The sequence below is a fragment of the Marinobacter sp. genome, from assembly GCF_046484525.1.
Taxonomy (GTDB): Bacteria; Pseudomonadota; Gammaproteobacteria; order Pseudomonadales; family Oleiphilaceae; genus Marinobacter.
On the sequence record NZ_JAWOIS010000058.1, the window covers coordinates 1 to 84,738 of the forward strand.

Here is an 84,738-nt window from a genome sequence, read left to right on the forward strand (position 1 = left end):
GTGGGGCGCCACCCGGTTCTGCAAACTGACACCGAAAAACGTCGGTCCCTGGACCAACAACCACACCGCGCCGGTTCCGGCGAAACGTTCCCTGCATGATCTGGCCCGGGAGCACCTGGCCCGTAACGGAGGGCAGTAACATGAGCGCCCGCAGCAATATCCTGAACAAGCTTCGCACCGGCCTGGCCGGCTCCATCCCAAGGCCGGACGATTTCGAAGACCGCGGATATCGAGCAGGTCCTGGCCTACGGCGCCCATGGTCCGAAGGAGCTGGTGGTCCTCATCCTTGAGGACGCCTGAAGCGGTCGGGTTTACTTGACCCCGAACCCGCGCTTGTTGAGGAATTCCTTCATGTGCGGGCGCAGCTTGGTGGTGAACAGCGGCTTCAGCTCCTTTGACCAGTTGGAATCCTTGTTGCCACCGGTGCGGTCCAGGTAATACTGGTGCATGGTGTCGTCGAACCCGGCGATCTGCTCCTCGTCCTTGCTGCCGTCGTAGTAATCTTCCTTGAGGATGGTCTCCAGCGGCAGCCGGGGCTTCACTTCCGGATTCTGATCCGGGTAGCCAAGGCTCATGCCGAACACCGGGTAGACATGCTCCGGCAACTTCAGAATCTCGGCCACCTGGGCCGGATCATTCCGGATCCCGCCTACGTAACACAGCCCCAGGCCCTCGGATTCGGCGGCAACCGCCACGTTCTGGGCCATCAGGGCGGCGTCCACACTGGCCACCACCAGCTGCTCGGTCATACCCCGGACCACGTCGGCGCCCGCCCGCTCCGCGGCTTCGGTGGAACGCTTCATGTCGGCGCAGAAAACCAGGAAATCCGAAGCTTCCACCACATGGGCCTGGCCACCGGCCAGTTCAGAAATCCTCTGGCGGTTCTCCGGATTGACCACGTGGATGATGGAGTAGGCTTGCACATGGTTGGACGTGGCGGCGCACTGGCCGGCGCGAACCAGCTCTTCCAGCAGCTCACGGGGGATCTTCTGATCTTTGAACTTGCGGATGGAGCGGTGGGATTTGATGAGTTCAATGGTTGGATTCATGGGGTCTCTCTGATTTCTGGCTTTCAGGTAGGATACGAAACAAGTCACAATAATCGGTTCAGTGGCCGCAAGGCAAACGACCGATAAACCCTTTCCGTGGAGATTACGCTCTTGTCTGCTGACGAGACCAAACGAAATTTCGTGGCCGTCTGCGTATCGCTGACGTTCTGTTTCGTCGTCTACTCGATGTTGCAGGTGACGGTTCCGGTCTATGGCCTGGAGTTGGGCGCGACCCCACTGATGCTGGGGGTGGTGCTGAGTTCCCAGTACCTGCTCCCGTTTCTGCTGGCGATTCCACTGGGCGGTGTAGTCACCCGGCATGGCGGTCGGGTGACCCTGGTGGCGGGCGCGCTGGTCATGGTAGTGGGGCTGGTGTTGATGCAGGCGCTGCCGGGTTTCTATGGCCTGATTGCCGGCCAGTTGCTGGTTGGGTTGGCCCACCTTCAGATGGTGCTTTCCGCGCAGACCGTGATCTCGTCGCTGGCGACGGGGCCCAGGTTGGAAGGCTATTTCGGGTGGTATGCGACCTGGCTGTCGGGCGGCCAGGTGATTGGGCCCCTGCTGGCCGGAGGCTGGATCGAGTTGGCGGGCGGGATTGGCAGCCTTTTCCTGGTGATGGCCGCCATCGCCCTGGCTGGTGGAATCACCGGGCTGCTGCTCACTGGCGAGGCGAGCCGGGGCGAGCGGGTAGCCCGATCGCAAACGGGGTTCCGGGCCCAGTCCAGGCTGGTGCGGGCGAATACCGGCGTGCAGATTTCCGTGCTGATCACGATCGCCGGCATGTTCGCGCTGGGCGTGTATGGCAGTTACCTCCCGGTGTATCTCGACAGTCTCGAAATGAGCGCTGCGGTGATCGGTGTTCTGGTCAGCCTGCGGGCGGGTGTGTCCATGCTCGCACGCCCGTTCATTCCGAGGATCATTGTTTTGGTGGGCGGTCGGGAGAACGCGACCTACCTGTCCCTCGGCACGCTCTCGCTCGGGCTCGGGTGCCTCGGATTTGCCGGGAATGTACCCTTCGTGGCGCTGTTGTCGGTTCTGGTTGGACTCGGAGCAGGCCTGTGCCAGCCGTTGTCAATGGTGGTGCTGGCGGAAAGTGTCGAAAAAGCCCAGCGGGCCGGGGCGCTCGGTATGCGGCTGATGGCCAACCGGGCGATCCACTTCCTGGCTCCGTTACTGTTCGGTGCGGTCCTGGAGGCGGGTGGTTTTGACGTGTCCTTTGCCCTGTCGGGGGCTGTGGTGGCGGTGATTGCCGGGGTGTTGTACCGCTTCGGGCTGTCTCGACCGGACTTATGGAAGTTACGAATGTAGTAAAGTGACGGCCATTCAACACAAGGATCTCACACCATGTCCTTTAAAATATTGATCATCGGCGCCGGCGGGATCGGCGCCTATTACGCGGCTCGGCTTGCTAAAGCGGGTCACTCGGTAGTGCTCACCGCCCGGGGTGAACACCTGACAGCCCTGCAAAGCGCGGGGCTTCGGGTTGATTACGAGGGCGAGAAGCTGGATTGCCGGTTGCCGGCGGTGGATCACGCAGCACTGGTTCGGAATTATCAGCCGAATGATTTTGATCTGGTTGCGGTTGCGTTGAAGTCCACTGCGACCGGACCGGTGATGAAGGAACTCGGCGACTGGCTCCGGGCCGGCTCCGTTCCGGTGCTCTCTCTGCAAAACGGCGTGGACAATGAGCCGCTGATTGCCGATGTCGTCGGAGAAAACCGCGTGCTGGGCGGCCTGGCGGTGCGTATCGGGGGGCACATCGTCGAGCCCGGTAAAGTGTTCGCCGAGGGCGTCGCCCAGATCGTTATGGGGGCGTGGCCGAAAACAGGTGAGCACGACGATGCCCGATTACCGCTGCTCGACCACCTTGAGAGTGCCTTCAATGAAGCCGGCATTCCCACCACGGTTACCGACGATATCCGCTACGAACTCTGGCGTAAGCTGGTCATTAACAATGGCGTCAATCCGCTCTCGGCCCTGACTGGCCTGGATACCCGCAGCCTGACCCATCACCCGGAGTTCGGCAAGATCGTCTACGGCATGATGGCGGAGACTGTGGAGGCCTCAAAAGCCGATGGGGTAAATCTCGGCCAGAAGGATCTGGAAGAGATGTTTGACCTGATCAGCAATTTCAACGCCATCAAGACGTCCATGCTGGTGGACAAGGAGAAGGGCAGGCCGCTGGAGTTGGACAGTATTGCCGGGGCGGTGCTCAGACGCTGTGGACGTCTCCGCATTCCGGCACCCTATACCCAAACCGTGAACGCCTTATTGCAGTTTCAGGAAAGTCCGGATCACTCAGTCCCGTAACGATCCTCGGACCACTCCATAAGGCTGCGTTTCTGCAGCTGTGTCAGCAGACCGTTGATGCCGGCGAGCATCAGGAACACAAAAATGCCGAAAGGCACCATGACGTGAATCTCGGGGTTTGGCGCCGCAGTGGCGGGCACCAGAATCAGGACGATGCCGTTACGCAGGAGCCGGATGCCGAGGATGCTGTAATGAAATCCCGGCTGAAGAGTGTTGGCCGGTCCTACCAGAGTGCGTCCCAACACAGGTAACAGGTGTACGGTGTTGAGGAGAATAATAATAAAGATAAGTGTCTGGGCTACTTGTAAAAATGTCATGATACTGGGCGGTAAAGTAAGAATTTCGGAACAGGAAACGTTCCGGAATTATCGCCGATTGGCGGTTTTTTATCCAGTGCCATGCGGCTCCGCTCGGAAGAAATAACCTGGCGCCCCGCTGGCGAGGGCCAGGTTGTCCAGATTCAGATGGCGACGCTGATCTGCGACTGCTTCTGCGTCTGGCCATCGATTTCTTCGATGTCATCGAGCAGGGATCGGGTAAACGATTTCATCAGTTCAATATCACCCCGGCTCTCCACGTTCAGCCGGATTACCGGTTCGGTGTTGGACATGCGCAGATTGAAGCGCCATCGCTGGAACTCCATGCTCAGGCCATCGGTGTGCGTTACCGACAGGGCTTCTTCCAGATACCGGCGCTCGATGCCCTGCAGGATGCTCTCCGGGTCTTTTACCGTGCGATTGATCTCGCCGCTGGCGGGAAAGGCCTCGATTCGGGCGTCGATCAATGAAGACAGCGCCACACCGGACTGGCACAGGCGCTCGGCTACCAGCAGCCAGGGGATCATGCCGCTGTCGCAGTAGGCAAAATCCCGGAAATAATGATGGGCACTCATCTCGCCACCGTAAATGGCGTCTTCTTCGCGCATGCGCTGCTTGATGAAGGCATGGCCCGTTTTGCTTTCGATGGGTTCTCCGCGCGCTTTCTGAACAAGTTCGCGGGTGTTCCAGGTCAGACGCGGGTCATGGATTACCTTGCCACCACCGGTCTTGCGCAGGAACTGGTCCGCGAGCAGGCCGACGATGTAATAGCCCTCGATGAACCGGCCTTTCTCGTCGAAGAAGAAGCAGCGGTCAAAATCCCCATCCCAGGCGATGCCCATGGCGGCATTGCTGGCAGTAACGGCCATTGAAGTGGGCGTCCGGTTTTCCGGTAGCAACGGGTTCGGAACGCCGTTGGGAAAGTTGCCGTCGGGCGCATGGTGAACACGATGGAACTGGAACGGCAGATGCGGATCGAGAGCATCGATGACCTCGCCGGCACCGCCATTGCCGGGATTCACCACGATACTCAGGGGTGTCAGGGTATCCCGGTCGATGTAGCCCAGAAGGTGCTCAATGTAGGGTTTCATGGCATCGATTTGGAAAAGTTCGCCTGGCTGGCGGGCATTGCCCAGGGGTTCCCGGCAACCTTCCCGGATGGCGAGCAGACCGTTGGTTGAACTGATCGGGCGGGCATTCGGGCCGACCATCTTCATGCCGTTGTAATCCTTGGGGTTATGGCTCGCGGTTACCATGATGCCGCCATCCATGCCGAAATGGCTGGTCGCGAAGTACACCTGCTCGGTACCGCACTGGCCGATACTGAACACATTGGCACCGGCCGTGCGCAGTCCTTCGCTGAGTGCAGCCGCAATTTCGGGGCTGGACAGGCGGATGTCATAGCCGACGATCACCTTGCGGGCACCGGTGACCTCCACATAGGACCGACCAATACGCTCGGCCAGTTCGGGATTGAGTTGATCCGGTACCTTTCCCCGGATGTCATAGGCTTTGAAGCATTCAAGGTCCATGATCAGTCTCCTCTGGATTTCGTTAAAAACGGGCCCGTCCCGCAGGGGCCGGGCCCTGGTTTCAGGCCCGGGTCATCATGACCGGGATGGCTTCCTCCTCCACATCGTCCTGACTGGTGTCAGACTCTTGGGCCGTACGTCCGTACTGGTCGTCGAGGCGCTCAATATCGTCTTCACCCAGATAGGCGCCGGACTGGACCTCGATCAGTTCCAGGGGAATCTTGCCGGGATTGAACAGGCGATGGACCGAACCGATGGGTATATAGGTGGACTCGTTCTCCGAGAGCAGGAAGGTTTCCTCGTCCCGGGTCACTTCGGCGGTGCCGCGAACGATGATCCAGTGTTCAGCCCGGTGATGGTGCTTCTGCAGGGATAGCTTCTCGCCGGGTTTGACGGTGATCCGTTTGACCTGGAACCGGTTGCCGTTGTCGATGCTGTCGTAGCTGCCCCAGGGCCGGAACACTTCCCGATGTACTTCGGTTTCCGGCCTTGCCTGTGACTTGAGATCGTTGACGACGTGCTTGACGTCCTGGACGCAATCCCGGCGGGCCACCATCAGCGCATCCTTGGTGTCTACCACAACCAGATCCTCCACGCCGACCATGGCCACCAGTTTGTCCGGTGCGTGGACCAGGCAGCCGGAGGTCTCCCTCAGGCAGGCGTCGCTGTATACCGCATTGCGCCGCTCATCCTTTTTGCTGATGTCCCAGATCGAGGACCAGGCGCCGACATCGTTCCAGCCGGCATCCAGGGGCACCAGGGTGGCGCGCGTGGTTTTCTCCATCACCGCGTAGTCGATGGAGTCCTTGGGGCAGTGTGCGAAGATTTCGGCGGGAATCCGCTTGAAACCCATGTCCTGCTCCAGGGAGCGGGCAGCGAGCATGACGGTGTCATAGATATCGCGGCTGTGTTTTTTCAGCTCCGCGAGATAGACGTCGGCCCGGAACATGAACATGCCGCTGTTCCAGTAGTAGCCACCCTCCTCGAGCAGCGACCGGGCTGTGGCCGCATCCGGTTTTTCAACAAACCGGCGGACTGGACGCGGCTCGTTGGGTTTAAGCTCCGGGTTACCTGCGGCGACATAACCGTAACCGGTCTCCGGGCGATCCGGGGTGATGCCGAACAGCACCAGGTTACCGTCCCTGGCAACCTTCATGCCCTCCGCTATGGCTTTGTGGAAGGGCTCGGTCTGATCAATGGCATGGTCCGCCGGCAATACCAGCATGATGGCCTTCGGGTTCGTTCGGGCTATCTCGATAGCTGCCAGTGCCACGGCCGGTGCGGTGTTGCGACCAAACGGCTCCAGCAGAATGGTTTCTGGTGTTTTGCCGATGGCGCTGAGCTGCTCCTGAACCAGAAAACGGTGGTCCTCATTGGCAACAATTACGGGTGCCTCAACCTCCGTTTCGGGGAGGCGGGCCAGGGTCTGCTGGAACATGCTTTGCTCGTCCAGCAGGGGAAGAAACTGCTTGGGGTAGGCACGGCGCGATAACGGCCAAAGCCGGGAGCCTGTGCCACCTGATAGTATCACTGGAATCATAGTCCTGCTCCTTTCCTTGCTTCTTGAAGGCCCGGTATCTGGCCCGGGCGGTTTTCTGACCTGGGTCGGTGCTATTGGTCAGCCGTTGGTTGTGTGTCCGTTGATGCGAAGGTCCGTCGGGGGGAAGGGGTCTGTCCCATCGGGCCAGAGCGGTTCGATGCCGTACAGAAACTCGATGTCCCCACCAAGGCGGGTGCTCTTCATCGGGCCGTATTCCTCCAGGAAGGAGGCCATGCCCGGCAGGCCACTCCAGGTTTCGGTCCAGGGGCGCATCCAGGCCAGGCCCCAGCCGGTATAGAGCCCCTTGGTGATCTGTTCGTGGCCGTTGACCGCGGCAATCCGGTCTGGCTCTTCCAGGCCGTCCACCACGTTCTGCGCCAGCTTCACGAACCGCTCCCGGTTTCCTTCGTAGACCGTCGTGTCGTTCACCTCGGCGAACACCGCCAGGAGGGTCAGTGGCTGCATGGCGTAGTTCAGATACTCCAGAGCGCGATCTTCCCGGCTCAGTTCCTTGGGGAGGTATCCGTCGGAGGTGATCTGGCCCATGGCCTCGTCAAACTTGGCAAGGGACCAGGACCAGCTGTCACAATCTCCGGTAGCCACAGATGCGGACATGACCGCCCAGGCGGCCCAGTAGTCGTGATTGTTCACCTTCCTGGGCTCGCGATCGGTGTAGTACTCGCGCACGCCACCGACCACCCGGGAGAGCCAGTCCTCGATGCGGTCCATCCGCTCCGGTTCCAGGGCGGTTTCGCTGGAGGACAGCTTCACCCGCAGGTAGGCGTTGGCCGATGCCGCCAGTGCCCATTTGCGCACCGCCTGGCCAACATGATTGATGTTCTCCGGCAACAGGGCTTCGGCGCTGGCCCACTGTTCCAGGTTGTCCAGCACGCAGTCCCGTGCGGCGGGGCCGTCGCCATCCACCTGGTAGTCGTCAGCGGCGGCAATGACGACCTTCTCGAAGTTTCGGATCTTCTCCGATGCTTCCAGATACTCCTGGTAGGCCGTCTCGTTGAGTTCATTGCGGGCGCTGTCGCTGCCCTCGTACTTGCTGGTGAAGTCCATGTCACCGGTATGGGGCGACACCATCTCGCAATCGTAGTCGCCGGCGTCCCGTGGCTCGGGGAACTGGTAGTAACCCAGAGGTGCCCGAAGGCCCTCGGTGGGGCATTCCGCGGCATTGAGGGCGGGCGTGCCGACCAGGCCCAGCACCGTCGCCGGTATCAGGGCGCGCCAGGCTCTGGGAATTCGTCTTGGATCTTCCGTACTCATAACGCAACTCTCCTGTCACAGTGGGTGTACGGCTTAAATGTCCTGACGGCGGCAGACTTTTGCGGTGACCGTCAGGTCCTCGGTGACTTGTTCAGGATCGAGCGCCAGGTCAAGGGACATGAGCAGCTCGTCGTTCCAGCTCTCGCCGGTGGGCAGTTCGAACATGAAACGTCCCGTGGTCTCGACCCGGGACCCGTATTCCAGATCGATCCGGTCCTTGCGGCCGAACACAAACCAGATGAAGGCGTCCAGTTCCTTGACTTTCGGATCGCTGAACTGGAGTTCGATGAGGTATTCATCGCTCGGCAGCTCCAGGAATTCACCACCGCCGTTGAACAGCACTTCCGTGGTTCCAGCGGTGACCTTGGAGGTGTTTTGCAAGACCGGCTCACTGCCATTGCAGCCGTCGGTCACCATGGGAACCACCTGCCGATAGAACTCCACGCTGTCGACGGTGTGGTAGGCCGGCAATTCCCAGATCAGGATCTTTGGTGGTGATTGCCGGAAGTTGTCGGACATCAGGTACTCGAAGATGGAACCATCGTAGCTGCCCCCGGCAACCGCAACGTTCAGGATTTCCACGCCGAGGTATTCCTGCAGGTAACCGACGAAGTTGTAGTCCTGGGCACCCTTGCTGTTGCTGGTGCCCACCAGGGTGATGGGGGGCAGCGTATCCTCGCCGAACAGGGCGCTGGCCTCGGACGATTCCAGAGTGCCGGCGGCCTGGGTACGGAACTCGTCCACGTACTGTGTCGGCCAGGTCTGGCCGCAAATCCTGCGGGCGGCATCCTGAAGGGATCCGTCTTTTCGGATCAGTCCGGTTCGCCGGGTTTCGAAGCTCTGTTTGGACAAAGCTTCGTAGGCAGGCATCTGCTTGATCCGCTCGGCTACCAGTTTTGCTGTGCGCTGGGCACCGTAGGGCGTCCAATGGTGATCGCGTTTGAAGTAGTAGGCCTGCTCACTGTCCTTTTCCCGGAGCAGCGGACTGAGGTCGGGAACTACCAGTCCGGCCGAGCGGAAGCGCTCCAGTGCTGCGACATAGTTGGTCCGCGCAAAGGGCCAGGAGAAAGAAACCGGTATATACTCGGGAAGCTTGTCCGGATGGACCAGGCCCTTGGTGGGCTGGAACACCATGACCAGCTCCGTCCCGGTGGTCTGTTTCAGGTGACGGGCCAGCCGTCTCAGATGGACGAGCCCTTCCGGGCTCGGACCGAAGTGCTCAGGCAGCTCGGCATCCGACCGGAACAGCCAGCCGTCCTTGCCATCGACGAGAACATTGAAGTTCTTCAGGTAACTGGTGTCATAGGACTCAAGCCGGGAAGCTGCCGGACAGAGGTCGAGCCCTGCTGCGACCTCGTACTCCGGGAACTCCGCCGCCGACGCGTCCGGCAGGCCGAGCGCAATCCCGGCCAGAACCGCCGCCAGAAAACGCCCCGGCCAGGGGGCAAGGCGGAGTGCACGCTTGCTGATGCGGTGCATGAATACCGTCTCCACTTGTTTCACGGGATATCTCTTTGCCCTGTCACGGCTTAAATCGAGGTGTCCACCTTGTTCTCGCTCACGATCAGCCGTGGTGAGCCTTCCACTTCAAGGATGAAGAAGCTGAAGACCTTGCCGCGCTGCAGATTGACCGGCGGAGTGGTGGCCAGCGCCTGGCCATCGTCAAATGCGCCAAGGGATACCTTGACCGCGTTGATTTCGCGGTTAGCCACATCCATGGAGCCCAGACCCTGGATCACTTCGACCTTGCCGTCGGCAGTCTTGAGTGAGACGGGCGAGTCAGGTGTCAGGTTGTAGAAGGAGATCAGAGCCTTGCGCGGGTTGTTGAAGGCTTTGTCCTCAAGAACCATGACTTCGCCGGAATCCATCACCACCGCCGTGTAGAACTGGTTCTTTTTCATGGTTACCCGGGCTGAGCGGCCGGCGACAGACAGCTGATACCCGCCCTCGGGCAGGTAGATGTAAGGACTTGCCTGCAGGGGCTCGATGTCGTTGAGGGATTTTCCGCCAATGGAAGCCTCGGGCACCGTGCCCTTGATGTCAGCGTTGACGACCCGGATGAAGGCCGCGCCATCCGGGGCTTCGGCCGCATACAGGGCATCTTCACCGGCCTGTGCGGCCAGGGGAGTGAGCAGAAATATCAGCAGCAGACTCAGGGCTTTGAATAATGGACGCATGTCAGTGCTCCTCAGGGATTGATTGATTGCGGTTAGTGGCAGCAGCCAGTTGATGGCTGGTGTTTCCGAACCAGGCCAGTGCCTGCTCGGAGGCGATCGGCTGGGCCAGGTATCGCTCCGGGAACTCCCAGAGCACCAGGCTCGGCCGGTTGGAACGGAATTCCCCGGACTGGAGGTACTCGATCATGGGCTCGAATGGGCCCTGGCCTTCCTCGGCCACGTTTATCAGGTCCTTGCCCAGGTACCGACGAAGGGCCCCCGGGAAATCCCAGAGCGGATTGGCGCTGTAGCTGGTGCCGACCAGCACCAGGTCGGTCTGCTGCTCTGAGAACAACAGGTCGTTGGCCGTCTCGTCGCTTTTGGCCTTGACGGTTTCGCGCTTGTTGAAGCGGTCGGGACTGGGTCCCAGGTCCTCGAACAGCGGGTCCAGAGGGAGATAGTTGAGCAGATCACCCTCGTGCCTGAGCGGTTCGCCGAGCGAGGTGACGAACGTCTGCTCTCCCCATGACTGGTCATCCTGTATGTGCCGGATGAAGCCTGAGGCGTGCCGTGCGAAGACTTCTGCACCCGCCGGGGACCAATGGGTGTCGGTGCGCAGGAAGACTTGCGTTCCCCGGCCCTCGGCCTTTTCCAGGTTGTCCAGCAGATTTGGCGCGGCGATGCCTTCCGATTCGAGGCGTTCCAGGAATCGGGGGTACAGCCCCTGCATTTCGGGGGCAGGGCGGATATCACCCAGCTTCTCGGCGTAAACGCGGGCTTTGCTCGGTACCACCAGAACGATCAGGGGGATGTCCCGGGCACGCAGGAACCGGCTGACTTCCGCCACGCGCTCGAGATTGGTGTCGATCAGCTCCGGGTTGTCAGTAGCCGAGAATAGCTCCTCATCGGTGAACAGCCAGTTCTCGCGCCCGATGGTCACGCCGGGACGTCCTTCCTCGAACAAAAGGTAATTGATGGCCGCCCAGACATTTGTCCCGAGGTCGCGGACCGGGAACCTGTCGTCGTAGTGGCTTTCCAGGTCCCTCGCCAGCTCGCCGTTGATGGGGTCGAGCTTTTCGGCTCCCCCGTAATTGGCGAGCGAACGCAGGGAAAGCCCGCCCAGGGTCAGGACGGTGACGATAAAGAGTCCGGCGGTCAGTTTTTTTGAAGTCCTGGTCATGGCATCACCTCAGAACTGGAAATAGAGGAACGGTGAGAAGCTTTCCGCGGAGAGCTTGAGCACCGCCATCAGGAAAACGGGCAACAGAAGCGTTGGCAGGACCACTCGCAATGGCGTGGCACGCCCCCCCTCGAGGCTCCAGGAAAAACGGTCCCTCATACCCATGACGACGACAATCAGGTAGGCCAGCGCCAGAATCGCCACGTTGAGGCCGCGGATGTCCTTCAGGTAGGCGCTGCTCAGTTCAAAGCCGGAGAAACTGAACATCGCACCATAGAACTCGAAGGCCGATCCGATGGTGGAGGCCCGGAAGGTCACCCAGCCGATCATCACGAACAGGAAGGTCATGAGCCAGCAACTGACCCGGAAGCTTCGGGGTGCACCGGATACGCCCAGGGCCCGCTCGATCGCCAGCAGCCCGCCGTGCCAGGCGCCCCAGAGCAGAAAGGTCCAGTTGGCCCCGTGCCAGAGACCTCCGAGCAGCATGGTCAGCAACAGGTTGCGATAGGTGCTGAAAACGCCGCCCCGGTTGCCTCCGAGTGGGATGTACAGGTAATCGCGCAGCCAGCTGGACAGGCTGATGTGCCAGCGCCGCCAGAATTCGGTGATGCTCTGGCTGATGTAGGGCTGGTTGAAGTTCTCGACAAAACGGAAGCCCATCATCAGGCCGAGCCCGATGGCCATGTCCGAATAGCCGGAAAAATCGAAGTAGAGTTGGGCGGTGTAGGCCAGGATACCGAGCCAGGCGTCGGCGGTACTCGGATCCGACAGTGCGAAGGCACCGTCCGCCAGTGGTGCGATCGAATCGGCGATAAACACCTTTTTGATGAAGCCCTGCATGAAACGGATGGCGCCTTCGCCGAACTTTTCCAGGGTATGGGTCCGGTAGGCGAACTGGTCTGCCAGGTCCTTGTACCGCAGGACCGGGCCGGCAATCAGTTGCGGGAAGAGCGCGATGAACGCGGCGAAGTCGGCAAACCGCCGGGTTGGCTCGGTATCACCCCGGTACACATCCACCACGTAGGAAATGGCCTGGAAGATGTAGAAGGAGATGCCGATGGGCAGAATGATATGTGCCAGTTCCAGCGGCTGATAGCCGAGGGAGACGAACAGGCCGTTCAGGCTGTCCACACCGAAGTTGGCGTACTTGAAGTAGCCCAATGTTGCCAGATCGCCGGCGATACCCACGGCTACCCATTTCCGGGCCCGGGCCGTACCGATGCCACTGTGATGGATGCCGAGGCCGACCACATAGTTCCAGAGTGTGACGGCGACGAACAGCAGCAGGAAATCCACCCGCCACCAGGCGTAGAACGCATAGCTGCCCAGCAGGATGATCCAGGAACGATTACGGAATGGCGTCAGGTAATACAGTCCAAGAAACGCTGGCAGGAACAGGAACAGAAAGATATTGGATGAAAATACCATGGTCAGCCTCCGGCGTTACCGTTGTTGGAAACGGGTTTCGGTGTCAGCCGTACGGCATGGCGCCCGTTCAGGAGCGCATCGAAGATCTCGGTCTGATAGGTGCCCAGCAGGCCTTCGAAGTGAATGCCCACGTTCGAGCGCGGGAAGCGCATATTCAGATCATAAAGTTCCAGGTACTGGGGGTTATCCGTGGCCAGCGGGCCACTGGTGTTGGAGGCCAGGTCGCCGCCGACGATGGTCATTGATACCGCCTGGTGGTAGTAGTCTTCCTTGAAGTTCCGGTCGGTTGCGCTCAGATCCTTGACCTGGCCGAGTACGCCATAGGTGCCATTCAGGGCGGCAACGTTGTGGTAGATCCGGACATTGGTACTGTTACGCACCCGGATACCGTTGCGCAGGTTGTTCATCAACCGGTTGCCCCACAGCAGATTGTCCGGCGATTCGTACAGACCGATGCCGTCGCCCTGGTTGTCGTGAACCAGGTTTTTGGCAACCACGTTACGGCGGCTCTGCCGGTCCAGCACAATGCCCGACAAACCGTTGTCATGGCTGTGGTTGTTAATGATCCAGCTGTCGTTCACCTCCCGGGAAATGATGATGCCGTGTTTCTCCCGGGTCCCGTAAACCTCGTTCCCCGCGATCAGCAGATGGCTGGAGTAGTCATGGGGGTCGATGCCATAGACAATGTTGTCGTGGTAGAGGTTGTTCACGATGGCGACGTTCTCAGCCTCGTAGCAATAGAAGCCGTAATAGATGTCGGAGAAGGTGGACTCGACCAGCCAGGCCTCCGGTGCCGACCGCTGCAGACGTTTGTTGTCGTACTCCGAGTACTGGGCGACGGTGAAGCCGTAAGACTTGCTCTGGTTGTAACCGAGATGCTGGAAGGTGGAGCCGAGCACAAAGGTCTCGCTGCCGCCCCAACTGACGAAGAACGGTCGGAACTCGGACTTCCTGATGAAGGTGGCTGGCCCGTTTGCCTTTTCCCGCCAGCCGGTAATCGTGCTGTCGATCACGAACAGCCAGCCGTCATTGGCCATGAACGCGCCGCGTTCCTCGGACAGGCGCAGGGTCTCGCCCCGGATCACCAGCGCCGCGTCCGGCTGCACCACCAGGGGCAGACGTACCGTGTAGGAGCCGTCGTCGTTGCGCTCCATGTAACGGGGATTGTCGACCTGCTCGTACACGTCATCGAGGGTGGTCCGTCCGGCCTCCACCAGGATCGCCTTTGGGTGCGAGTACTGACGGATTACCCACTCCCGGGCCCGGCCCTGATCGACAAAATCCCCCAGGGCCGGGATATCGCCGATGCGCTGCACGGAAACCTGTGGCGCACCGTCGGGGCGTTCTGCCAGCTGTTGCTCCACGGCGTCACGGTTGTATTGCGACACGTCCGGAAGTTCAGGAAGCTCCGTGGCAATCTCCTCGCCCGGCACGACCTGCAGCCGATAGTCCTCCAGCTGGTACTGGGGCGCGGATTCCGATGGCTCCAGCCGGGTTTCCAGATTCGCTGCAGCTGCCATGGGGACCAGCAGGGCGCAGGTATAAAGAGGCAGCATGCGCAACAGTTGATGGTGTTTCATGGCGGTTTCCCTAGAATCGCTTCGCTACATCGAGCACGACGCGATGACGGGCGTCGTCTGCACCCGGACCATAGGCATCGCCCGGGAAGAAAACCCCGCCGCGCAGTCGCACGTCAAAGGTGTTCCAGGCAGCGCCGTCATCACCGTAATAACCCAGCACCAGATCGACGGACTCGCCCAGATCGTCGCTGGTGCCGGTGAATCCCGGTTCGACCAGGTCAAAGGTGACAGTCCCGAACCGGTCGTCAAGCCAGTAACGGTGATAGATCAGATTTGCCGCCCATTGGTCCCGGTTGGAGAGGGCGGTGTAGGCGGTGACTGTCTTGAGGTTGCTCCACTCCGGCTGGAAGGCTTCACCGAACCGGGCGACCTGGGATCGGGTGCCGGTGTACCGGGACCGATTGCTCTCCAGACCGGTCTGGCGGAAGGCGTCTGACTCGTCGCCGTTATCTCCGCCGGAGGCAATGGCACCGTGGACGCCTGCGGTCCAGCGCGGACTCTCCACGAGCTGGGCCCTCAGACCAATATCGGCGGCCCAGCCACTGACATCCTGCTCCTGCCGGGACAAGGCGCCGGTATCAGAGGTATCCACGCGGGACTGGTCGCCGTTCACGGCAGCCACCGAAACCAGATACTGGAACCAGCTGCGGGAGTGCCAGTCGAAGTAGGCGTTGTCCGCCCGGGTACCGGCCCAGGTCAGTGAGTCGGTCACTCGCTCGGGCAAGCCATTGTCGCCCTCGGCTGCCAGATCACGGTCATTGCTGTAGCGCTCGGCATGGGTGACCAGGAAAGTGAGGTAGTGATCCTTGTGCCATTGCCAGCGGGTCTGACCGAAGACCCGGGCAATGTCCTGCTCCTCGACCGGCAGCTCGCTGACATCGGTACGTACCTCGGAAATCTTGTTGGCAATACCGACAGTGGTGTCCAACAGGGTGGTGTTGAAAATCCACCGTGTCAGGGTGATGTCATCGTCCCACCACAGGCCAGTGTCTTCCTGTAGCCGCTCACGACCGAAGCGGATGGACTCCCCGGGGTAGTCGGTGAGGCCGTTGTAATCGAACCAGAACTCCCTGAGGGCAAAGAAGGCGTCGGTTTCCGTGCCGCCGATTTCGTCGCTGACATCCACCTGGCCAGTGGCCCCGAACGCCTGGACGCGAAGTTTGGAACGCCAGTGCTCTGACAGTTGCCAGACCCATTCGGGCTTGAGGTCCAGCGCCACTTCGTCCGACTTGGTGCTGGAGTCAGGGTTGGTGCCCAGCTTGCGGTCACCTTCGCTGATCAGGCTGAGCTTGGCCCGGGTGTTGTAGTCCAGGAGCTTTGGATAGGAGGTGTCGGTTTCGTCGTCCTGGGCCCAGCTGGTTGTCGTTCCGAGGCAGCCGAGCACCATTAGTAGTCCGGCCATTCCGGTGGTTCCGTTGTTTACCATGTCGGTTAACTCCCCTGACTTTGTCTGTTTGTTGCCCCGGTCGAGCCGGTTGCGCTGCGGCGTGCTGCCAGCTCCCGGTTCGCCAGTGTTTCGGCGGCCTGTTCCAGGGCTCTGGGCATTTGGGGCACCATCTCCACCAGCAGCTCTCTTGCCCGTGGCACCCCGGCTTCGTTGGCGAGCAGGGCAAAGGACCAGGCGTAGAGTTTGTTCACTTCGATGCCTTTGCCCTCCCAGAACATCTCAGCCAGCACGTAATCCGCCTTGGCGTACCCTCGCCGGGCAGCTTTGAGCAAATAGTCCTTGGCCTTGCGCGGCTCCGGTTCGCCGAGATATCCCCGCTTGTAGATCCGGCCCAGCAGGTAGTCCGCTGAGGGGTATTGCTCCCTCGCTTCGAGGGCGTATTCAATGGCCTTGCGGGCATCGATCGTGACGATTCGTCCCCGCTCATACAGGCGTGCGAGGGTGAGTGAGGCTTTGAGGTCACCCTGGCTGCGGGACGTCTCCAGCAAGCGGATGACTTCTTCCGCATCGGCCAGGTAGGTGTTGTCCATGATCAGTCGGGCCCGGCCGGTGATCGCTGGTACATAGTCCGGGATCAGCAACTGGTAGAGCTCGTTGGTCACGGCGACCTGCTTGGCCGGCGATTCGTCGTCCGACAACCAGCGGGCAAACAGGTACAGATCACGATCTTTGATCTTGCCCTGATCCCAGGCCTTGCGGGCCCGGGTTACCAGAGCGTCGAAACGGTCGTTATGCCGTTCCTCGAGGTAGACCCGGGCGAGAATGATCAGGCAGTCCGGGTGGGAGGTGGCGATCGGTTCACACAGGGATACGATCTCACCTGCCCGTGCCTGGAGCTGGCCGTTCATAATGTAGTAGCGGGCCAGGGCCAGATCCCCGGCCGGGTCACCTTTCTGCTGTGCGCGCTGGATCCACTGCACCGGATCGGCTTTGGGAAATTCCTGGGGGTGATCGAGATAGAGCTCGATCAACGGCATGAGCGCACTGTCGTCACCGGCTGCCATGGCCTTTTTGAGGTAGAACTCGCCCTTTGCCCGTTGTGAGATGTTTTTGCCTTCGCGGGCATACAGCTTGCCCAGCCGGCTCAGGGCCCGGTCGCTGTCTTGCTCGGCCGCAGCCCGGTACCAGTGCAATGCCTTGCCGAAGGCCGCTTCGGATTCCTCGTCGGAGTAAAGGTCGCCGAGCTCCACCTGGGCATCGGCAAGGCCGAACTCCGCGAGTTTGGTCAGTTCTGCCCGGGCGGCGCCGACGTTACCGGCGGCGGCCTCCTGCTCGGCGCGCTGCATATCCGGGAGGCCGCTGCAACCGGCGATTCCGATCAGAAGGAGCATGGCTGTGGATGCCTTGTGGATCATGGCCGGGGCTCCAATCAATTGCCGGATACTCGGTCGACGATGCCGTCCAGGGCGGACAGCTGCATCACATCAACGGTCACACCAATGGGGCGGCCCACCGATTCGAGCGGCATGGGTTCCTCGGCCTGGATCAGGGCGTTGATGGCTGTGCCCGGCTGGTTGGGCGTCTCGGCGTCGACGTAGAGTGATTCGATCGAGCCCGCTCGGGTTTCACCGCCGGCCAGATGCAGGGTGACGCTCTGACCCTCCTGCAGATTTTCGCCTTCGGTGAAACTGAACCGGGCGATGATGTGGGCGGAGGCGTCGGTCGGTACCAGCACCGCGATCTGTTCGCCCTTGCTCATATACTGGTCTTTGGCGGGCAGCAGGTTGAGCACCCTGCAGTCACACGGACTGGTCAGGGTGCCCCGGACACTCTGGCCCAGAAGTTCCTCGATTTGCTCGACGGTGTAGTTGCCGTTGCCCACCAGTTCATTGACGTACGCGAGCATGGGCGCATCGAACGTAGCAATGGGCTGGCCGGCTTCGACCTGGACACCGGGCTGGACCAGGGTGGTGACCTTGCCGTCCTTGGGGAGGCTGACCGGGATGTCCTCGGAGGCGACCATGGCGGTCTCCGCCTTGGTGACGAAATAGATCTGCCAGAGCTGGAAACCGATGAAGGCAACCGCCATCAGGCCAACGCCCATCACCACCAGGCTCACAACCATCGCCCGGGCGCTGGCGAAGAAGCCAAGGGCCTGGCTGGATTTGCTCTTGCGCGCCTTGGTGAAGTTCTCGCGGGAGAGGGTGTTGAGCACGTCGCCGGCAGAAACCAGCTCACCACTGAGGAAGGAGGTCATCAGGTAACGCAGGACCGAGACCTCGCGCTGGCCCAGGTTCTGGAACTCACAGCCACAACGGTCACTGTCCTGCCCCATGTTCCGGGGTACGAATTCCACTTCCACAGCCATGTCCATGCCGTCCACCTTGAAGACCAGGCGGCCGTTATAGACCTTTCCGCGGCGGAGGGACTCGTTGCCCAGGCGGATGCAGAAACCCCCGGCAGACAGATCTTCGAGTGGAAAGCGCACGGGGGCGCCGTCAAGTTTCACGAAGAGCGTCGCTGGCATGCGGACCCTGGCGAACTGCCTCTGTGCTTCGGATTCGTGTACAAACTGCGGTGCAATCGCTGCCGTGTTCATTACTTTGACCCTTGAGTGTTAGCTGTTTTGATAATGCTTCGTTTCCGGTGGCGCGGCTGGCGTCACACGATGAACATGACGGTTGCCAGGAAGACGCTGGTGGCAGAGAACGTCATGATCCGGGAAGACCATCGGTTCATGCGCTGCTGGAACGACGCCGAATCCGTGCTGTAACTGGTCTTCTGGCGTGTCCAGGACTGCCGGTCGAGCCGGAAGAACACATAGATTTTCATCAGTGACCCGAAGATTTGGTTGAAGTACAGGATCAACGGGTAGGCCGGCCCGACCGGGTGCCCCGTGGCCAGGAGCATGATGCTCAACACCAGGCGGGTAAGGCCGATCCAGAGCAGATAGGCGATCAGGATCACGCCGGAGTACTTGATCGCTGCCACGATTGCGGCGGTCAGCCCCAGGATGCTGGTCCACATGGAGATCCTCTGGTCCCAGAGCACGTACCAGGTAAACCAGCCCAGCCGCCCAGGCCCCAACTTGGTCGCCCGGCTGTTCTGACGCAGGTTGTTGCCATACCATCGGAACATGAGCTGCCTGGCCGAGCGGAGGAAACTCGGATCGGGTGGATGCTCGACGGTGTGGATGGAGGCATCGGGCACATAGAAGGTGTCGTAGCCCAGGCGCATCATGCTGTACCAGCTGGACTTGTCGTCGCCGGTCAGGAACCGGAACTGGCCCAGCCGCCAGTGTTTGAGGGAGTCGTACTCGACGTCGGAGATGAACTCCGGGCGGGTCACCACGCTGGCGCGGAAGACCGACATTCGGCCGGTAAGCGTCAGAACCCGCCGGGCTAGTCCCATAGAACACATGTTGATGTGCCGTTGGGCGAAGCGCAGCTTGTGCCATTCCGACATCAGGTAGCTGCCCTTCACTTCGCAGAATTCGTTGGTGGTCAGTGCACCCACCTTCGGCATCAGCTTGAAGAAGGGGGCGGTCTTGCGAACCACGCCGGGATCAAGGACGGTGTCGCCGTCAACAACCGCAATGATGGCGTTGTCATCGGGAATGGCGCGGGAGATGGCTCGGAAGCCATAAGCCAGGCCGTCGCGCTTGCCGGTGCCGGGAATGCGGACCAGGTTGAGCTGGACCCGCTCCGGTGGATCGAGCTTGCGCCAGAGCGAGCGCATCAGCATTTCATCCGACAGCTCCACGATGGAAGCGACCACAGTGGTTGGCCAGCCACAATCGATGGCTTCCCGGATGATGGACTCGTAGACCTGCGCGGTTGTGGCGGCGTCGATCCGGAAACTGGTCACCATCAGGAAGACATGGGACGGCGCTGCCTCATCACCGAGTTTTTGCGCTCTGCGACGCAGAATCGGATAGGCGTGGTGCAGAAAGTACATACCCCGGAAGAAATGGGTAATGCCCACGGAGTAGCGCCAGAGGCCGATCCCGCCGATCAGCAGGATGAAATGCGCACCCCCGGGGACAATAAACTCTCTGGGCAGGGCGACGGCGAGCGATCCCAGGGCCGCCACATAAAGGCACCAGCCTCCAGCTCGCGAGAATGGGTTGTCCAGAATCATCGACATGGCCGAGGTTCTCCAGGGTTCATCGGTAACGTCTGTTTGAAAAGCGCCCCAGCACAGCACAGTGGTCGGGGCGCCGGGTTTACCAACAGATGCCTTCCAGCACGCCGTTGGTGGTGGTTTTCATGAAGCCCACGAGATCAACGACCCGCTTCCCTTCAGGTACTTCTGCGATGACGGTTTCGAACAGCTCGTCGTTATTGCCGACCACCAGCACATCGCCATGCTCGACCACGCCACGAAGATCACTGTCCATCAGGTTGGAGAGATGGGGGATCTTCTGGTTGATGTACTCCCGGTTGGCGCCGTGGGTACGGGCGTAATCCACGTTGCGGTCGAAGATCCGCAGGTCGTAGCCTTTGCCGATAAGCAACTCGGCCAGTTCCACCAGTGGACTCTCACGAAGGTCGTCAGTGTTAGCCTTGAAGCTCAGGCCCAGCATGCTGATCTTGCGACGGCCGTAGCCGGTCACGATATTGAAGGCCTTGGCCACCTGTTCGTTGTTGCTGCTCATGATGGAGCTGAGCAGGGGATGTTTGATGTCCATCTGGCTGGCCCGGTAGGTCAGAGCGCGGACATCCTTGGGTAGACAGGAACCGCCAAAGGCAAAGCCGGGACGCATGTAGTAGCGGGAGATGTTCAGCTTGTTGTCGAGGCACATCACGTCCATGACATCCCGGCCGTCCACACCCATGGACTTGGCGATGTTGCCGATCTCGTTGGCAAAACTGACCTTGGTCGCGTGCCAGACATTGCAGGTGTACTTGATCATTTCCGCCACCTCGATGGGCTTGCGGATCAGCGGTGCATCCAGATCGCCATAGAGTTCGGCAAGCAGTTCACCGGAGCGGTCATCCAGCTGCCCGATCACCGTCATGGGCGGGTGGTCGTAATCCTTGATAGCCGTGCTTTCCCGGAGGAATTCCGGGTTCACGCAAACACCAAAATCCTGCCCGGCGATCTTGCCCGAGGCCTCCTGCAGGATCGGGATGACCACGTCCCGCACGGTGCCCGGCAGCACGGTGCTGCGAACCACCACCAGGTGCCAGCCGTCCTTCTCGCGCAACGCCGTGCCGATGTCCCGGGAAACCTTCTCAACGAAAGTCAGATCCAGGTCGCCATTGGGCTTGCTCGGTGTGCCGACACAGATCATGGACATCTCGCTTTCCAGTACAGCGGTCATTCCCTCGGTGGTCCCTTTGATGCGGTGGGCGCGAACGCCGTCACCCAGCAACTCTTCAAGGCCCGGCTCAACGATCGGCGATTTGCCGCTGTTCACCAGCTCGATCTTGACCGGGGAAACGTCCACCCCGACCACCTCATGACCGCGACGGGCCAGACTCGCCGCACAAACGGCACCCACATAACCCAGACCAAATATGCTTACACGCATGGTTTCCGCTCCCTTGTTGTTCCGGAAAGATGTCCCGGTGTTACCGGTTTCGGTGTTGCTTTCCGGAAAACGTCAAAAAAATGGTGTTTCTGAGGTTGTCTGCCAAGGCCGTTCGTCCTGGCTTCGTGCCTGCAAAAAAATGGTCCTTCACCGCGTTGTGAATCGGTGCGAAAAAGACCGATTTTTTTGCAGTCCTTTTCGTGTTTCGGGCTCAGGAAAATTTCCTCCGCTGGCCCTGAAACAGTTTTAAAACGTACCGAAACAAATGATTAAATGCCTGTTACACAATGATAATTTTGATTTGTAGGCTTGATTTACATGTATGGGGTTTGGTGTGAAATCAGGATGGACAGGTGTGCGTCAACTGCTTGATTTTCAGAGGGGGCACCAGGCAAATCTGTCGTTTTCACAGGCAGGAATGGGCGACAAAAAATTGACGGCAGCGTTTTTGTAAATTCTATTTATCTATTTTTGGGAGCGAAACTATTTCGAAAACGTCTTAAAAATAGTTCTTGTTACGCGAACTTTCTGAACGATGTCCCGATTGTCATTTCCTGAATGGATCTTTTTTTGCGGGTTCATCGTGTCCGCGCGCCGCCTTCCCGAAATTGGGGCTTGAATAATTCGAGCGCTCGTTCTATTTTTGGGTCCCGGAGGTCGAGATATGAACAATTCCAATAACACGAACCCTGGCAATACAAACTGGTCCCTGCGCGCTGATGGCAAGACCGCACTGGTCACCGGCGCCGCAGGTGGCTTGGGCCACAGCTTCACCCGGTGCCTGCTGGAGGCCGGTGCTACGGTCATCGTCAGTGGGCGCCGCCGCGAGGCGCTGGAGTCTCTCAAGAGCGAATTTCCCGAACATGCCGATCGGATCCATGTGGTCACCATGGATGTCACAGACGAGGCAAGTGTCACCGAAGCCTTCGATACCATGGCCGATGAGGTCGGTATTCCGGATGTGGTGGTTTCCAATGCCGGTGTCGCCACCAGCAGGAAGGCGCTGGACCTGACCGGCTCCGACTGGGACAAGGTGGTCGACACCAACCTCAAGGGCTGCTGGCTGGTTGCCAATGAGGCCGCCCGTCGTCTGTCCGCCATCAACAGGGGCGGCAGCATCATCATGATTTCTTCCATCCTTGGTCATCGTGTGGCCGGCAACGTGGCGCCCTATGCAGCGGCCAAAGCCGGTGTCGAGCAGCTGACCCGGGCACTGGCGCTGGAATGGGCCCGTTACGGCATTCGCGTCAATGCCCTGGCTCCGGGCTACATCGAGACTGATCTAAATCGTGATTTTTTCGCGACCGAGCCTGGCCAGAAAATGATTCACCGTGTCCCCCAGCGCCGGCTCGGCCAGGCGGGGGATCTGAGCGGGCCATTGCTGCTGCTGGCCTCGGACCTTTCCGACTACATGACCGGCAGCACCCTCGTGGTGGATGGCGGCCATCTTCAATCCTCGCTGTAAGGAGCAGGCTGTGGACTTCAATCTGGATCCCAGGAACGAGTCGTACCGGAAACGCATCCGGGACTTTGTGGAACAGGAGTTGTTGCCGATGGAGCAGAATCCGGAGGCATACGATGAGCATGAGAACATTGCGCCGGAGTATCTGGAACAGATGCGCGCCAAGGCCAGGCAGCAGGGCCTATGGTGCCTGCAGATTCCCGGGCGTCTCGGTGGTCAGGGCCTGGATGTCCAGGGTATGGCGGCCTGCTACGAGGAGATGAACCGGTCTATCTTCGGGCCGGTGGTGTTCAACTCCGCGGCGCCCGATGACGGCAACATGATTGTGCTGGCCAAGGTCGCCACCGAGGCCCAGCAGGAGCGTTGGCTTAAGCCCATCGTCGAGGGCCGGGTCCGGTCGTCCTTCGCCATGACCGAACCCCCTCCCGGCTGCGGCTCGGACCCGGGCATGATGCAGACCACCGCCACCCGCAAGGGCGACCGTTGGGTGATCCATGGTCACAAGCACTACATCACCGGAGCCGGGGAGGCGTCCCATTTCATCCTGATCGCGCGCACGTCCGACGATACCCGCAAGGGGCTCAGTGCCTTTATGTTCCATAAGGACGATCCGGGCTGGGAAGTGGTCCGGCGCATTCCGATCATGGGGCCGGAGGAACACGGTGGTCATTGCGAGATCCGCTTCGATGGCCTGGAGATTCCCGACGAGAACCGGCTGATGGAAGTGGGTGATGGCCTGAAGGTGACCCAGATCCGTCTCGGCACGGCCCGTCTGACCCACTGCATGCGTTGGCTGGGGCTGGCCCGCCGTTCCCTGGAAATCGCCACCGATTATGTCGAGAAGCGCGAATCCTTCGGCCAGACCCTGGCCCAGCGCGAAGGTGTCCAGTGGCTGCTCGGCGAGGCCGCCATGGAGATCCAGATCGGCCGGCTGCTGACCATGCACGCGGCCTGGAAGCTCGATCAGGGCGACTTTGCCCGCAAGGAAGTGTCCATGGCCAAGGTTGCGGTCGCGGACACCCTGCATAAGGCCGTCGATACGGCGATCCAGCTCTGTGGTGCCCGGGGCTATTCCAAGGATACCCCGCTGGAGTGGATCTACCGTTATGCCCGCCAGGCCCGTCTGGTGGATGGTGCCTCGGAAGTGCACAAGATGGTGTTTTCGAAGCTGCTGTTGTCGGAGCGAACCGACTTCTGGCACTGGGGAGTGAAGCCCTGATGTCTGCGTTGGCCGACACCTTCAGCAATTTCATTGTCCGGCAGAGCGGTGCCCGCGGCGCGCGGGTCATCGAGTTCGACAAGCTCTCCGGGGGCGCCATCCAGGACAACTTCGGGTTAACCCTGGAGCTGGAGGGCGGTGATCGGCCGGGCCGGCAGGAATTCGTGGTCCGGCAGGACGCTCCCTCCGGGGTGGCCGAGAGCCTGTCCCGGCCGGAGGAATTCCGGGTGTTGCAGGCCGCATTCGGCGCCGGGGTTACCGCTCCGGAACCGCTCTGGCTGTGTGAGGATGCTGAAGTCAGTGGGCGTATCTTCTATGTCATGAGTCGGGCTTCCGGTACCGCCTCACCGCGCAAACTGGTCAAGGGTGATCTCACCGACGATCAGCGCCGGCACCTCGTGCGCCGGCTCGGTGCCGAGCTGGCCCGGCTGCACACGGTGCGGCCGCCGATGGATTCTCTGGCTTTTCTCGAGATGCCGACCGGGAACAATCCGGCCCTGAGCCGGGTGGCGCTGTACCGCCGCTACCTGGAGGAAATCGGGGAACCGCATCCGGTGCTGGAATGGGCCCTGAACTGGCTCGACGACCACGCGCCGGAACCCGGTCCCACGGTGCTGTGCCACTGCGATTTTCGCACCGGAAACTACATGGTGGACAGTGACGAGCTGACCGCGGTGCTGGACTGGGAATTTGCCGCCTGGAGTGATCCCTGCGAGGACCTGGGCTGGCTTTGCTGCCGGAGCTGGCGTTTCGGCGGCAAAGACCGGGAAGTCGGTGGCGTTGGTGACAAGCAGGACCTGCTGGCCAGTTACCGGGAAGTGAGTGGCGCCGACATTGATCCGGCTACGGTCAGTTACTGGGAAGTCATGGCGCTGGTGCGTTGGGCCATGATCGCTCTGCAACAGGCATGTCGCCACATGTCCGGTGAGCAGCGCTCGCTCGAACTGGCCCTGACCGGGCGCATGGTGGCCCAGATGGAATTCGACCTGCTGAACCAGATCCCGGAGTTGGAGGAGGGGCAATGATCAATGAGCCGGATACCCGCGACCTGCTGACTGAAGCCCGCCAGGTGTTACTGGATTCACTGGTGCCGGATCTGGCCGGGGAACAGAAGTACCAGGCCCTGATGATTGCCAATGCCATGGGCATGGCCATCCGGGAGATCGAACAGCGGGAGCAGGGAGAGCCTGAAGCCACCGACAGGTCGCTGTCGCAATTCCTGGCCGCACACCAGCTACCGGATGACCCGTCACAGGTGGAGCAGACCCTCGCCCGGGCCCTCCGTGACCGCCGGCTCGATGGCGATGATCCGGAACTCAGATCGGTTCTGAAGGGCATGACAGAGGCCCGGTTGCGAATCAACAATCCGGGCTTTCTGAAGTAATCCGGACAGTCCAACACGGTGCGATATGAACAAGTACAAGAACCTGAACAAGACCGCCGCCAATCATTCCGCCCTGACCCCGCTGACCCTGCTGCAGCGGTCAGCGCGGGTCTACCCGGACAAGCGGGCGGTTATCGACGATGACATGAGCCTGTCCTACCGGGATCTGTATCGCCGCTGCCGGCAGATGGCGGATGCGTTGCGCGCCCGCGGCATTGCTCCCGGCGACACGGTAGCGATCCTGTGCCCCAACAGCCATGAAATGCTCGAGTCCCACTACTCAGTGCCCATGGCCGGTGCGGTGCTCAATTCCATCAACATCCGTCTGGATGCGGGCACCCTCTCGTTCATCCTGGCCCACGGGGAGGCGCGGGTGCTGTTCTACGACACCCAGTGGGAAAACCAGGTCCGGGCGGCGATCGCCGAGCTGGAAGTGCCGCCACTGCTGGTGGCCATCGAGCGCAAGGCCGGCTCCAGCGAGGGTCTGGCGGAACTGGACTATGAGTTCCTGCTCGCGGAGGGCAACCCGGAAGCCTTGTGGTCGCAGCCGGAGGACGAGTGGGACGCCATCACCCTGAATTACACTTCCGGTACCACCGGTAATCCCAAGGGCGTGGTCTACCACCATCGCGGCGCCTACCTGGCCGCCATGTCGAACGCCATGGCCTTCGATATGATCGCCGAGACCGTCTATTTATGGACGCTGCCGATGTTTCACTGCAACGGCTGGGCCTACACCTGGGCGATCACCGCCGTCGGCGGCACCCATGTCTGTCTGCGGGAAGTGGATACCCGGGAGATCTATCGCCGGATCGAGGAGTACGGCGTGACCCACATGTGCGGCGCCCCGGTGGTGATGAACATGCTGGTGCAGGATCTTGGCCGCGAGAATCTTACCCTCTCCCGGCGTGCCCGTTTCGCTCTCGGTGGCGCTGCGCCTCCCAGCAGCGTGATTCGCAAGGCGGAGGAAATCGGTTTCGAGATCACCCACCTTTATGGCCTGACTGAAACCTTCGGTCCGTCCACCCTGTGCGTGCCCCAGCCGGAATGGCAGGCGCTGCCCCTGGAAGAGAGGGCAGTGAAGATGTCCCGCCAGGGTGTGCCCACCCATGGTCTGGACGACGTGGACATCCTCGATATGACCAGTGGCGAGCCGGTACCGGCCGATGGCAGGACCATGGGCGAGATCTGCATTCGCGGTAACACCGTGATGAAGGGGTACCTGAAGAATTCGGATGCCACCGGGAAGGCCTTCCGGGATGGCTGGTTCCACACCGGCGATCTGGCGGTCATGCATCCCGACCGCTACGTCGAAATCCGGGACCGGGCCAAGGACGTGATCATCTCCGGCGGCGAGAACATCTCCAGCCTCGAGGTGGAGGAGGTCCTCTACCGCCATCCGAAAGTATCCGAAGCGGCGGTGGTGGCCATGTCGGATGAGAAATGGGGCGAAGTGCCCTGTGCCTTCGTGGATCCCGTTGATGACGGTGATGAGCTGACTGCCGAGGACATCATTGCCTTTTGCCGGGACAACATGGCGCATTTCAAGGCGCCGCGGAAGGTGGTGCTGGGCAAGTTGCCCAAAACCGCCACCGGCAAGATCCGCAAGAACATTCTCCGGGACTCACTTTCCCATTGATCGGGCTGACCATGGTCAGCAGGAGGTTGCGATAGCGCGAATAACGCATTCACACTAACGAAACCGGCCCCGATATAACGGGCCTGACAGTTCCAGTGACAACAAAGACAAGAACACAGGAGCAATACCATGAAGAAAACAAGCATGAAGAAACTGCTGGTTGCGATGACCGCAGCCGCAACTCTCGGTACCGCCGGGACCAGTTATGCCGAGGAGCCTATCCAGATTGGCGGGATCTACATTCTGTCCGGCAGTGCTGCCACTTACGGTGAATTTGCCCAGAAAGGTATCAACCTGGCGGTGGATGAAATCAACGCCTCCGGCGGCATCCTGGGTCGCCAGGTGGAAATGGTTTATGAGGATAGCCAGGGCAAGGCATCGGTGGCCATCCAGGCCGCCCGGAAACTGGTCTACTCCGAGGGTGTTGAAGCCTTGGTGGGCCTGGACAGCTCGGGTGTCGCCCAGGGCATGGTGCCGACCATGCCGGAGTTGCAGAAGCCGCTGATCATCACCCACGCCGCCACGCCGGACGTCACCGGCAAGCTGTGTAACCCGTTTACCTACCGCATCAGCGTCAACGTGGCCCAGAACATGAAGGCTGCCGCCCTGGTTGCGGCCGAAACCGACGCCACCAACTGGACCACCATCGGTCCGGACTACGCCTTCGGTCACCAGTCCTGGGAGTTCTTTGGCAACTACCTCAAGGACATCAAACCGGACGTGAATCTGATGTCGGAGACCAACTTCCCGCGCTTCGGTGCCGAGGACTTCACGCCGTTCATTGACCGTGTGATGAACTCGGATGCCGAGGGTGTACTGATCTCCGTCTGGGGCGGCGATCTGGTCAACTTCATCCGTCAGGCCAACACCCGTGGTTTCTTCGACAAGGACATGGAAGTGATGTTTACCGTCGGCGCAGCGACCGAGGTGCTGTCCGCCCTGGGAGAGGAAATGCCCGAGGGGGTTCACCTGTCTACACGCTACTGGTATGACGCCTACGACAATGAAGTGAACGATCGCTTTGTCAAAGCCTACATGGATGCCTATGGTACGCCGCCCAGCTATAACGCCGAGGGTGCCTACGCCGCCATCTATGCCTACAAGCAGGCGATGGAAGCCGCAGGAACCACCGAGGGTCCGGCAGTGGCCAGGGCCCTCAGTGGCATGAGCATGACCGCGCCGAATGGCACCGTGACCTTCCGTGCAGGGGATCATCAGGCCATGGTCAGCCCGAACTGGGGTGTTTCCGGTCCGATGCATCCCGAGCACGGTATCCGGACATTGACCAACCTGCAGATCTTTGACGGTGAAAAAGTAGCCCGCACCATCGAAGAGACCGGTTGCAAGCTCTGATCTGACTATCTTTCATCAGCTTGCCGTGGCGCTCTCCTGGGCGCCACGAAACCGGCCCCAACCTAATGAGGTAATCCATGTCTGGCATCGGAGCGGCGTTGCTAAACAGTCTCGATATCGGCTTGCTGCTGTTCATCATTGCAGTGGGCCTGAATATCGTGTTCGGTGTTCTGAACATCATCAACTTTGCCCACGGGGCGTTGTACATGCTGGGAGCCTACCTGGCTTTCACCCTGATCAACCTTGTGGGAATGCCCTTCTGGGCAGCCCTGTTATTGGCGCCGATCGGTGTGGCCATCCTGGCCGTCATTATTGATCGGCTGCTTTTGCGATTCATCTATTCTCGAGATGTGGCGGACAGCCTGTTGCTGACCTTCGCCATCCTGCTGATCATCAACGAGAGTGTCCGTGTAATCTGGGGCAGCGGCATCCAGGTGGTCCAGCCGCCTCAGTTGCTGTCCGGCTCGGTGCAGCTGCTGGGCAGTTCCGTGTCCACCTACAGCCTGTTTGTGATTGTCATAGGCTTGTTGTTGCTGGCGGGGCTCTGGTACCTGTTCAACCGCACCCGCGTGGGTCGTATCATGCGCGCGGCGGCGCTGGACCGGGACATGGCCGAGGCCCTGTGCATCAATACCCGCATGGTGGTCACCGGCGTGTTTGCCTTCGGTGCCTGGCTGGCCGCTGTTGGCGGTGTGGTGGCAGCGCCGATGCGGGCACTGGACCCGGGCATGGGTGACAAGATCATCATCGAGTCCTTCATTGTGGTGGTCATAGGAGGCCTGGGCAGCTTCCCGGGTGCGTTGCTCGGTGCCATCATCCTCGGCCTGATTCACGGCTTTGGCGGCCGCTATCTGCCGGAAGTGAACCTGCTGCTGCCGTTCCTTGGCATGGCGCTGGTTCTGTTGTTCAAACCTAACGGCATCATGGGCAAAGGGGCGACCGCATGAAGACCAAGATTCTGATGGGCCTTCTGGCCGTGGTGATTGCGGGGCTGATTGCGGTGCCCTGGATTGCCTCCTACTTCTATATCTTCATCCTCACCGAGATCCTGATCCTTGGCCTGTTTGCAGCCAGCTTCAACTTGATCTTCGGCTACACTGGCATGCTCAGTTTCGGGCACGCCGCCTTCTTCGGCATCGGTTCCTACGCCACGGCGCTGGTGCTGATCCACCTGGAGTGGCCATTCCTGGCCTGCCTGCTGGTGTCCATGGGTGCCTCGGCGCTGCTGGCCCTGGTGATCGGCTTCCTCAGCGTCCGCCTCAACGAGGTCTATTTCGCCATGCTCACCCTGGCGTTCGGCATGATGGTGTTCGCCATCGCCTACCAGTGGCGCTCCGTGACCAACGGCAGTGACGGCCTGGCCGGTTTCACCCTGGGCTCCTTCGGGCTCGGCTTGGACCTGACCCTGGGTAACCCGGCAGTCTACTATCATGTGGTGCTGGCCATCGTCGCCATTGCCGCGGTTGTGTTGTACCTAATCTGCCGCAGTTCCTTCGGCATGATCCTCAAGGCGATCCGCCAGAACCCGGAGCGGGTGTCCTTCGCCGGTCTGAACGTGCGTACCTACCGCCTGGTGGCGTTTGTCATCGCGGGTTCCTTTGCCGGCCTCGCCGGTGGCCTGATTGCCCCGTTCCTGCGGGTGGCCAGTCCGGAGCTGCTGCACTGGTCCATGTCGGCTGAACCGGTTCTGATGGCCATTCTCGGTGGCACCGGTTATTTCCTGGGACCGTTCGTCGGCTCTGCGGTGTTCGTGCTGCTGGAAACCTGGATCACCAGCTACACCGAGTCCTGGATGCTGGTTCTGGGCATCATTCTGGCGATGATGGTGATTTTCTTCCGCAAGGGGTTGCTGGGTACGGCCCTTGACTGGTGGATGGAGGTGAAGAAATGAGCAAACCGATCCTGACCATAGAGAACCTCACCAAGCGTTTTGGCGGCGTCCACGCAGTCAACGGTATCAACCTGGAAGTGATGCCGAAGGAAACCATCGCGATCATCGGTCCCAATGGTGCCGGCAAGACCACCTTCTACAATATGGTGTCCGGGCGGATGTTGCCGACCGAAGGCAAGATCACCCTGGACGGGCAGGACATCACCGGGCTGCCGCCCCACAAGATCAGCCGGCTGGGAGTGTCCCGTTCGTTCCAGATCAACAACATCTTTCCCGAGATGACGGTGCAGGAGAACGTGGAAGTGGTGCTGTCGGCCTATCATGGCCACAGCCGCAAGCTGTTCAACATTGCTTCCCGTAATACCGGGATCCAGCAGGAAGCAGTGGAGTATCTGAAACGGCTGGGCATCGACGGTCTCAAGGACCAGCGCGCGGAGGTCATCAGTTACGGTGACAAGCGATTGCTGGAAATCGCCATGGTGCTGGCAACACAACCCAAGCTGGTCCTGCTGGACGAGCCTACCGCCGGCATGACCCCGGACGAGACCCGGCGTACCACCAAACTGGTCAAGAGCCTGGCGGACAGTGGTGATTACACCTTCCTGATTACCGAGCATGATATGGACGTGGTGTTCAATCTTGCCGACCGCATCCTGGTCATGCATCGCGGTGAAAAACTGTTTGCCGGCACTCCGGAGGAAGTGAAGAACCATCCGGAGGTTCGTGTTGCCTACCTGGGTGAGGAAGACGAGGAAGCGGTCGAGGAGGCCAACCCATGATTCTTGATGTTCGCAATATCCAGACCTTCTACGGTGAGAGCCAGGCGCTTCACGGTGTCACGCTGCAACTGGACGAGGGCGAGACCGTCTGTATCCTTGGCCGGAACGGTGCCGGCAAGAGTACGACCCTGAAAAGCATTATGGGATTGACGCCGCCCCGGTCCGGAGAGGTGATCTTTGACGGCAAGCCGGTGCATGGCCTGCCGGCCCACCAGATCGCCCGGGCGGGCATCGGATATGTGCCGGAAGACCGTCGAATCTTCCCCGGCCTGAGTGTGCGGGATAACCTGGAGGTGGCTTCCTACCAGCGCAAAGGCAGCGCCGCACGCTGGACCGTGGACGGTATTCTGAAGAAATACGAGATGCTGGGAGAACGGGCGGACCAGGACGGTGCTACCCTCTCCGGTGGCCAACAGCAGATGCTGGCGGTGGCCCGGTCACTGATGATCCAGCCGAGGCTGTTGTTGCTGGACGAGCCGAATGAGGGGCTGGCTCCGGTGATCGTTCAGCAGATCGGCGAACTGATCGACGATCTGAGCAAGACCACCACCATTCTGTTCACTGACCAAAGCGTACAGTTCGCTCTCAAGCATGCCCGGCGGGCGTACATCCTGGAAAAAGGTCAGGTGGTGCACGAAGCACCCAGTGACGAATTGCGCGCTGATCAGGCAACCCAGGACCGGTTCCTGTCGGTGGCGTGATCTGGCTTATAATCCCCGCCGCAGGAGCAGACAGGTGTGGCAGCGATGATTGAAAACTACGAGGCGTTTCGCGACGAGTTGAGTTTGTCCAAGGAGGGTGTCGTCCGTGAGGTATACCACCAGAACAAGGACAGGATCAGCATCAAGAAGGAGGCGACCGCCGTCAAGAACCTGATCCGGATCATCGAATCGACACTGCGACTGGCCAATTCCAAAGGCTTCCATGCCATGACCCTGAGAGATCTGTGTTCGGACTCGGGCATGAGCATGGGCGGCCTTTATGCCTACATTCGCAACAAGGATGACCTGATCCACCTGATCCAGAGCCACGGCTTCACCATCACCCGCCGCACCCTGTTGTACTACACTGGCGAGGTGGATGAGGTACGTGACAAACTGTTTTCGGCGATCAAGGCGCACCTGTACCTGAGCGAACTGATGCGGGCCTGGTTCTATTTCTCCTACATGGAAGCGAAAAGCCTGCCGGCGCCGGAAAAGCGGGATGCGGTGGCCATCGAACTGGAAATTGAAGACATCTTCCTGGGTATCATCGAGAACGGGATCAAGGCAGGCGTGTACCGGCCGAGGAATGCCCGGCTGGTGGCTTCAATGATCAAGGCCCTGTTGCAGGACTGGTACCTGAAGCGCCGGAAATACCGTGACCAGAACGTGGCCGTTGATGACTATGCTGCCTTTGTCAGGGATGTGATTGAAAGCTATCTGCTCTGAGGGCGTTGACTCTCTTTTGTGAGGACTGTGATGACTATCAGTTTGATGAATCCGGAACTGCTGCGCGAAAGCGCATTTATCAATGGCGAATGGGTGCAGACCCGTTCCGGTGATTTGTTGCCGGTGACCAACCCGGCCAATGGCGAACACCTGGCCAACGTGCCGGATATGGGCGCCGACGATACCCGGCAGGCGATCAAGGCGGCCGAGGCGGCCTGGCCGGAATGGCGTGCGCGCCCGGCCAAGGAGCGGGCAGGAATCCTGCGCCGCTGGTTCGATCTGGTGATGCAACACCAGGAAGACCTGGCCCGGCTGATGACTGCGGAGCAGGGCAAGCCGTTGGCGGAAGCCCGGGGCGAGGTGGCTTACGGCGCCAGTTTCATCGAATGGTTTGCCGAGGAAGCCAAGCGCGCCTATGGTGATGTGATCCCGGGCCATGGCAGGGATAAGCGCATCGTGGTGATCAAGCAGCCCATCGGGGTGGTGGCGGCGATCACGCCCTGGAACTTTCCAGTGGCCATGATCACCCGCAAGGTGGCCCCGGCCCTGGCCGCCGGCTGCCCGGTGGTGGTCAAACCGGCGGAGGATACCCCGCTGTGCGCTCTGGCACTGGCGGTGCTGGCGGAGGAAGCCGGTGTTCCACCCGGGATTCTCAACATCGTGACCTGCTCTAAAGACCGGGCGCCGGAGGTGGGTGAAGAACTGACCACCAATCCGGTGGTTCGCAAGGTGTCGTTCACCGGCTCTACACCGGTGGGCAAACTGCTAATGCGCCAGGCCAGCGGCACGGTCAAGAAAGTGAGCCTGGAGCTCGGTGGCAATGCCCCGTTCATCATTTTTGACGACGCCGATCTCGATGCCGCGGTGGCCGGGTTGATGGCTTCCAAGTACCGCAACACCGGGCAGACCTGTGTCTGCGCCAATCGCATCTATGTTCAATCCGGTGTCTATGACGACTTTGTGGAGAAACTGAAGGAAGCTGTCAGCAAGATGGTGGTGGGCGCCGGCCTCGAAGGTGAAACCCAGCAGGGCCCGCTGATCAATGCCGCAGCCCTGGACAAGGTTCAGCGGCACATCGAGGATGCCACCACCAAGGGCGCAAAGGTGGCCCTGGGCGGCAAGGCTCATGCCCTGGGCGGTACCTTCTTCGAGCCGACCATCCTCACCGACGTCACCCAGGACATGTTGGTGGCCAGCGAGGAGACCTTTGGCCCGGTGGCGCCGCTGTTCCGGTTTGAGACCGAGGAGCAGGCGATTGCCATGGCCAACGATTCCGAATTCGGCTTGGCGGCGTATTTCTACAGCAACGACATCCGGCGCATCTGGCACGTGGCCGAGGCCCTGGAAACCGGAATGATCGGTATCAACGAGGGCATCATTTCCACCGAGGCGGCGCCCTTTGGCGGCGTCAAGGAAAGCGGCCTTGGCCGGGAAGGTTCACGTTATGGCCTGGACGAGTTCATGGAGCTCAAATACCTGTGCCTTGGTGGCATGCGCTAACACTTCGGTTGCAAGGAGAGTCGGATGGCAGGCCCCCTGTCGCACCTGCGTGTGCTGGACCTTTCCCGGGTTCTGGCTGGCCCCTGGGCGGGCCAGATCCTCGGGGATCTTGGCGCTGAGGTGATCAAGATCGAGCGCCCGGGAACCGGGGATGACACCCGGTCCTGGGGGCCGCCCTATCTTCAGGGCAAGGATGGTAGCGCCGAGTTATCCGCCTACTTCCTGACCGCCAACCGGAACAAGCAGTCCTTGGCGGTGGACATTGCCCATCCCGAGGGGCAAGCGCTGGTCCGCAAACTGGTAGCCGAATCGGATGTCGTGCTGGAGAACTTCAAGGTCGGCGGCCTCAAACGCTACGGTCTGGATTACGACAGCCTCAAACAAGTCAACCCGAATCTGATCTATTGCTCCATTACCGGCTTCGGCCAGGATGGCCCCTACGCCAGCCGCCCGGGCTATGACTTCCTGATCCAGGCCTTGGGCGGACTGATGAGCATTACCGGCCAGCCGGACAGCGAGCCCGGCGCCGGGCCGATGAAAGTCGGTGTGGCTCTGACGGACATCATGACCGGGCTCTACGCCACCATTGGTGTGCTCGCCGCCCTCAGCCACCGGGACCGGACCGGGGAAGGGCAGTATGTGGAGGCCGCGCTGCTGGACGTGCAAGTGGCCTGCCTGGCCAACCAGGCCATGAACTACCTGACCACGGGTAAGCCACCGGCCCGGATGGGCAATGCCCACCCCAACATCGTGCCCTACCAGGACTTCCCCACCGCGGACGGCAATATGGTGCTGACGGTGGGCAACGACCAGCAATTTGCCCGGCTGTGTGACGTGCTTGGCCACCCCGAATGGGCCCGCGACGACCGCTTTGCCACCAACCGGGCCAGGGTGGACAATCGCAAGGAACTGATACCGAAACTGAGGCAGGCCACGGTGATGCGTTCAACCCGGGAGTGGGTCGAAATCCTGGAGCAGGCGGGGGTGCCCTGTGGACCAGTGAACACCCTGGATCAGGTGTTTGAGGATCCCCAGGTCCTGGCTCGGGGCATGAAGCAGAGTATCAGTCACTCCAGACTGGGCGAGGTACCCACGGTTGGTAATCCGATCAAGCTGAAACTGACCCCGGTGGATTATCGCACGGCACCGCCCCTGCTGGGGGAACAGTCGGAACAGGTGTTGCAGCGGGTTGCCGGTTTGTCTCCCGGAGAAATCGACGCGCTCCGGGAGCGCGGTGTTATCTCGTGACCCCGGCAGTGTGGCCATTCAGGTAACGGGGGCCCGCACAGTTCATTGCCCCCGGAATTGCGCCGGTCGCTTGGCGAGAAACGCGGCTACCCCTTCTTGGAAATCCCGGGTTCCAGTCGCCTTCAGAAAGGCCTGTCTCTCGGCTTCCAGATGTCCGGAAAGTGCGGCTCCGAAGGCATCGTCCGAGAGCCGCCGGAAAGCGGCATAGGCTCGGCTCGGGCCCTTGGCAACCTGACGGGCAAGTTCAGTCAGTGCATCGTCAAACTCGCCTTCGGGGGCAACCTGATTGATCAGCCCCCAATCCAGCGCCTCCCTGGCCGTCAAGGTCTGTCCCAGCAGCATCAGCTGACTGGCTCGCCCGGCACCGATCCGGCGGTTCAGGAACCAGGTGCCTCCGCAGTCGGGGACCGTACCAATGCCATCGTAGGCCACCATGAACCGGGCGTTGGCGTCGGAGATGATCAGGTCAGCTCCCAGGGCCAGGCTCAGTCCGGCGCCGGCGGCAAAGCCCCGGACACCGGCAACGATCGGGGCGTTCAAGTCGCGTAGCATCAGGATCGCCGGGTTGAGCGAGTCCAGCAGGGCATTGACCACCTCCCGGGCCTGTTCGGGGCCGCCTGCCATGCTCGCGACATCTCCACCGGCCATGAAGGCACGGCCGGCTCCGGTCAGGACCACACACCGCAGCCCGGACCACTCTGCCAGCTCATGTACATCGGCCAGGAAAGCTTCAGCCAGGGGGACATTGATCGCATTCAGGGCTTCGGGCCGGTTAAAGGTAAGCGTCGCCACACCGGTGTCAGTGTTGAACCCGGTGGTTACCAATCTGCTTGTCATATTCATTTTTCCAGCAGAGGTGCATCTGAAGGTCGGTTCCGTGCGTAACCGTTGATGTGAGCAATCAGGTAACAGGATAGAAGCATTTGGCTAATGTTGCCTCGATGGACTAAATTAAATCTGTACCCGGGCTGACCCCGGTGACCAGAAAAAACAACAATTACAATCATCTTCAGGCGTAAGTAGGGTGGAAGCGACGCGTGCAGTCGTGCCTCGTTGCCCGGCGCCAGGGGGTGCCGGGAGGTAAAGTGAGTATCCTCGAGATCCGTAACCTGTCTTTGTCCTTTGGCGGTGTGAAGGCTCTTCAGGACGTCAGCTTCCGGGTGCCCGAGAACACCGTCACCACTATTATTGGTCCGAACGGTGCAGGCAAAACGTCGCTGTTCAACTGCATTTCCGGTTTCTATAAGCCCCAGCAGGGCGCCATCCGTTACGAGGGGCGGGAGCTTTCCAGTGGCATCAAGCCGCCGAAACGGGCCGCGCTTGGTCTCGCCCGAACTTTCCAGAACATTGCCCTGTTCCGCGGCATGACTGTATTGGACAACATCAAGCTGGGTGCCCATGTGCACATGAACAGCGGGCTGCTGGGGTCCATGTTCTACTTCGGCGCGGTCCGTCGGGAAGAGATGGAAGTGCGCCGGGAGGTGGAACACCGGATTATCGACTTCCTGGAGATCGACCATATCCGCCGTCAGCCGGTGGCCAGCCTGTCCTATGGTTTGCAGAAGCGAGTCGAGTTGGCTCGGGCGCTGGCCATGCGCCCGAAGGTGCTGATGCTGGACGAGCCGGTGGCGGGCATGAACCGTGAAGAGAAGGAGGATATGGCCCGCTTCATTCTGGATATCCGGGAAGAGTGGGGTGTGACCGTGCTGATGGTAGAGCACGACATGGGCATGGTGATGGACATCTCCGACCACATTGCCGTGCTCAACTTCGGACAGGTCATCACCGAAGGCGAGCCGGCAGATGTCCAGAAAAACCCGAAAGTCATCAAGGCTTACCTGGGTAACAGTGACATCGACAGCCTACGCAAGAAACTCAATCCGCAAGGGGAGGCCGCCTGATGGATTGGTTGTTTTTTGGTGAAATCAGTCTGGCCGGTCTGGCCATGGGCGGGTTGTATTCCCTGATCGCCCTGGGTTTCGTGATGATCTACAAGGCCACCCGGGTCATTAATTTCGCCATCGGTGAAATCATGATGTTCGCCGCCTACCTGTTCCTGGCGTTTGCCGGTGGCATGGAACTATCAGCATGGATCGCACTGCCGCTGGCGGTGATTGGTGGTAGCGTCCTGGGCGGGGTGATCGAGAAGACCATGATCCGCCCGATGCTGGGGGAGTCCCCCATCTCGGTGGTAATGGTGACCATCGGTATCGCCAGCATTCTGGTGGGACTGGTGGAGTTCATCTGGACCGCGGATCCGCAGTTACTGCCTAACTTCCTGCCCCGGGAACCGGTGTTCATCGGCCCGCTCTACCTGGCTCCAAAAATCGCCTACGGCTTCCTGATCGGTTCCGGCCTGTTGGTCGTCTACCTACTGTATTTCCGCTTCTCCCGTGGCGGCGTGGCTCTGCGGGCCACAGCTTCGGACCAGGCCGCGGCCTATTCCATGGGCATCAACGTGCGCCGGGTGTTCAACCTGGCCTGGGTGTTCGGCTCCCTGGCGGCTTCGCTGGCAGGGGTGCTGGTGGCTGCCACCGGCGGGCTTAGCCCGCAGTTCGGGATCATCGGTCTGAGTGTGCTGGTGGTGGTGATTGTCGGTGGCCTGGACAGCATCCTTGGTGCCCTTGTGGCCGGCGTGTTCATCGGCTGGCTGGAAACCGTGGCCGGTGCCTACCTGGGTGGCGAGTACCGGATGCCGGCCACCTTCGTGGTATTGGCGGTAATCCTGGTGATCCGTCCCTATGGTCTCTTCGGCACCCATGAAATAGAGCGAGTATAAGATGCGTATTGGTGACGCCAAACAGACCTACGAGGCCGATGAGGCAATCTGGACCAGCAGCAACCAGAAGTTCTGGTTCGCCCTGCTGCTGCTGACTCTGCTGCTGTTTCCGTTCATGGCCGATTCCTATCTGCTTTACCTGGGCTGCCTGGTGGGCATTGCCGTGATCAGCACCACTGGCCTGAACATCCTGACCGGCTTTACCGGCCTGATTTCACTCGGTCAGGCGGGTTTCATGGGGGTGGGTGCCTATACGGTGGCCTGGCTTTCTCTCAATACTGGCTTGCCGTTCCCGATCACCCTTCTGCTGGCGGGGTTGGCGGCCGCCGCCGTTGGTATTCTGGTGGGGCTTCCCTCACTTCGGGTCAAGGGGCTTTACTTGGCCATTGCCACTCTCGCCGCCAGTGTGTTCCTGCACTTCATTTTCGCCGAGTGGGAGTCGGTTACCGGTGGCATGGGCGGGCTGAGCCTTGATCCTGCGCACCTTTTCGGTCTGACCTTCCAGAGCGACTACATGATGTATTTCATCATCGTACCGCTGGCGGTACTGATGGTGTTCGCAGCCCGCAATGTGTTGCGTACCCGGGTTGGTCGGGCCTTCATTGCCATCCGGGACCGGGATATTTCCGCCGAGATCCTGGGCATCAACCTGCTGCGCTACAAACTGATGTCGTTCGCACTCAGCTCCTTTTATGCCGGTGTGGCCGGCGGACTGTTTGCCTATTTCTACCGGGTGGTGACCCCGGAAAGTTTTCCGCTCTCCATGTCCATTTTCTACCTGGCGGCGGTGATCGTAGGCGGCATGGGTAACCTGCTGGGGGGCATCCTCGGTGCGGCTTTCATGACCCTGGTCCCGGAAGCCCTGAAATTGCTGACTGCGGCCCTGACGCCGTTTTATCCCAATGCGCCCGTGTTCATGTCACCGATGCTGGAAATCATCTTCGGTGCCCTGATTGTGGGCTTCCTGATCTTCGAACCCCATGGCCTGGCGGAGATCTGGCATCGCATCCGCCGGTTTTTCCGGCTGTGGCCATTCCGGAATTAATCGTGTTTCAACGAGTCTTTCTCCGAGAGACCGTGCAACAGCAACAACAAGAAGCAGCAAGGAGAAGAAACATGTTCAGAAACATCCTCAAAAAAGGACGCAAGCTCGCCGGGCTTGGTGGCCTGGTTGCTGCGTTGACCGTAGCCGCCCCAGCCATGGCCCAGGACAAGGAGCCCATCGTGTTCGGTGGCTCGATCCCGCTCTCGGGTGTATTTGCCTTTGCCGGCATTCACCTGCATGCGGGGCTCACGGACTACACCAACTGGATTAACAGTGAGGGCGGCATTAATGGCCACCCGGTGGAATACGTGATGGAAGACACCGCCTACGAGGTGGACCGCTCGGTGGCGGCCTTCAAGAAGATTTCCGGCAGCAACTCACCGGCCACCTATTACGGGGACAGCACCGGCTTCATGAAGGCCATTGCCTCGGAACTCAACAGCATGGGAACCACGCTGATGAGTGGTGCGTCCTATGCCACCGCGCTGACGGATAACGAGCAGTACCCTTACCAGTTTATTCCCGGCCCCAGCTACAGCCAGATGTTTGGCATCATTCTTGAGTATATCGCTTCCCAGGGCGAGGGCGGGGACATGCCGACCGTGGCCTTCGTCTACAGCGATACCGAATTCGGCAAGGATCCCATCGAAAACGGCAAGGCCCGGGCCGCCGAACTGGGTATTGACGTGGTCGAGGAGATCGTCACCAAGCCCGGCAGTGTGGACGTTTCTGCCGAGGTCCTGAAACTGCGCCGGGTGCGTCCGGATTATGTGGTGTTCCACGGCTACGTGCTGTCGCCGATCAACGAGTTCATGGTGCAGATGCGCCAGATGGGCCTGGATACCCAGTTTATGGGTACCTTCTGGTCCTCGGACAAGCTGATCATCGACAAAATGGGCGCGGACGCCGATGGCTATATGGGCGTCATGCCATACAACTATTACGACAGCGAGGAAAGCGGCCCGATGCTGGATGCCCTGAGGGCGCAGGCAGAAAAGAGCGATCCTGACGCCGGCTACCGTCCGACCGGCTACATCCAGGGCTGGTTCAACGCCATGGTCTGGACGGAGGTGATCAAGCGCACCCTGGATGCCGGCAAGGAGCTCAATGCGGACAACATGGCGGAGGCACTGGCTTCCATCGAGGACTGGGACACCGGCGGCATCATCGGCATTCCGGTCACGGTGAAAGATATGTCGTTCCCGGTTGGCCGGATCTGGCGAGTCAATGCAGAGAAGGGCCGTTACGAGCCGGTGTCAGACTGGATTCACCTCGACTGAGGGGCCGTATGGAAGCCTTACTGGAAATTGACAACATCGAGGTGGTCTACAACAAGGCGGTGCAGGTCCTCCGGGGCCTGTCTCTGCGGGTTCCGAAGGGCGCCATTGTGGCGCTCCTCGGCTCCAACGGCGCCGGCAAATCCACCACACTGAAAAGCGTTTCCGGCCTGCTGTCCCTCGAAGACGGCGAAGTAACGGCGGGTGAAGTCCGCTTTCGGGGCAAGGGCGTGAAGGGCGTACCCCCCGAGAAGCTGGTGCGCAATGGCCTGTTTCACGTTATGGAAGGGCGGCGGGTTTTCGAGGACCTGACGGTGGAGGAGAATCTGATTGCCGCCACCTATGCGCTTTCCGGTCGAAGACCGTCCCTGAGTGACAGCTACGAGCTGGTCTACAATTATTTCCCCCGCCTCAAGGAACGGCGCAAGCAGTTGGCCGGTTATCTTTCCGGTGGTGAACAGCAGATGCTGGCCCTGGGTCGGGCATTGATTGCCCAGCCGGATCTGATCATGCTCGATGAACCCTCGCTGGGGTTGGCACCACTGCTGGTAGAAGAAATCTTCACCATCGTTGCCCGGATCAACCGGGAACAGGGCACCGCCATCCTGCTGGTGGAACAGAACGCGGCCGTTTCCCTGGCCATCGCTTCCTATGGCTACATCATGGAAAACGGCAAGATCGTGATTGATGGGCCGACGGAAAAGCTCACCGCTAACGAGGATGTTCAGGAGTTCTACCTCGGGGTGGGCGGCGCCGAAGGTGAAACCCGCAGTTACCGGGATATCAAGCATTACAAACGTCGTAAGCGGTGGCTCTCATGACAACACTGGCAGTGCCTGAACTCACCCTTCCACAGATGTTGCGGGCCCATGCCAGGGACCGGGCCGATCATCTGGCGTTGCGCCAGAAGGATTTCGGAATCTGGCAGGCCTATACCTGGCAGGACTACTACCAGCGCGCCTGTCACTTCGGACTGGGGCTGCGAGCCTTGGGATTGTCCGAGGGTGGTCACGTGGCGATCATCTCGGAAAACCGGGTGGAGTGGGTGATTGCCCAGATGGGCATCGGCCTGGTGAACGGCATCTGTGTCGGTGTCTACCCCACCAGCCCCTGGAACGAAGTGGCCTACGTGCTGGAGCACAGCGATGCCGAAGTCGTGGTGTGTGAGGACCAGGAACAGACCGACAAGGTGATCGAGGCCTGGGGACAGCTACCGCACCTGAAGCATTGCATTACCATCGATATGAAGGGCCTGCGCAACTATCCGGCCCCACCCACGGCCTTCGAAGCCGTGGAAGTCATGGGCCGTGAGTATGAAACCCAACACCCGGATCTGATTGACCAAATGCTCGTCAGCCAGACCATGGACGATACCGCACTGATGATCTACACCTCGGGCTCCACCGGGCGACCCAAGGGCGCCATGATCAGTTGGGGCAACCTGCACGCGGCGGCGCCGGGGTTGATCGAGCTGCTGGGTGTCGACCGGCACGCGTCCAGCCTGTCCTACTTGCCCCTTTGCCACGTGGCCGAACAGGCACTGACAAACATTGCGCCGATGTATGTGGGCAGCACCGTAAGTTTCGGGGAAAGCCTGCGGACCGTGCAGGAGGATCTCCGCGAAATCGCTCCGAGTTTCTTCCTGGGCGTGCCCAGGATCTGGGAGAAACTGCACTCGGCTATCTACATCAAGATCCAGGAGACCGGCCGTCTACGCCAGGCCCTGTTCCGTTGGGCAATGCGGGTGTGTGAGCCGATGGCCACCAAAAACCGCGTGCAATGGACCCTGAAGGAAAAACTGGTCTACGGCTTGAGCTACTGGCTGATCTTCCGGGCCTTGCAGAACTACATCGGCCTGCGCCGCTGCCATATCGCGCTGACCGGGGCAGCGCCGATTTCCACCGGCATCCTGTCGTTCTTCCGGACCATCGGCATTCCCCTGGTGGAGGTCTATGGTCAGACGGAGAGCACTGGCGTTGCCACCGCCCAGCCCCTGGGCGACATCCGGCTCGGCACCGTCGGTGTGGCGATCAGGGGTGTCGAGGTCAAGCTGGGGGAACAGGACGAAATCCTTATGCGTGGTGGCAGCATGTTCAAGGGCTATTACAAGAATGATGAGGCCACGGCGTCGACCCGGAGGGACGGCTGGCTGCATACCGGCGATGTGGGGGAGTGGTGTGACGGCCAGCTGAGGATTGTCGACCGTCTGAAAGACATCATGATCACCGCCGGGGGCAAGAACCTCTCGCCTACCGAGATCGAGAACACCATCAAGGCCAGTCCTTATATCAAGGAGTGCATCGTGGTCGGGGAGGCGCGCAAGTACGTCTCGGCCCTGATCCAGATCGATTTCGAGACCGTGGCCAAGTGGGCGGAGCAGGAGCGGATTCCCTACACCACCTTCCGCAGCCTGGCCGAGCACGAGCAGGTCAATGACCTCATCCGCGCCGAAATCGAGAAGGGTAATGACCAGCTGCCCCAGGTGGCGCAGATCAAGCGCTTCCACCTGCTGACCAAGGAACTGGATCACGACGACGATGAAGTAACGGCGACCATGAAGGTGCGTCGCAGCAACATCTACGAAAAGTACATCGATGTGATCGAGTCGCTTTACGTCTGAGGCGCACGTCAATAGCTGTCATTGAGCAACTGGTGGTATTCGGTTTTGAAGCGATCCAGGCTTAGGTAACGGTTCCGGTGGTCCACCAGCCCGGCAGTATTGAAGGCTTCGACGAAGGCTTCGGATTCGCCGGAATAGGTGGTGCCGTCCAGACCCTCCCAGTCCGCGAACTGGATAAGGTCCAGCAGTACCGTCAGGGTGAGTTGGCCGTTGGCCTCTTCCAGATAGTGGTAGGCCAGGGCGTAGTGTTCGAAGCGGTAGTCGGCGGTGGTGGCGTCATAGACTGTGACATCCAGCAGCGGGTCATAATCATGGTGCTGGTAGACCGGCGCAATGGGCTCGCCTGCCACCACCGATGCCTGGCCCTCGGCAAACCACAGGGGCAGGAGCGACTCCCTCGCCTGATAACGGCTCAGGTTTTCCTGCACGTAGTGGGCCAGTTCATGGGTAATGATCCGGTCGGTGTCGTATGGCCACTGGCTGGCATAGGGCATGATGCTGACGGCCGCAACCGATGCCGACGCAAACTCGGTTCGGGACAGGGTCGGGCTGAGACAGCCGATCAGATGGTCCGGGTAGCGGACAGCCGTGCTCCGGTCCTCTGCAAATTCTGGCCAGCGTAGCTGGAACCGGCTCAGCACACCATCAATGCGCCGCTCCAGTTCGGTTGCCGCCGCGCGGAAGTCGGTCTCGCTGTATGCGGATGAGCCGTAGACCCGGACCCGGCCGCTGTCGGTTTCAAAGTACAGGGTATCGTCAATACAGACCTCGCCCGCCGTGTTCAGGCTCCAGGAATCGTCCGGGAAGTCCTCGCCGGTATTACTGATATAGAGGAAGAATCCCGAAGAAAAGGAATCCCGATCGGGTTCGTCATCGAATCCTTCGGACATCGTCACCTTGCAGCCTGACAGTAAGACAGCGGCAAGGCCTGCGAGTACTGTTGCGGTTCTGTTCATCCCGACCCCCGGCGATAACGTTGTTACCCGCTATTTTCTCAAAGCGGTAAGCGGGATGTCGTCAACCGGTGTAAAGATCCGGTAAATGACGTTCCCCTGAGTCTCATTCCGGATCATTCGCCTGCTCCCTTTGTGTATCGCCCGTGTTGCCCGGGGATGAATCCGTAGCGGTGCGAATGTGAATGTCCCGTTGCGGAAAGGGAATCTCGATCCCCGCTTCCCTTAGCGACCGGGTGATGGTCGCGTGCAGCTCGTGAGACAGGGCCATGATGTCGTTGATGTCCCGCACGAACACCCGGATCTCGAAGTTCACGCTGCTGTCGCCGAGGCCGACGCAGAATACCGCCGGTGCCGGATCGTTCACTACACGCTCGTTGTCAGTGGCAATCCGGAACAGCAGCTCCTGAACCTTGTCCACGTCGGAACCGTAGGCGACGCCAACCCGGACGATGACCCGGGTAATGGCGTCGGTCAGGGTCCAGTTGGTCAGGTCCTGGGTGACAAAAGTCTTGTTGGGAATGATCTGTTCCTTGCGATCCCAATCCACCAGGGTGGTCGCCCGGATACGGATCCGGGATACGGTACCGGTGATACCGTCAATGGAGACTGTATCGCCGACACGGATCGGCCGCTCGAACAACAGGATCAGGCCCGAAACGAAGTTGGCCACGATTTCCTGCAGGCCAAAGCCCAGGCCCACCCCCAGGGCCGCTACCAGCCACTGCAGTTTCGACCACTGCAATCCCAGTACCCCCAGCGCGGCGATGATGCCGATAAAGACAATGATGTAGGTGGCCATGGTGGTGATGGCGTAACCCACACCCGGTTCCAGGCGCAGCCGGCTCAGGAACATCACTTCCAGGGTGCCCGGGAGGTTGCGTGCGGCCAGTAGGGTGCCTGCCCCGACCGCAAACGCGAGCATCAGGTCACCCAGGTTGATGGGTACCGGAGCTTCACCTTTGACGCCGGTGTCGATGCTCCAGAGGGTGATGGCTTCAAAGATGCCCAGGGCGGGGAACACATCGTCCCACAGCATCCAGAGGCCGATGCCGACAACCACCAGGGACAGGGTGCGTAGAAGGGTTTCGCTTTGCTGGCTGATGGCATTCATGTCCTGCCGTGGTGATTCGTAGCTTGCCGGCACGGCCTCCCCGGTGGATTCCGCGGCTTCACGGGCTTCGGCCAATTTGCGTTCGGCTTCACGCTCTTCTAGGCGTCGTACCAGGGCCATACGCCGTTCCCGGACGGTCAGGCCGCGCAAGCCGAGATAATGCAGCAGAATGACAAAGGCGAGCCAGCAGATGCTCATGAACATCAGGCCTTCAAGGCGAACGGCACTGTAGTGGTAGCCCCAGGCCGAGAGCACCGCAAGCATGGGAGGTACCGCAACGGCAACGACATGCAGCATCTTTAGCGCCCGTCGACTTGGTTGATCCTGGCGCACAGCGGACATGAACTTGTGGGCAAACCACGCCAGTGCCAGGGAGACGATGGCGAAGAGGGTGCGGCCGAGGCTGTCGCTGTAGGCTGACCCCTCGGGCAATGCCATGGCAGGCATGATGATGACGATGGGCGTCAGGATCCAGAGCAGCAACGGAATCTGCGTGCGAAGAGCCTGCAAGGTGTTCGGATTCCACTTGAAATGTCGCTCACCCAGACCATCGGGATAGGCAACGGTATAGACGCTTCGTAACAGCAGCATGGTAAATGCGGCGTTGGAGAGGCCCCGGGATAATGCGTGCAGGAACTCGTTGCCCTCGTCCAGCAGCAGTGAAGCGATGCCCAGGGCAATCACTGCAGGCAGGGCCCGCATCAGGCTGAGAAGGCTGGCGTAGAGGGTCAGGTTCCATTGGTCCTTGCCGACGTCGCCGACGTCCTCTCCCGACTCGGCCAGCGCCCGGCGAAATGCCCTGCGTCGGGCAGACAGGAAGATCAGCAGGCCTGCAAGCAGGGTGATTTCGGGCCAGTGTTCTTCAAAAGAGGCCTTGATGCCATCCCGGAGTGAGGTCCATTGCAGCCCCGACACCAGCCACCGGACACCTTCGAACAGCTTTCCGAAGGTATCCAGACCCATGGCTTCGGTACTTGGGAGCCAGAACAGGCGCTGCTGCAGCAGCTCCTTGTAGGCCTCCAAACGGGTCTTAAGCTCTGCGACGGTATTGTAATAATCGTTCAGCACTTCAATGTGCTCGGTAACCACACCGTGTAATTGTCGGAGCAGCTGGGAGCGCCGTACTTCCAACTGACCACGGATGTCGTCGGTGGGGTTGATCACCGCCTCGAACTCTTCCAGCCGCAACTGTTCTTCGCGGGCTGCGGAGAGCTGGGCGCTGATGCCCTGGGTGAGGCCGGCGGCAATCGTCTGGATGCGCAGTCGTTCCAGTCGCTGGCGCAGCAGGTTGGCGTAATCATCGGTGAGATTCAGCCCGGCCCGTTCCAGCCTCAGCTGGAAACTTTCGTATTCGTTGTCCAGGCGCTTGAGCAACGACCCGGCAAATTCCAGCCGTTCCTGGCTGGTGCCCAGTGCCTGCTGGCGGGTATTCAGTGCTTCCTCCAGCTTTTGGATCTGCTGGCGGATGTCTTCGGTCTCTGGCGCCGGCAGCTGGCTTTCCAGCGGCTCTTCCAGTGCTTCGATCTCGGGCTTGACTGGAGTGGGGGAGGGTTCGGGTTCCTTATTCTCTTCTTCGGCAGCATTCTTGCCATCTGCCTTATCCTCCCCGTCCTTGCTTTCTTCCTCTTGCACCGGCGGCTGTTGTTCGGTCTGGGTCTGTACCGGGGGAAGCAGGTCGTCCAGTGCAGCGGTGACCACCTGTTGGGCGGCAACCCCGCTGGTCCAGAAGGCCAGAGAGCACAGCAACAGGAAAAGAAAGCGACTATTCATGAATGAAAAGAGATTCCGGAGGAGTTTCCGATAGTGTAGCCAGAATACAGGGTGGGAAGGGAGAATAACGGCGTTACGGTCGTGTAAATGGCGAACCGGCAACGCCGCATGATGTAACGGTGGGAGCTTACTCGCCGATTTCCCCGGCTGCTTCTGCATTCAGCAACTGCGGCTTCTTCAGGGCCTTCTGGAACAGGTCCTTCTCTTCGGCAATGGCCATGGCGCATTGTTCGGCCAGGTCTTCTCCCAGCCCCTCGACCTTGCGCTCCAGGAACATCTGGATGTTCTCGGCCAGTTCCAGGATCTTATCGCGGGCGTCCGCTTCGGCTTTGGATTGAAAAAGCATCGTGTCGGGATTCTTCAGCGCCATTTCCAGGCCGTCCTTATCCGAGTAGTAGAGTGCTTGTACTGCCATGAGATTTCCTCGCAGTCTTTATGGGTCTGTATGTTTGTACAGTGGCGGATGGTACACGAGTGTGGGGAAGTTGGGGAGTCAAATAGAAACGCTAAGATGAATATGGAGTCTGGGGATACAGTCAGTAACGAAAATACTGCTCTTTTTACATTGAACGTCCGTTCAGGTTTTCAAATGCGGGTATAGTTTCGTCGCCAAAAATACAAGACAAATCAGAAGACTATTTCAATGAAAAGGAGAGCCACCCTGCTCGCAGGTTTAATCCTGTTTCTTTGCAGTTTCCCGCTTATGGCTGAATTCATCCGGCTTGGCTTCAACTATCCGGAATCCGGCCGTAACAAGAATCTCGGTTTGCAGCAAAGGCTCGCAGCCTTCCTCGCGCTGGATGAAGTCAAGGAGGCTGGCGGTATCCTTGGTAGGAAGGTTGAGCTGGTCATTGGCAATACGGCCGGTGAGCCCGAAAGGGGCGCTACTAATACGGAAGAGCTGATCCTCGAGGAGAACGTGGACATTGTCTTCGGAGGCGCCTCCAGTGCTGTGACCATTGCCTCAGGCAAGGTGGCGAAGAAGCTGGGTCGCCCGTATTTCGGAACCACCACCTCCGCCAATGCCACCACCGACACCAAGAAGCACCCTGACGCCCTTCCCGAGAGCACTCATCCGGGATTTCAGAGAGGCTTTGGAAGCTGCTGAAGCGAGCAACGCGGACGTGCTGGTGCTGGTTCCGTACGGTGATGATCTGGTTCGGGCGCTGCACGTAGCCTTTGGAATAGGCTTGAAAGTCAAAGTTCAGATTGTCCTGCCCAACATCACACTTGGCATCGCCCAGGCTGTCGGTGCCACCATCCTGGAAGTCGTTATTTCGACAACGCCCTGGAAGGACATGAGTACACCTTGCTGAAGGACCGCCAGCAATGGCGTGCGGTTGATCACCAGAACCCGCGGATGGTTTACGTGGTGCGCAGCAAACCCCGGAATCAGGTGCTGGACGATGAACTGCGTAGTGACTTTTTTGAAGTGGTGGGATCGCTTGAGGGAGGAAAAGCCGCGCAGACACTGGAGCAGTGGCAGGCTGAGCGGGCTGCAGCTGGGGCAAGCCGCCGTATTTGTGAGAAGTGGCCGGGATTTCGGTATTTAAAACCCCCCGCATATTGTGGGGCGTAGCGCCTTGACGGGCGTTGTTCCGATACAAGAGCTGGCTGGTTGACTTGGGGGGGAATCCCCTGTGGGCTCGGCTGACTTGCGACAATCTGCCACAGGGCAAGTCAAAAAAATATGACGATGGCTATGCTATGGTCCCGCAATAATCGCCCGCAGCGGACAGCATATGCGGGAGATTTACATGTCTCCATTTCCATTAAACTCTCCTCGCCTGAGGCACCGTCGGCATGTCAGAAATGAAAACAACGGGATACCCAGCGCTTGCCCTCACTATCTTTTTCTTCAGCGGAATAGCGCATTCGCAGGACTCTGAAGATCTGTCCACCATCATCGTAACCGCGACCCGGACCGAGCAAGCCGTGGAGGATGTCAGCGCCTCGGTCGAAGTCATTGATCGTGAGAAGATCGAGTCATATTCGGGGAACAGCGTCAGTGAAATCCTGGAGGCCGCCACCGGAGTCGATGTGGCAGAGCGAGGCAATGAAACTCGCATCTCGCTACGGGGCATGAACAAAGAGCATACGCTGATTCTTGTGGATGGGCTTCGGCGCACTGACAAGGCTTCGGGGAACGTCATCACCAATATCCAGGTAGAGGATATCGAACGCATCGAGATCGTGCGTGGTCCCATGTCGGCCCTCTACGGATCAGACGCCATGGGGGGTGTCATCAACATTATCACCTCCAAACCACAGGATGGTCTCCACTATGGATTCGATGTAACCGGCGGCGCTACAGATGATGGGCAGCGTGAGACGGGCATTGCGGGCGGCTATCTCAACTGGGGCGATAACAGGCAGGGGCACCGGCTCAGTTTCGAGACTCGTTCGCGGGGCGACTACCGCACAGACAAGTCTCAGCTGGATACCGACAAGCGCAGTGAAGAGCGCAGAAACGTCTCATACCGCGGGCAGTTTGAACTGAATGATACGGATCAGCTGCGCTGGAGCGCCGAGTACGCCGAACAGGACGATGAGGGTATCGGACTCGATCCGAAGGAGGATCCCGTTACCATGATCGAGACCGAAGATCGCTACCATCTTTCTCTGGGATATGAGGGCATCATGGGCGGCGGCGTCACCGACCTCTCAGCCGGCCATGGCTCTGCCGATTCTACCTCCGACAAGGGCACAGGAGTTCAAGACGATACCACCTCCACCACGGATGAACTGCAGGCGCAGTATACCTTCTGGCCAGTATCGAGCCACACGATGACTCTGGGCTATGGATTCCTGGGCGAGGAGTTCGATTCCACCGCCATCAACGGTGAAGAGAGTCGTGACGTGAACAGCCTCTTCCTGCAGGACCAGTGGGACATCGTGCCGAAGGTGAAACTGACAGCAGGCGCGCGCTACGACGAGTACAGCGATTTCGGGAGCGCCACCAGCCCTAACATCTCGCTGGCCTGGCGCCCTGGTCCCTGGACCCTGCGCGGGGGCTACGGCGAGGCGTTTCGCGCGCCCTCCATGATGGAGCTCTATGCCGATTATACACTGGCCAGAAAACGCAGAGTCGGTAACTCTGGTCTGGATGCAGAGACCTCGCGCACCCTGGAGATGGCACTGGCGCGGCGCTTCAAAAAGGGTCAGGTAGAGGTGGTGGTCTTCCGCACCAAAGCTGAAGACCTGATCGAGAAATATTTTATTCAGACCAATCCCACGATCGAGTCTTACCGCAACATAGATGAAGCTGAGATAGATGGGGTTGAATTCACTTGGCAGTACCGCCCTGGAGGAACCTGGCGACTCAATGGATCAGTGGAATACCTCGATGCCAAGGATGAAAAAACGGATGAGCCTCTGACCCACCGTGCCGATCTCGCTATTAAGTTGGATGCAAGCGTTCGTATCGAAAAGGCAACATATCGCCTGCGCATGAATCATACTCAGGACTATTTTGGCTTCGATGGCATCACCATGGCTGAGACACCCTATTACAGCGACTTCACCAGTTTTGACTTCCGCCTCGACTACCAAATCGCGAAACCCCATAGCCTTTTCCTGGGAATCAATAATCTATTCGATAAGGAGGTTCCAGAGAACATGGAGGCGGGTGGATCCCCCTATGACCCGGGCTCGCGTTATCTATACACGGGCTATAGGGCGAGATTCTGAGGCTTCTGATGTAAACGATGGATCTTGGGCCGCAAAATAGAGGCTCATGCTTTCATGCCAATGTCAACATTCGTTCCACTTATTACATGCTATCCAAGGAGATTTTCATGAAGTACAGCAATTTGGTTCTCGCATCATTTCTTGCCGTCGGTGTAACGGTCACTTCCGCCTGGGCCATGGGTCCCGGGAGCGGGCCAGCCGGGTCCTGTCAGGGAGGTCCGGGGGCCGGTGGTAATTCCCCCATGCAGGCATTCATGAATCTCGGCGACACGCTGGACTTGACATCAGATCAGGAAACCGCGCTGGCGGAGTTCATGGAGACGCTTCAGCAGAGACGAGGCGAAATGATGAGGGCCCGCATGTCTTCCCAGCCCGCCGCCGACGTTGAAAGGCCAGCCCCGGAGATTCTGCGCGACAAAGCCCGGATGATGGAGAACCGTGTAGGCATGATGCGGACCATGGCCGATGCATTGGAGAAATTCTATGTCAAACTCACACCAGAGCAGCAGGCCGTCCTCAGCCAGACCATTGCTAGCCACGAAGGCGGTTAAGGATACAGGCTAGCATGTCATGATGGCGTCTTCATGGCGCCCTTCCTGGCCGAATGCTGCATGAACTCCTGTACTGGCGTTTATGCAGCAACCGGAGTCTATTTTGACGCTACAGTTTTGCAATCACCGTTCTTGGAAAACGAGGGAGTCAGGTCGTGGAAAGGTTTCGCCATTTGCTGGTAGCAGGGCTGACCCTGTGGCTGCTATCTGCGTCCTGGGTGGGCGCGGAGCAGCCGCTCGAGGAGGCCAGTGAGGCCCAGCGTACCCAGGCCGAGCTGCAGGCGCGCATCGACGAGGCCGACGGCGAGACCCGCGAACTACTGAACGAGCTGCGACGGATAGAGGCCGAAACCCGTCGGATCGAGGATTACTGCGCCGCGCTGGCCCCGCGTCTGGCGGAGCTTGAGGCATCGCTGGGCCAGCGCGAAGCGGCATTGGACGGCTTGGACGAAACGCGGGCGGCCCTGCCGGCCCTGAACCGTGGCCTGCAGGCGCGTCTGCAGCGCTGGATCGACCAGGATCTGCCGTTTCTGCTCGAGGAGCGTCGGGCGCGGGTGGCCAGCCTCGACGACGGCGCTCTGCCGACCACCGAGCGTCTGGAGCGGCTGCTGTCAGCCTGGCGCAGCGAGCTTGCCTACGGGCGCGAGCTGGATGCCTGGCGCGGCTATCTGAGCGAGGACGAAACCCGGCGCGAGGTGGACTTCCTGCGCCTGGGGCGGATCGGGCTCTACTACCTGACGCCCGATGGTCGCCAGGGGGCCGTCTGGCGGGTGAACAGTGCCCGCTGGCAGGCGCTGGAGGACGGCGAGCGGGCAGAGGTCCGCAAAGGGCTGCGCATCGCCCGCGATCAGCGCGCCCCAGAGCTGCTGAAGCTGCCGGTGTCTCGTCTCCTTGAGCCGCTGGCAGCCGCTGAAGAGAAGCGTTTATGAGCCAGAGCCTCTCCCTGCTGCTGGCTCTGCTGGTGTTCGCCGCTCCCCTGGCCGCAGCCCCGCCTGAGGCACTGACCACACTGCGCGTCGAGCGCGAGGCTGCGGAGGCCCGGGATCACGCCCGTCTGATGGTTCTGGTCGAGGATCGTGGGGCCCTCGAGCAGGCGCTGTTCGAGGCGCGCGAGGCCCGGGACGACGCACTCCGACGCCGCGCTGACCTCGAGACCCGTCGCGAGGCGCTCGAGGCGCGGGAGGCGGTCCTCGAAGCACGCCGTGAGAAGGAACAGGGCCAGGCGCTGTCCGCGCTGCTATCGACCCTGCAGAGCTACAGCGGTGAGCTGCGCGATGGCCTGGCCGACAGCTGGCTGACGGTGGGCGGCGCGATGCCGCCTCCACGCCTCAACGATGTTAAGGTGCTTGAGCTTACCCATGTCGAGGGGCTGGCCGACAGCCTGCTGGCGCTGACCGTCGAGAGCGGACGAGTTGCTGTTGTTGAGGCGCCAGTGGCCGGGGCTGACGGCGCGGTGACCCGGCGCAAGGTGGTGCGCCTGGGCGACATGGCGGCCTTTTCCGAGGGGCAACTGCTGCGCCGCGGGGCCGGTAACGGCATCCTGGCGGTAGCGCAGTATACTCCGCCGCCGGTCAGCAAGAGACTGGCCGCCTTCCAGGCCGGTGAAAGTCCTGTCCTGGTGCTGGATCCGACCCGCGGTCAGGTGATTGCCGCCCTGGCTCAACGCCCAAGACTGGCAGAGCGCTTTCAGCAGGGCGGCGCCGTCGGCTATGTGGTGGTGGCCCTTGGTACCCTGGGACTATTGGCCGCACTGGCCCAGTACGGCTACTTGCTGCGGGTGACCTTGGCGGTGCGCCGCCAGCGGCGTGAGCTCGACCGGCTGCGCGACGATAATCCCCTCGGCCGGGTATTGGGTCGCTTCCGTATCTTGGACGACGGCCACGCCCCCGAGGCCCTGGAGGCGCGCCTTGACGAGGCGATACTGGCCGAGCAGCCCAAGCTTGAGCGCGGCCAGGCGTTGATCAAGCTGCTGGCCGCCGTGGCCCCGTTGCTGGGGCTGCTGGGTACGGTGACCGGGATGATCGTCACCTTCCAGTCCATCACCGTATTCGGCACCGGTAACCCGCAGCTGATGGCAGGTGGCATCAGCCAGGCGCTGGTCACCACCGTTCTGGGGCTGGTCACCGCCGTACCCCTGCTGTTCGCCCATACGGCGCTCGCTTCGCGCAGCCGGCAGCTAGTCGGCATTGTTGAGGGAGAGGCCTGTGCGGCTCTGGCGCAGCATCTGGAGGCGCGGGCGTCGTCGCCGAGCAAGAACACCGAGCAGAGGAGCCATCATGCCGCCCTGGCTTGAGCCCCTGCAGCGGCTCGCCGAGGCGGGCGGGGCGGTGCTGGTGGGGATTGCTCTGGTGGCCGTGCTGCTCTTCGGTCTGGCCCTAGAGCGGGTGTGGTTCTTTCACATCGTCTACCGTCGGGCACGGCGCCGCCTGGTTCGACGCTGGTCGGCCCGGGCTGATCAGCAGAGCTGGAGTGCCCGAACCCTTCGTGAGGTCTGGGTCCGGGAACTGGTCGGTCGGCTGCGTCGGCCGCTGCCCTGGCTAAAGCTTCTGGTGGCGCTCTGTCCACTGCTGGGGCTGCTGGGCACGGTCACCGGCATGATCACCGTCTTCGACGGTCTGGCCGCCGGCGAGACCAGCCAGGCTCGGGCCATGGCCGACGGCGTGGCGAGAGCGATCCTGCCCACCCTGAGCGCCATGGCGGTGGCGGTGGTGGGGCTGCTGTTCACCAGCCGCCTGGAAAACATTACTCGATGGGAGGGCCAGCGACTGCACGATCGCCTGGCCCGCGCCGCGGAGAAGAGTCATGCGTAGGCGCCGGCTCGGCAGCGATAGCGACGATAACGGCGAGATCAACCTGACGCCGATGCTGGATGTGATCTTCATCATGCTGATCTTCTTCATCGTCACCACCAGCTTTATCAAGGAGAGCGGGGTAGAGATCGAGCGCCCCGAGTCCAGCACCGCCGCGCCGCGACCGAACGCCCAGGTAATGGTAGCGCTTACCGCGGAGGGGGCCGTCTGGGTGGACGGCGAGGCCGTGGACGCCCACCGGGTGGGTGAGCGCGTCGCCGCGCTGATCAGCGGCGAGGGCGGAGTGGTGATCCAGGCCGACCGGGCGTCCACCACTGGCCTGCTGGTGGAGGTGATGGACCGTCTTCGTCAGGCCAACGTCGAGGACGTGGCGGTGGCCACGAGCCGGAGCGGTCCATGATCCGGGTAGGCCTCTCCCTGCTGGCGGGGGGCGCGCTGGCTTTGCTGCTGTTCTGGCTGCTGGCGCTGCTGGTCGCCCCGCCCGAACCCGACATCGAGGTGGAAAAGATGGCCATGAGCCTGCGTCTCGTCGAGGCGCCGGGCATCGCCGCTGCGCCGCCGCCTGCGGCCGAACCCTTACCGGAGGCGCCCGCCGACCCCACGCCGGTGGCGCTGCCCGACAGTCGTCTGGCCGTGCAGGATCCCGAACCCAAGCCTGAACCCAAGTCTGAACCCAAGCCTGAACCCAAGCCGGAACCCGAACGCGAACCCGAACCCGAACCCGAACCCGAACCCGAACCCGAACCCGAACCCGAACCCAAGCCTGAGGCCAGGCCGCAGCCATCGCTCAAATCCCCGCCTGATTCCCAGCCCGCCGCTGAGCCCGCGCCTTCGCCGGTAGCCCCGTCGCCGACGGTCCGGGCAGCATCCGGCCCGCCCGAGATGCCCGCGGCTTCCCAGGAGCCGGTAGACGTGGGTAGCTCGGCCCGGCCGACGCATCGCGTACCGCCGCTGTATCCCTCACTAGCCCGGCGCCGCAGTCTGGAAGGCCATGTGACGGTGCGCTTTCTGATTCGCGCCGACGGCAGCGTCGATGCCGGAAGCATCAAGGTGCTTGAAGCACGCCCTCGCAAGGTGTTCGAACAGGCGACACGTCAGGCCATCGCCGGCTGGCGCTTTGAGCCAGCCGAAGGCCTGCGCTGGGCCCAACAGCGCATTGAGTTTCAACTGAGATGATAGCGAGATAGCGAAGGCCGATGCAGATCGATCACCAGCGGGCGATGGGCCTTGACCTGCATCTTCAACGGATGGGGCGGACACAAATGCCGTTGATGGTGAAAGGAAACGAGGCGCATCAGCCATACTCCTCCCGCTCAGGATGAATGGCCATGTGCTTGAAGGCAAATGGAAAATTTGCACGATCTCGCGCCTGCTCCAGCGCCTTCTCTTCCAGCCACAGCTTTATCGGCAGTTTCTCCGTTTCAATAACTGCCTTTCCGCTAGTGTCCCTTAACACTTTCGGAGCTTGCCGGTTAAGCTGGATTGAGGTGGCCCCCAGGGATACCCGAAGCTGCTTGACCGGCTGGCTAAAAAATTTCCCGAAAGCAAACTATGCCAAACAGATCCGATAACGGAGAACACCCGCCTCCTCCTCGCGAATCCATTCAATCCGGTGACCAGTTATCTCGCAAAGCGCCTGCATATCCTTGCGGCCACTGGGGTCGTCGGCCAGAAACTCGACCAGCGTACCGCTGGGCAAGCCCTGGGTACGTTTTTTGAATCGCAGAATCGGGAGAGGGCATACCAGACCGATGGCATCGATCTGGTATACCTCGGACTGATCAGTCAAGACGCACGCTCTCACTGCTGGTCAGTTCTGCCGAGGACCAGCCGAACTGGTTCAGAACAACCGGTGCCAGAGAGGCAATGACCAATGCTGCGACAAATGCGGAAATCATAACCTTCATGATGACCCTCCTTTGCCCTGTTTGTCTTCGACCTCGGCCACCCAGAGATCGTGATGCTGGCGGGCCCACTCCAGATCGACCTGGCCGTTACCCATGGCATCAAACGCACCCTCCATACCGACCGAGCCGATGTAGATGTGGGCGATGATGGCCACCGTCATCACGAATGCCACAATCGAGTGCCAAATGTTGGCATATTGCATCTCTTCATGTGGTGCCAGGTCAGTCGGGAGACTGGTGCCCAGGACGCTGTTGATGACACCGAAGGTGTCGGCAAACATGGGTAGTTGAAATGGGAACAGCAGCGACAGTCCGGAAAGGGAGGCGGACACGCCCAACACCATCACGGTCCAGAAGATGATTTTCTGACCGGCGTTGAATTTTTTTGCGGAGGGGTGGCTCTTGGTAAAGATACCTCCCCCTGCCCTCAGCCACTGCCAATCCAGCTTATTGGGAATGTTGTGTGCAACCCACATGACAAATGTCATGACCAGGCCGAGCATAAACGCCCAGGCAACATTGTTGTGGAGCCACTTGGAACCGGTTGCGAGGATGGAAAAAGCGTCGAGCCCAATCAGGGGAATCAGGAAGCTGCGTCCCATCAAGGTGACCAGTCCCGTTATACCCAGCGCGATAAACGAACCGGCGAGCAACCAGTGGCCAAAGCGCTCGATGGCTTTGAACCGTTCAATGGTCGTGCCCGCTGGGCCGCCATCGATCATGATTCTGCCGCGAACAAAGTAGAACACCACGAGTAATACGATGATGCCCAACAGGGCACTGCCGCCGTAGGTGATGACCGGTCCTTCCCGCAACTTGTACCAGGCAATACCTTCATCCTGGATCATAACGCCATTGGCGGGGCCGGGGGACTGAACGGTGGGGTCAATCTTGTTATAGCGAATAGAACGCCAGACGTCGGTATCTGAGACGCCGCCCAGGGTTCCAAGTTGATCGCTGATCGGCGCCGCATTGGCCGGATTACCCAGGTTCTCGGAGCGGAAACTCTCGTCCAGTTTCAACTGCTCCTGACGGCGCATTATATCTTCGAGGGTCTGGGCACCCCCCGTCGCTGTCCGATCAACTGCCGGGGCCTCTTCTTGCGCCCACGCAGGATTGAACAGCAGTGTCGCCAGCACGAGGGCGGCGGCACCCAATAGTTTTTTGTTCATTAGTGCACTCCAACGGAATGAGCAAGAAGACTTCGTTGCCTCAACGTGTTCCGGAGCCCGCGGGCCCCGGAACACTCAGGTCAGTTTACGCACCCTTCTTCTCGTAGGCTGTGCCCCATCCCCAGGCGCCTGAACCGAAACCGCGGTTCACTACACGCTGGCGATAGATGTCCGCCACCTCATTGCCGTCACCGGCCAACAGGGCTTTGGTTGAGCACATCTCCGCACAGAGCGGCAATTTGCCCTCTGCAATACGGTTGCGTCCGTACTTGGAGAATTCGGCTGTGGAGTTGTCTTCCTCGGGACCGCCAGCACAGAAAGTGCATTTGTCCATCTTGCCCCGGCTGCCAAAGTTACCCGCCTGGGGGAACTGAGGCGCACCGAAGGGGCAGGCATAAAAACAATACCCGCAACCGATACACAGATCCTTGGAGTGCAACACGATGCCGTCTTCGGTCTGGTAGAAGCAGTCTACCGGACATACGGCCATACAGGGCGCGTCTGAGCAGTGCATGCAAGCGACCGAAATCGAACGCTCACCCGGTGTGCCATCTTCGATGGTCACCACGCGTCGACGGTTGATACCCCAGGGGACCTCATGTTCATTCTTACAGGCCGTTACGCAGGCATTACATTCGATGCAGCGCTCGGCGTCGCAAAGGAATTTTGCGCGTGCTTGTCCTTCAAGTGCCATGGTCTACACCTCTCGTTATGCCGGCATGATCGAACACAGGGTGGCTTTGGTCTCTTGCATCTGAGTGACCGAGTCATACCCGTATGTTTGAACAACGTTGGTGGATTCACCCAGGACAATTGGATCAGCGCCCTCGGGATACTTGTCCCTCAGGCTCTTACCTTCCAGCTCTCCGCCGAAGTGGAACGGCATGAAGGCTACGCCCTCGCCAACGCGTTCCGTCACCAATGCCTTGACTTTGATGCGCCCGCCCTCCGGGCCAGACACCCAGACGTCATTGCCGTCCCGGATGTTCAGGTTGTTCGCATCGCGCGGATTCACCTCGATGAACATCTCCTGCTGAAGCTCCGCCAGCCAGGGGTTTGAACGGGTCTCGTCACCACCACCTTCGTACTCAACCAGACGGCCGGAGGTCAGAATGATGGGGAAGTCCTTGCTGAAGTCGTTCTTCTGGATGGACTCGTACAGGGTCGGCACACGCCAGAAGGTCTTGTCCTCATAAGTCGGGTAGTCTTTGACCAGGTCTCGACGCGAGGTATAGAGCGGCTCACGATGTAGCGGCACCGGATCCGGGAAGTTCCAGACCACAGCGCGCGCTTTGGCGTTACCAAAGGGTGCACACTCGTGCTTGATGGCGACACGCTGGATACCGCCTGACAGGTCGGTCTTCCAGTTGGTCTCCGGGCCTGCAACCGCATCAATACTGGCACGTTCCTCGGCCGTAAGATCGCCATCCCAGCCCAGATCCATCAGCATCTGCATGGTGAATTCCGGGTAGCCGTCCTTGATCTCGGAGTCCTTCGAGTAGACGCCTTCAGCAAGCAGGTTTTCGCCATCGCGCTCGACACCGAAACGGGCGCGGAAGGTGAGGCCGCCCTTGGACACCGGCAACGACATGTCGTACAGGTTGGGTGTTCCCGGATGGTTCATCTCCGCTGTTCCCCAGGAGGGCCATGGCAGACCGTAGATATCGCCATCGCAGGGGCCACCATTTGCTCGAAGCGTGGTCTTGTCGAAGTGATGCTGATACTTCATGTGTTTCTTGAGGCGCTCAGGTGATTGACCAGTATAGCCGATGGTCCACATGCCACGATTGAATTCGCGCGTGATGTCCTCAATCGACGGCTCGTCGCCTTCAAGAGCAATGTTGCGGAACATGCGATCGGTGAAACCGAATTTGTCTGCAAACAGCTTCATGATTTCGTGGTCGACCTTGGAGTCGAACAGCGGCTCGATGACCTTTTCACGCCACTGGAGTGAACGGTTTGAAGCCGTAACCGAGCCATAAGTCTCGAACTGTGTGGTTGTTGGAAGCAGGTAAGCACCTTCTTTACGATCGTGCAGTACCGCTGACACGGTCGGGAAGGGATCCACCACGACCAGCAGGTCCAGCTTTTCCATGGCCTCCTTCATTTCGAGCATACGGGTCTGTGAGTTGGGCGCGTGACCCCACAGAACCATTGCCCGGGTGTTATCGGGCTGCTCGAGGTTTTCCTTGGCTTCCAGGACACCATCGATCCAGCGAGATACGGGAATGCCCTTCTCGTTCATCATGGCCCTGGACTTGCCGTTCTTGTCCCACACGGCAAACCGGCCTTTCAGCCAGTCCAGGTCTTCCTCCCAGACCCGTGCCCAGTGGGCCCAGGCGCCAGCACTCAGGCCGTAGTAGCCGGGCAGGGTGTCCGCCAGAACGCCCAGATCGGTAGCGCCCTGAACGTTGTCGTGGCCACGGAAGATGTTGGTGCCGCCGCCGGAAACCCCCATGTTGCCCAATGCCAGCTGCAGAATGCAGTATGCGCGGGTGTTGTTGTTGCCATTGTGGTGCTGGGTGCCCCCCATGCACCAGATCACAGTGCCCGGGCGGTTATTGACCAGGGTACGAGCAACACGCTCAAGCTGTGCGCCCGGCGCACCGGTAACACGCTCGACCTCTTCCGGATTCCAGCGTTTCACCTCTTCGCGGATGTCGTCCATTCCCCACACCCGGGTTTGGATAAATTCCTTGTCTTCCCAGCCGTTCTCGAAGATATGCCAGAGAATGCCCCAGACCAGCGCAACGTCTGAACCTGGCCGGAACCGCACAAACTCATCAGCATGGGCCGCGGTACGCGTGAATCGCGGGTCGCAAACAATGAGCGGCGCGTTGTTTTCTTCCTTGGCTTTAAGAATGTGCAACAGCGACACGGGGTGGGCTTCCGCGGGATTGCCCCCGATCAGGAAGATCGCCTTGGAGTTGTGAATATCGTTGTACGAGTTGGTCATCGCACCGTAGCCCCAGGTGTTGGCTACGCCAGCCACGGTTGTCGAGTGGCAGATCCGGGCCTGGTGGTCGACGTTGTTGGTGCCCCAGTAGGCAGCAAATTTGCGGAACAGATACGCCTGTTCGTTGTTGAATTTCGCACTGCCGAGCCAATACACCGAATCGGGTCCGCTCTCATCGCGGATCTGTAGCATCTTGTCGCCGATTTCATTGATCGCCTGCTCCCAGGGGATCTTCTGCCACTGGCCGTCGACCAATTTCATAGGGGACTTGAGACGACGCTCGCCGTGGGCATGCTCGCGCACCGAAGCGCCTTTGGCACAGTGAGCGCCCATGTTGAAGGGGCTGTCCCATCCCGGCTCCTGGCCAGTCCAGACGCCGTTCTGTACTTCGGCCTCGACCGTGCAGCCCACTGAGCAGTGGGTGCACACGGACTTTTTGAGAACGGTTTCCCCGCCTTCGGTCGAAGGGGTCGCAGCTTCGACCCGCCCGGACGTTAACGACAAAGCCGCCAGGCCGCCCACTGTCACACCGGAGGCCGCCAAAAAGCCACGGCGGTCCATAGTCCTGGCAGCGAGGGATGAAAGCAAAGATCCCGCACGGGGGCCTTTCGCTACCCCGTTGGTCTTCTTCCGTAACATGTCACTTACCTCTCTCTTTTTATTCTCGTTTTTATGGAGGTGTGATCATCCAAGAGCATCACGCAACCTTGAAAGATTCACGCTTCCTTAAAAGCGAGCCGATTCGAAATACTTACGTGTGTGCTCCGTGTCACGCAGACCGCGGCTTTTCGGAGCGTCTTTTTTGACGACCTCGGCTGCGGCGTTCGGTGCAACTGCCATTGCAACGGCAGCCGGAGCTGCAGCAGCTGCCATTTGCAGGAAACGGCGGCGGCTGTTTTCACGCTTCGGATTGTCCATCGGACTCCTCCACCTGGGTTATGGGATCGACCAGATCCCGGTTATTGAATTGCAAAGGCATCCGCCTCCACGGCCATGAAAGCCCGCCCCAGCGAGCCTAAAGGCGCGTAGAAGACAGCGCTTTGCGCTTCTTCCAAATCTGTAAAAAACAACTCCGCCCACTTCGCCATGTGGGCCTCGAAAAAGGCTTTCTGCGACGGCAGATTGCTGTCACACGCGAACTCGCCGGTAATGATGCCCGCCATGATTTCACACAGCGTGCTGATATGATCTTCCGGTTCCTTGACGTTATTGCTGGCTTTGATGCCTCTGGCCTTCAGATCGGTACGCAAATCCGCAAGGGGTTTCTCGTTCAGAAAACCGGTGAGGTAATAGCTGGCGTACGGCAGCAGCTCGCCCCGGCCGAGTCCCACAAAGAGGTTATTGAATTCCCGTTCGGCGTCACTCGGCGCGGTGCGTTCGGCAAGAGCAGCCAGATTCCGGTAGGCGGAGCCCAGGGGGGTGTCGTCACCCTTCAAGGTTGCCAGTCCCTGGAGCAACTCACTCGACGGCGGCCGGCCCAGCAAGACAGCCAGTAGTTGATAGATTTGAGCCCGGGCGCGGTCTTCTTCAGTGATCGATCGGGGGCATTGAAGTTCTGCGGTATCAGCCAAGTCTTGTTCCTTCGAATTGTTGTTCGACTTTTGTTATTCGACTTTTGTTTAGTTAATTTTAAGTTATAGTCCGAACTAATACTCGGTGCAACAGTGCTTTTGTTCGCTAGGGTTCAAATCGCATTCTCGGACGATAGCGTGGCTCCGGTTCCACCTCGGCTTCGGTAGACACCGACTCGTCAGGGTGGGGCGTCGTCGAGGGTTCGCCCGGGGGTTCCGGTTCACTATCGACGCTGGCAAGGTCCGGCTTTTCGGGAGCAGGAGCGATCGCCTCGGGGGCATCGGCCCGTTTCTCGACTGGAATTTCTTCCTGTTCCCCGTCATCGGCCTTTTTCTCGATAAACCCCTGACCCACTTTATAGAAGGTGTTCACGCTTTTCGTTGCAAAAGCCGCGTCCGTGTAATCTTCATCGTAGTCATTGAGGCCATCCAGCACCGCCAACACAGGATTGCTCTTCCAAAGCGCGCGCAGGGCTTTGCGGCGCAACAGTTCAGGAATCTCCTTTCGCATAAATCCTGTAACGTCCGCGCCCAACTCGATGGTATCCGGATCTGGCAAGCCGTACTTCTCAAGCACCTCACGTTCCGACAAGGTTTCATTCAGGGCGAGTTCCCGCTCTTCGGGTGAAGGCTCGGGTTCAATACTTGAAGGAGGGAGAGGCTCGGCCTGTTTGCCAGCTTCGGCTTTTCTGCGCGACCAACGCTGTAGACGTGACTCAGCCATCACTGCACCCTTGGTTTCTTGATGTTGGAAGGTGCACGGTAAACGTCGGTTTCCTGACGAATCCGTGGATCGCCTTTGCCGTCCTCGACAGCGTCAACACGGACTTCGTCACGACGGCGTTTTTTGAAAGGCTCCTCGATGTAGTGCATGTCGATGAATTCCTTGATCCAGGCCGCAAGGGACTCTGGAATGGGAACAGGCTCGACGATGCTCTCACCACTATCCAGAGAATCCAGCGCCTCATGGGCACTGGCGGTAATGGCGCTGATTGCCCATCCTGAAGGGGACCGACGGGTCTGGTCCCTATCCATGACGACCCAGACCGAGGGAACGATCATGTTCAGGGATACGAGGTAACCTTCGACATCGGCGCGAAACAGCTCCATGGTTACCGTTCCTGCGTGGTAATCGACCACATCTCCGTCGCGCACCAGTTCCTTCCAGAAAGCGTCCGGTGCCCCGGGGATGACCGCAACAGGCTTCCAGGTGTCCTTCGCCCACCGGGTTACGCCCGGGGACCGTCGAACGACGGCGCCAACCTGTAATTCGCGTTTCCAGTTATCGGTTCGACTACTCATGGCATTTCTCTTTTTGTTATAGCTTAAAGCTAGCAGGACCCAAACAATTATCCAATTGTCTAAAAATAAATGGCTGTGGCATGCTCAAAGCAAGAGAGTGATACGTATAACAACAACGAAAGAGTCAGTTCCTGATGACGGCATCCAAGACCCTACTGTTATGCACCTGTGATAAGACACAGTCCTTTGACCCAAAGGCGCTGCAGACGGCCGCGGCAGCTGAGCAGGTAATCGTGGTGGATCAACTGTGCGGCAATGAGATGAAAACTGCCGCCGAACACCTTAGTGGCAGTAGCGACGTGCTCATTGCCTGTGGCCAGCAAGCGGCGCTGTTCGCGCGTTTGGGCGAAGACATACAGGCTGAGATCCAGCATTGCGCGCCCCTGAGCGCCATCGATATCCGGGACCGTGCAGGTTGGAGCGCGCCGCACGCAGACCCGAAGCGCCTGCATGCCAAGCAGGCCGCGCTGATGGCCGCCGCCCAATTACCGGCGCCCATGGCCCCCGTGAAAACCATTCGATCCAGCGGCGTGTGTTGCATTATCGGCCCCACCGACCCGGCCATTCGTATGGCTGAACTGGTACGGGATGATCTGGGCGTCACCTGCATCGTCACTGATTCCGGGCCGATACAGCTGCCCTCCGCCGGTTACGACGTGGCCAGGGGCAACTTGACGGCCGCCTCTGGTGCGTTGGGCAATTTCAAGCTGGAGTTTGCCGGGTTGCAAATGTTGAACCCCGCCGGACGCGGCGCCCCCGGATACGGGGAGGTCAAAGACACTGCCCGCAGCGAGTGCGACGTGTTTATCGACCTGCGAGGTGTCGGGCCGGCGTTTCCCAGTCATCAGAAGCGCAACGGTTACTTCTGGGCCGACCCGGCCAAAACCGGAGAGCTGGAGCGTATCGCATTGACGGCCAGGGAACGGGTCGGTGAGTTCGAGAAGACCGTGTATTTTCGTTTGGAGGAATCCCTGTGTGCCCATTCCCGGGCAAGCAAGACCGGTTGCACCCGCTGTCTGGACGTTTGCTCCACCGAGGCCATTTTCTCTGCCGGCGATCACATACAGATCGATTCGGATATATGTGCCGGCTGCGGGTCCTGTGCGGCGGTTTGCCCCACATCAGCCGTGACCATGACCGAGACCTCTTTTGAAGCCATTACCCGAAACCTGGAGGTCATGGCCCGGGTCTATCGCGAGCATGTCCACGAAGCCCCGCGGCTGGTATTTCACACGTTGGGCGCCGGGGCTGAGGCCATTGCTTACCTGGCTCGATATGACGACGGGCTGGCAGACGATCTGATTCCGCTGGGGCTGGAGCATGTGGATCGGATCGGCCATGCCGAGATCATGGCTGCATTCGGAGCAGGCTACGCGGAAGTTCTGATCCTGGCAGACAACGAGATTGACCGCCGGGCGGTTGCTGCGGAAGTTGAGTTGGCCCAGGCCATGCTCAAGGGCACCCGGAACGCTCCCAGCCGGGTCCGGGTGATTGAAGCCATCGAACTCTGTGCCGCTGGCGACAACGCCGGGCGGGTAAGTGAGCCGGTTCTGCTCGTTGGTGGCCGCCGTGACATCACGAGGGTTACCGCCAGTGCAATGGCGGAAAACATCGAGTCGCCGATTCCTCTGCCAGTCGGCGCACCTTACGGCGCAATCGAGATCGATTCGGACAAATGCACGTTGTGTCTTGCCTGTGTGTCTCTGTGTCCCACCGGTGCCCTTGGTGACCATCCCGACCGTCCCGAGGTTCAATTCACCGAAAATGCCTGTGTCCAGTGTGGCATCTGCCAGAGCACCTGCCCCGAGACAGCGATCACCCTGAAGCCCCAGCTGGATTTGTCAAAGGACGCGCTGAGTGCCCGGGCCTTGCATGGTGAGGAACCCTTCGAATGCATCCAGTGTGGCAAGCCCTTTGGTGTCGCCAGCACCATTAACCGGATCGTCGAAAAGCTGGAGAACCAGCACTGGATGTACACCAAATCCGATAATGTCCAGCTGATCAAGATGTGTGACGACTGTCGGGTAAAGGCCCAGTACCACGGGGATAACGCGCCCATGGCAGGGGGCGAACGTCCGCGGGTCCGCACCAGTGACGACTATCGGGACAACTGACAACCGGACAGGATGCAACATGGTTCAATACACCGAAGTAGGAAAAGACAACCTGATTGGTACCGACGCGCCCCGGCCACAGGACAAGAACCCGAAGGGAGTTGACCGCATTATTGCCATTGCCTCGGGCAAGGGTGGCGTGGGCAAGTCCACAGTGGCGTCGAATCTGGCGGTCGCGCTGGCCTCGAAAGGCCTGAAAGTGGGGCTGTTGGATGCTGACGTCTACGGCCCCAGCCAGCCTCGTATGCTGGGTGTTTCAGGTCGCCCGTCCAGCCCCGACGGCCATACCATCCTGCCGCTGCGTAATCATGGCGTGACCCTGATGTCCCTTGGTTTGATGGCCCCGGATGACGAAGCCATCGTCTGGCGCGGGCCCATGCTGATGGGTGCCCTGCAACAAATGATGAACCAGGTAGATTGGGGTCGGCTGGACGTGCTGCTGGTGGATCTTCCCCCGGGCACCGGTGACGTGCAGATGACCCTCAGTCAAAAGTTCTTTGTTGCCGGCGCCATTGTGGTCTCAACGCCCCAGGACATTGCCCTGATGGACGCGCGCAAGGGCATCGATATGTTCAACCGGATGGATGTTCCGCTCTTTGGCTTGATCGAGAACATGGCGTCATTTGTCTGTGACGGTTGTGGCAAGGAGCACCATCCGTTTGGATCCGGCGGTGCCCGTACTGAGGCAGAAAAACTCGGCGCACCCTTCCTCGGTGAGATTCCGCTGGACCTGGATATCCGGGTCGGGTCTGATGGCGGGGTCCCGATCGTGGTGTCGAAGCCGGATAGCCCGCAGGCGAGGGCTTTCCAGCGCATTGCCGATGAAATTATCGCCTCTGACCTCTACGCCCGGGCTATCCGATGATTCAGTCACCCCAGTTTCCGCCGTTGCTCACGGGCGAAGTGGTGCCCAGACACACGGATCCTTTTGACAAGGCCGTCAGCCGGGCCATCGCCGGGGTCGACTCAGGCACGATTTTTTACTCCGAGGCAGTCGACACCCTGCATGCTGCGCTGGTGCTGGCGCCGGAAACACCCCTGGAGGATGCGATTCAGGCCGTCTATGTGGCCCAGTTGGGGCTGGCTGAGAGTCTTGGGGCGCTGGCCCCGCCGGAAGTGCCCGTGCATTTTCAGTGGCCCGATCGCATCAAGGTCAATGGCGCGGTTTGCGGGAGCGTTCGTTTTGCTGCGGATGTGTCGGATCCAAAAGCGCATCCCAACTGGTTGGTCATCGGCATTGATGTGCCTTTTACCCATGCGACTGACGAGCCCGGTGAAATCCCGAACCAGACCTGTCTGCATGAGGAAGGATGCATCGAGATCACCCCCATGGGCCTACTGGAGAGTTGGTCAAAACACACTTTGTTGTGGCTGACCTACTTCATGGACAGCGGGTTCGAGTGTGTACACAACGAGTGGCGGCCACGCTGTGACACTCTGGGCAAGATGATCGACTATCCGACGTCCGGGCTCTTTGTCGGGCTCGATGAGAAAGGCCGGATGCTGTTGCGTGAGGGGGTTATGACCAAGACAGTGAGCCTGATTGAATTTGCGGAGCATGTATGAAACTGGCACGAACCCTGCGACTGGATGTATCCGATGACAATGTGTTCGAAAAGCCGGCCCCGAGCGGTGAGTGGGCCATCTCGGGCGGGTTCGAATTTTCCAACTGGACCGAAGCGGATCTGAAAGGCAAGGCCCGTCAGGCCTTCAGCAACGGCTGGTACAGCATAGAGTCCGGTGGCCGTGCCAGTTTTGTGGGTGTCTGTGACATCACCGAAGCCGAACTGGAGCAGCTACGCCTGACCCTTGCGCAAACCTTTGTCGAACACTATGGCGCGCCGGATATCGACGCGGCCTATCCCGTCGCCTGCGAAGAAATCGATCAGATGCGCAGCATGTGTGAGGACTTCGAGGACAACACCCTGCTGATGGTCAGCCGCAGTCTGACCGAGCTGGGTGTCGAGGAAACCTACCGTTCCCGGGCCCCGCAAGATGCCTCGCTGGAGGCCTTTGCCGTGCACGGCAGTTATGAGTGATTACAGCCCGAAGCTACCATAGGGCATGAACCGCACCGGGGTTCCCGGCTCTATCTGCCGTGCGCCCTCGTCCAGATCCACCAGACCCTCGGACCAGGCCAGACCAGTGACCCTCCCCGAGCCTTCAGATCCGAAAACCTCGACCTTCCCATCACGGACCCGGGCGCGCAACATCTCGCTGCGCCCCGGCTTCTTGTTCTTGGAAAAGTTGGCAGGTACGAGATAGCCCTGGGGTTCGAACCAGGCACCCCCTGCCAGTAGCGCCATTGCCGGTGCGCCAAAGCGCAGCGCACAGACCCAGGCGGCAACCGGATTGCCCGGCAGACCCACCACGGGCGTGCCTTTGAACATGGCCAGCGCCAGCGGGCGCCCCGGCTTGATCGCGATGCGCCAGTTGGTGATCTCGCCATGGGCTTTCAGGGTTTTCGACACGTGATCCTCGTCCCCTGCGGAAACACCACCACTGGTGAGGATCAGATCGCATTGGTCAGCACCACGCTCCAGTGCCGCTTTCACCTCTTCGGCCCGGTCCAGCGCATGGCCCAGGTCGACCAGTTCGTAGCCCAGCTGTGTCACCAGTGCGCTCAGCATCGGGCGGTTGGCGTCATAAATCTGCCAGCCGGTGACAGGGGAGCCGACGGGTTTCACTTCGTCACCCGTGGACAGGACGCCGACACGAAGCCGCTGATAGACATCGACCGCCTCGACACCCACACTGGCAAGGACAGAAATCTGGGTAGGGGTCAGGCGGATGCCCGCCGTCAGTATCCGGTCCCGGGCCTGAATGTCCTCTCCAGCCATACGCCGATTGGCGCCCGCTTTTAGCGTGCCGTTCAGATGGAGCTGGTCATCGACCACCTCGCAATCCTCTTCCAGGACCACCGTGTCCGTACCAGCCGGCATCACTGCGCCGGTGAGGATCCGGATCGCGTGACCCTCGGGCACGTGCCCCGTGTAGGGTTCACCGGCGGCACTGCGGCCGTCAACCAGCGGCATGGTACAAGGTACTTGCGTCAGCGGGCCTGCAAACGCATAGCCATCAACCGCGGAATTGCTGCTTGGGGGGTGGGCCCGGGGCGCATACACATCGCTCGCCAGTATTCGGCCGTTCAGCTGCGACAATGGGATAGCACGATCCACGCCGACCACTGGATGCAAACGTGAATGCAAACGCTCCAGGGCCTCTTCCACCGGCGTCCAGTTCACTCCGGGGGGCAGAGCAAAACAGTCGTTACGAAGCTGGTTCATGATTTCTCCGTCCGTGACTCTCTCTGACTCAGAATGAAATCGACAATCCCGGATACGTCACCCAGATCGAAGCAGGGGCCCCAAAAATCAGGAGTATAGTCCGTCGCTACGGCAATGATATTGGCGTCTTCCCGGTAAAGGGGGGCACGGGATGATGCCTGCCGATGCACTTCAATCTTGGGGTGTGGATGGGTCTTGAATCCCTCGACCACCACCCAGTCGCAGGGACCCAATCGGGCCAGCAATTCATCCAGCGTCGGCTCCTTGGCTCCCCGGAGCTCGTGCATGATAGCGAAGCGCTGACCGCCCGCCAGGATGACCTCACGGGCACCGGCGTCACGGTGCTTGTAGCTGTCGGTTCCGGGCTGGTCCACATCCACCATGTGATGGGCATGCTTGATCGAGTTGACGGTTAATCCCCTGCTGGATAATTCACGAATCACTGCGCTGGCCAGAGTGGTTTTCCCTGAATTTTTCCAGCCTACGATGCCTATAACGTTCACTTCAGATGCTGCTCCGCCCAGGCCAGATCTTCCGGCGTGTTGATGTTGAAAAAGTCACCCTCATCAAAAATCACCAGCGTCTCGCCCTGGGCTTGTGTCCACTGGCGGATCTTACGCACACCGTCGTTCAGGGCGGCTCTCAGATCATGCCGCAACGCAACCTGCCAACGGCCAAAGGTCGGTTGAGGTACCCGGCCACGCTCCGGGTCCGGTGTCGCCGCCAAAACCACTGGAGTATTGAATTCGGATAATCGTTCGACCAGATCGAGGGGGAAGGACGGAGTATCTGCGGCGACACTGATCAGCCATTCATGGCCTTGTTCGGCAGCCCAATCCATCCCCGCCAGCACGCCCGCCAAGGGGCCGGCATAGCCGGGGACCGAGTCGGCGACCACGGGCAACTCCAGATCCTCGAAACGGCTCAGGTCCCCGTTGGCATTCAACACCACGGCGTCCACCTGCGGCGTGATTCGATCGATGACACGCTGGATCAATGACCGGTCGCCCAACATCAACCGGCCTTTATCACCACCGCCCATGCGGTTTGCCTGGCCGCCGGCCAGAATCACGGCGCATTCAGTCATGCTCTGCCCCTTTTCGACGCATTTTCTTGTCTTCATCGGGAACCTGCGACAGGTCCTGATCGAACACCAGACGGTGCTGGCCGCTGAGGCAGGTGAATTTCTTGCCTCGCATTCGCCCGATCAGCGTCAATCCGACCTGCCGGGCAATGTCGACGCCCCAGGCGGTGAAACCGGATCGGCTGATCAGGGTCGGGATCCCCATCAGGGAGGTCTTGATCACCATTTCGGAGGTCAAACGGCCTGTGGTGTAGAGGACTTTGTCGGCCGCAGAAATGTTGTTCTGGTGCATCCAGCCTGCGATCTTGTCGACGGCGTTGTGGCGCCCGACATCTTCCATATAGGCCAGGATTTCCCGACCTTGGCAAAGGGCCGTGCCATGAATGGCGCCGGTTTCCATATACAGGCTGGGCGTGTGGTTGACCTGGTAGGAGAGATCGTAGAAGGTGCTGGTGTGCACCGGAGTATCCGGTAGGGATAACCCTTCAAGTCCCGCCATCATGTCACCGAAGACTGTCCCCACCGCGCAGCCGGAGGTCCGGGTTTTCTTTTCCAGCTTGTTCTCGACATCCGTGACACCCGCAGTGCGGACCACAGCGACTTCCAGCTCTTCGTCGTAGTCGATCCTGGTGACCTGATCGGTCTCCTTCAGCATGCCCTGATTCAGAAGAAAGCCCAGTGCCAGGTACTCCGGGTGATCGCCAATGGTCATGGCGGTGACGATTTCCTGGCTGTTCAGGTAGATGGTCAGGGGGCGCTCTTCGATCACACTGATCGACTTCGGTTGACCGGTTTCATCAACACCCCCAACCGCGCGGGACAGTCGAGGATCCTTGGGATCGGGAAGTAGGGGATCAATCGTCATTTTTGTTACAGCCGTTTCATGCACGCCGCAGCCTGGAATAGTTACGGATATTGTCAGAGATTAGCCTATTTGGCATTCGGGAAAAACAACTGTTGTCCGTCCACCTTGAAGTCGGCAATCGCTTGTTGGCCATCCCCGGAGATCAGCCAGTTGTGCCACTGCTTGGCCAGATCGTGCTTGAGGTGCGGATGCTTCTCTTCGGAGAGCAGCAGGCTACCGTACTGGTTGAAAAGCACTTCGTCACCTTCGAAAAGCAGCGTCAGGTTTTGACGGTTTCCGAATGCGACCCAGGTAGCGCGATCCGACATCACGTATGCATCCATGGCGGCGGCGGTGTTGAGTGCTGGTCCCATGCCGCTGCCGAGTTCGCGGTACCACTCGCCATCGGGCTCGACGCCGGCGTCTTCCCAAAGGCGCAATTCGGCGCGATTGGTTCCACTGTCATCACCACGTGAGGTGAAGGGAGCCTTGGCATTGGCGATTGCCGCAAATGCTTCGGCGGCACTTTGCGCGTCACGGATATTCGCCGGATCATCAGCCGGGCCAATCGCCACGAAGTCGTTGTACATTACATCGGCTCGCTCGCTGGCGTAGCCGTTTTCGACAAAGCGCTGTTCACCGAGGCTGTCGTGTACCAGAAGGCTGTCGGCGTCGCCGCGGCGGGCGATTTCAAACGCCTGCCCGGTGCCCACTGCTACCACCCGTACTTCGATGCCGGTGGCGTCTTCGAATTTCGGTAAAATGGCGTCGAACAGCCCGGAGTTTTCGGTCGAGGTTGTCGAGGCCAGTGTGATGTAGTCTTGGGCGTAGGCACTGAACGCCAGGCCCATGGTGGTCACCCCCGCGAGGATCAGGTTCAAGGTCTTTTTCATTTTGTTTTCTCCTCTACTCGATCAGTTCCCCGGCAACAAACGCTTGCGCCTCTCGAGAGACGGGCCCGTCAAAAAACGCTTCAGCAGGGGTGTGTTCGCGAACCTTTCCGCCAGAGAGAAACAGGACATCGCCGGCCAGGCGCCTGGCCTGATGGATATCGTGGGTGGTCATCACGATACGCGTTCCGCGCTGATGAAACTCGCGCACCGCCGCCTCTACGGCTTTGATCGCTGCCGGGTCGAGCGCGGAGGTGGGTTCATCCAGGAACAGCACCTGGGGAGAAAGTACCCAGGCGCGCGCCAGTGCCAGGCGCTGTTGCTGGCCACCGGAAAGCACGCGCGCAGGCGTATTGGCGCAGGCGGTCAGACCAAAACGCTCAAGCGCGTCAAACGCGAGCTTCGACCGCCCCCTGATCGGAATGTTGTTCACAGCCAGCGCGTGAATGAGGTTGGCGACGGCGGAGCGGCGCAAGAGCACCGGTTGCTGGAACACCATCGCCTGGCGGGGGCGGCCTTCACTTGACCATGCCACCCTTCCTTGAGTGGGTAGAATCAAACCGTGAGCCAACCTCAGCAAAAGACTTTTGCCCGCGCCGTTAGGCCCCATCACCAAGGTAGGACCGATGCTCTCCAGGGTGAATGAACAGGGTCCCAGAAGTACCTTTTCCTCATGGCTGTAGACGACGTCATGAAAGGACAGGGACGGCGGAGAAAGAAGGGCAGACGAGGCGAGGAGTGGAGCGTTCAACGAGGTCATCCTGTCCTCCTTCTGGTCCGTTCACCCACCATATAGGCGCCTGCGTTAATCAGCATGACCAATGTCAGCAGCACTATGCCCAATCCCAGCGCCAGGGGCAGATTGCCCTTACCGGTTTCCAGCACAATCGCTGTCGTCATAACCCGGGTGACCCCGTCAATGTTGCCGCCTACCATCATCACCGCGCCCACTTCGGCACTGGCGCGGCCAAATCCGGCGAGCAGAACCGTCAATAGCGCAAAGCGGGCGTCCCACAGCAGGGTGGGCATCATGCGTCCCCGTGACATGCCCAGTGACATAAACTGCTCGCGATACTCTCCCAACAGTTCTTCTACCTTCTGGCGCGAGAGCGCGGCCAGAATCGGTAATATCAGCACCACCTGTGCAATGACCATGGCACCCGGTGTAAACAGAAGCCCCCACTCACCCAATGGCCCGGCGCGCGAGAGCAATAAGTACACCATGAGCCCGGCCACCACAGGAGGCAGTCCCATAAGGGCGTTGAGCGCAACAATCACCCCGCCTCGCCCGGGGAAATGCCACAACGCTACCGCCGCACCGAGGGGAAACCCCAGCAACGCGGCAATCAGTACCGCCAGAAGCGAAACCTGCAGCGAAAGGGCCACGATCTGAAACAGCGAAGCGTCGAGGTTTAATAGTAGGGATAGCGCGACATAGAACGCATTATTTTCCACTGCTGCGTCTCCTTTTTATTGAGCATCGTGGCGTTTCTGGCTACGCTTTGCACAGCATGCTGAAAAATATGCAGCAAAAAACAGTCTTGTGCTTTTCCGGACAGCAGGAGAGACCGGTGCCCCTTCCCGCTTACCTCACCACGGCCGAAGCCGCCGAGTATCTGCGCCTGAAAGAGCGCAAAATCTACGATCTGGTCAGCCAGGGCGTGATTCCTTGTGTGCGGGTGACCGGAAAGCTTTTGTTTCCGCGCCAGCGTATCGATCTGTGGTTGATGAATCATTTGGAGGGTGATGACGCCGTCAGTTCTCCAACGCCGCCGGTCCTTGTGGGCAGCCAGGATCCGCTGTTGGAGTGGGCGGTGAAGGAGAGCAGTGCGGAGCTGGCGTTGCTGTGTCAGGGCAGTGGCGATGGCGTACAGAGACTCATCGACGGGCGTGCAATGCTCGCGGGGATGCATATCTGGCATGCTGAAGGCGGACGTTACAACGACCCTGCCACGTTGGGGCTGAGCGGGATGCGTGATCTGGTGCTGATTCGTTGGGCAAAACGCCAGCAGGGGCTTCTTCTGGCCGCCGATAACCCTCATCAACTTGCGGGACTTGAGGATATTGCCCGCCCCGGTATACGCCTTGCACATCGCCAGCCCGATGCTGGTGTCAGTCATTTGCTGCAGAGCTTGCTCGCTCGGCACCGTATTGATGCCAGCTCCCTTACATGGGCCGCTCACCCGTCGCTCAGTGAGGACGACCTCGCTTTGGCGATTCGCCAGGGTGAAGCGGATGTGGGTGTGGGAATCGAAGCTGCGGCGCGGCGTCAGGGGTTGGCTTTTATTCCTCTGCAGCAGGAACATTTCGATCTGGCGATGCGTCGGCGTCATTACTTTGAGCCGGCCATGCAGCGTCTGCTGGCATTTGCCGGTAGTGAACGCTTCATCCAGCGTGCTGAGGCGCTGGGTGGTTACGATATCAGTGAACTGGGACGGGTCGTGTATAACGCATGATGGGTGCCAATAACAATCAACAGGTGAATCAATCGGGCGCCTGCATGCCTTCAATGCAAAAAGATTCAGTGAAGGCTGCCAGCGGCGCTGACAGGACTTGTCGGGTCTCGCTGCGGCTTTGAAGTTAAGCTGAATGGCGGCGCTGCGCCGTCGTTAGCAGCAACGTAACCCCACCCGAAGCCACGATTGCCCCGGCAAACGGCGCGAGTGTCGGCACCCCACCGGGGAAACTGGCGATCTGGAGAGCCTCACTGAAACTGCCACTCATGATCCAGCCCGGCAGAATCGCCCCGACCACTCCGGCCAGCACTCCACTCAAGGCAGCGGTCGTTGTTACCCGGGGCCAGAGCCCCATCAGAATGGGAATGATGGCCGTTGCGCACAGCAGATCGGCAATCAGGAACAGCCGCAGAACCGACGCGCCCTGCAAGGCTATCACCACAACCGGCACCATCAGGACTACCGTTACCCAGCGAGCGCCGGTGAGTGTCAGGCCCGCTTTTTCAGCGACTGCCAGCGAGGCAATGCCGTTCTGGAGGGTATCCACTGAAGATGCCACCAGAGTGACGGCCAATACCAACGCGACCGCGCCCAACCATTGCGGTGCTTCATTTATCAGGGCAAAAAACGGAATGGGTGGGTGCCCCAGTTCAAGCCCGGCCATGGCAGCGCTCATTCCGAGGCCACCCACGATCGCAACCACAACGATGGTGGTGCAGCCGCCGAGGAGGGCGCCTTTCCACAGTGAGGCGCTGTCCCGTGCGGCCCAGACCCGTTGCCAGTAGCCCTGGTGAAAGAGATTGGCCGCGGTTACCGCGAGCACCAGGGTAAGGGCGACACTGACGGCGCTCCAGAAGGGAATGCCGGGCAATTGGGCCGTTTCCGACACGGCAGGCAGGTGTTTCCAATCCACGAAAAGCACCGCAGCCAGCAGCGCCATTAACAGCAATGCCTGCCATCGATCAGTGGCCAGACTGGCCCGTAATCCACCCCAGGTGGTGTAGACCAGCGTCGTGACTGCGACGCCAATAATGACGATCTGACCATTGAGGTCAGACAGCAGTCCGGTGATCGCACCAATGGCGGTGAGCTCCGCGGCCAGAAAGCACGACATGTACAAAACCGAGATTAATGAGACCCAGCGGCGCATACCTTTACCGAAGCGTCTTTCGGCAAACTCGCTGATGCTTCGCCCTTGGGGCATCTGCCGGCGAATGACGGGCCCGAGCATGGCGAATACGATAAAAGGCAATGCCGCCCCCAGGGCGTAGCCGGCCAGTGCCACCGGGCCAACCAACGCGCCCACTTCAGGTGGCGCAAAGAGGATCCAGGCGCCCATGCCCGAAGCCAGAAAGGAAAGGCCAATGGTGGTGGCGCCCTGACTGTTGCGGGCAGTCATGTAGTCGTCAATGCCGTTGGCTGTTTTGCGGGCACGTATGCCCAGCCAACCGAACAGGCACAATGCCGCCACAATGGCGGCCAAGTGGGTCATCATCATGTCGCGCTTCCTCCGCCGGAATGATCCGGATCAGGTTCCAGGGTCTGCCGAAGGCACTCTCAGCCCCGGAGGTTTTGCCGGGACTCCCCTGTCGACTGGGATTGTGTGTGGTGTTGAATGCTTAGCTCGTGAGAAAAGGGCATCAGGCATTCATTGGAACTGTCAGCGGCATGATAAAGACATGGCCGGTTCTGGGCAACTGGAGGGTGATGGCATAAAGCGACTTTCAGGGGACCAGGTCACTGGCTTTTTAGCGAGGCTGACAAGGGCCTGGCAGTGATTATGGCTAGTGAAAACGTATAAACGATCGATGATGCGTTCAACGCATATCTGGCTCTTCACCAACATGCATAAATTCCCGAAAAGCAGAAACGGCCGTGTTCTGCTCAACATTGGTGGCCCAGGCAAGACCGACATCCATTGTCGGTATCCGGTCGGCCAGTGAGGTGGCCTCGACGCGGCGGCCGTCGAGCGACCATGGCCGATAGACCATGTCAGACAGAATCGTCACGCCCATGCCGCTAGCAACCATTGAACGCACGGCTTCAACTGAACTCGTTCTGAAAATTGTATGTGGGCGATAGTTCGTGCGATTCCAGTAGCGCTGCGCCGTGTTACTGGCTTCGTCGACCGTCAGCATGATGTAGGGCTGGGCAGCAACATCGGCCAGGGAGATCGATGGCAGTTCGAGAAGGGGGTGGTTCGCCGACAACCATAGCCTGCGGCGTGATTGCAGCAGCGTTTCGTAGGATATTCCCTCCTGATCGACGATATTAGAGGTCAACATCACTGCGAGATCAAATTCACCTGATGCAAGCCCATCTTCGATCGCGGTTCGCGAAGATTCAGTCAACTGAAGGTCCACGTGGGGAAATACACGAAGGAACCGCTCGATATAGGTTGGAATATAGTAGCCAGCGACCGTGTATGTCATTGCTAAACGAAGAGTGCCCTTAACGTCATCACGCAAGCGGCGTGGAGATCTGACTGCCTCCTCCACCACAGCCATTATTCGTCGGGCGTGATCGCAAAAGATATTGCCCTCATAGGTCAGGGCCACTCCCCCGGCATGTCTCGCGAGGAGCGGGGTGCCGACGATTTCCTCAAGCTGTTTTACTGCCGTTGTCACTGCAGATTGGGAAACATTCAGTTCGAGAGCTGCGCGTGAAATCTGTCCCAAGTTCGCGACTGCAATGAAGTAACGGATCTGACGGATCGTAGGTGTATTCATAAAATTTATAACAACTATTCATTTAAAAGATTGAAAAATAAAGTCTGATTGCGGTGTGCTTATAAAGCTGCCCTCATCATGGTGCCTCTTTCATAACTAATCTACTTTTAAATCAATGTCCTATAACTGCTTCGGTGGCGCGCGGACTACCAAGCCATGCGCGAACTCGCCGCGGAAGTTCTCCAATCAGTATATCGTTTTAACAGATATTGGGATATTGAAAATCGTATTATACAAATTTGCTGTCTCATTTTATGGTTGTTTTATCGTCTTTCCAGAGGGGATTGGCGTTGGGGCAGCAGAGCTCCTTTCACATCAGGAGAAACAATAATGAAAAAATTTCTCAGCGCATCAACTGCGACCGTGGCAATGACGATTGCCTTTTCCAGCAGCGCAATGGCCGAAAATTGGTACCCGTATCCTGTCGAAGTCTGGACTCCCCCCTTCAACATGGATAGCCCACGCAGCAAAACAGATTACGAACCACTCGCCGAAGCCTCGCAGAAATGGAATCTCTGCGTTTCTTTTCCCCACATGAAGGATGCCTACTGGCTTGGCGTCAATTACGGCATCACCGAAGAGGCCAAAAGGCTCGGTGTGGCAGCCACTGTGACTGACGCGGGTGGCTACACGAACCTCAACACTCAAATCTCGCAGATCGAGGATTGCGTTTCCGCAGGTGCTGATGCCGTTATTATCGGCGCCATCGCCTATGACGGGCTTAACAACCTGGTCGCTGAGATCAGTGAGAACGGTATCCCGGTCATCGACGTTATCAACGGAATGTCGTCCGATCAGCTCTCGGCCAAGTCGTTGGTATCCTTTGGCGAAATGGGCGCCAAGGCCGGTGAGTTCCTGGCTGACCTGCATCCTGCAGGTGGTGAGTCAGCGAAAGTCGCCTGGTTCCCGGGTCCCGCCGGTGCCGGTTGGGTCGAAGCGGGGAATGCCGGCTTCCTGGGCGCGGTAGAGGGTTCGGCGATCGAGATGGTAGAAACGAAATACGGCGACACCGGCAAGGAAGCCCAGGCCAGGCTCGTCGAGGATACTCTCCAGACCTATCCCGATCTTGACTACATTGTCGGTACTGCGGTCACAGCAGAAGCGGCTATTCCAATCCTCCGCTCAAGGGGGCTGGCAGATAAAGTAAAGGTAGTGTCCTACTATTATGCTCCGGGTGTTGATCGGGGTATCGCCCGTGGCCAGATTCTTGCTGCACCAACCGATTCCACCGTCATTCAGGGGCGCATCGCTGTCGACCAGGCCGTTCGGATACTGGAAGGCAAGGATTATCTCAAGCACGTCGGTCCTGAGCTCTATGTGGTAACACAGGAAAACTACGACGAGTTTGACGCGGCTTCGACACTGGCACCAGACGGCTTCCGCCCAGTCTTCTCGGTAAAGTAAGTCATGTTGAATTCAATCAACAAACAGCAGGGTCGTGAGGAGGTGGGGGAAACCCCGCTCCTCCAGACCCGGGCCATTACCAAGGACTATCCTGGCGTTCGGGCGCTTGATGGCGTGGATTTCGAACTGCTTGCCGGCGAAGTGCATGTGCTCTTCGGAGAGAATGGTGCGGGAAAGTCGACCCTGATTTCCATTCTGGCTGGTGCGAACCAGCCGACCACCGGCCAAATCTCTTACAAAGGCATGCCGGTGACACTGGCTTCGGTTCACGACGCTCGCTCTCTCGGTATTTCGGCGGTTTTCCAGGAATTTTCACTGATCTCTCAGATGACTGTGGAGGAGAACCTGTTTCTCGGCGCCGAGCCCAGACGAGCTGGATTGCTCGACCGCGCCCGTATCAGTCGAGAGGCAAAGGAAACGCTTGATGAGCTTGGCTTTGCATTGAGGCCGGACCAGCGGGTGGATCGCCTCACCCGTGCAGAGCAGCAGATGGTTGAGATCGCCAAGGCATTTCGTTCTGAACTGCAGGTTTTGATTCTTGATGAACCTACGGCCTCGCTCACCTCGCATGAGACTGACCAGTTGTTCGAATTGATCGGCGGTTTGAAGAAACGCGGGGTCGGAGTCATCTACATCACTCACCGAATGGCCGAGATTCGTCGCATCGCTGATCGGATCACTGTTCTTCGCGATGGCCGCTATATCGAAACTGTCGAGGCGGCGGACGCAACGGAAGATGATCTGGTGCAGCTCATGACCGGTCGCGTGGTCGGCGCCATCTTTCCGGAGCTGAACCTGAATGCGCCGGGCGATGTAGTGCTCGATGCCAGGAATGTCACAACAAACGACGGTTTGGTGGTTGACGCGTCGCTGACTGTCCGGGCGGGTGAGATTGTCGGCATGGCCGGACTGGTCGGGTCGGGAAAATCGGAGATGATGCAGGCATGTTTCGGTGCACTGGCAATCCGCTCCGGGACGGTCACGCTGAATAACCAGGGTATCACGGGTCACACACCAAAACGCAATATACGCGATGGTTTCCTTTACTTGCCCGCCGATAGGCGCCATGAGGGTCTGATGATGATGCGCTCGGTGCGCGAGAATGTTGGACTCGCTTCACTCGACATCGAGCCATTCTCAAAAGGTGGTTTCATCAATCGTGGTGGCGAAAAAAGGGCAGTCGAAGCACTTACCACACGGCTCAACCTGTCGCCGCCGCTGATTGAACGTACGGTTGAACACTTTTCCGGTGGCAACCAGCAAAAGGTGATGCTCGCCCGGGCCCTGACCCGCAAATATGACCTGATCGTCTTCGACGAACCAACGGTCGGCGTCGATGTCGGCACACGCGCTTCCATTTATGAGTTTATTGTTGAACTCGCACGCGGTGGCGTGGCCATTGTCATTATCTCGTCCGACCTGCCTGAAATACTTCATCTTACGACCCGCGCCTACGTTTTTTACCAGGGACGGACTCAGGCCGAACTGCAGGCCGACCAACTCACTGAAGAGAAGGTGCTTGCCCATTTCTTCGAAAAGGAGGCCTGTTAATGGCTGAGCAATCTGTTACTGCGCCCAACGCACCGGCTATCGGCGGCATTGGGGACTTAACCAAGCGCGTGTTCGTGAAGCTCGGCATTCTGCCCTTTCTTCTGTTCATCGCCATGGTGGTGTTCTCGCTGTTGTCGGAAAACTTCCTGACGCTGCAAAACCTGATGAACGTGCTTCGCCAATCGGTCTACCTGATGATTGTTGCACTTGGCCAGATGATGGCCCTGCTCACTGGTGGCTTTGACCTGTCGGTTGGCACAGCCCTGGCACTGAGCTCAGTGGTCGGCGCCCTGGTTATGGCTGCCATCTTCTCCATTGCACCCGACATGGTCTGGCTGGCAATCGCACTCGGTTGTTTGTCCGGCATTCTGGCAGGGGTCACGATCGGTATCGTTAACGGTGCGGGCGTCGCCTTCTTCAACGTGTCGCCTTTCATGGTGTCGCTCGGTATGGCATCGGTCGGTTTCGGTGTCGCACTCTACCTGACCGGTGGCGTACCTGTTTACGGCATGCCACGGGCCTTCAGCGACACCTTTGGCTATGGTGCCCTGCTCGGTATACCCGCACCGGTTTTCGTCGCCGCATTGCTGGCTGTCGCCCTATATGTATTCCTCTACCGCACGCCTCAGGGCCGGTATTTTTATGCGGTCGGCGGCAACCCGAAGGCTGCCTCACTATCAGGCATCAACACGAAAGCCACGCTGTTCTTCACCTACGTGCTGAGCGCTCTCTTTGCAGCCATTGCCGGCATGCTTTTGACGGCGCGTATTGATACCGGTGAAGCCAATATTGGTGCTTCGATGCCATTGGAATCCATTGCCGCCTGCGTCATAGCCGGGGTCAGTCTGCGAGGTGGTGTGGGGCGCCTTGAAAGCGTCGTCCTCGGTGCCCTGTTCATCGGCCTGATTCAGAACGGCATGAACCTGGCGCAAATCGAATCCTACTTACAAACCGTCGTGCTCGGCATTCTGCTGATACTGGCGGTCATCGCAGACCAGATCAGGCTTCGGTACGTTGCCTCTCTCAAGAATTAAGGAGCACAAACGATGCATGTAGATGTGAATTGTGACATGGGCGAAAGCTTCGGCCTTTACAGGATGGGTGACGACGAAGGCATGATGCCGTATATCACCCAGGCCAACATAGCCTGCGGTTTCCATGGCTCCGACCCTAACCACATGCGAAGCACCGTAGAACTGGCGCGCGAGAATAACGTCAAGATTGGTGCACATTTCGCGCTACCGGATCTACCCGGGTTTGGTCGGCGGGAAATGAAGATTGGCCGTGAGGAAATGGCCAACATCATCCTCTATCAGATCGGTGCGCTGAAGGGCTTCCTGGACGCCAGTGGTGTGGCACTGTCGCATCTCAAACCACACGGCGCACTCTATGGCATGGCAGCGCGCATGGAGCACATCGCCCATGCCGTTGCTGATGCCGCCGAAGTCTATGGAGTGCCTGTGCTGGGACTTGCTGGTACCCAGCACGAAAAGGTTTACAAAGAACGGGGAATCCCCTTCCTGGCAGAGTTTTATGCCGACCTGGAATATGATGATAACGGAAATCTGATCATCACGCGGTCGCACAGTGAGGTCGATCCCGGATATGCGGCATCGCGCGTTCTTGAGGCTATGCGTAATGGCAAAGTGGATAGCGTCAACGGCAAGTCACTGCCTGTGCGCGCCGGAACCGTTTGTGTCCACTCTGACACACCCAATGCCATTGACATTGCCAAGGCGGTCAATGAGGCAATCAAACAGCTAGAAACGGCTTGAGACAGCACCAGAATAACAATCAGGAGACACTACCGATGGCTAAGCATGAAGTGAAATCCCCAATCCCGGGAACATTCTATCGTAAACCGGCACCGGACCAGGCCGCCTACCGCGAAGTTGGCGATACCGTCACCAAAGGCGACACCATCGGTCTTGTCGAGGTCATGAAAACCTTCCATGAAGTGAAAGCGGATGCTGACGGAACGATTGCAGACTTTCCGGTCAGTGACGGTGAACCCGTTATGGCAGGGCAGGTTATTGCCGAGCTGAACTGAGGCCATCATGAGAAAAACAGGTATTCAAAAGCTGCTGATCGCAAACCGGGGTGAAATAGCAGTCCGAATTATCCGCGCTGCACGTGATCTCGGGATCGCTACAGTGGTCGTTCACAGCGACGCTGACACCGAAAGCCGAGCCGTTCAAATGGCGGATGAAACGGTTAACATCGGGCCGCCAATGGCGGCAAAATCCTATCTCTCTATCGATGCGATCCTGACGGCGGCAAAGGAAACCGGTGCCGACGCCATTCACCCCGGCTATGGCTTTCTTGCCGAAAATGCAAACTTTGCAGACGCTGTAGCTGCCGCAGGACTTGTCTTCGTGGGTCCGGATGGCAACACCATACGCTTGATGGGAGATAAGGCGGCCGCTCGAGCCGAAGCGGAGAAGGCAAATGTCCCAACGGTGCCCGGCAGTGACGGCGTTATAAAGGATATGGACGCCGCCGCCGAAATAGCAGAGGAGATTGGTTTCCCGGTAATGATCAAGGCGGCCGCCGGAGGCGGCGGCCGCGGCATCCGTGTTGCTCATGATGCTGCCGAGTTCCAGGAACTGGCCCCCCAGGCTTCCTCGGAGGCTGCGGCAACGTTCGGTGACGGCGGCATCTATATAGAGAAGGTCATCGAGCGTGCCCGGCACATCGAGGTCCAGATACTAGGTGATGGCGAAAACGTCGTACATTTCTTTGAGCGTGAGTGCTCTTTGCAGCGCCGCCGCCAGAAGGTGTGGGAAGAGGCACCATCGATCGCGCTGGATGATCGGGTTCGCGAAGAACTGTACCGCTCGGCTGTCGCGCTGGCAAAGGCTGTCCACTATAAAGGCGCCGGCACCATCGAGTATCTCTACGACGACGAGACAGGGAACTTCTATTTCATTGAGATGAACACACGCATCCAGGTTGAGCATCCTGTGACCGAAATGATCTGTGGCGTCGACCTGGTCGCCGAGATGATCTTGATCGCTGGCGGCACAAAGATGCGTGTTACACAGGAGACGATACGCAGAACCGGGCACGCCATCGAAGTGAGGTTAAACGCAGAGGATCCGGCCAATAATTTCATGCCGTTTCCCGGCATCGTCGGCAACTTGCTCACCCCGGACGGGCCGGGTGTGCGTTTCGATCACATGCTCTATCCAGGCTATGCCGTTCCGCCTTTCTACGATTCGCTGTTGGGCAAACTGATTGTATGGGCCGAAGACCGTGACCGTGCGCTGTTGCGGCTCAAGCGCGCCCTTGGCGAACTTCATATCGAGGGGCTGCCCACCACCGCGCCGCTGTTCCAGGCTTTGCTTGAGAGTGAAGAGCTGCAGCAAAGCGTCGTCCATACCCGTTGGTTGGAGCCGTGGCTGGAAAAAAACCTTGATCTCATAAAACAAAAAGGGGCTCAAACTCATGAGTAGTCGATACACATTTGGCGGCGATGAGCACATTTTCGTAGAAGTCGACGAAGAAATGTCGCTTGAGGCATTCTTTGTCTCAATGTCCATGACCAACGCTGTGCGCAATGCCAACATCAAGGGCGTCACCGAAATATGTCCGGCCAACGCCTCGTTCCAGATCAAATTCGATCCGGATGTGATTCACCCGGATGACATGATGAAGGAATTGAAACGCCTGGAAGCACAGGCGGAACAGGGCGAAAACGTTCTGGAGACACGTATAATCGAAGTTCCGGTCTATTACCAGGATCCGTGGACCTACGATACCCTGATGCGGTTTCGCGAACGCCACCAGGACCCCAGCGCGACCGACATCGAATACGCAGCATCGATCAATGGCTATGACAGTGTAGAGAAGTTCATTGAGGCGCATTCCGGAGCACCCTGGTTCGTCTCCATGGTCGGGTTTGTCTCCGGCCTGCCGTTTCTCTATCAGATGGTTGACCGGTCGCGTCAGATCCAGGTGCCAAAATACCTCCGCCCGCGCACCGACACACCACGGCAGACGGTTGGCTACGGGGGCAGCTTTTCCTGCATCTACTCCGTGCGCGGCGCGGGCGGGTACCAGATGTTCGGTATCACCCCCATGCCGATCTATGACCCGGAGCAAAGTGTTCCCTACCTGAAAGACTTCATGGTTTTCTTCAAGCCGGGGGATATCGTCAGATTCAAACCAATCAATCGCGAAGAGTATGATGCCGCGATTGCCCAGGTGCAGGCCGGCGAATACATGCCTCGTATCAGAAACGTTCGTTTTTCGCTAAGCGAGTTCAATGCCGATATGGACGGTACCAACGCCAAGCTGATGGAGGCCCTTTATGACCGTTAATGTAATCTCAGCCGGTATTGCCACCACGATCCAGGACCTGGGACGGCCGGGCTATTATCATCTTGGTATTCCCATGGGTGGGGCCATGGATCGCCTGGCACTCAAAACAGCGAATCTGCTTGTTGGCAACGATGAGGGAGCGGCCGGGCTCGAATCCGTATTCGTCGGGCCGGAACTTGAATTCACACGGGATGTAACCGTCGCAGTCTGCGGCGCAGAACTGCCGCCGAAAGTGGATGGTGAGCCACGTGATACCTGGACCGCCTTCACCGTGAAAGCCGGCCAGGTGTTGTCCTTCGACTTTCTGAAATCCGGCGCGCGAATCTACATTGCTATTTCCGGCGGCATTACCACGCCCGTTCACCTTGGCAGCCGTTCGACCTATGCCATCGGTGCGCTCGGTGGTGTTAACGGTCGCCCTGTGCAGCCGGGCGATTCGCTGCCACTCGGCAAAAGCAGCAAAACCGTTAAGGATGGGGTCTCGGTACCTGCGGCACTGCGGCGCAGCCCGTCCAATCCGGCCGAGATTCGCGTGCTGCCCGGGCTATACTGGCATCGAATTACTGAGCAGTCCCAGGACAGTTTTTTCGAGGATACCTGGAAAGTCGCCAATGAAGCAGACCGCATGGGCTATCGCTTTCAGGGCGGGCGCAAACTTGATTTTGTCGAGCGCGAACAGCCATTCAGTGCTGGCGCGGACCCATCCAACATCACCGATGCCTGTTATCCCTACGGCTCCATTCAGGTACCGAGCGGCTCAGAGCCAATCGTACTGCACCGTGATGCAGTGTCTGGTGGCGGGTATTTCATGCTGGGTTGCGTTATTTCGGCTGACATGGACCTGATTGGTCAGTTACAGCCGAACATGCCGGTCCGGTTCGTGAAAGTGGATATGGAGACTGCCCTTGCCGCGCGCAAAGAGCAGGCGGCAATCATGGATGAGATTCGCAAAGTACTTGGCTAAGAGCGACAGTAAGAAAAAGTGCTCTCCTGAATGCCCAGCAATCGCAAAGGGGAGCATCTTTACAATGGATGAGCATGGCAGGGATGCCATTCCTCTCAGTGCCGGAGTCCGTACGCAGGTTTGCAATTTAGCTAACGATCAGACCGTCTTTCACAAAAAAGCCCCACACTTGGCGGGGCTCTTTTGAGAAAGATGGCCCGCCCGTCAGGATTCGAACCTGAGACCTTTGCCTCCGGAGGGCAACGCTCTATCCAGCTGAGCTACGGGCGGAAGAAATCGGGCACGGTGTGCGTCAATTTCGAGGCGCAATCTTACGTGTGATCGGATGCTCTGTCCAGCCCTCAGGCGATCTTGATTGCATCGGCCCGGTTTCAGGTAGAACC

Annotated in this window: 82 protein-coding genes, 1 tRNA gene, 1 pseudogene and 1 riboswitch; of the genes and pseudogenes, 46 read left to right on the forward strand and 38 right to left on the reverse strand. The window is 59.5% G+C overall.

Annotation, left to right across the window (positions count from 1 at the left end):
- Together R6W86_RS12190 and R6W86_RS12195 are read left to right on the forward strand one after the other, a co-directional pair.
- On the forward strand, positions 1-139 hold a 139-nt coding region (locus R6W86_RS12190; protein ID WP_410329719.1), incomplete at its 5' end, for a lactate utilisation protein LutB domain-containing protein.
- A 74-nt stretch (positions 140-213) separates the two neighbouring features.
- Positions 214-300, forward strand: a pseudogene (locus R6W86_RS12195) (LUD domain-containing protein); the annotation flags it as partial.
- Between the two features lie 11 nt (positions 301-311).
- Here R6W86_RS12195 and nfsA read toward each other — a convergent pair.
- The gene (gene nfsA, locus R6W86_RS12200; RefSeq protein ID WP_410329636.1) at positions 312-1,049 is read right to left on the reverse strand and encodes an oxygen-insensitive NADPH nitroreductase; all 738 of its coding nucleotides are present in this window, start codon (positions 1,047-1,049) and stop codon (positions 312-314) included.
- Between the two features lie 111 nt (positions 1,050-1,160).
- Between nfsA and R6W86_RS12205 the strand changes: the two genes are divergently transcribed.
- Both R6W86_RS12205 and R6W86_RS12210 read left to right on the forward strand, forming a co-directional pair.
- The gene (locus R6W86_RS12205) at positions 1,161-2,357 is read left to right on the forward strand and encodes an MFS transporter (RefSeq protein WP_410329637.1); all 1,197 of its coding nucleotides are present in this window, start codon (positions 1,161-1,163) and stop codon (positions 2,355-2,357) included.
- A gap of 36 nt (positions 2,358-2,393) precedes the next feature.
- Complete coding sequence (locus tag R6W86_RS12210) at positions 2,394-3,359, forward strand: ketopantoate reductase family protein (RefSeq protein ID WP_410329638.1); 966 nt, start codon at positions 2,394-2,396, stop codon at positions 3,357-3,359.
- Here the strand turns inward: R6W86_RS12210 and R6W86_RS12215 are convergent.
- The 14 genes from R6W86_RS12215 to R6W86_RS12280 all read right to left on the reverse strand — a co-directional run bounded on the left by R6W86_RS12215 (position 3,344) and on the right by R6W86_RS12280 (position 21,287).
- Positions 3,344-3,676 carry a hypothetical protein gene (locus tag R6W86_RS12215; RefSeq protein ID WP_410329639.1) on the reverse strand — a complete coding sequence of 111 codons (333 nt, stop codon included), beginning with the start codon at positions 3,674-3,676 and terminating at the stop codon, positions 3,344-3,346. The genes R6W86_RS12210 and R6W86_RS12215 overlap by 16 nt on opposite strands.
- A gap of 143 nt (positions 3,677-3,819) precedes the next feature.
- Positions 3,820-5,208, reverse strand: a complete 1,389-nt coding sequence (locus R6W86_RS12220) for a phosphomannomutase (protein ID WP_410329640.1) — start codon at positions 5,206-5,208, stop codon at positions 3,820-3,822.
- A gap of 61 nt (positions 5,209-5,269) precedes the next feature.
- A complete protein-coding gene (locus tag R6W86_RS12225) occupies positions 5,270-6,748 on the reverse strand; it encodes a mannose-1-phosphate guanylyltransferase/mannose-6-phosphate isomerase (protein WP_410329641.1) in 1,479 nt (492 codons plus the stop codon).
- Positions 6,749-6,826: 78 nt separating this feature from the next.
- The gene (locus R6W86_RS12230) at positions 6,827-8,020 is read right to left on the reverse strand and encodes an alginate lyase family protein (protein WP_410329642.1); all 1,194 of its coding nucleotides are present in this window, start codon (positions 8,018-8,020) and stop codon (positions 6,827-6,829) included.
- Positions 8,021-8,053: 33 nt separating this feature from the next.
- Positions 8,054-9,523 carry an alginate O-acetyltransferase AlgX-related protein gene (locus R6W86_RS12235; protein WP_410329643.1) on the reverse strand — a complete coding sequence of 490 codons (1,470 nt, stop codon included), beginning with the start codon at positions 9,521-9,523 and terminating at the stop codon, positions 8,054-8,056.
- Between the two features lie 26 nt (positions 9,524-9,549).
- The gene (locus R6W86_RS12240; RefSeq protein WP_410329644.1) at positions 9,550-10,197 is read right to left on the reverse strand and encodes an alginate O-acetyltransferase AlgF; all 648 of its coding nucleotides are present in this window, start codon (positions 10,195-10,197) and stop codon (positions 9,550-9,552) included.
- 1 nt (position 10,198) lies between these two features.
- A complete protein-coding gene (locus R6W86_RS12245; protein ID WP_410329645.1) occupies positions 10,199-11,356 on the reverse strand; it encodes an alginate O-acetyltransferase in 1,158 nt (385 codons plus the stop codon).
- Between the two features lie 9 nt (positions 11,357-11,365).
- Positions 11,366-12,784: an MBOAT family O-acyltransferase gene (locus R6W86_RS12250; RefSeq protein ID WP_410329646.1), complete on the reverse strand. Its 1,419-nt coding sequence runs from the start codon at positions 12,782-12,784 to the stop codon at positions 11,366-11,368.
- A gap of 2 nt (positions 12,785-12,786) precedes the next feature.
- Positions 12,787-14,364, reverse strand: a complete 1,578-nt coding sequence (locus R6W86_RS12255; protein WP_410329647.1) for a right-handed parallel beta-helix repeat-containing protein — start codon at positions 14,362-14,364, stop codon at positions 12,787-12,789.
- Between the two features lie 10 nt (positions 14,365-14,374).
- On the reverse strand, positions 14,375-15,790 hold the full coding sequence (locus R6W86_RS12260) for an alginate export family protein (protein WP_410329648.1): 1,416 nt from the start codon (positions 15,788-15,790) through the stop codon (positions 14,375-14,377).
- A 5-nt stretch (positions 15,791-15,795) separates the two neighbouring features.
- Positions 15,796-17,166: a tetratricopeptide repeat protein gene (locus R6W86_RS12265; RefSeq protein WP_410329649.1), complete on the reverse strand. Its 1,371-nt coding sequence runs from the start codon at positions 17,164-17,166 to the stop codon at positions 15,796-15,798.
- A 14-nt stretch (positions 17,167-17,180) separates the two neighbouring features.
- Positions 17,181-18,350: a PilZ domain-containing protein gene (locus R6W86_RS12270; protein ID WP_410329650.1), complete on the reverse strand. Its 1,170-nt coding sequence runs from the start codon at positions 18,348-18,350 to the stop codon at positions 17,181-17,183.
- 62 nt (positions 18,351-18,412) lie between these two features.
- Positions 18,413-19,897: a glycosyltransferase family 2 protein gene (locus R6W86_RS12275; protein ID WP_410329651.1), complete on the reverse strand. Its 1,485-nt coding sequence runs from the start codon at positions 19,895-19,897 to the stop codon at positions 18,413-18,415.
- Positions 19,898-19,976: 79 nt separating this feature from the next.
- Positions 19,977-21,287, reverse strand: coding sequence for a nucleotide sugar dehydrogenase (locus R6W86_RS12280; protein ID WP_410329652.1), 1,311 nt, complete (start codon positions 21,285-21,287; stop codon positions 19,977-19,979).
- A gap of 664 nt (positions 21,288-21,951) precedes the next feature.
- Here R6W86_RS12280 and R6W86_RS12285 point away from each other — a divergent pair.
- The 13 genes from R6W86_RS12285 (at position 21,952) to R6W86_RS12345 (ending at position 35,192) form a co-directional block, all read left to right on the forward strand.
- The gene (locus R6W86_RS12285) at positions 21,952-22,752 is read left to right on the forward strand and encodes an SDR family NAD(P)-dependent oxidoreductase (RefSeq protein ID WP_410329653.1); all 801 of its coding nucleotides are present in this window, start codon (positions 21,952-21,954) and stop codon (positions 22,750-22,752) included.
- A 10-nt stretch (positions 22,753-22,762) separates the two neighbouring features.
- On the forward strand, positions 22,763-23,968 hold the full coding sequence (locus R6W86_RS12290) for an acyl-CoA dehydrogenase family protein (RefSeq protein WP_410329654.1): 1,206 nt from the start codon (positions 22,763-22,765) through the stop codon (positions 23,966-23,968).
- Entirely contained in the window at positions 23,968-24,993 is a 1,026-nt protein-coding gene (locus tag R6W86_RS12295) for a phosphotransferase family protein (protein ID WP_410329655.1), read from the forward strand. Before R6W86_RS12290 ends, R6W86_RS12295 begins: the two co-directional genes overlap by 1 nt.
- On the forward strand, positions 24,990-25,352 hold the full coding sequence (locus tag R6W86_RS12300; protein WP_410329656.1) for a DUF6285 domain-containing protein: 363 nt from the start codon (positions 24,990-24,992) through the stop codon (positions 25,350-25,352). The genes R6W86_RS12295 and R6W86_RS12300 overlap by 4 nt, the downstream gene beginning before the upstream one ends.
- Positions 25,353-25,377: 25 nt before the next feature.
- Positions 25,378-26,991 (forward strand): AMP-binding protein, encoded by a 1,614-nt coding sequence (locus R6W86_RS12305; protein WP_410329657.1) that lies wholly within the window; start codon positions 25,378-25,380, stop codon positions 26,989-26,991.
- Positions 26,992-27,120: 129 nt separating this feature from the next.
- Positions 27,121-28,344, forward strand: coding sequence for an ABC transporter substrate-binding protein (locus R6W86_RS12310; RefSeq protein WP_410329658.1), 1,224 nt, complete (start codon positions 27,121-27,123; stop codon positions 28,342-28,344).
- Between the two features lie 77 nt (positions 28,345-28,421).
- The gene (locus tag R6W86_RS12315; protein WP_410329659.1) at positions 28,422-29,291 is read left to right on the forward strand and encodes a branched-chain amino acid ABC transporter permease; all 870 of its coding nucleotides are present in this window, start codon (positions 28,422-28,424) and stop codon (positions 29,289-29,291) included.
- On the forward strand, positions 29,288-30,235 hold the full coding sequence (locus tag R6W86_RS12320) for a branched-chain amino acid ABC transporter permease (protein ID WP_410329660.1): 948 nt from the start codon (positions 29,288-29,290) through the stop codon (positions 30,233-30,235). Before R6W86_RS12315 ends, R6W86_RS12320 begins: the two co-directional genes overlap by 4 nt.
- On the forward strand, positions 30,232-31,014 hold the full coding sequence (locus R6W86_RS12325) for an ABC transporter ATP-binding protein (protein ID WP_410329661.1): 783 nt from the start codon (positions 30,232-30,234) through the stop codon (positions 31,012-31,014). Before R6W86_RS12320 ends, R6W86_RS12325 begins: the two co-directional genes overlap by 4 nt.
- Positions 31,011-31,715 carry an ABC transporter ATP-binding protein gene (locus tag R6W86_RS12330; protein ID WP_410329662.1) on the forward strand — a complete coding sequence of 235 codons (705 nt, stop codon included), beginning with the start codon at positions 31,011-31,013 and terminating at the stop codon, positions 31,713-31,715. Before R6W86_RS12325 ends, R6W86_RS12330 begins: the two co-directional genes overlap by 4 nt.
- Before the next feature lie 45 nt (positions 31,716-31,760).
- Complete coding sequence (locus R6W86_RS12335; RefSeq protein WP_410329720.1) at positions 31,761-32,444, forward strand: TetR/AcrR family transcriptional regulator; 684 nt, start codon at positions 31,761-31,763, stop codon at positions 32,442-32,444.
- A 36-nt stretch (positions 32,445-32,480) separates the two neighbouring features.
- On the forward strand, positions 32,481-33,944 hold the full coding sequence (locus R6W86_RS12340) for an NAD-dependent succinate-semialdehyde dehydrogenase (RefSeq protein WP_410329721.1): 1,464 nt from the start codon (positions 32,481-32,483) through the stop codon (positions 33,942-33,944).
- A 24-nt stretch (positions 33,945-33,968) separates the two neighbouring features.
- Complete coding sequence (locus R6W86_RS12345) at positions 33,969-35,192, forward strand: CaiB/BaiF CoA transferase family protein (protein WP_410329663.1); 1,224 nt, start codon at positions 33,969-33,971, stop codon at positions 35,190-35,192.
- 42 nt (positions 35,193-35,234) lie between these two features.
- Here the strand turns inward: R6W86_RS12345 and R6W86_RS12350 are convergent, their stop codons facing one another.
- Entirely contained in the window at positions 35,235-36,029 is a 795-nt protein-coding gene (locus tag R6W86_RS12350) for an enoyl-CoA hydratase/isomerase family protein (protein WP_410329664.1), read from the reverse strand.
- Between the two features lie 248 nt (positions 36,030-36,277).
- On the opposite strand from R6W86_RS12350, the gene R6W86_RS12355 reads away from it, so the two are divergent.
- The 6 genes from R6W86_RS12355 to R6W86_RS12380 all read left to right on the forward strand — a co-directional run bounded on the left by R6W86_RS12355 (position 36,278) and on the right by R6W86_RS12380 (position 42,913).
- A complete protein-coding gene (locus R6W86_RS12355; RefSeq protein ID WP_410329665.1) occupies positions 36,278-37,093 on the forward strand; it encodes an ABC transporter ATP-binding protein in 816 nt (271 codons plus the stop codon).
- Positions 37,093-37,971, forward strand: coding sequence for a branched-chain amino acid ABC transporter permease (locus R6W86_RS12360; protein ID WP_410329666.1), 879 nt, complete (start codon positions 37,093-37,095; stop codon positions 37,969-37,971). Before R6W86_RS12355 ends, R6W86_RS12360 begins: the two co-directional genes overlap by 1 nt.
- A gap of 1 nt (position 37,972) precedes the next feature.
- The gene (locus R6W86_RS12365) at positions 37,973-39,016 is read left to right on the forward strand and encodes a branched-chain amino acid ABC transporter permease (RefSeq protein ID WP_410329667.1); all 1,044 of its coding nucleotides are present in this window, start codon (positions 37,973-37,975) and stop codon (positions 39,014-39,016) included.
- 71 nt (positions 39,017-39,087) lie between these two features.
- Positions 39,088-40,296, forward strand: a complete 1,209-nt coding sequence (locus tag R6W86_RS12370) for an ABC transporter substrate-binding protein (protein WP_410329668.1) — start codon at positions 39,088-39,090, stop codon at positions 40,294-40,296.
- Between the two features lie 8 nt (positions 40,297-40,304).
- Positions 40,305-41,114 carry an ABC transporter ATP-binding protein gene (locus R6W86_RS12375; RefSeq protein WP_410329669.1) on the forward strand — a complete coding sequence of 270 codons (810 nt, stop codon included), beginning with the start codon at positions 40,305-40,307 and terminating at the stop codon, positions 41,112-41,114.
- A complete protein-coding gene (locus tag R6W86_RS12380; RefSeq protein ID WP_410329670.1) occupies positions 41,111-42,913 on the forward strand; it encodes an AMP-dependent synthetase/ligase in 1,803 nt (600 codons plus the stop codon). Before R6W86_RS12375 ends, R6W86_RS12380 begins: the two co-directional genes overlap by 4 nt.
- An 8-nt stretch (positions 42,914-42,921) precedes the next feature.
- On the opposite strand, the gene R6W86_RS12385 is transcribed toward R6W86_RS12380, so the two are convergent.
- The 3 genes from R6W86_RS12385 to R6W86_RS12395 all read right to left on the reverse strand — a co-directional run bounded on the left by R6W86_RS12385 (position 42,922) and on the right by R6W86_RS12395 (position 47,165).
- Positions 42,922-43,869, reverse strand: a complete 948-nt coding sequence (locus tag R6W86_RS12385; protein ID WP_410329671.1) for a hypothetical protein — start codon at positions 43,867-43,869, stop codon at positions 42,922-42,924.
- 103 nt (positions 43,870-43,972) lie between these two features.
- Complete coding sequence (locus R6W86_RS12390; RefSeq protein WP_410329672.1) at positions 43,973-46,750, reverse strand: mechanosensitive ion channel domain-containing protein; 2,778 nt, start codon at positions 46,748-46,750, stop codon at positions 43,973-43,975.
- A gap of 127 nt (positions 46,751-46,877) precedes the next feature.
- Positions 46,878-47,165: a YebG family protein gene (locus tag R6W86_RS12395; RefSeq protein WP_410329673.1), complete on the reverse strand. Its 288-nt coding sequence runs from the start codon at positions 47,163-47,165 to the stop codon at positions 46,878-46,880.
- 288 nt (positions 47,166-47,453) lie between these two features.
- On the opposite strand from R6W86_RS12395, the gene R6W86_RS12400 reads away from it, so the two are divergent.
- The 10 genes from R6W86_RS12400 to R6W86_RS12445 all read left to right on the forward strand — a co-directional run bounded on the left by R6W86_RS12400 (position 47,454) and on the right by R6W86_RS12445 (position 54,977).
- Positions 47,454-47,858, forward strand: a complete 405-nt coding sequence (locus R6W86_RS12400) for an ABC transporter substrate-binding protein (RefSeq protein ID WP_410329674.1) — start codon at positions 47,454-47,456, stop codon at positions 47,856-47,858.
- Positions 47,845-48,066, forward strand: coding sequence for a hypothetical protein (locus R6W86_RS12405; protein ID WP_410329675.1), 222 nt, complete (start codon positions 47,845-47,847; stop codon positions 48,064-48,066). The genes R6W86_RS12400 and R6W86_RS12405 overlap by 14 nt, the downstream gene beginning before the upstream one ends.
- The gene (locus R6W86_RS12410) at positions 48,060-48,329 is read left to right on the forward strand and encodes a hypothetical protein (RefSeq protein WP_410329676.1); all 270 of its coding nucleotides are present in this window, start codon (positions 48,060-48,062) and stop codon (positions 48,327-48,329) included. Before R6W86_RS12405 ends, R6W86_RS12410 begins: the two co-directional genes overlap by 7 nt.
- Positions 48,330-48,553: 224 nt before the next feature.
- Positions 48,554-50,440 (forward strand): TonB-dependent receptor plug domain-containing protein, encoded by a 1,887-nt coding sequence (locus R6W86_RS12415; RefSeq protein ID WP_410329677.1) that lies wholly within the window; start codon positions 48,554-48,556, stop codon positions 50,438-50,440.
- Positions 50,441-50,547: 107 nt separating this feature from the next.
- Entirely contained in the window at positions 50,548-50,991 is a 444-nt protein-coding gene (locus tag R6W86_RS12420) for a Spy/CpxP family protein refolding chaperone (RefSeq protein WP_410329678.1), read from the forward strand.
- A 155-nt stretch (positions 50,992-51,146) separates the two neighbouring features.
- The gene (locus tag R6W86_RS12425) at positions 51,147-51,920 is read left to right on the forward strand and encodes a DUF3450 domain-containing protein (RefSeq protein WP_410329679.1); all 774 of its coding nucleotides are present in this window, start codon (positions 51,147-51,149) and stop codon (positions 51,918-51,920) included.
- Complete coding sequence (locus R6W86_RS12430) at positions 51,917-53,284, forward strand: MotA/TolQ/ExbB proton channel family protein (RefSeq protein WP_410329680.1); 1,368 nt, start codon at positions 51,917-51,919, stop codon at positions 53,282-53,284. The genes R6W86_RS12425 and R6W86_RS12430 overlap by 4 nt, the downstream gene beginning before the upstream one ends.
- On the forward strand, positions 53,268-53,801 hold the full coding sequence (locus R6W86_RS12435; RefSeq protein ID WP_410329681.1) for a MotA/TolQ/ExbB proton channel family protein: 534 nt from the start codon (positions 53,268-53,270) through the stop codon (positions 53,799-53,801). Before R6W86_RS12430 ends, R6W86_RS12435 begins: the two co-directional genes overlap by 17 nt.
- Entirely contained in the window at positions 53,794-54,201 is a 408-nt protein-coding gene (locus R6W86_RS12440) for an ExbD/TolR family protein (protein ID WP_410329682.1), read from the forward strand. The genes R6W86_RS12435 and R6W86_RS12440 overlap by 8 nt, the downstream gene beginning before the upstream one ends.
- Entirely contained in the window at positions 54,198-54,977 is a 780-nt protein-coding gene (locus tag R6W86_RS12445; protein WP_410329683.1) for a TonB family protein, read from the forward strand. Before R6W86_RS12440 ends, R6W86_RS12445 begins: the two co-directional genes overlap by 4 nt.
- Positions 54,978-55,350: 373 nt before the next feature.
- Here R6W86_RS12445 and R6W86_RS12450 read toward each other — a convergent pair whose 3' ends face one another.
- The 9 genes from R6W86_RS12450 to R6W86_RS12490 all read right to left on the reverse strand — a co-directional run bounded on the left by R6W86_RS12450 (position 55,351) and on the right by R6W86_RS12490 (position 62,709).
- Positions 55,351-55,590, reverse strand: coding sequence for a sulfurtransferase TusA family protein (locus R6W86_RS12450; protein ID WP_410329684.1), 240 nt, complete (start codon positions 55,588-55,590; stop codon positions 55,351-55,353).
- Positions 55,583-55,708, reverse strand: a complete 126-nt coding sequence (locus tag R6W86_RS12455) for a hypothetical protein (protein WP_410329685.1) — start codon at positions 55,706-55,708, stop codon at positions 55,583-55,585. Before R6W86_RS12455 ends, R6W86_RS12450 begins: the two co-directional genes overlap by 8 nt.
- Entirely contained in the window at positions 55,705-56,880 is a 1,176-nt protein-coding gene (locus tag R6W86_RS12460; protein ID WP_410329686.1) for a formate dehydrogenase subunit gamma, read from the reverse strand. The genes R6W86_RS12455 and R6W86_RS12460 overlap by 4 nt, the downstream gene beginning before the upstream one ends.
- An 85-nt stretch (positions 56,881-56,965) precedes the next feature.
- Positions 56,966-57,574 carry a formate dehydrogenase FDH3 subunit beta gene (fdh3B, locus tag R6W86_RS12465; RefSeq protein WP_343814161.1) on the reverse strand — a complete coding sequence of 203 codons (609 nt, stop codon included), beginning with the start codon at positions 57,572-57,574 and terminating at the stop codon, positions 56,966-56,968.
- A 15-nt stretch (positions 57,575-57,589) separates the two neighbouring features.
- Entirely contained in the window at positions 57,590-60,475 is a 2,886-nt protein-coding gene (locus R6W86_RS12470) for a formate dehydrogenase subunit alpha (RefSeq protein WP_410329687.1), read from the reverse strand.
- Between the two features lie 87 nt (positions 60,476-60,562).
- Positions 60,563-60,754 carry a twin-arginine translocation signal domain-containing protein gene (locus tag R6W86_RS12475; protein WP_410329688.1) on the reverse strand — a complete coding sequence of 64 codons (192 nt, stop codon included), beginning with the start codon at positions 60,752-60,754 and terminating at the stop codon, positions 60,563-60,565.
- Between the two features lie 41 nt (positions 60,755-60,795).
- A complete protein-coding gene (locus tag R6W86_RS12480; RefSeq protein WP_410329689.1) occupies positions 60,796-61,407 on the reverse strand; it encodes a molecular chaperone in 612 nt (203 codons plus the stop codon).
- Positions 61,408-61,513: 106 nt separating this feature from the next.
- A complete protein-coding gene (locus R6W86_RS12485; protein WP_410329690.1) occupies positions 61,514-62,131 on the reverse strand; it encodes a DUF3306 domain-containing protein in 618 nt (205 codons plus the stop codon).
- The gene (locus tag R6W86_RS12490; RefSeq protein WP_410329691.1) at positions 62,131-62,709 is read right to left on the reverse strand and encodes a DUF3305 domain-containing protein; all 579 of its coding nucleotides are present in this window, start codon (positions 62,707-62,709) and stop codon (positions 62,131-62,133) included. Before R6W86_RS12490 ends, R6W86_RS12485 begins: the two co-directional genes overlap by 1 nt.
- Positions 62,710-62,843: 134 nt before the next feature.
- Here R6W86_RS12490 and R6W86_RS12495 point away from each other — a divergent pair, with 134 nt between their 5' ends.
- The 4 genes from R6W86_RS12495 to R6W86_RS12510 are packed head-to-tail and all read left to right on the forward strand — an operon-like array spanning position 62,844 to position 66,862.
- Complete coding sequence (locus tag R6W86_RS12495; protein WP_410329692.1) at positions 62,844-64,823, forward strand: 4Fe-4S binding protein; 1,980 nt, start codon at positions 62,844-62,846, stop codon at positions 64,821-64,823.
- Between the two features lie 19 nt (positions 64,824-64,842).
- Positions 64,843-65,688, forward strand: a complete 846-nt coding sequence (locus R6W86_RS12500; RefSeq protein WP_410329693.1) for an Mrp/NBP35 family ATP-binding protein — start codon at positions 64,843-64,845, stop codon at positions 65,686-65,688.
- Positions 65,685-66,389 carry a biotin/lipoate--protein ligase family protein gene (locus R6W86_RS12505; protein WP_410329694.1) on the forward strand — a complete coding sequence of 235 codons (705 nt, stop codon included), beginning with the start codon at positions 65,685-65,687 and terminating at the stop codon, positions 66,387-66,389. Before R6W86_RS12500 ends, R6W86_RS12505 begins: the two co-directional genes overlap by 4 nt.
- A complete protein-coding gene (locus tag R6W86_RS12510; RefSeq protein WP_410329695.1) occupies positions 66,386-66,862 on the forward strand; it encodes a DUF6505 family protein in 477 nt (158 codons plus the stop codon). The genes R6W86_RS12505 and R6W86_RS12510 overlap by 4 nt, the downstream gene beginning before the upstream one ends.
- On the opposite strand, the gene R6W86_RS12515 is transcribed toward R6W86_RS12510, so the two are convergent.
- From R6W86_RS12515 to R6W86_RS12545, 7 genes are all read right to left on the reverse strand, one after another.
- On the reverse strand, positions 66,863-68,110 hold the full coding sequence (locus tag R6W86_RS12515) for a molybdopterin-binding protein (RefSeq protein ID WP_410329696.1): 1,248 nt from the start codon (positions 68,108-68,110) through the stop codon (positions 66,863-66,865).
- A complete protein-coding gene (mobB, locus tag R6W86_RS12520) occupies positions 68,107-68,613 on the reverse strand; it encodes a molybdopterin-guanine dinucleotide biosynthesis protein B (RefSeq protein WP_410329697.1) in 507 nt (168 codons plus the stop codon). The genes R6W86_RS12515 and mobB overlap by 4 nt, the downstream gene beginning before the upstream one ends.
- Positions 68,610-69,197 (reverse strand): molybdenum cofactor guanylyltransferase MobA, encoded by a 588-nt coding sequence (gene mobA / locus R6W86_RS12525; protein ID WP_410329699.1) that lies wholly within the window; start codon positions 69,195-69,197, stop codon positions 68,610-68,612. The genes mobB and mobA overlap by 4 nt, the downstream gene beginning before the upstream one ends.
- The gene (locus R6W86_RS12530; protein WP_410329701.1) at positions 69,190-70,059 is read right to left on the reverse strand and encodes a formate dehydrogenase accessory sulfurtransferase FdhD; all 870 of its coding nucleotides are present in this window, start codon (positions 70,057-70,059) and stop codon (positions 69,190-69,192) included. The genes mobA and R6W86_RS12530 overlap by 8 nt, the downstream gene beginning before the upstream one ends.
- A 65-nt stretch (positions 70,060-70,124) precedes the next feature.
- Entirely contained in the window at positions 70,125-70,931 is an 807-nt protein-coding gene (locus R6W86_RS12535) for a substrate-binding domain-containing protein (RefSeq protein WP_410329703.1), read from the reverse strand.
- Positions 70,932-70,944: 13 nt separating this feature from the next.
- Entirely contained in the window at positions 70,945-71,688 is a 744-nt protein-coding gene (locus R6W86_RS12540) for an ATP-binding cassette domain-containing protein (RefSeq protein WP_410329704.1), read from the reverse strand.
- Positions 71,685-72,383 (reverse strand): ABC transporter permease, encoded by a 699-nt coding sequence (locus R6W86_RS12545; RefSeq protein ID WP_410329705.1) that lies wholly within the window; start codon positions 72,381-72,383, stop codon positions 71,685-71,687. The genes R6W86_RS12540 and R6W86_RS12545 overlap by 4 nt, the downstream gene beginning before the upstream one ends.
- Before the next feature lie 116 nt (positions 72,384-72,499).
- On the opposite strand from R6W86_RS12545, the gene R6W86_RS12550 reads away from it, so the two are divergent.
- A complete protein-coding gene (locus R6W86_RS12550) occupies positions 72,500-73,384 on the forward strand; it encodes a substrate-binding domain-containing protein (protein WP_410329706.1) in 885 nt (294 codons plus the stop codon).
- Positions 73,385-73,508: 124 nt separating this feature from the next.
- Here R6W86_RS12550 and R6W86_RS12555 read toward each other — a convergent pair whose 3' ends face one another.
- Positions 73,509-74,882, reverse strand: a complete 1,374-nt coding sequence (locus R6W86_RS12555) for a sodium:solute symporter family transporter (protein ID WP_410329707.1) — start codon at positions 74,880-74,882, stop codon at positions 73,509-73,511.
- Positions 74,872-74,982: riboswitch (TPP riboswitch) on the reverse strand. Its footprint overlaps the gene before it by 11 nt.
- A gap of 219 nt (positions 74,983-75,201) precedes the next feature.
- Positions 75,202-76,113 (reverse strand): LysR family transcriptional regulator, encoded by a 912-nt coding sequence (locus tag R6W86_RS12560; protein WP_410329708.1) that lies wholly within the window; start codon positions 76,111-76,113, stop codon positions 75,202-75,204.
- 330 nt (positions 76,114-76,443) lie between these two features.
- Here R6W86_RS12560 and torT point away from each other — a divergent pair, with 330 nt between their 5' ends.
- The 8 genes from torT to R6W86_RS12600 are packed head-to-tail and all read left to right on the forward strand — an operon-like array spanning position 76,444 to position 84,355.
- Complete coding sequence (gene torT, locus R6W86_RS12565; protein WP_410329710.1) at positions 76,444-77,517, forward strand: TMAO reductase system periplasmic protein TorT; 1,074 nt, start codon at positions 76,444-76,446, stop codon at positions 77,515-77,517.
- Between the two features lie 3 nt (positions 77,518-77,520).
- Positions 77,521-79,068 carry a sugar ABC transporter ATP-binding protein gene (locus tag R6W86_RS12570; protein ID WP_410329712.1) on the forward strand — a complete coding sequence of 516 codons (1,548 nt, stop codon included), beginning with the start codon at positions 77,521-77,523 and terminating at the stop codon, positions 79,066-79,068.
- Complete coding sequence (locus R6W86_RS12575; RefSeq protein ID WP_410329713.1) at positions 79,068-80,102, forward strand: ABC transporter permease; 1,035 nt, start codon at positions 79,068-79,070, stop codon at positions 80,100-80,102. The genes R6W86_RS12570 and R6W86_RS12575 overlap by 1 nt, the downstream gene beginning before the upstream one ends.
- Positions 80,103-80,114: 12 nt before the next feature.
- Complete coding sequence (locus R6W86_RS12580) at positions 80,115-80,843, forward strand: LamB/YcsF family protein (protein ID WP_410329714.1); 729 nt, start codon at positions 80,115-80,117, stop codon at positions 80,841-80,843.
- Positions 80,844-80,878: 35 nt separating this feature from the next.
- Complete coding sequence (locus R6W86_RS12585) at positions 80,879-81,118, forward strand: acetyl-CoA carboxylase (RefSeq protein WP_410329715.1); 240 nt, start codon at positions 80,879-80,881, stop codon at positions 81,116-81,118.
- A 7-nt stretch (positions 81,119-81,125) separates the two neighbouring features.
- Positions 81,126-82,523: an acetyl-CoA carboxylase biotin carboxylase subunit gene (locus tag R6W86_RS12590; RefSeq protein ID WP_410329716.1), complete on the forward strand. Its 1,398-nt coding sequence runs from the start codon at positions 81,126-81,128 to the stop codon at positions 82,521-82,523.
- Positions 82,516-83,391, forward strand: coding sequence for a 5-oxoprolinase subunit B family protein (locus R6W86_RS12595; RefSeq protein ID WP_410329717.1), 876 nt, complete (start codon positions 82,516-82,518; stop codon positions 83,389-83,391). The genes R6W86_RS12590 and R6W86_RS12595 overlap by 8 nt, the downstream gene beginning before the upstream one ends.
- On the forward strand, positions 83,381-84,355 hold the full coding sequence (locus R6W86_RS12600; RefSeq protein WP_410329718.1) for a biotin-dependent carboxyltransferase family protein: 975 nt from the start codon (positions 83,381-83,383) through the stop codon (positions 84,353-84,355). The genes R6W86_RS12595 and R6W86_RS12600 overlap by 11 nt, the downstream gene beginning before the upstream one ends.
- A gap of 193 nt (positions 84,356-84,548) precedes the next feature.
- Here the strand turns inward: R6W86_RS12600 and R6W86_RS12605 are convergent.
- Positions 84,549-84,625, reverse strand: a tRNA-Arg gene (locus R6W86_RS12605).
- Positions 84,626-84,738: the final 113 nt, after the last annotated feature.

What these genes read in the sequence shown, in the direction of transcription:
- R6W86_RS12360 (WP_410329666.1), top strand. Translation starts at nt 37,093, where the DNA reads ATGGATTGGTTGTTTTTTGGTGAAATCAGTCTGGCCGGTCTGGCCATG.
- R6W86_RS12225 (WP_410329641.1), bottom strand. Translation starts at nt 6,748, where the DNA reads ATGATTCCAGTGATACTATCAGGTGGCACAGGCTCCCGGCTTTGGCCG.
- R6W86_RS12230 (WP_410329642.1), bottom strand. Translation starts at nt 8,020, where the DNA reads ATGAGTACGGAAGATCCAAGACGAATTCCCAGAGCCTGGCGCGCCCTG.
- R6W86_RS12370 (WP_410329668.1), top strand. Translation starts at nt 39,088, where the DNA reads ATGTTCAGAAACATCCTCAAAAAAGGACGCAAGCTCGCCGGGCTTGGT.
- R6W86_RS12380 (WP_410329670.1), top strand. Translation starts at nt 41,111, where the DNA reads ATGACAACACTGGCAGTGCCTGAACTCACCCTTCCACAGATGTTGCGG.
- R6W86_RS12295 (WP_410329655.1), top strand. Translation starts at nt 23,968, where the DNA reads ATGTCTGCGTTGGCCGACACCTTCAGCAATTTCATTGTCCGGCAGAGC.
- R6W86_RS12575 (WP_410329713.1), top strand. Translation starts at nt 79,068, where the DNA reads ATGGCTGAGCAATCTGTTACTGCGCCCAACGCACCGGCTATCGGCGGC.
- R6W86_RS12390 (WP_410329672.1), bottom strand. Translation starts at nt 46,750, where the DNA reads ATGAATAGTCGCTTTCTTTTCCTGTTGCTGTGCTCTCTGGCCTTCTGG.
- nfsA (WP_410329636.1), bottom strand. Translation starts at nt 1,049, where the DNA reads ATGAATCCAACCATTGAACTCATCAAATCCCACCGCTCCATCCGCAAG.
- fdh3B (WP_343814161.1), bottom strand. Translation starts at nt 57,574, where the DNA reads ATGGCACTTGAAGGACAAGCACGCGCAAAATTCCTTTGCGACGCCGAG.
- R6W86_RS12215 (WP_410329639.1), bottom strand. Translation starts at nt 3,676, where the DNA reads ATGACATTTTTACAAGTAGCCCAGACACTTATCTTTATTATTATTCTC.
- R6W86_RS12420 (WP_410329678.1), top strand. Translation starts at nt 50,548, where the DNA reads ATGAAGTACAGCAATTTGGTTCTCGCATCATTTCTTGCCGTCGGTGTA.
- R6W86_RS12485 (WP_410329690.1), bottom strand. Translation starts at nt 62,131, where the DNA reads ATGGCTGAGTCACGTCTACAGCGTTGGTCGCGCAGAAAAGCCGAAGCT.
- R6W86_RS12595 (WP_410329717.1), top strand. Translation starts at nt 82,516, where the DNA reads ATGAGTAGTCGATACACATTTGGCGGCGATGAGCACATTTTCGTAGAA.
- R6W86_RS12250 (WP_410329646.1), bottom strand. Translation starts at nt 12,784, where the DNA reads ATGGTATTTTCATCCAATATCTTTCTGTTCCTGTTCCTGCCAGCGTTT.
- R6W86_RS12345 (WP_410329663.1), top strand. Translation starts at nt 33,969, where the DNA reads ATGGCAGGCCCCCTGTCGCACCTGCGTGTGCTGGACCTTTCCCGGGTT.
- R6W86_RS12535 (WP_410329703.1), bottom strand. Translation starts at nt 70,931, where the DNA reads ATGAAAAAGACCTTGAACCTGATCCTCGCGGGGGTGACCACCATGGGC.
- R6W86_RS12590 (WP_410329716.1), top strand. Translation starts at nt 81,126, where the DNA reads ATGAGAAAAACAGGTATTCAAAAGCTGCTGATCGCAAACCGGGGTGAA.
- R6W86_RS12430 (WP_410329680.1), top strand. Translation starts at nt 51,917, where the DNA reads ATGAGCCAGAGCCTCTCCCTGCTGCTGGCTCTGCTGGTGTTCGCCGCT.
- R6W86_RS12300 (WP_410329656.1), top strand. Translation starts at nt 24,990, where the DNA reads ATGATCAATGAGCCGGATACCCGCGACCTGCTGACTGAAGCCCGCCAG.
- R6W86_RS12305 (WP_410329657.1), top strand. Translation starts at nt 25,378, where the DNA reads ATGAACAAGTACAAGAACCTGAACAAGACCGCCGCCAATCATTCCGCC.
- R6W86_RS12240 (WP_410329644.1), bottom strand. Translation starts at nt 10,197, where the DNA reads ATGCGTCCATTATTCAAAGCCCTGAGTCTGCTGCTGATATTTCTGCTC.
- R6W86_RS12515 (WP_410329696.1), bottom strand. Translation starts at nt 68,110, where the DNA reads ATGAACCAGCTTCGTAACGACTGTTTTGCTCTGCCCCCCGGAGTGAAC.
- R6W86_RS12445 (WP_410329683.1), top strand. Translation starts at nt 54,198, where the DNA reads ATGATCCGGGTAGGCCTCTCCCTGCTGGCGGGGGGCGCGCTGGCTTTG.
- R6W86_RS12275 (WP_410329651.1), bottom strand. Translation starts at nt 19,897, where the DNA reads ATGTCGATGATTCTGGACAACCCATTCTCGCGAGCTGGAGGCTGGTGC.
- R6W86_RS12220 (WP_410329640.1), bottom strand. Translation starts at nt 5,208, where the DNA reads ATGGACCTTGAATGCTTCAAAGCCTATGACATCCGGGGAAAGGTACCG.
- R6W86_RS12270 (WP_410329650.1), bottom strand. Translation starts at nt 18,350, where the DNA reads ATGAACACGGCAGCGATTGCACCGCAGTTTGTACACGAATCCGAAGCA.
- R6W86_RS12245 (WP_410329645.1), bottom strand. Translation starts at nt 11,356, where the DNA reads ATGACCAGGACTTCAAAAAAACTGACCGCCGGACTCTTTATCGTCACC.
- R6W86_RS12315 (WP_410329659.1), top strand. Translation starts at nt 28,422, where the DNA reads ATGTCTGGCATCGGAGCGGCGTTGCTAAACAGTCTCGATATCGGCTTG.
- torT (WP_410329710.1), top strand. Translation starts at nt 76,444, where the DNA reads ATGAAAAAATTTCTCAGCGCATCAACTGCGACCGTGGCAATGACGATT.
- R6W86_RS12415 (WP_410329677.1), top strand. Translation starts at nt 48,554, where the DNA reads ATGTCAGAAATGAAAACAACGGGATACCCAGCGCTTGCCCTCACTATC.
- R6W86_RS12460 (WP_410329686.1), bottom strand. Translation starts at nt 56,880, where the DNA reads ATGAACAAAAAACTATTGGGTGCCGCCGCCCTCGTGCTGGCGACACTG.
- R6W86_RS12320 (WP_410329660.1), top strand. Translation starts at nt 29,288, where the DNA reads ATGAAGACCAAGATTCTGATGGGCCTTCTGGCCGTGGTGATTGCGGGG.
- R6W86_RS12265 (WP_410329649.1), bottom strand. Translation starts at nt 17,166, where the DNA reads ATGATCCACAAGGCATCCACAGCCATGCTCCTTCTGATCGGAATCGCC.
- R6W86_RS12330 (WP_410329662.1), top strand. Translation starts at nt 31,011, where the DNA reads ATGATTCTTGATGTTCGCAATATCCAGACCTTCTACGGTGAGAGCCAG.
- R6W86_RS12470 (WP_410329687.1), bottom strand. Translation starts at nt 60,475, where the DNA reads ATGTTACGGAAGAAGACCAACGGGGTAGCGAAAGGCCCCCGTGCGGGA.
- R6W86_RS12285 (WP_410329653.1), top strand. Translation starts at nt 21,952, where the DNA reads ATGAACAATTCCAATAACACGAACCCTGGCAATACAAACTGGTCCCTG.
- R6W86_RS12255 (WP_410329647.1), bottom strand. Translation starts at nt 14,364, where the DNA reads ATGAAACACCATCAACTGTTGCGCATGCTGCCTCTTTATACCTGCGCC.
- R6W86_RS12475 (WP_410329688.1), bottom strand. Translation starts at nt 60,754, where the DNA reads ATGGACAATCCGAAGCGTGAAAACAGCCGCCGCCGTTTCCTGCAAATG.
- R6W86_RS12540 (WP_410329704.1), bottom strand. Translation starts at nt 71,688, where the DNA reads ATGACCTCGTTGAACGCTCCACTCCTCGCCTCGTCTGCCCTTCTTTCT.
- R6W86_RS12260 (WP_410329648.1), bottom strand. Translation starts at nt 15,790, where the DNA reads ATGGTAAACAACGGAACCACCGGAATGGCCGGACTACTAATGGTGCTC.
- R6W86_RS12570 (WP_410329712.1), top strand. Translation starts at nt 77,521, where the DNA reads ATGTTGAATTCAATCAACAAACAGCAGGGTCGTGAGGAGGTGGGGGAA.
- R6W86_RS12335 (WP_410329720.1), top strand. Translation starts at nt 31,761, where the DNA reads ATGATTGAAAACTACGAGGCGTTTCGCGACGAGTTGAGTTTGTCCAAG.
- R6W86_RS12505 (WP_410329694.1), top strand. Translation starts at nt 65,685, where the DNA reads ATGATTCAGTCACCCCAGTTTCCGCCGTTGCTCACGGGCGAAGTGGTG.
- R6W86_RS12585 (WP_410329715.1), top strand. Translation starts at nt 80,879, where the DNA reads ATGGCTAAGCATGAAGTGAAATCCCCAATCCCGGGAACATTCTATCGT.
- R6W86_RS12560 (WP_410329708.1), bottom strand. Translation starts at nt 76,113, where the DNA reads ATGAATACACCTACGATCCGTCAGATCCGTTACTTCATTGCAGTCGCG.
- R6W86_RS12600 (WP_410329718.1), top strand. Translation starts at nt 83,381, where the DNA reads ATGACCGTTAATGTAATCTCAGCCGGTATTGCCACCACGATCCAGGAC.
- R6W86_RS12350 (WP_410329664.1), bottom strand. Translation starts at nt 36,029, where the DNA reads ATGACAAGCAGATTGGTAACCACCGGGTTCAACACTGACACCGGTGTG.
- R6W86_RS12580 (WP_410329714.1), top strand. Translation starts at nt 80,115, where the DNA reads ATGCATGTAGATGTGAATTGTGACATGGGCGAAAGCTTCGGCCTTTAC.
- R6W86_RS12530 (WP_410329701.1), bottom strand. Translation starts at nt 70,059, where the DNA reads ATGACGATTGATCCCCTACTTCCCGATCCCAAGGATCCTCGACTGTCC.
- R6W86_RS12310 (WP_410329658.1), top strand. Translation starts at nt 27,121, where the DNA reads ATGAAGAAAACAAGCATGAAGAAACTGCTGGTTGCGATGACCGCAGCC.
- R6W86_RS12435 (WP_410329681.1), top strand. Translation starts at nt 53,268, where the DNA reads ATGCCGCCCTGGCTTGAGCCCCTGCAGCGGCTCGCCGAGGCGGGCGGG.
- R6W86_RS12510 (WP_410329695.1), top strand. Translation starts at nt 66,386, where the DNA reads ATGAAACTGGCACGAACCCTGCGACTGGATGTATCCGATGACAATGTG.
- R6W86_RS12365 (WP_410329667.1), top strand. Translation starts at nt 37,973, where the DNA reads ATGCGTATTGGTGACGCCAAACAGACCTACGAGGCCGATGAGGCAATC.
- R6W86_RS12325 (WP_410329661.1), top strand. Translation starts at nt 30,232, where the DNA reads ATGAGCAAACCGATCCTGACCATAGAGAACCTCACCAAGCGTTTTGGC.
- R6W86_RS12495 (WP_410329692.1), top strand. Translation starts at nt 62,844, where the DNA reads ATGACGGCATCCAAGACCCTACTGTTATGCACCTGTGATAAGACACAG.
- R6W86_RS12385 (WP_410329671.1), bottom strand. Translation starts at nt 43,869, where the DNA reads ATGAACAGAACCGCAACAGTACTCGCAGGCCTTGCCGCTGTCTTACTG.
- R6W86_RS12455 (WP_410329685.1), bottom strand. Translation starts at nt 55,708, where the DNA reads ATGAAGGTTATGATTTCCGCATTTGTCGCAGCATTGGTCATTGCCTCT.
- R6W86_RS12280 (WP_410329652.1), bottom strand. Translation starts at nt 21,287, where the DNA reads ATGCGTGTAAGCATATTTGGTCTGGGTTATGTGGGTGCCGTTTGTGCG.
- R6W86_RS12395 (WP_410329673.1), bottom strand. Translation starts at nt 47,165, where the DNA reads ATGGCAGTACAAGCACTCTACTACTCGGATAAGGACGGCCTGGAAATG.
- R6W86_RS12440 (WP_410329682.1), top strand. Translation starts at nt 53,794, where the DNA reads ATGCGTAGGCGCCGGCTCGGCAGCGATAGCGACGATAACGGCGAGATC.
- mobA (WP_410329699.1), bottom strand. Translation starts at nt 69,197, where the DNA reads ATGACTGAATGCGCCGTGATTCTGGCCGGCGGCCAGGCAAACCGCATG.
- R6W86_RS12400 (WP_410329674.1), top strand. Translation starts at nt 47,454, where the DNA reads ATGGCTGAATTCATCCGGCTTGGCTTCAACTATCCGGAATCCGGCCGT.
- R6W86_RS12490 (WP_410329691.1), bottom strand. Translation starts at nt 62,709, where the DNA reads ATGAGTAGTCGAACCGATAACTGGAAACGCGAATTACAGGTTGGCGCC.
- R6W86_RS12555 (WP_410329707.1), bottom strand. Translation starts at nt 74,882, where the DNA reads ATGATGATGACCCACTTGGCCGCCATTGTGGCGGCATTGTGCCTGTTC.
- R6W86_RS12500 (WP_410329693.1), top strand. Translation starts at nt 64,843, where the DNA reads ATGGTTCAATACACCGAAGTAGGAAAAGACAACCTGATTGGTACCGAC.
- R6W86_RS12210 (WP_410329638.1), top strand. Translation starts at nt 2,394, where the DNA reads ATGTCCTTTAAAATATTGATCATCGGCGCCGGCGGGATCGGCGCCTAT.
- R6W86_RS12375 (WP_410329669.1), top strand. Translation starts at nt 40,305, where the DNA reads ATGGAAGCCTTACTGGAAATTGACAACATCGAGGTGGTCTACAACAAG.